Here is a 113,802-nt window from a genome sequence, read left to right as displayed (position 1 = left end):
CCACCTGCTCGTAGCCGAAACCCAGTGCGGTAACGGCTTTTCCGCGCATCGAGTGGATGAATACATCAGCCTCGGCGATCAGCTCGCGCAGCACCGCCTTGTTGGATTCGTCGCGCAGGTCGAGGACCACGCTGCGTTTACCACGGTTCACGTTCACGAAGACCCCGCCCATCGCCTCCTCTGGGCCCACCGAGATATAGCGGGTGTTGTCCCCGGCCGGGGGTTCCACTTTGATCACGTCGGCACCCATATCGGCCATGATCTGGGTGCAGTACGGGCCCATCACCATGGCCGTCAGATCGATGACGCGGACACCGGCCAGCGGCCCTGTGTGCTGCATTACGCCCTACCTTCACCGGGCCGCGCGAACAAATCGACGGCTATCTGATGAATCTTTGCAAGGATAGTGATATCAAGTATGGGTGCCCAGTTTCAATGGCGAGAGTGTCGAGGACGACGGCGGCAGCGCGATACGCCTGCCCACGTCCATCGCCGAGGTGCTGCGTCCTGCCCTCGCGGCGAACCCGCATTCCCCCGCGATCGAAGCGGCGTCGGGCATCTGGTCCTACCGCGAACTTGACGAGCGGGCCGATGCGGCGGCGGGCGCGCTGTGGTCGCTCGGCGTCCGACCCGGCGACAGGGTCGCGGCCTGCCTGCCCAATGATCTGGATATCGTCGCCGCCTTCCACGGCGCGCAGCGGATCGGCGCGATCTGGGCGGGAATCGGTGAGGCGATGGCCGCCGCCGAACAGCAGTATCTGCACGATCTGATCAGCCCCGAGGTCGTTCTGGCCGGGCCCCGCTGCCAGATCGGCACACCGTCGCGGGTCGACTCCGCACAGTGGGCCGCCGCGCTGACCGCGCCCGCGGCACCCGCTGTCACGACCGAACTCGACGCGCCCGCCGGAATCGCCTTCACCAGCGGCACCTCCGGGCGCCCGAAAGCGGTCGTGCACAGCCAGCGGAATATGCTGCTGCCCGGCGCGGTCCTGGTAGCGACCCGCCGCTGGGGCCCGGACCTGCGCAAAGGCGATAGTTTCCCGCTGACGATCCTCAACATGTTCGTACTCACCACGCTGCTCACCGCCCAGGCGGGCGGCTGCGCGGTGATCATGGATCGCCGGGACGTGGCCGGAGTCGCGGAATGGATCGCGACGCGGAAGGTGACGGTCTGGAACGGCGCCCCCGCCCAGCTCTACGACCTGGCGGCCAGCCCGGAACTCGATCTGAGTTCACTGCAGGAGGTGTGGAGCGGCGGCAGCGACACCTCGGATCATCTTCGCGAGGCGTTCGCCGCCGCTCACGGACTGGTGCCCCGGGTAACCTACGGCCTCACCGAGGCGCCGACCGTCGTCTCCATCGACCCGCCCGGTGCGGAGTGGGACCGGCGGACAAGCGGCCGGGTGCTGCCGCACTACGACGTCGCGGCCTACGACGACAAAGGAAACCGGCTCCCCGCGGGCGAGATCGGCGAACTGCACCTTGCCGGACGCACCGAAGGACCGTGGGCGAATCTGTGGCGTCCACTGCTCGGGCACTGGGCCGACGGCGGAATCCAGCCACCGCCACCGGGACCGGTCGCCACCGGCGATATCGGTACCGTGGACGAGACCGGCCGGCTCACTCTCCTGGACCGCAAGAAGATGGTGATAATCCGCGGTAGCGCGAATATCTACCCGCTCGAGGTGGAGCGGGTATTGGACACCCATCCCGCGGTCGGCAAGGCCGCGGTCTGCGGGATACCGCACGAGCGACTCGGCCAGCAGGTGGCGGCTGTGATCGAAACGAACGGCACCGCAGTAGATTTCGCCGAACTCGCCGAACATTGCCGGCGTGAGCTCGCCGGATACAAAGTCCCCGAGGTGTGGGCCGCGGTCGATACGCTACCCACCAACGCCATGGGCAAAGTCGTGCGCACCCGGCTCCCCGACCTGATCGCCGGGCAGGCACGACATGAGTAGGTCAGGCCCGGAGGCTCGAGCGCAGCGTCACCGCAGAGGGCCCGCAGCCGAGCCCCATACGCAGAACGCTCCTGGCTCGAGCCCGGCAGGGGCCGCGGAGCGTCACCACCTACGGCCTTCGCACCGGCCCTGCGCACTCAGCACGAACGGGTCGGCGACGCAGCGCAGCGCTATGCCGCCGGGGATCCCTCGCAGACACAGAATGGACAGCGTATGAGCGGCGCCCGAGAGGCTGCCCTGCAGCCCTTCGACCTGGACGGCCGAGTCGCCATCGTGACCGGCGGGTCTTCCGGCCTGGGCGCCGCGGTGAGCCGTTCACTGGCGGGCCTGGGCGCGCGCGTCGCCGTCGTGGCGCGCCGCCGCGACCGGCTCGAATCACTGGCCGAGGAGATCGGCGGCCTGGCCCTGGGCGGTGATCTCGCCGAGCCGGACCGGATCGCCGAGATCGTTCCGGAAGTCGCCGATCGGCTGGGCCCGCCGGAGATCCTGATCAATGCCGCAGGCAACCGGTTCGGTACCGAACGTGCGGAATCCGAGCCGCTCGACGATATCCGGCGAACCCTCGATCTGAACTTGGTCGCGCCGCTGCTGCTCGCGCAGCAGGTGTTTCCGTATATGCGGGATCTCGGCCGCGGTTCGATCGTGAACATCTCCTCGATCAGCGGGCGGGTCGGGGTCCCGGGTATCCCGCAGGCTTCCTATGCCGCCAGCAAAGCCGGTCTGTCCGGGCTCACGTCGGAACTCGCTGTCCAGTGGGCCCGGCACTCGATCCGGGTGAACACGGTGGCGCCGGGGTTCTTCCGCAGCGAGATCACCGACAGCCTCTACGACAGCGAACGCGGCGCCGAATACCTGAAGCGCAATATCCCGTTGCCCACCGAGGGCACCGCGGACGACATCGTCGGCGCGGTCGTCTGGCTGGCCGGAGATTCCGGCCGCTACGTGACCGGGCAGACCATCGTCGTCGACGGCGGCTGGACGGCGCGCTGACCGCCGGACAGGGTGTTGACAGCGAATATCTCAGGTGGAAATATGATTCTTGTTTTTGAGAATGCAATTCTCCACACTTCGCGGCCCGGCACCCTGTCCCCCGGGACACGCCGTTCGAGATGCTGGAACGACACATACCCGAACGGATCGAGGAAGGACCACAGCACCGATGTTCTCCGCAATTGTCATAAACAAGGGTGAAGCCGGCCCCCAGGTCGAACTCAGCAGCGTGGACGAAACCGAGCTGCCCGAAGGCGATGTCGAGATCGAGGTGGCCTACTCCACCCTCAATTACAAGGACGCGCTCGCCATCACCGGCGCCTCCCCCGTCGTGCGCAAGTTCCCCATGGTTCCCGGTATCGACCTCGCGGGCACCGTCACCACCAGCAGCCACTCGCGCTGGTCCGCCGGCGACAAGGTCGTTCTCAACGGCTGGGGTGTCGGCGAAACCCATTGGGGCGGTTTGGCCCAGCGCGCCCGGCTGAACGGCGACTGGCTCATCCCGCTGCCGGCCGAGTTCACCGAACGCCAGGCCATGGCGATCGGCACCGCCGGCTACACCGCCGCATTGTGCGTGGACGCGCTGCTGAACCACGGCCGCACCCCCGAGAGCGGCGAGATCCTGGTGACCGGTGCGACCGGCGGGGTCGGCAGTGTCGCCATCGCCCTGCTCACCAAGGCCGGATTCACCGTGGCCGCCGCCACCGGGAAGGCCGACGAGCACGCTTATCTGAAGCAGCTCGGCGCCACCACGATCGTGGACCGTGCCGAACTCGCCGAGAAGGGCAAGCCCCTCCAGAAGGAACGCTGGGCCGGTGTCGTCGACACCGCGGGCAGCCACACCCTCGCCAACGCCGCCGCGCAGACCCGCTACGGCGGCGCCGTAGCCGCCTGCGGCCTCGCCCAGGGCATGGATTTCCCGGCGTCCGTCGCCCCGTTCATCCTGCGCGGCGTCTCGCTGCTGGGTGTGGACAGCGTAATGGCACCCATCCAGAAACGTCTCGACGCCTGGGGCCGTCTGGCCCGCGATCTGGACCCTGCCGTTCTCGACTCGATCGCCCGGGAAATCCCCCTGGGTGAGGCGATCGAAGCGGCCGGCGGGTTCATCGCGGGCACCGTCCGCGGTCGCATTGTCGTCGATGTGAATCGCTGAGCAGGAGTTTCTCGTGGCCAAGAAAACGACCGAATCCACCGTCGAACTCGATCTGAGCGATGTCGACCACCGCGTCGGGAAACCGATCGGCGGCGGCCAGCTCTGGGATCCGTGCAGCACCTCCGATATCCGCCGCTGGGTGATGGCGATGGACTATCCGAATCCGTTGCACTGGGACCAGGAATTCGCCCGCGAATCCCGTTACGGCGGACTGATCGCGCCGCAGTCGATCGCGGTGGCGCTGGACTACGGGCACGGCGCGGCCCCGGCGTGCGTCGGGCATATCCCGAACAGCCATCTGATCTTCGGCGGCGAGGAATGGTGGTTCTACGGCGTGCCGATCCGGCCCGGTGACCAGCTGTTCCAGGATCGCCGCTTCCACGACTACAAGGTGGCGGAAACGAATTTCGCCGGTCCCACCATGTTCTCTCGCGGCGATACGATCCACCGCAACCAGCACGGCGCGCTCGTCGCCAAGGAGCGCTCGACCGCGATCCGCTACCTCGCCGAAGAGGCGAACAAGCGGGGTATGTACGAGAACCAGCTCGGCGAGATCAAGAAGTGGACGGCCGCGGAACTGGCCGAGGTCGACGCGCTGCGCACCGAATGGCTGCATTCGAACCGGCTCGGCGTATCACCGCATTTCGATGAGGTGAAGGTCGGCGACAAACTGCCGCGCCGGGTGATCGGCCCGCACAGCATCGCCAGTTTCACCACCGAATACCGGGCCTTCCTGTTCAACATCTGGGGCACGTTCCGGTGGACGGCACCCGAAGGTATCGAAGACCCGTGGGTCTACCAGGACCCGGGCTGGACCGAGGGTTTCGGGTTCGACGAAGAGGGCGCGATGATCGATCCGCGCCTGCGCGACGGCCTGTACGTCGGCCCCTCGCGTGGTCATATCGACGCCGACAAGGCCAGCGATGTGGGCATGGCCCGGGCCTACGGGTACGGGGCCACCATGGGTGGCTGGTGCACCGACTATCTGGCCTACTGGGCCGGAAACGACGGGATGGTCCGGCACACCAAGGCCGATTTCCGGCTCCCCGCGTTCGAAGGCGATGTCACCTACTTCGACGGCGAGATCGTTGACAAGACGCCGGAATCGACCTGGGGTGTCCCGCTCGTCCAGGTGAAACTGAAACTCACCAACCAGGACGGCGGCACGCTGGTCTCCTGCACCGCCGAGGTCGAACTCCCGCTGTGACGCGGTAACGGCGCGGCGCGCGATAGCCCACCGCGCGCCGCACCCGGGACCGCGCACGGCGCGGCCGATCACCCGCACCGCTGGACAACACCACCACGGGACCGCGCAACAGCACTCGTCGCGCGCCGCGTACAGAGCACCACCAGAGAGGACACCGGCGATGAGCACCGGGACCCCGCACACCCCCGATACGGCAGCGATCGCCGCGGGGCCACCGCTGGCCGAGGAACCCGGTCTGGGGACGCTCACGCTACCGGGCTTCCTCCGGGAGGTGACCGACTCCTACGCCGACCGCACCGCGCTGATCTCTCCGGAGGACGGCTCGAGCTGGACCTACACGGATCTGTGGCAGCGGTCCCATGAGGTCGCGCGGGCGCTGCGGGCGTGCGGTGCCGGGAAGGACAGCCGCGTCGGCGTGCTGATGACCAACCGGGCCGAATGGCTCGCGGCGGTGTTCGGGACCGCGCTGGCCGGCGGTGTCGCGGTGGCGCTCAGCACCTTCTCCACCCAGCCGGAGCTCGATCATCTGCTCCGGATCTCCGGGGTGTCGGTGCTGCTGTTCGAACGCCGGGTCGCGAAAACCGATTTCGGCGAGGTCCTCACCGGCCTGGAACCGCAACTCGGCACGGCAGCCCCCGGTGCCGTCGCCTCGACCGCCTACCCTTTCCTGCGGCATCTCGCGGTGGTGGGCGATCCGCTGCCCGGTACGGCCATCGAGAGCTGGCCGGATTTCCTGGCCCGCGGCAAGGAAACCGATCCCGCGCTGATCACTGCCGCCGCCGAAACCGTGCAGCCCAGCGATACCGCGGTGCTGTTCTTCTCCTCCGGCAGCACCAGCAAACCGAAGGGTATCCGCAGCGCACATCGCGGGGTCGCGATCCAGATGTGGCGGTTTGCGCGGATGTTCGGTTTCGGCCCGGACGACGAGGTGCGCTGCTGGACCGCCAACGGCTTCTTCTGGTCGGGCAATTTCGGTCAAGCGCTGGGCGCCACCCTGGCCGCCGGCGGAACACTGGTCCTGCAGTCGCTGTTCGATGCCGGGGCGGCCCTGGAACTCATGCAGTCCGAGCGGGTCACCTTCCCGGTCTCGTGGCCGCACCAGCAGGCCCAGCTCCAGGGTGCCCCGAACTGGGAGTCGGTGGACCTGAGCAGTGTGCGTTTCGTCGACCGGGACCTTCCGCTGGCCACCCACCCGACCATCGAGACCGACTGGACCGAGCCCGGCCACGCGTACGGCAATACCGAAACCTTCACTATCACCACCTGTTTCCCCGCCTGCGCACCGGAGGAGACGATCGCCGGGAGCAGCGGTGTCCCCCTGCCCGGGAACACGATCAAGATCGCCGATCCGCTCACCGGCGCCACCCTGAACCGGGGCGACCGCGGCGAGATCTACGTCAAGGGACCCACCCTCATGCTCGGCTATCTGGGCACGCCCCTCGACGAAACCCTCGACGACGACGGCTATTTCCACACCGGCGACGGCGGCTACCTCGACGAGGCAGGCCGGTTGTACTGGGAAGGCCGGCTCACCGACATCATCAAGACGGGCGGCGCGAACGTCTCCCCGCTCGAGGTCGACGAGGTACTGGCCGGCTATCCCGGCGTCAAGATCGGTCGCACGGTGGGTGTCGCGCACGAAACGCTGGGCGAGATGGTCGTGGCCTGCGTCGTCCCGCACACCGGCCGGCTACTCGACGCCGCCGCGATCCGCGACCACCTCCGCGACCAGCTCGCCAGCTACAAGGTCCCCCGCGAGATCCTGTTCTTCACCGAGGACGACCTCTCCCTGACCGGCAGCTCGAAGATCAAATCCGCCGATCTCCGCACACTGGCGGCTCGACGACTCGCCACCGAGTAGGCCGGCGACGCCGTGCGCTGCGGTGGGCACCCCGAGCTGCGATACAAGCCGATGGCGGGTCTCTCTGCCTCGAGGATGCCATTCAGCGGGAAAGAGTCTCGGGATCCTCTCGCGCTGCCCTTAACGTGCCGGTTCTGGCCACTTCCACGCTCCGGCGTGGCCCCCATCCATCCCGGAGGAGTCCCTGTGCATCTCATCAAATCTCGCCTGTCCGCGATGATCGCAGCGATCATCGCCGCGGTGGCGATCATTGCCACCGGAAGCGGCAGCGCGGTTGCTGCGCCGCACACCGGTGAAATGTTCCTCACCTTCATCCGCCACGGCGAATCGGCCGGCAATGCTTCCGGCCTGATCGATACATCCACCCCCGGCCCCGGCCTGACCGACAAGGGCTGGGCCCAAGCCGCCGCGGTGGCCGAGTACCTGGCCGATTGCAAATTCGACGGTGTCTACGCATCGACGATGATCCGAACCCAGCAGACAGCGAAGCCGACCTCGGACCGGTGTCATCGCTCCGTTACCGTCGAGCCGGGCCTCCACGAGATCGAGGCCGGCATCTACGAGGGCCAACCGGAGCACGAGGGCGGCCGCGACTACTTCGCAGCACCACTGCAGTGGATACAGGGCAACCTGGACGCCCGGATCCCTGGCTCGATCGACGGCCACGAGTTCAAGCAGCGGATGGACGACTCCATCCAGGACATCCAGAACCGCGGCAGCAAGCGTGCGACGATCTTCTCCCACGGCGGCGCCATCATGATCTGGACGCTCATGTCCGTCTCCGACCCGGACCCGAGCAAGCTGCAGAGCGACCCGTTGCAGAACACCGGCCGGGTCGTCGTGAAGGGCACTCCGGAGAAGGGCTGGCAGCTCGTCTCCTGGGACGGCACCCCAACCGCCTGACCCGACCGCTTGCCGAGTCGCGGGTAGTGCTCGCCGAGGGCTCGGATGTGCGGGCAACCGGACATCCACCGCGCCTTGGTCCGGAATAGCCGAGAACCGTCTCGCTCGGCAGCAAGTGACCGCGTTCACCTCGTCGAATCAGATTTTGATGATGGTGGCGTGGCTGCCGCAGAGTGCTGTTAGGTCGTCAGGGTCGGAGGTGAGTACGGTGACGGGGCCGGCGGCGGAGAGTGCGGTGGCGGAGAGCATGGCGTCGATGGCGTATTTGTGGCCGTGCAGATTCGCGTCGGCGAGCAGGGCGGCAGCGTGACGCGCGATGGGCTCGGTGACCGGTTCGATCACCAGCCGGGAAAGCGTCCATTCCAAGGCCGGGCGTTTGATCCGGGGATGAACTACCTCCACCAAAGTGGCGGCGGAGGTGATGACGCGCATGTCATCGGCGCGGGCCAGGGCAAGCCAGCCGGTGACTGCACGGTCGCGCAGCACGGCCTTGGCGAGCCCCTCACTGTCGAGAACCAGAGTGCCGCCGGAGGATGCGGATCCGCTCACGCGGCGGTTCCCTCCCCGTGTCGGGCCTTCAGTAGCTGGTCGCGCAGGGCCTGGATCTCTTCGTCGCCGATCGGGCCGTGTCCCGCTTCGGCCACCCTGATGAGTTCGTCGAGATTATCTCGCTCGATCTGACGCGCGACCGCAGCGGCAACGTACGCGGAGAGGCCCGAAGGGCCGCCGCGCTTCCGGGCTGCCTCGGCGAGGTCACGGGGCATCGTGATCGAATACTTGCCGGTACGCTCACTCATGCTACCTATCCTACCGCCGATACTCCAGGGTCGCGCGGATATCGCCGGTCGGCACGCGGACCCGGCCGGTAGCATCCGAGATATGGCGCTCGCACCAGGAACTTGGCCCCGCCCGCTGCTGCGCGCGATTCGTATGTCCAACAAATACTTGCTCAACCCGGTCATGAGCGCATTTGCCGGGCGAAAGAACTCCTACGCGGCCGCCATTCGGCATACCGGCAGAAAATCAGGCAAACAGTACTCGACGCCGGTCGGAGCAGATCGCGTACAGGACGGGTTCATCATTCCCTTGGCCTATGGCACCCGAGTGGACTGGCTACAGAACGTGCTCGCGACCGGGCAGGCGACAGTGTCGGCCGGAGGCGAAACCCAGGACGTGACATCGCCCGAAGTGATCGACGCGGCAACAGCCTTGCCAATGCTCTCGCCGAAGCGCCGACGGACGTTTGAGCGCATCGGAATTGCGCACTACCTGAGAGTGAAGCTCGCCTGACGACATTCTCCGGACATACCGGCCATTGGTCAGCGGTCTGAGTAATGACCCAGAAAACCACGCATATGATTGGACCAGCACTGATGGCGTTGCGGCCGATTCGGGCTGCAGGTGGGTGCCGTAGGTGCTCGGCTCGGCTGCCGATGGGGTCGATCGACGGGAGTAGCGCACCACCTACCGGCGAACAGCTGGTTTGCCGGCTGAATATCCGTCCGAGACCGCGCAATGAAGTCAGCGGCACATCCGGTCCGTGACGCCGACCGCAACGACCGGTCAGTGGTCCCGATAGCGCTGGGCCAGCTCCCGGCGGTGGTCGGCCGGTGAGCCGTACAGGGAGCGGTTGAGGGTGGCGCGTTTGAGGTAGCGGTGGATCCCGCTCTCCCAGGTGTAGCCGATACCGCCGTGTAACTGCATGGCTTTGCCCGCGATCCGGACCGCGGCCTCACCGGTGAACGACTTCGCCATCGCCACCGTTCGGCTGGTGTCCGGTGATGTGCCGGCCATTGCTGTCAGGGCAGCGGCGACCAGTTGGCGGGCGATTGTCAGCTCTACGAGGATATCGGCGCAGGCGTGTTTGACCGCTTGGAACGAGCCGATGGGGCGGCCGAATTGTTCACGGACCCGGGCGTAGTCGACCGTCGCGTCCAGCATGGCTGCCGCGATGCCCAAGCTGTCGCAGGCGACCGCGAGTGCGGCCCGGTCGTAGAGGTGGCGCAGCGGGCGGTCGGTAGCGGCGAACGGCAGGAAGGACTGTGGGTCGAGGGCGACATCGTCGGCGGCCACCCGGCCGAACGAGCGGGTCGCGTCGACGACCGGCTGCTCGGTGATCCGGACACCCGGGGCGCCGGGTTCGAGCACAGCGATGCCGAGTGTGCCGTCGGCAGCGCGGGCGGGGACCAGCAGCACGGTGGCCGCCGGCAAGTCCAACACGTATTCCGCCGATCCGGACAACAGAATGCCCGGACCGGTTTGGACCAATTCGAAGGTGGGTACTATGCCTCCGGTGCCGGCACAAGCCGTTTCGCCGCCGGCCGCCGGCACCATATCTCCACCGAGTACCGCCACGGGTAGAGCAGTCCCCGCGACGGTCTCGCGTAGTACGGCGTCGCGGCGGGAATTCGGCTCGAGCAGGTGCAGCGCGCCGATACCCGCCGCGGCGACCGCCGGGTAAGGGGTGCGAGCGGCGGCCCGGCCGATTTCCTCGAGCAGGATCGCTATCTCGGTGAACGTTGCCGCGGCACCGTCGAAGCCGGCACCCACTTCGAGCCCGGTCCACCCGGCGCGGGCCAGAGCGGGCCACTCGACAGCCGTCTCACCGGCCTTTCCCAGCAGGTCCCGCGCTACCGTGCGCAGTTCGTCGTGGAATTCGCTGAAGTTTTCGCTCATCACGTCCCCGCCGGTTCTCTGGGCAGGCCCAGTCCGCGTTCACCGATGATGGTGCGCTGGATCTCGCTGCTGCCGCCGGGGATCGTCCACTCCCAGGAGCCGACGAAATCCAGCACCCAGGCGCCGGACTCCCAGCCGCCCGACATCGGTTTGCGCAGCACCGTCTGGCCGGGCAGGCCGCTGATCTCGGCACCGAAATCGGTCATCCGCTGCAGGACCTCGCTGTAGTACAGCTTGACGATGGACGCGTCGGCCGGGCCGACGGTGCCCGCGTCGTGGCGTTCGACCAGATCGCGGCACAGTGCCCGCAACCCGGTCAGTTCGGTCTCCAGCCGGGCCAGCTGGTCGGCGGTCCGCGCGTCGTCGAGGGCGGACCGGCCGAAGGCGTCCGGTTTCCGGCATTCCTCGACCAGCCAGCGGAAACCCGCGTTGCCGAGGCGTTCCGCGAGTTCCAGCATGGTCAGGCCGCGTTCGGCACCCAGCGTCTGCTGCGCCACCTGCCAGCCCCGGTTTTCGGCACCGATCAGGTTCCCGGCCGGGATCCGGACCTCGTCGAGGAAGATCTCGCAGAAATGCGATTCACCGGTCGCCTGCCGGATCGGCCGGACCTCGATTCCGGGGCTGCGCATATCCATCAGGAAATACGAGATGCCCTTGCGTTTGGGAGCTTCCGGGTCGGTGCGGGCCAGCAGCAGGCACCAGTCGGCGTATTGCGCGCCGCTCGCCCACACTTTCTGTCCCGTCACCACATAGTCGTCGCCGTCGCGGCGGGCCGCGGTGCGTAATGCGGCGAGATCCGAACCGGCGCCCGGCTCCGAAAAGCCCTGCACCCATAGTTCGCCGTCGAGAATCGCGGGCAGATGCCGCTGCCGCTGAGCGTCGGTGCCCGCCGCGAGCAGGGTGGCGGCGGCGTGATGGATCGATACGAACGCCAGCACCAGCCGCGGGGCGTCGTGCGCGGCGAGTTCCTGGTAGAGGACGATCTGCTCCGGGATCGACATCCCGCCGCCGTATTTGCCCGGCCAGTGCGGCACGGCGTATCCCGCCGTCCGCAATTCCTGGAACCAGCTCTGCTGGAAGGCGACGAATTCCGCGTCGGTGGCCCCGGTCTGGGTGGTGCGCCAGTCGGCCGGGACATGGGTTCGGCACCATTCCCGGACCTCGGTACGGAAGGCTTCGAGGTCGCCCGAGGTCATCGTCGCGCCCGTCCGCGCAGGGCTTCCAGCCGTTCCCGGTGTTCGGGCGATTGCATCGTCACCACCTCGGCCGCGAACCCGGCCTGCAGCGGACCGGCCAGGGCCTGCGAGAGATACATGTTCACCACGCGTTTGGTGCTGCTGAGCGCGTTCTGCGGTTGTTTCGCCAGCCGCTCGGCGAGGGCGTGCGCCGCCGTGAGCAGTTCGCCGGCGGGGACCACCCGCGAGGCCAGCCCGACCTCCACCGCGGTGGCGGCGTCGATTCGGTCACCGGTGTAGAGGTACTCGCGGGTGCGCAGAATCGGGGTCAGCAGCGGCCAGAACGCCGCTCCCCCGTCACCGGCCACCAGCCCGACCGCCACATGCGGGTCGGCGAGGTGGGCGCGCTCAGAAATGAGCACGATATCGCAGAGGATCGCAATACTGGCACCGAGTCCGACCGCTGGACCGTTGACCGCGGCGATCACCGGCAGCGGGCAGCGCAGCAGCTCCTCGATGATCTCCGCGCCTTCGCGGATGCTCTCGTCGCGGGCCACGGGGTCGTCCAGGAACGAGGTGATCCAGTCCAGATCGCCGCCGGCGCTGAACGCCCGGCCCGCCCCGGTCAGGATCACCACCCGCGCCTCGGTATCGGCGGCGAGCTGCCGCCACACCTGGGCCAGCGCCCGGTGCAGATCGGCGTTCACCGCGTTCAACTCGTCGGGCCGGTTGATGGTGACCGTCCGTACCGGACCGTCACCGGTGACGGTGAGCACCTCGGGCAGGTCGTATCCCATCACGCCTCACACTCCTGCCGTGTCGGAGAACAAACCGGCCAGACCGCGGCGGCCGATCCGGCTGGTCAATGCTTCCTCGGTGCCCACGCCGCCGACCGGCAGCCGGCGCAGCGGCAGACTGTAGCGGGACAGCCAGGACAGCGTGGTCTCATCGCAGAAGCCGACGGCACCGTGCAGCTGGTGGGCCACCCGGAACACGATATCGGCCGCCTCGATCGCGGCGAGCCGCAAGGCCAGCGCATCGTCGACCGCTTCGGCCCGGCCGGACTGGATACTCCACAACGCATACCGCGCCAGCAGGTCGACTCCCCGCCGCTCGACCTCGGCATCGGTGAGCTGGAACTGCACACCCTGGAAATCCGACAGTGGCCGGCCGAACTGTTCCCGGACCCGCACATGGGTGCGGGCCAGTTCCACCGCGCGATCCAGCATGCCCAGCAGAGTCCAGCACGGCAGGGTCAGGGCGAGCGCGAGATCCGCCCGGCCGTCACCGTCCACGGGCCGGATATCCAGCGGGACGACGAACGCCGATTCCCGCACTGCAGTCGCGGATTGCCCCGGCGTCGCGATGCCACGCACCCCCTCCAGCGATACGGTCGCCCAGTGCAGATCGATACCCGCCACCTGCCCCGACGGTTCCGGAGCCGCGACAACGATCAACCCGTCGTATCCCGGGTCGTCCGGGCGCGCCAGCCGCTCCGCCACCGGGTAGGGCGCCGCCCAGTAACCTGCGGCCCGGCACACCGCGGCCGCTGCCTCGAGTTCCACCGGATCGCGCCGCGGTGCCAGATCCCACGCGCCGAGATCGCCGAGGACCGGCTCGACCAGTTGCCCTCGGCTGCCCGGTTCGCGTTCCGCCCGCTGCACGAGTTCGTCTCCCCCGGCCGCCGCCAGCGCGCGCACTACTTCCCGGCCGAATTCCCGTGCCTCGTCCGCGAGTTCGAGACGCACCTCGTGGGCAGCCTCCGGGATCGATGTACTCACGATGTCCTCCTGCGCCTATCGTGGTAGCCCCGCCGATTGTGGGCGGCTCGCGAACCCTCGCCCGGTAGTCGCACCTGTCCGGCGGCAGTGCGATCCCCGGCCGTCCCGCGAAGCCGGACCCGATGCGCACGATGCCGCGGCACGGACTCCGGCGCGCAGTTCATGGCGGCGTGCGGTGTCGCCGACCGGTCCGGTATGTGGCCGACAGGCACCGCACCACTCGACACCGCGGAACTGAAGTCATCTGTCGCGGCCGGCAACTCGCTCATGACCGGGCCTGCCCGGACGCCGAGCCACGTCCGCTCACATCCCTGGATCCGGCCCGGCCGGGCCGGGCTGCCGCGCCCTCGTTCGCCGACCCCGCCAGCAATTCCCGTGCCAGCAGGATGCGCTGTACCTCGATACTGCCGGAGGCCACGGTGGCGGCATTGGCGTAGCGCCAGTGGTCGTGTACCGCCCGCCGGAACCGGCGCCGGGTATCGGTATCGGCGGGTACTGTCGCGGCCAGTTCCACCAGGACCTCGGCGCTCTCCTGGTCGAGGCGGGTCACCGCGATCCGGTACGCCGCCGCGTCACCGGGCGCGACGGTTCCGGAATCCTGCAGCGATACCACCTGGTAGGCGAGCAGCCGGGCCCGCCGGCATCGGGTGAGCATGCGAGCCCAGCGACCGCGCAGGGTCGCCGGGATATCGTCCCACCGGTCGCCGAGCACGTCGGGTGCGGCGTGCAGGAGTCGTTCGCAGCGGGCGTAGCGGGCAATGCCCACCCGTTCGAATGCCAGCACTTCCTGGACGACCGACCAGCCGTTCCCGACCTCGCCCAGCACATCGGCCTCGGTCGCCCGGACACCGTCGAAGAACACCTCGTTGAGATGATGCGGCCCGAGCATCGCGTCGATAGGCCGCACGGTGATCCCCGGATCCGACATGGGCAGCAGGAATACGGTGAGCCCCTGCTGTTTACGACCTTCGCTGGAGGTCCGCGCGAGCAGAAAGCACCATTGCGCCATGGTGGCGTACGAGGTCCAGATCTTCTGCCCGGAAATCGACCATCCGTCGCCGTCGGGCCGGGCGGTGGTGCGCAGCGACGCGAGATCGGATCCGGCGTCGGGCTCGCTGAACCCCTGACACCAGATGACCTCCCCGCGCGCGATCGGCGGGAGATGTTTACGCTGCTGTTCCGGCGTTCCGTGCCGCATGATGGTCGGGCCGACCCAGTTGACCCCCATGTACTGCGCACCGCGTGGTTCGTGCTGCGCCCACATCTCCTCGCGCACCACGGTCTGCTCCCAGATCGAGGCGCCGCGCCCGCCGAACTCCTCCGGCCAGGCCAGGCACAGCAGCCCGCGTTCGGCCAGCGTCGCACAGAAGCGTTGAGCGACAGCAAGATCCGCGGGATCATCGGTGAAGGCACCCAGATAGTCGGCGGGGACCTCGTCGGCGATCAACCGGCGTAGCTCACCGCGGAGCTCCCCGGCGGTCGCACCCATCGTGAAGTCCATGGGCGTACATTACGTCAATCCTCATAAGGATTGCAATGTTTACTGGTTTGGCCGGACAGCGTTCCACACGGGTCTCAGGGGGTTTCCGGCACTCGATCCTTGACGACCCCCTTTCCGGTTTCAGCGGCAGCCACCGACAGGCAGAAGTCGACCAACCGCTCGACTTCCACGGACGACGGCTCGATGTTCGACCACAAATACTCCGACAACTTCCCGACTATCGCATAGGCCAGCAGGCCCGCACAGTGCTCCGGATCCCGCAGGCCCAGCTCCCGGAACGGCTCGTACAGCAGGACCGCCAGCCGCTGTGGCGCCGATCCCGTCTGACCCGACACCAGATCGGCGCCGAGCGCACCGCTCTGACACAGCACCGCCCGGGTGTCGGCCGCGCTCGTCGCGTCAGCCTGCGCCAAGATCGCCGCGACCCAACCGCGGACGCGATCCTCCGGCCGCGACGCCTTCGACATCCGATGCGCGACATAGTCCGCCAACCGTTCCGCCCCATCGGCCAATACCGCCGCCATCAGCGCGTCCTTGGAGCGAAAATGCCGATAGAAGGCATCGTTGGACAGCCCCGCGGCGGCCACGATATCCGCTACCCGCGGGCGCGCGTTCGGACCACCCCGCCGCACCTGGTCGAGTGCGGCGTCGAGCAGCCGCCGGATCTCGCCGGCGTATTCGGCTTCCCGTTCGGCCACCGCCTTCCGGGCAATCCGGCCGACCAGCCCCGACCCCGGAAGAATTGCATTCTTGTCCACAAGAAGGATATTCTCACCAAACGAGAGGAGGCGCAAATGGCATGGGATTTCGAAACCGACCCCGACTTCCAGGCGAAGCTGGACTGGGCCGATACCTTCGTCCGGGAGGAGGTCGAACCACTCGACCTCATCTGGCCGCATCAGCAGTTCGTGCCACTGGAGGGCGCCCGCCGAGCGGCGATCGATCCGCTCAAACAGCGGGTGCGGGAACAGGGCCTGTGGGCCACCCATCTGGGGCCGGAACTCGGTGGCCAGGGCTACGGGCAGCTGAAACTCGCGCTGCTCAACGAGATCCTCGGCCGGAGTTCCTGGGCACCGATCGTCTTCGGCTGCCAGGCGCCTGATACCGGTAACGCGGAGATCATCGCCCACTACGGCACCGAAGCGCAGAAGGAGAAGTACCTGCGGCCGCTACTGGACGGCGAACTCTTCTCCTGCTATTCGATGACGGAGCCACAAGCCGGGGCCGACCCGACCCTGTTCCGCGCCCGCGCCGAACGCGACGGCGAGGACTGGGTGATCAACGGCCGGAAGTTCTTCTCCTCCAATGCCCGTACCGCCTCGTTCCTGATCGTGATGGCGGTGACCGATCCGGAAGTGAGCCCATACCAGGGCATGTCGATGTTCCTGGTACCTGCCGACACCCCGGGTATCGAGATCGAACGCAATATCGGCCTGGCCGGCGAACCGCTGAACGACGGCTCGCACGCATTGATCCACTACAACAACGTCCGGGTGCCCGCCGAAGCCCTGCTCGGCGGCGAGGGCCAGGCCTTCGTGATCGCCCAGACCCGGCTCGGCGGCGGCCGCATCCACCACGCCATGCGCACGATCGGCTTGGCGCAGAAAGCCCTCGACATGATGTGCGAACGGGCCCTGAGCCGGGAGACCGCGGGCAGCAAGCTCTCCGACAAACAGTTCGTCCAGGGCTACATCGCCGACTCCTACGCCCAGCTCGAGCAGTTCCGGCTGCTGGTGATGCGCACCGCGTGGCGGATCGACAAGTACAACGACTACAAGAAGGTCCGCAAGGATATCGCCACGGTGAAGGTCGTGATGCCGACCGTGCTGCACGATATCGCCTGGCGGGCCATGCAGGTCCACGGCGCCCTCGGCACCACCAACGAGATGCCGTTCTTCACCATGATCCACGGCGCCGGGGTCATGGGCCTGGCCGACGGCCCCACCGAGGTCCACAAGATGACCGTCGCCAAACAGGTGCTGCGCGACCACCGCCCCAGCGACGACCTCTGGCCGACGGAATGGATACCGCGGCGACTCGAAGCAGCGCGTAAGAAATACGCCGAATATCTCAACGACGAGGCGGACAATCAATGATCGACTTCGCGCCACTGGCGAACTGGATGGACGAGTCCGGGCTACCGGGCAAAGGGGAACCACTGCAGACCCGGCTGCTGTCGGGCGGTACGCAGAACGAAATCTACGAGATCACCCGCGGCGAACATCGCTGCGTCCTTCGGATCCCCCCCGAACACGCGCCAGCGGACCGCGATTCGGGGATCCTGCGAGAATGGCGAATCATCGAAGCCCTCGACGGCACCGAGGTCCCGCACACCTCGGCGGTGGGCGTATGCACCGATAAAACCGTGCTCGGCCGGACGTTCTATCTGATGGGGTTCGTCGACGGCTGGTCACCGATGGACCACCGCCGCGTCTGGCCGGCGCCGTTCGATGCCGACCCGGCCGCTCGCGCGGGCCTGGCCTATCAGCTCGCCGAGGGCATCGCGCTACTGTCCAAGGTTGATTGGCGCGGCCGGGGGCTGCACGATCTGGGCCGGCCGGACGGCTTCCACGAACGCCAGGTCGCCCGCTGGACCGGTTTCTTCGACCGGATCAAAGGCCGCGAACTCGACGGGATGGACACCGCGACCCGCTGGCTGCGCGAACACCGCCCGCTGGATTACATTCCGGGCCTCATGCACGGTGACTATCAGTTCGCCAATGTCATGTACCGCGACGGCGCCCCGGCGCAGCTGGCGGCGATCGTCGACTGGGAAATGGGCACCGTCGGCGATCCGAAACTGGATCTGGCGTGGATGGTGCAGGGCTGGCCCGAGGACACCACCGACCCCGGCGAGTCGGGCTATGTCGACATGCGCGATATGCCCTCGCGCGATCAGGTGGTGGCGCACTATGCGGAGGTGTCCGGGCGCCAGGTCGACGATCTCGACTACTACCTGGTGCTCGCCAAGTGGAAACTCGCCATCGTGCTGGAACAGGGTTTTCAGCGCGCGGGCGACGATGTAAAACTGCAGTCCTTCGGCCCGATCGTCCCCGAACTCATGCGATCCGCCGCCGATCTCGCCGAATCAACGGAGTACCGGTCATGAGCGATGATGAATTCCTGATAGAACAACGCGGTGCGGTCACGATCCTCACCCTCAACCGCCCGCAGGCGCGCAATGCGCTGAACGGAAATCTCATCGCCGGGATCGGATCGACCGTGCTGGCGGCCGAAAAGGATCCGCAGACCCGGGCGCTCGTTCTCACGGCCGCGGGTGAGAAGGCGTTCTGTTCGGGTATGGATCTGCGCGCATTCTCCGGCGGCGAGGACGTCGGATTCAGCAACACCCCGGAGAACCGCGCCTTCCAGCGCCTCACCCGGGGTGCGGTGGAGGTCCCGGTGATCGGCGCCGCCAACGGCGCCGCGGTCGGCGGCGGGCTGGAACTGCTGCTGGGCTGCGATCTGATCGTCGCCGCCGACACCGCGAAATTCGGACTCCCCGAAGTACAGCGCGGACTCTTCCCCGGCGGTGGCGGCACCTATATCGCCGAGCGGATTCCCCTCGGAATCGCCCTGCAGCTCACCCTGACCGGTGAATACTTCACCGCGGCCCGCGGCTACGAGATCGGCCTGATCAATGCCGTGACACCGGCAGACCAGGTCCTCGACACCGCGGTCGGGTTCGCCGAGCGGATCGCCGCCAACGGACCGCTGGGCGTCGCCGCCTGCAAGGAGCTCGTGCGGCTGTCGGTCACCGACCCTGCGAAAGCGGCCGAACGGATGCGGCATTGGCAGGAAGTGGTCTTCTCCAGCGCCGACGCCAAAGAGGGTGCCATGGCGTTCATGGAGAAGCGCGACCCCGTGTGGCAGGGCAAATGACCACTGTCCGGGCGGTGGTGTGCCCGGAATACGGCACACCGGATGTCCTGCGGATCGAGCAGCGCCCCGGACCCACACCCGGCGAAGGCCAGGCGCGGGTCCGGGTGCACGCTGCCGCCGTCAATTTCCCGGATGTCCTGTTGATCGCCGGGAAATACCAGATCAGAGTGCCGCCGCCGTTCGTCCCCGGCAGCGAATTCGCCGGGGAGATAATCGAGTTGGGCCCCGGATGCGATGGCTGGAAGGTAGGTGACCGCGTCACCGGAACCGGTCTCTACGGCGCCTTCGCGGACCAGATCCTCTCCCCTGCCGCGAACCTCACGGCGATCCCGGCGGGCGTGGACGATCGGACCGCGGCGGCGTTCGGTGTCGCCTATCGCACCGCGTACCACTCACTCCGCTCGGTAGCCCGGGTCCGCCCCGGCGAGAAGGTCATCGTGCTCGGCGCCGGCGGCGGAGTCGGTCTGGCCGCCGTGCAGTCGGCCGTCGCATTGGGCGCGGAGGTGGTCGCAGTGGCCTCCTCGGCCGAGAAACTGGCCACCGCCCACTCCTACGGCGCCACCCAGCTGATCAACCACCGCGAGGGCGGACTGCGCGAACAACTCCGTACCGCCGTACCCGACGGCGCCGCCGCGGTGCTCGACCCGGTCGGCGGCGACCTGTCCGAGCCGGCCCTGCGCTCGCTGGGCCGGGGCGGACGTTTCGTCACCATCGGCTACGCCTCCGGATCCGTACCCCGAATCCCACTGAACCTGGTGTTGGTCAAAGGTTTACGGATCCTCGGTTTCCAGTTCCAGGACGTCGCCCCGGACGAGTTCACCCGGAACGACAAGGAACTCACCGACCTCTTCACCTCCGGCCGCGTCTCGCCCCATATAGGCGCCGTGTTCCCCCTCGAGGAGGCGGCCGTGGCCCTCGAGGAAGTAGCACACGGGCGCGCGGTCGGAAAAATCCTGCTCGACCTGAACGCTTGATCATCGAATCGCTCCGCGACCGACGGGCACATCGTATTCACACCGCAGAGGGCGTTCACCGGTGATCCTCGACTACAACCAAGTCCGATGCGAACCAGGAGCCTCTCGCCACAACCGAGGAGTTCCGCGTCGCCGCGTCGTCCGGATATCGGGAAGGTACCGTTCCATGCCGGCGGCTCGGGCCTCGACAGCCGCCGGCCAGTCGATGCGGGGCGCGGGAGTGGAGATGGGCAAGGTTGCCTGGGGATTCACATGCTCGATCGACGGCTTCATCGCCGGACCGGGACACGATATGAGCTGGCTGTCCGCTGCGGAACCCGCCGCCGCGGGTACCACGGAAGGCATGGCCGCGGAGGTCGCCGTGATCATCTCCGGCCGGGCCGGCTACGACGCGGCGATTGCCCAGCGCAACGAGCGGGACGAGCTGACGTCCGCGGCCTACGGCGGCGCCTGGTCCGGGACCGAGTTCATCCTCACCCATCGTCCGGAAGAGCTCGCCGATGATCCGACCGTCGTCGCGCTGAACTGCGATATCGAGGAGACGATCCGCCGCGCCCAGGAGATCGCCGGCGACCGGGACGTGCAGATCATCAGCGCCGATATCGCCCGCCAAGCGCTCGAGCACGACTTGATCGACGAACTGCAGGTTTTCGTCGCCCCGGTCTTCCTCGGCGACGGCATCCGCATCTTCGATGTCCCCGGCGGACGCCGGATCGACTGGGAACTGGTCGAGATCTACGAGCACAGCCCACGTAGCTTCGGCCGCGCCTATCGCCCGAAAAAGCGCTGATACCCGGAACGTACCGGCCGATCACCTGGGATCAGGTGAGTTCGGCCAGGCGGTCCAATCGGCGCAGGGTTTCGGCTTCGGGTTCGGTGGGCAGGTTGAACAGCACCTCGTCCACCCCGGCGGCCGCCAGTTCGGCGACGACGTCCGGCTTGGGCGGGACACCGAACATCGTGACCGGTACCGGGCGGTCCGCGCGCCGGCGCAGCTCGGTGATCTGATCTTGAAGGTCGTCGGTGTCGCGGCCGTAGATGGGCATCCAGCCGTCGCCGAAATCCAGGACGCGGTCGAATGTGGTCGGGCCGGAGCCGCCGACCAGCACCGGCGGATGGGGTGTGCGGACCGGTTTCGGGTAGGAGAACACCGGGTCGAAATCGACGAACTCGCCGTGGAACTCCGCCTCGTCCTGGGTCCAGAGAGCCTTGATCGCCAGGACTCGTTCGCGCAGTAACCGCATCCGGGTTTTCGGGTCGGTGCCGTGGTTGCGCATCTCCTCACGATTCCAGCCGGCGCCCACACCGAGGACGGCCCGCCCGTTCGATACCCGGTCGAGGGTGGCGACCTCCTTGGCCAGGTGGATCGGGTCGCGTTGGATAACGAGCGCGATGCCGGTGCCGACCCGAAGCCGCTCGGTGACCGCCGCGGCCGCGGCCAGCGCGACGAACGGGTCGAAGGTCCGGTAGTAGTGGCGTGGCAGTTCGCTGCCACCCGGCCACGGGGATATCCGCGCTACCGGGATATGCGAATGCTCGGCCAGGAAAAGCGAACCCAGTCCGCGTTCCTCCAGCGCCCGGCCGAGCGCGGCCGGGCCGATCCCGTCATCGGTCACGAAGGTCGAAACCCCGAATTCCACGACCACTCCTCTGTCGATCCGCAGACGCGCCACTTCGGCGTCGGCCCGGACAATCGACAATAGAGTCCCTCGATCGCCCCGCCACCCACCGGGTTCTCCGTGGGCTGTCCCGGTCCGTGAGCGACCGCGACGACCTCACCTCTCGGCGGCTTCCCGGGTGCTCGGGTTCGCCGGCGGCACGTCGAGTGGGAAGTGGCAGGCGGCGAAATGGCCCGGGCGGATCTCCCGGATCTCGGGCTCCTCCGCCGCACATCGCTGTTGCGCGGCGGTGCAGCGGGTCCGGAACCGGCAACCGCTGGGCGGGTTCAGCGGGGAGGGGAGGTCTCCGCTGAGTACCGTGTCGGCCACCGGCACCGTGGGGTCGGGTTCCGGGATCGACCGGATGAGTGCCCGGGTGTAGGGGTGGACCGGCGCCGCGAACAGGTCATCGGAGGCGGCGACCTCACAGATCTTGCCCAGGTACATGACCACGACCCGATCGCTCACATTCTTCACGACCGCCAGATCGTGCGCGATGAAAAGCAGGGTGAGCTGATATCGCTTCTTCATATCCTCGAGCAGATTGATGATCTGGGCCTGCACGGACACATCGAGCGCCGATACCGGCTCATCGCAGATCACCACCTCCGGATCCACGACCATCGCCCGCGCGATAGAGATCCGCTGGCATTGCCCGCCGGAGAATTCGTGCGGCCGGCGGCCGGGCGCCGTGTCCGGGTCTAGGCCGACCCGTTCGATCATGGCGCGGCAGCGTTTCTCGATATCGGCTGTGCTCGAGCCGCCCTGGATACGCAGGCCCTCCGCGACGATATCGACGACCTTGCGCAGCGGGTTCAGCGACGAGATCGGGTCCTGGAAGATCATCTGGAGGTTGCGCCGATGACGCCGCAGGGCGGCGCCGCCGGTGCCCACCAGTTCGGTCCCGTCGAGGCGGACCGATCCCGAGGTCGGGGGCGGCAACTGCATGATCGCCTTGGCCACACTCGATTTGCCACAGCCGGACTCGCCGACGAGGCCGATCGTTTCACCACGGCGCGCGTCCAGGCTCACATCCGAGACCGCGTGCACCCGCTCGTTGCCCGTGCCCGGGTATTCCACCGTGAGATTCCGGACGCTCAGCACCACGTCCTGGTCGTCACGGAGGTGGGCGGTTCCGCTCCCGGCCATCAGTTCATCCTCTCGGAGTCGACCGGGACACCGGCCGCGGAGCGTCCCGCCGCGGCATTGGTCTCTCGTGCCGTGTCGCCGGCCGCCGTGCCCAGCGGGTAGAAGCAGGCCGCCGTATGTTCCGGCGAGCCGGGTGCGGCCGCGAGAACCGGTGTCTCACGCAGGCATCGGGGCTGCGCGGCCGGGCAGCGCGCGGCGAAACCACATCCGGGCGGCGGGTCGATGATCATCGGCGGACGGCCCGGTATGGAGGGCAGGTGGGTGTGGCTCGGGTGGGCCAGCCGCGGGATGGCATCGATCAGCGCCCTGGTGTACGGATGCCGCATCTGCGCGAACAACTGGCGGGCCGGGGCCTTCTCGACGATCCGGCCCGCGTACATCACCGCGATCGAATCGGCTCGGCCGGCCACGACGCCGAGGTCGTGGGTGATCAGGATCATGCCCATATTCGATTCGGCCTGCAGGTCGCGCAGCAGGTTGAGTATTTGCTGCTGCACCGTGACATCGAGAGCGGTCGTCGGTTCGTCGGCGATCAGCAGCCGGGGTTTACACGCGATCGCCAGGGCGATGGTGACGCGCTGGCGCATCCCGCCCGACAGGTTGTGCGGGTACTGGCGGAAACGCGTCGCCGGTTCCGGGATGCCGACCTGTTCCAGTAACCGGATCGTTTCCGCCTTCGCTTGTCTCCGGTCGAGGCCGAGGTGGTAGCGCAGGGTTTCCGAGATCTGCTCGCCGATGGTCATCACCGGTGTCAGCGAGGTCATCGGGTCCTGGAACACCATGGCCAGCTCGACACCCCAGAGATGTTTTTTCTTCGACGGCGCGGTCGCCAGGTCCATTCCGTCGAGCCGCATCCGGCTGCCCGGCCGGAGCTGCGCGGAGGGCGGCAGGATATGCATGATCGCCCGGGAGAGAACGGATTTCCCCGAACCGGATTCACCGACGATGCCGAGGGTCCGGCCGGCCGCCAGCTCGAGATCGACACCGTCGACCGCCCGGACGAAGCCCCGCGGGGTATCGAACCAGACCCGGAGGTCGCTCACCTCGAGTAGCGAGGCGGGTGCGGCCGGCGCCTGGGCCTCGACAGCTGTCTCGTCCACCGAAGTGCCGCTCTTGCTCGTCACAGCGACGACTCCCTCCCGATCCGGCCCCGTACCCAGTCGCCGAGTCTGTTGAATGCGAACACGGTGAGGAAGAAGAACAGCGACGGAACGAGCACCAGATGCGCGCTCTCCGGCAGGGATTCGCGGCCGTCCGCGAGCATCCCACCCCAACTGGGTGTAGGCGGCGGGACGCCGAGTCCGAGGAAGCTCAGGCTGCCCTCCGCGACCACCAGGGTGGCCATCACGACGAGCGCGAGCGACATCACCGGGAGCATGACGTTCGCGAGCAGCTCCCGGGTCAGTATCCGCCACGGCCCGGCGCCGAGCGCCTTCGCCGCGGTGACGAATTCCCGGTCGGCGAACGCGATCGTATTGGCCCGCGCCACCCGGGCGAAATTCGGAATTCCCAGCGCGGCCAGGCCGATCACCAGCGTCGGCAGGCCGGGTCCGAGCGCGGCGACGAGCGCGATGAGGAAGATCAGCGCCGGAAACGACAGCAGGAAGTTGACGAACAACGAGAGCACCCGGTCGGCGCCGCCACGAAAGTATCCGGCCAGCATACCGATCGCCACGCCGACCACGAGGGCGACGGCCGTACCACCGATCGCCACGGTCATCGATACTCGCGCGCCGTACAAGCACCTCGACAGGACGTCGCGTCCCAGGGTATCGGTGCCCAGCAGATGGCCCCTGACGCCGGGCCCGACGGAGAAGTCGTCGGTGATCTCGTTCGGATCGGGTAGGGGCAACAGGGCAGCCGTCGCCGCGGCCAGCACCACCAGACCGATCCATACCGCCCCGAGCAGTGCGCCGTAATCGCGGCGCCGATGGCGAGCGCGCCTGCTCCCGGCCGGGGCCGGCTCGGCGTCGGCCTGCTCCGGCGGGATCGGACCCTCGCTCTTGCCGAGCATCTCGGTCATGCCTTCCCCACTTTCCGGACCCGCGGATCGAGCCAGGGGTACGCCAGGTCGACGCCGGTGTTGACGAGCAGATAGAACACGGCGCTGAGCAGCACGATCGCCTGTACCACGAGGAAGTCGCGGGACAGGATCGAGTTGACCACCAGCGATCCCATACCCGGCAGGGAGAAGATCAATTCGACGATGACCGTCCCGCCGATGAGCCGGCCCATCACCACTCCGGAGACCGTGACGAGCGAGAACGACGACTGCCGGAGCGAGTGCCGGACGAGGATGCGCCAGGTGGGCAGTCCCCGCGCCCGCGCCGACAGCACATGGTCCTGCTGCAGGGTGGCGACCATATCGCCGCGGAGCAGCCGGGTGAACAGGACACATTCACCCGCCGCCAAGGTGACCACCGGCAGGATCAGGTAGAGGATGTGCTGGGCGGGATCCTCGGCGAACGGGACCCAGCCCAGGATCGGCAGCACTTCCAGGTGGACACCGAACAGGTAGACCAGCAGGATGCCGAGCACGAAGGACGGCACGGCCAGCGTCGCCGAGGTCACCGCTGTCGCGGCGCGATCGAACAGCCCGCCCTGGCGGTAGGCCGACCAGACGCCCACCGGGATCGATACGGCCAGCGCGACCAGCAGCGACACCACAGCCAGTTCCAGGGAGACCGGCACGCGTTCGGCGATGACCTCCAGCACCGGGGTCCGGGAGGCGAACGATTCACCGAAGTCGCCCCGCAGGATTCCACCCATCCAGGAGAGGTACCGGTCGAGCAGCGGATCGTTCAGGCCGTAGGCCTCGCGCGCGGCCGCGCGCACCTCCTCGGTGGATCCCGGCGGGACCAGGCTGTCGACCGGGTCACCCGGGATCAGGTCCAGCAGGAGGAAGACCGCCACACTGACCAGCCAGGCGAGCAGCACGAGATTGCCCAGCTGGACGAGATTTCGCCGGATCAGCGCACTCAGCACTGTCGATCACCTCCCGCTGTTCCCGGCCGGAGCCGGCGGTCCGCGCCGTCCATCACCTACCGGCCCTTCCAGGCCCGATCGATGATCACCCCGGCCAGCGAGGACACACCGATGACCGTCAGGCCCTGGACGTCGTTCCCGGTGTAGATGTATCCGTTCGGATACCGCCAGATCCGCAGCGGCGCATCCGCGGATATCGCGCTGTTGATCGTGGTGTAGGCCTGCTCGACCCGGGCCGGATCGTTCGAGGTACGGGACGTCTCCAGTGCCGCGTCCACCGCGGGGTTCGAGTACCGGGTGATGTTGTTCTTCCCGCTGGTGTGGAACGTGTCGTAGAGGGCGTCCATCTGCTGCGAGAGCGTGGACCCGAGGACGAGTTCGAAGTCCCCGGCGCGCCGCATACCCTCGAGTACGCCGAAGTCGATCGGCTCGATGGTGATCGTCAGCCCGTCGAGCTGCTGCAACTGTGACTGCAGCAGCTGCGCCGCCAGCGCCATTTCGTTGAGACCCGCATGCGTTTTGAGGGTGAGGGTCAGGCTCGTCTTACCGGCCCGCTTCAGATAGGCGTCGAATATCTTCTGCGCCGCGGCCACATCGGTGGCCGGGTAGCGGGCATTGTCGTCCCGGTAGGGACTGTCGGGCCGCAGAAAGCCGTCGGCCGGTTCCTCGCCCGGATAGAGCGCGCTGTTGATCTGCGCCGGGTCGAGAGTCTGCTGGAGGGCCAGCCGGAGTTCGGGATCCTTCAGGTCGGGGTGCCGGAAGTTGAAATTCAAGCCGGTACCGCCGACGAGCGGCACCGTGTGCACCGTGAAGCCCTGTGCCTCCGCCCGCTCGGCATGTTTGGACTGGGTGGACCACGCGATATCGATCTCGCCGGCGCGCAGGGCATTGATCCGCTGGTCGTCCGCTTTGATGACCTTGATGACGAAGCTGTCCAGATATGGCAGTCCGGCTTCCCAATAGCCGGGGTTGCGGACGTACCGGGCCTCCGATTCGCGAACCCAGCGGTCCAGCAGGAACGGGCCCGCACCGACCGGCGCCTTGCCGTATTCGGCACCCATCCGTTGCATGGCCGTCGGTGAGCCGATCATGCCGAGCCCCTGGGTCAGTGCCCAGGGCAGCTGGAAGTTTGCCGTCGCGGAGGTCACCTGCAGGGTGAGCGGATCGAGCACGGTCCAGGTGAGCGGCGCGGCGAGCTGCGTGGCGGTCGAGAGCGTCGCGGGGTCCTTGATCCGTGCCCAGTTGTGGGCCACCGCCTCGGCGTTGTAATCGGTTCCGTCACTGAACTTCACACCGGGGCGCAGTTTCAGGGTCCAGGTGATGCCGTCCGCGGATTCGAAGGATTCGGCCATCGCCGGGACGATCTTGTCCTGACCGGCGTCGTAACGCAGCAGCGTCCCGAAGAGGGGGGCGCAGCGATCGTAGAGGTAGGGACACCATGCCGGATCCAGTGTCTGGGCTTCGACATTCACGGCCATCACCAGCTCGCCGCCGCGCACCGGTTCCCCCGCCGCGCCGCCACCCACTGTCGAGACGCCACCGCAGCCCGCGAGGACCATTGCCAGCACCGCCACCGGGATCAGCGAGCGCCATCCTCGCCACCATTTCGTCGCCACCACTGCTCCTGTCCTCGGCTTCCGGCCGGGTCGATCGCTGATTCGGCCGGAGACGCGCGGTATCGCGCAGGCATCGACCACTGCCGGATTCAAGGCGCGGCCGTTGGATGCCGGGTGTCGCCGAGCCGGTGCAGCCGCTGCCGTCCGGGTATCCGCGTCGTGAACTTGTGACGCAGAACACCTTTCGCAAATCAGTCAATCACCGCGGTTCCAAATATTCAAGTATTGCTATCCTTACAATGATGGAGATATGATCCGCGTCACAGCGCGAGACGAGGAGTGCAGTGAATCGCGAACTTTCCTTCGGCTACCTCTACGACTTCCGCAACCCACCGGCCTGGCACCGGCCGTGGAGCGATCTCTACGAAGAGACCCTGGATGTCGTCGCGTGGACGGAGACAGCCGGTTTCACCGGTGCCTGGGTGCCCGAGCATCACCAGGCGGCCGACGGATACCAGCCGGCCCCGAATATCGTGCTGGGGGCGATCGCGGCGCGGACGAAGACGCTGCGCCTCGGATCCGCGGTCGCACTCGCACCGCTCTACCACCCGGTCCGCTTCGCCGAGGAGTGCGCCGTGCTGGACATCCTCTCCGGCGGCCGCGCCGAGATGGCGCTGGCAATCGGGTACCGGCGCCGCGAATACGCCGCATACGGTCTCGAATTCGGCGACCGCGGCCGGCGCTTCGACGAGTTCCTCGATATCGTCCGCGCCCTCTGGGCCGGCGAAACGGTCACCTATCGGGGTCGCCATTTCACGGTCGAGAACGCCACGATCGCACCACCCGCGCCACGCGCCCGCATACCGCTGTACATCGGCGGTTTCGCCGACCGGGCACTGGACCGCGTGGCGAAACACGCCGACGGCTATTTCGGCAACGAAGAGTTCTGCGACCTGTTCGCACAAAAACTCCGGGACCGGGGAAAGAACCCCGGCGACGCCGGAATTCGCATCCAGGGCCTGTTCTTCGCCGTCGCCGCGGATCCCGAGAAGGCGATGGAAGAACTGGCTCCGTACTACCACTACGTCAACAACAGCTACGGAGTCTGGCTGGATGAAGACAAGGCGATCGGCATCGATGATCCGATGCTGAAGCCCATGGATCTCGAACAGTTCAAGAAGAGCGGGATTCTTCAGATCGCGACGCCCGACGAGGCGATCGCGAAGTTCGAGAACATGCGGAACCGCACGGGTGTCGAACATTTCATGATGATGAAACCGGCCGGGCTGCCCGCCGAACGGTTCCAGGAGTACGCGCAATTCTTCGCCGATACGGTGATTCCGGCCTTCCGGTAGCCCCGCCGCACCGGGTCGGCTTCGGCTGCGCGGTCCCGCCGCTCACACCGGCGGTCAGTGCGGTTCGGGGCTGTCGAAATAAGCCGCGGTCAGCTTCTCCCGGTCGGTGAGCAGATGTTCGGCGGCGCCGGACAGCACCACCCGGCCCTGGTTCAGCACGAGCGCGCGGTCGGAGACCGCCAGCGCGAGTTCGACGTGCTGTTCCACCAGCAGGACCGCGATACCTTCCGCCCGGGCCATCTCGCGGATCGCGGGCAGCATCTCCTGGACGACCATCGGGGCCAGGCCCAGGCTCATCTCGTCGACCATGAGGACCTTCGGACGCGCCACCAGCGCGGCGGCGATGGCCAGCATCTGTTGTTCGCCGCCGGACAGGAGCCCGGCCTTTCGCGTGCGTAGACCTTCCAGCGCGGGGAACCGGGCGAGCACCGCCTTCTCCCGGGCCGGATCGGATGTGGGAGCCGCGAGACGAAGGTGTTCCTGGACGGTCAGCGGGGCGAAGAGCCCGCGATCGTCGGGGACGAGACGCATGCCACGCCGGGCCGTCCGGTACGGCCGCCGGTGATCGACCGGGGCGCCGAGTATCGCTGCGCGACCGCCCATGAGGGGCAGCAGTCCGGCGAGCGCGAGCAAGGTGGTGGTTTTGCCGGCGCCGTTCGGGCCCAGCAGCGTCAGCACCTCACCGGCGGCGACAGCGAGATCCACGCCCTGGACCGCGGGTATTCCGTTGTGGCCGGCCACGAGTTCATCGGCCACCAGCACCGCCTCAGACATCTGCTTGCTCCATCGGCGCTCCGAGGTAGGCGGCGATCACGGCCGGATCCACCCGGGCCTCGGCCGGTGTGCCCGTGAAGATGATGCGGCCGAACTCCATGACGTAGATCCGGTCGCATACGCCGAGCACCAGTGAGATGTCGTGGTCGATCAGCAGCACCCCCGCGCCACGGTCGGCGACGCCGCGGATCCGTTCGGCGAAATCGGTGGTCTCCTGGCTGTCGAGACCGGCGGCAGGTTCGTCCAGCAGCAGGATCCGGCAGTTCCCGACGAGGGCCCGCGCGACACCGGCCAGTTTCTGCCGACCCAGCGTCAGGTCGCGGGCCGGGGTGGCGCCGGCGTCGTCGAGGCCGACCGCGCGCAATGCCTCGGTGACAGCGGGGTCGACCCGGTTGCGGCGCCGGCCGAAGAGATCCGTGAGGACAGCCGAGAATCCGCCGGGACGGAGTGCGGCCGTGACGTTTTCGGCAACGCTCAGGTTCCCGAACAGCTCACCCGATTGCCAGGTCCGGGCGAGGCCGGCTCGGCGCCGCCGGTGGGGTGCGAGGTGCGTGATATCGGCACCGTCGAGCGTCACCGCACCGTCGGATGCGGTGAAGCCCGTGATCGCATCGACGAACGAGGTCTTACCGGCGCCGTTGGGCCCGATGAGCCCCACGATCTCCCCGGGTTTCACCGAGAGCGAGACGGCTTCGTTCGCCACCACTCCCCCGTATCGGACGGTCAAGTTCTCGGTCGACAGTCCTTCCGATGTCCGGTCGGTCATGCCTGCCCCACCGCCTCTCGCGTACTTTCCGCGGGCCGCGGGCCGGCCGTCGTTCGCTCCGGGATCCGACGGCGAGCCCGCAGTCGATCCGCGATCCGGCCGGCCTCGCCCGCCATCCCGACCGGGTTGACGATGGCGGTGACGATCAGCGCGATACCGGAGATCAGCGCGTAGTAGTCACCGAGTTCGAGCACCTCGTGCACCAGCACGTAGATGATCCCGAGTGGCCCGAGGACACCGGCGATCGCGGCTCCGCTGAAGGAGGTGATCCCACCGAGGTACGCGACCGCGAGCACCTGCAGGCCGACGAATACCGTGAACGATTCGGCGGACAGCTGGCCGGCGCTGTAGCCGATCAGGCAACCCGCCAGGCCGGCGATGAACGCCGAGAGACCGAACCCGAGAAGTTTCGTCCGCCGGACGTCGATACCCACGGACGCGGCGGCACGCTCGTTCGCCCGGACCGCGAGAAAGGTGCGGCCGGTGTCACCGGACGCGATCCGGATGAAGGCCCAGACCACGAACGCGGCAACGGCGAGCACCATCAGCGAGAACGGCAAGCGGGCGATTTCACTGCCTTCGCGGACACCGAGATTCAGCCCGAAGAGGGTCGGGTCGGCGATCGGATTACCCGAGGCCGGCGTCAAGCTGTAGTTGTTGAAGACGAAGCGCTCGATGGCCAGCGCGGCCGCGATGGTCACGATGGCGAGCTGAGCTCCGCGGATGCGGAACGCGGGCAACGCGACCAGCATTCCGAGGAACGCGGCGACCAGGGCGCTGAGGAGCACCGCGAGCACCATCGGCATATTCCAGTCGGTGGTGAGCTTCGACAGCGTGAACCCGGCCGCACCGGCGAACGCGGTCTGCGCCAGCGAGATCTGCCCGAGATAGCCGGTGATCACCACGTACGACAGGGCGAGCAGCATCAGGATCACGGAGTAGGTCAGGCCGAAACGGTAGGTACTCGAGGCCACCGCCAGCAGTACACCGAGCACCACGAGCACCAGCACCGCCGCAACCGGGCGGAATGCGGGAACTGTGACGTCCGGCAATTTGATCGTCTGCAGCGAGCCGCGGGACGGCAGCTTACTGCCGAATACCAGCAGGATCACGATGACGACCACGAACGGCACCACCTGGTCCAACCCCGACGCCGCCCATACCGGCCACCACTCCTTGCCGGTGAAGAGGTTCACCACGGACTGGAAGGCGCCGAGAACCAGTGCGGCGACCGCGACCACCCCGACCGATTCCATCCGGGCGACCAACAGCACCGCCAGGGCCGGCACGACGAGAAGCGTGTAGTTCAGCGGGTTGAGTCCGGTCAGGTTGGACCCGAGCATCACGCCGAGCGTGCCGACCAACGCGGCCCCGACCGTCGCGATCGCCGCCAGCTTGTCCGGCGAGAAACCGAACAGGGTGGCACCGCGCTCGTTCGCCGCCGCCGCGCGCGTCGCGGCACCCAGCCGGGTGAATCGGAAGTAGGCCCAGATCAGCACCGAGGTCGTCACCATGATCGCCGCCTTGAGTAACTCGGCCGAAGAAACCTGCGTGCCGAACAATTGCACGGATCCGGGTGGGATCAGCGCGTCGACGGGAATATTGTTCGGGCCGAACCGGATCACCACCAGCGCCTGCATCGTGAGCATCAGCGCCACGGAGACGACCACCTGTGCCAGCGCCGGAGCGTTGCGCACCGGCCGGAAAACCAGATAGTGCGTGATCAGTCCGAGCACGACGGCCGAGAGCAGTCCGATGGCCACGGCCACCCAGGTCGCCGGCGGCTCCGGGAATCGCACACTGCCGATCGGCAGGACCAGCGTCCCGTCCCGGCCGAGCTGCGCGAAAACATACGCGCCCCACATGGCGGTGGCGCCCTGCGCGAAATTGATGATGCCGGTCGACCGGTAGACCAGCAGCAGGCCGTTCGCCAGACCGATGTAGACGGCCCCGAGACCGAGGCCGAGCACTACGAACTGAAGATACGTATCCATCGGGATGCTCCGTTGCCGCCGGCGATCAGGATTGCGGCAACGCGGTCAGATCCAGGTCCACGTACCCTGCTTCGTTCACCGAGGTGAGGCTGCCGTCGTCCTGGACTTCGAAGAAGATCGCCTGGGCGTTGCAGGTGGTCTCGACGCCGGGCCACTGTTTGCCGTCGCAGGTCACGGTGGGTCCCGCGAACGATTCGAAGCCCGTGACCTTCTTGAAGGCCTCGGTCACCGACTGGGCCGTGACCTCTCCCTCCCCGGCCGCGTTCAGGACGTTCGCGATATTGACGAGAGCGGCGAAGGTGTACAGCGAGCGCGACGAGGTTTCGTCACCGTGACCGACCGCCTCCATGGACTTCTCGAAAATATCCAGTTGCTCCTGAATTTTCGGCGGCGCCGAAGCCTTCGCGAGGGGCACCCACAAACGGGGCTGGGTCACGATACCGGCACCTTGCGCGCCCATCTGGTCGATGAACTGGGAGCACGAGCCCGCCAGGATCGTGCCGGCGAAGCCCTGCCGCCGCAACGCCGTGAACAGCGCCGTGCAGGCGTCCTCGGGCAGCGCGATCACCCCGGCGACGTCCGGTTTGTCGGCGATCTGGGTGGCGGCGATGACATTCAGGTTCGCGCCCGCCGCGGGCGGGTACTGCACCTTGATATCGATGCCCAGGTTCTGCGCGATGGGCCGGATGAGGTCGTCGACGTAGGCATGACTGGTCGGCGATTCGTTGACCGCAAGCGACGCCGATTTCTTACCCATCGAATCGAACAGCGTCATACTGCTCAGCGAGGCGAACGATACCGGGCCGGTGAAGTAGAAGGCCTTACCGTAGCCGGCTTTGTCGGCCACGAAGGATCCCGCCAGCGTGCCGATGATCGGAATATTCGCCGACCCGAGAATAGGTACGGCAGCTCCCATGCTCTGGTCCACCGCGTCGATGACCAGCGGAACCTTCTCGGAGACGAAGCCGTTCGCGCAATTGATCGAGGTCTCCGGGCTGCCGTCGCCGCTGCACACATCCACCTCGATGGGGCGGCCGTGGATTCCGCCCAGCACCTCGTTGATGTAGTACTCGGCCGCTTCGATCCCGAAACCGCTCTGCGGATACGCGGTGGCGCCCTTCAGCGGCGCCTGCGCGCCGACGACGATGGGCGCACCGGTGGCCTTGGTCCCGCTGAGTTCGGTCCCCCCGCCGGAACCACCACATGCCGAAAGCACCAGCGCCGCCGCGAATGCCACCGCGCCCATCGGAAAGATTCTCTTCACGTCTGCCATCCATCATCGACATTGCCGCGTTTCCGATTCCGGGGAGTTGCCCAGTGCCTGGACATGGTTGCCGGTCGTAGTCGGCCGGCCGACACACCGAACCGGCAGCCGACCGCGGATTCCGGGAACGACAGCGGAAATACCTGGCTGACAAGCCTTCCCGGCCAGCCGGCCCGGCTTTCAGCGTGATCGACATTACATCAATCCTATTAAGGATAACAAGGTTTGCTGCCCGGATTCTGGGCAAACCGGACGCCGGTTGTTGATACGATGGCACCGGTCCAGGACATGGAACCGAGTTGCTGTACGCGCAGTGCAAGGGGGACGGTTGCCGTGCTCGACAACCCACCGGGGCATCGATCATCGCCGGAAGATTTACGCCGGAGTACCGGGCCACTCCCGGCAGCGGGGCCTCGCGAGATTCCGCGGGCCGTGCTGACAGCGGTGTACCTCATGCTCGCGGGGGCTCTGGTCACCCTCCTCGGTGCGGCGCTCGGCTTCTTCGACAGCGAGACCACCGGGGACGACACAATCCTGGTCAACTGGGTGGTGACGTCGATCTTCCAGGCCGGGTTGTGGATCTGGATGGCGTTGGCCAATCAGGCGGGAAGGAACTGGGCGCGGATCACCGGGACGGCCTTCTTCGGGACCTACGCACTGCTTTCTGTCATCGGCCTCGTTCTGATCGCCGTATTCGACATACCCGTTTCGGTTGTGGGCATGGTGGTCAGCGTCGTCACCCTCGGCATCGGTCTGGGCGCGGTCATCGCACTGTGGCACCCGAACTCCACGCGACACTTCGCTCCGGGTCCGCCGGCGGACGGCCGGATATATCTGTTGCATCCGCCGCAGTCGTGATCCGACCCGCGCCGCGTCACCGGGTGGGCGCCTCTACGTGACCGCCTGAGCCGGTCGTCGGCCTTCGATTCTCCATGGCGGCCCGAGCGCGATCGGAATCCGGGCTCCGATTCGGGCGCGGGAGGCAACCCCGGGAGGACGTCCGCGCCACGCCGTGGCGGCGCAGGCGGCCGGATCGCTGCGCGGGAATTTTTCGGTGCGGTGACGGTTTCCTGCATCGTCGGCTGCGCGCCGATACCTACCGCAGATACCGCACCGATATCGCCGGCAGATCGGAAGGCAGAGAATGAAATTCGCCGTCAGCTACAGCACCGCCCACCTGGGCGCCGATCCGGATCGGATCGCGGACTACGCGCGACATGCCGAAGCATGCGGATTCGAGGGGCTGTACCTGCCCGAGCACCTGGTGCTGTATCCGGGAGCCCAGCTGCACGGGATCGACGTACCGACCACGCTGCCGTTCCTCGACCCGCTCGACACCCTCGCCTATGTCGCGGCGGCCACCGATCGGCTCCTGCTGGGCACCGGTGTCCTGCTCCTTCCCTACCGGAACCCCGTCGTGCTGGCCAAGCAGCTCGCGACCATCGACGTCTTGTCCAAGGGACGGATGCGCCTGCTGACCGTGGGTCTGGGCGCTCTTCCGGCCGAGGCCGCGGCCACCGGCGTCGACTTCCGCACCCGGGGCCGCCGGGCCGATGAGGCCATCGACATCCTGCGGCTGCTGTGGTCCGGCGGCGCGGACGGCGTGTCCTTCCACGGCGAATTCTTCGACTTCGACAACCTCGTGCAGTTCCCGAAGCCCCACGGTGACACCACTCTTCCCATCCATATCGGCGGTTCGAGCCGCGCCGCCGCACTCCGCACCGGACGGCGTGGCGACGGATACTTCGCCGGTGGAGCCCTGCTCCCGGACGAACGCGCATCCCAGTGGGAGCTGGCCCGCACGACCGCCACCGAAGCCGGACGGGACCCGGACCGCCTCGAGTACACCCGCTGGAGCGGATTCGATATGACCGACGAGCGACTCGCGGCATTCACCGCGCAGGGTATCGACCGGGTCGTCATGAGCGCGGGTTCGGCCGACCCGCACGAACAGCGCGACGAATTGTCGCAATTCGCCGAGCGCTTCCTCACGTCTGCGTAGTGCGGCCGCCGCGGGTGGAACGCCGGGGCCGCCGTTGCGGTGATTTCCGAGCGTTGTTAGATTCCGCCTTGTACACGTTCTCAGGGCGGGGTGGAATTCCCCACCGGCGGTAATGGCATCCGGGCCGGTCCGGACGCACGAGCCCGCGAGCGCCACCGTCCCGTTCCGGAGGGTGGGTCGAGCAGATCCCGGTGCGATCCCGGAGCCGACGGTCACAGTCCGGATGAAAGAGAACGCGGCATCGGAGTGCCCGGCATGGGCCCTCTTGCTCGCGTTGCCATGCCCTGGGTGACATAGCGAACAGGAGAAAATATGTCGCCCACCTCGAACCGCATCGCTCTGGTCGCCGCGCGCTGGCACGCCGATATCGTCGATCGAGCGGTGGTGTCCTGCCGCAGCAGGCTCGCCGAGCACGGATTCACCGAGGTCGAGGTGATCGAAGTACCCGGCGCCTTCGAGATCCCGCTGCGTATCAAACGACTGGCCGCCACCGGCCGGTATGCCGCCCTCGCCGGCTGCGCCCTGGTGGTCGACGGTGGTATCTACCGGCACGACTTCGTGGCGTCGGCGGTGGTGGATGCGCTCATGCGGATCCAGCTCGATACCGATGTACCGGTGTTCTCGGCGGTCCTCACCCCGCACCACTTCCACGAACACGGCGAGCATCTCACGTATTTCACCCGCCATTTCGAGGTGAAGGGCGCAGAGCTGGCCGATGCCATAGCGACCACAGTGCAGCTGGACACCGTGGTGTCGTGAACGAAACCCGGTGCCCGCAGGAGCGGGCGCCGGGTCACTCGCGGGTTCAGACTGCGCGGACGAGCGCCTGACCGCCCCGCAGATCCGCCAGCAACACATCGCCGCTGTGGAAGATCTCGAGGTCCTCGTCCGCCCGCTCGGGCATCCCGGCCGCGGCGAGGGCACACCGTTTGAACGCTCGAGCCGCCGAGCTCAGCCGGTGATGCGCCGAGGCCACCCGGCGGGCGAGTTCCTCGGGCAGGTCATCGCCCCAGACTCCGAGTTCCGCCAGTCCTTTGTCCAGGGAATTGAGGGCACCCCGGCGGACCCACTCGTTGGAGACGAAGACATCCGGCGCCAGCAGGACGCTTTCCGGCCAGGTGTCGTGCACCGGGGATGCCATCGCGGTGGTCAGGTCGAGGACGGTGGCGCCGAGGATCTCCAGCGGCCGGACATCGTCGTGCTCGGTGAGCACCGCGACCACTTCCCAGCCGGCCATCATCCGGTCGAAGATGAATCCGCCCGCGTATTGCACCGCGTCCACGGTGTTCGGAGCGACGATCGCCAGCCGATGCCGTAGTGGGCGACGCCGGGCGTGCGCACGCACGATGTCGACCGGGTGCAGACCCGCGCCGACCGTACATTCAGAGTCCAGAAGGCAATCAGCCGCGCCTTGCTCATCCCGTGAACCGATCACCGGGCACTCCGTTCGATAAGCCAACTGTTGAAACAGTAGGTTCCAACACCGACTTGTGATGTACATCTCACGGAAATATCCAGTGTGCTAAACATCACAATCCGAGGTCTTTGGCAATGATAACTTTCATAACCTCACTGGTGCCCGCATAGATCCGGGCTACCCGGGCGTCGGTGTAGAGCCGGGCGATCGGGTACTCCATCATGTAGCCGTAGCCGCCGAACAGTTGCAGGCAGCGATCCACGACCCGGGCCTGGGTCTCGGTGGCGAATAGTTTCACCCGGGCGGCGTCCGCGCCGGAGAGCTGCCCGTCCACCAGGTCCAGCACCGCCCGGTCCACCATGGTCTGTGCCGCCTCGACCTCCGCGGACATGGCGGCCAGCTCGAATTTGGTGTTCTGAAAAGACGCCACCGGTGTCCCGAAAGCCTTGCGCTCCTTGACATATTCGATGGTGGCGGCGATCGCGGCCCGGGCCTGCGCCACCGAACCCACCGCCACCGTCATCCGCTCCTGCGGCAGGTTGTGGCCGAGGTAGCCGAACGCGACACCCTCCTCCCCCAGCCGGTTGGCGACCGGGACCCGGACATCGGTGAACGACAACTCCACCGTGTCCTGAACCTTGCAGCCCATCTTGTCCAGCACCCGGCCACGGGTGAATCCGGGCATCCCGCCCTCCACCACGAGCAGGGTCAGCCCGGCCCGCCGATTATCGGGATCGGTGCCGGTCCGGGCCACCACGATCACCAGATCGGCGAGCAAACCACCGGTGATGAAGGTTTTCGCGCCGTTGAGGATGTAGTGGTCACCGTCGCGGACGGCGGTGGTCCGGATACCGGCCAGATCGGATCCGGTACCCGGTTCGGTCATCGCGACGGCGGACAGCAGGCTGCCGTCGGCGAGGCCCGGGAACCAGCGCGCGCGCTGGTCACGATCGGCGTATTCGAGGAAGTACGGCAGGATCACATCCAGCTGGGTCCGGACCGTACTGAGGGTGACCAGCGCCCGCTGCGCCTCCTCCTGCAACACCACGTTGTAGCGGTAGTCGCGCGTGCCCATCCCGCCGTACTCCTCGGGGATGGCGGTACCGAGCAACCCGAGTCCGCCGAGTCGGCGGAACACCTCACGCGGCATCTGTCCCTGCTTCTCCCATTCGGGATAGTTCGGGACGACTTCCTTCTCGATGAACTCCCGCGCCAGGTCGCGGAACGCTTCGTGGTCGGGGGTGAACAGATCGCGACGCATATTCTTCCTAAGACATGATCTCTACGACGGTGGCGTTGGCCGTACCGCCGCCTTCGCACATGGTTTGCAGGCCGTAGCGGATCCCGTTGTCCCGCATGTGGTGGATCATCCGGGTCATCAGGACGGCACCCGATCCGCCGAGTGGATGGCCCAGCGCGATCGCACCGCCCAGCGGGTTGAGCAGGTCCGGGTCGGCCCCGGTTTCGGCCAGCCAGGCCAGGGGCACCGGGGCGAATGCCTCGTTCACCTCGAAAACACCGATATCGGACAGTGCCAGGCCGGCCTTGCGCAGCACCTTCTCGGTGGCCGGGATGGGTCCGGTGAGCATGAGCACCGGGTCGGCACCGGTGACCGCACCGGCCCGGTAGCGGGCGAGCGGGCGCAGGCCCAGCTGGGCGGCCAGCTCGGCCGTGGTGATCAGCAGCGCGGCGGCGCCGTCGGAGATCTGCGAGGAATTACCGGCGTGGATGACACCGTCGTCCTGGAAAGCCGGTTTCAGGTTCGCCAGTTTGTCCGCGCTGGTGCCCCGGCGGATTCCCTCGTCGGCGGTGACCACACCGCCTTCGGTGAACTCCCCGGCCGGGGCGTTCACCTCGACGATCTGGTCGGCAAACGCACCGCGGTCCTGCGCCGCGGCGGCCAGCTCATGGGATCGCGCCGAGTATTCGTCGAGAACAGTGCGGGTGAAACCCCATTTCTGGGCGATGAGTTCAGCCGAGATCCCCTGGTTGAAGGAGAAATCATCGTACCGTTCGAGCACCGCCGGGCCGTAGGGCTGACCGGTGGCCCGGGCAGAACCCAGCGGTACCCGGCTCATCACCTCGACCCCGCCGGCCACCACCACATCCTGCTGGCCCGACATCACCGCCTGCGCCGCGAAGTCCAGCGCCTGCTGACTCGACCCACAGGCCCGGTTCACCGTGGTCCCCGGAATGGATTCCGGCCAGCCCGCCGCCAGCACGGCATACCGACCGATATTGCTCGACTGGTCACCCACCTGGGAGACACAACCCCACACGACGTCGTCGATGAGCGCCGGATTCACCCCGGTTCGCTCGACCAGAGCACGCAACACCACCGCGGACAGGTCCGCGGCGTGTATCGCGGACAGCCCGCCCTTTCGTTTGCCGACCGGTGTACGCACCGCGCCGGCGATCACTACATCCCGCATCTCCCGCTCCGTTTCTCCGCAATTCGGCCGTTGTCCCCTGTAGCATCTCCCGATCGCGCTGCGCTCGGTCGAGACCTACCCATTTCGGCTGGTCCAGGCTGTCTTGCTCCCGTCCGAACCGGTCTCCGCCCGCCGCGCCGCGTCCCCGGCCGGTGGCAGCGACCAGGCGCCGGTGAACCGCGGTGTGCGCTTCCCGGCGAAGGCCGAGTAGGCCTCCGGTGCGTCGGCGGTGGCGAAATTGACGCCCTGGGCCCGGGCCTCACCGGCCAGCGCCTCCCGCAGCGTGGCATCGGCACCCTCGTTGAGCAGTGCCTTGGTTTGTGCCAGCGCGACCGGTGGTCCGGCTGCCAACCGGGCGGCGAGATCGTCGGTGAACCCGTCGATCTCCGCCGCGTCGACGACCCACGTGACCAGCCCTAGGGCTTCCGCACGGGCCGCGTCGACGGTCTCGGCCAGCAGGGCCAGCCGTTTCGCCTGCTGCAACCCGACCAGTTTCGGTAACAGCCAGGAGCCACCGAGGTCGAGCGACAGACCGCGCCGGGCGAAGATCTGCGCGAAGGTCGCGTCCGAGGTTGCCACGACGAGATCGCAGCCCAGCGCCAGATTCCAGCCGGCGCCGACCGCCACCCCGGTCACCTTGGCCACGGTCGGGGTCGGCAGTTCATGTAACTGCAGTGCCAGATCGCTGAAGATCCGCATCTTGTCCATCGGGTGCCGGGCATCGGGCACCGAGATATCGGCGCCGGAACAGAACGCGCCCCCGGCGCCGGTGAGCACCAGGGCCCGCACTGTCCGGTCCATGCCGGTATCGCGCAGGATATCCGCCAGGTCACGCCACATCGTCCAGGTCATCGCGTTCTTGCGATGTGGGCGGTTGAGCGTGACGGTCCGGATGCCGTCGTGGTCGGCGACGAGCAGTTCCGCCTCCGCACCGTTTCCCGCGCCGCTCACGACCGCTTCCGATCGACCGCGCCCGCGCTGTATTCGGGGCCGATCACCTGCGCCGCCCGCAGGTCGGCGATTTCCGCGGCCGTCCGGCCCAGTTCGCGCAGTATCGCGTCGGTGTGTTCGCCGAGGCCCGGCACCGCGCCCATGGGTGGCTCGAAACCGGTCACCACGGCCGGTGGCAGCAGGGCCGGGATCGGACCGCCGGGGCTGTCGATCTCGCGCCAGCGGTCCCGGGCCGAGAGTTGCGGATGCTCGAGCACATCGGTGGTGGTGTTGTAGCGCGAGTTCCCGATCCCGGCGTCGTCGGCGACCTTCTGCACCTCGGCCAGGCTGTGCTCGGCGCACCACGCGCCGATCGCCTCGTCGAGGTCGCCGCGGTGGCGCACCCGGTCGGAATTCGTGCGGAACCGGGCGTCGTCGGCCAGTTCCGGACGGCCGAGGATATCCCGGGCCAGGCGTTGCCATTCGCGATCGTTGGTGGTGCCCAGCACGACGGTCTGGCCGTCACCGGTGGCGTAGGCGCCGTAGGGGGCGACCGCGGGTGAGCTCATCCCGAGCGGCTGCTGTTCGACACCCGAATGCCGGGTGTAGTTCAGGTGGTAGCCCATCATCTCGGCCATGGTGTCGAACAGGCTGAGGCTGATCGCGGCACCGGCCGGGCCGGAGTCCCGGTAGCGGCCGCACAGCGTCGCCAGGATCGACAGTGCCGCGTACAGTCCCGTGGTCACATCGGCGACCGCCGGGCCCGGTTTGGCCGGTTCGCCGGGCCGCCCGGTCACCGCGCACACGCCCGATTCGGCTTGGACCAGCAAATCGTAGGCGCGTTTGTGCGACAGCGGCCCACCGGCACCGAAACCATCGATTTCCAGCGCGATGAGCCGCGGATAGCGTTCGGCGAGCTCGGCGGGAGCCAGGCCGAGCCGGGTCGTGGCACCCGGCGCCAGATTCGATACCAGCACATCGGCGCGGGCGAGCAGGTCGTGCAGGAGTTGCAGTCCGCGTTCGGATTTCAGGTCGAGGGTTACCGATTCCTTGCCGCGGTTCACCCAGACGAAATGGGCGGCCTGCCCGGCCACCACATCGTCGTAGTGCCGGGCGAAATCACCGCCCACCGGGTTCTCCACCTTGATCACCCGGGCCCCGAAATCCGCGAGCGTGCGGGTGCACATGGGCGCCGATACGGCTTGTTCCAGCGCTACCACCAGCACCCCGGCCAGCGGACCGGCGGCGGTCATCAGATCACCATGCCGCCGTCGACCGGCAGCACCTGTCCGGTGACGAAGGACGCCGCGTCGGAGGCCAGGAAGACGAACGCACCCGCTACCTCGTCGGGATCGGCCCAGCGGCGCAGCGGAATCCGGTTCAGCATCTGCTCGGCGAATTTCTCGTCGGTGCGGATGGTTTCGGTCATCGGAGTCGCGGCCAGCGGAGCCAAAGCGTTCACCAGAATCTGCTTGCGGGCGAGTTCGCGGGCCAGCGATTTGGTGATACCGATGATTCCGGCTTTGGCGGCGGAATAGTTCACCTGCCCCAGCGTGCCGGTGAGCCCTGCCGACGAGGTGACATTGATGATGCGGCCGGTGCCGTCGGTCGGCAGATACGGCAACGCGGCCTGACTGCAATTGAACGTTCCCAGGACATGCACATCGAAAATCTTGCGCATGGATTCCGGGGTGGTCTTCGGGAACATCGCGGGAGCCGTGATCCCGGCATTGTTCACCACGATATGGATTTTTCCGCCGCCCAATTCGGCCGCCTGCTCCGCCGCCGCCACCGCGGATTCCGGGTCCGCGACATTCAGCGCGCAGGCGCGGGCCGTACCGCCGTCCGCGGTGATCTTCTCGGCAACCGCTGCTGCCGCCCCGCCGTCGAGGTCGGTGACCAGCACCGCCGCGCCCTGGGCGGCCAGCGCCCGGGCCACGGCCGAGCCGATACCGCCCGCCGCACCGGTGACCAGCGCTGTGCGGCCGGTCAGATCGAACAATCCGTTATTCGCTGCCATCAGTAACTCCTCGGCATTCCCAGCACATGCGATCCCAGATAGTTGAGGATCATTTCCTGACTGATCGGCGCGATCCGCATCACGCGTGACTCCCGGAAATACCGGGAGATGTGATACTCCTCCGAATACCCCATCCCGCCGTGTGTCTGCATTGCCCGGTCGGCGGCTTCGAAACCGGCTTCCGCGCACAGGTATTTGGCGGTATTGGCCTCCCGGCCACAGGGTTTGCCCTGGTCGTACAACCAGGTCGCTTTACGCAGCACCAATTCGGCCGCGTCCAGCCGGGCCAGCGAATCGGCGAGCGGGAATTGGATTCCCTGGTTCTTGCCGATCGGCCGCCCGAAAACCTCGCGCTCGTTCGCGTAACGCACTGCGCGATCCAGCGCGACCCGGCCGATGCCGAGCGCTTCGGCCGCGATCAGCATCCGCTCGGGGTTCAGGCCGTCGAGCAGATATTCGAACCCGCGGCCTTCCTCGCCGACCCGGTCCTCCACCGGGATCCGCAGATCATCGATGAACAGCTCGTTCGAGGAGACCGCGTTGCGCCCCATCTTCGGAATCGGCCGGATATCGACGTGATCGCGATCGAGGTCGGTGAGGAACAGCGTCATACCGCTGGTCTTCTTCTCGACCTCGTCGTACTTCTGCGTGCGCGTGAGCAGCAGGATCTTCTCGGACTCCAGCGCTTTGGAGATCCACACCTTGCGGCCGTTGACCACATAGTGGTCGCCGTCGCGGCGGGCGAAGGTGGTGATCCGGCTGGTGTCCAGGCCGGCGCCCGGTTCGGTGACGCCGAAGCAGACGTGCAGGTCACCGCGGGCGACGCGGGGCAGGGTGCGCTGTTTCAGCTCGTCCGAACCGTGCACGATCACCGGCTGCATGCCGAAGAGGGACAGGTGGATCGCGGTAGCGGCGTTCATTCCGCCGCCGGACCGCGATACCTGCTCGGCCAGGATCGAAGCCTCGGTGATACCGAGCCCGTGCCCGCCGTACTCCTCGGGAATGCAGATACCCAGCCAACCGCCGTCGGCGATGGCGCGGTAGAACTCCGTGGGGAATTCGTGATCCCGGTCCTTCTCCATCCAGTACTGGTCGTCGAACTTACGGGCCAGTTCGGCCACCGAATCCCGGATCAGCCGCTGATCCTCGCTCAGCTCGAAACTCATACCCTCGGACATTTCAACTCCTTTCATGATCACCGTGCACCGCCGTACCACTGCGGATCCGAACGTGCCCACCGCTGGTGCCGAGTTCAGCGAGGCCCTTGGAGGTTTCGCGCGCCGAAAACACAGTTCACCGTTGTGGAACTCCGACCTCCCCGTACTCCGGTTCGGCCGCACCGGGCAGGCGCCCGGCGAGCTGGGCCAGGTCGTAGGACTGCCGCGCCATCCAGTACCGCAGCACCCCGGTCAGCGAATACCGCAGGAACAGCGTCGCGCCCACGATGCTCAATGCCACCCCCGCCAGGGCGATGATGATCGCGTCACGCTGCACCAGCGCGTCGGAGGTGTTGTTGGACATCAGATAGCCCAGCACGACCACCACCGGGCCTAGGATCAGCAGCGCGACGCCGATCCGCAGCCACAGGCCGCCGCGGCCGGCAGCGGGATCGGGGATCTTCAGCTCCGCGAGCTCCTGGACGAAACGGTCCGCGCGGGTGGATTCGGTCATGAGGGACTTCCTAAATAGAGAGTGGCCAACTGGTTGCGGAGCCCCAGATCGGGCGGGCCCTGATGTTCGATGCGGCCGCGCACCAATACCGCGGCGGTGTCGGCGATATCGAGTACCGCGGCGGCGAATTGTTCGACGATCAGCACCGCGACACCCTGCCGGGCGATTTCGGCGACCTGGTCGTAGAGCCGCTCCACCACCAGCGGCGCCAGCCCCATCGATAACTCGTCGAGGAGCAGCACGGCCGGGTCGGTGGCCAGGCCGCGGGCCAGCGCCAGCATCTGCTGTTCGCCGCCGGAGAGTGTGCCCGCGATCTGCCCGGCCCGCTGGGCCAGGATCGGGAAGCGCGCGAACGCGATGTCCTCGATCTGCGCCACCGGTCGCCCGGTGAACGACATCATCAGCAGGTTGTCGCGCACCGTGAGGTTGGGGAAGATCCCGCGGCCCTCCGGAATCAGGCAGACACCGGCGCGGGCGAGGTCACGCGGGTCGGCACCGTTGACGGTGCGTCCGCCGAATCGCAATTCCCCGTCTGCCACCGGATGCACTCCGGCAGCCACCTTCAACGTGGTGGTCTTCCCGGCGCCGTTGGGACCGAGCAGCGCGACCACCTCACCGGCCCGCACACTCAGATCGACACCGTGCAGCACGGTGATCGCGTCGTAGGCGGCCCGGATTCCGGACAATTCCAGTAGTGCGGTCATGAGTCCCCCAGATAGGCGGCCAGGACCTGTTCGTCGCGACGGATCACCTCGGGCGGCCCGCTCGCGATCACGGTGCCGAGGTCGAGCACGTACACCTGATCGCAGACGCTCATCACCAGACCCATATCGTGTTCGACCAGCACCACCGCGGTACCGTCCGCGGCGACCGAGCGCAGCAGTTCGGCGAACCGATCTGTCTCCGTGCTGTCCTGGCCGGCGGCCGGTTCGTCGAGGAGCAGCAGTGTCGGCCGTACCGCCAGGGCGCGGCCGACCTCGACGAGGCGGGCCAGACCGGTGGGTAGTTCGTCGGCCAGATCGCCGGCCCGATCACCGAGGCCGAGCCGGTCGATGATCTCGTCCACGACCTTTTCGGCATTGCGCCGGTGCGGACCGAGTTCCGCAGCGACCAGCAGATTGTCCCGGACCGACAGCCGCCCGAAGAGCTCGAGCCGCTGGAAGGTCCGCGCCATCCCGCGCCGGGCACGCCGGGCCGGATCGAGCCGGGTGATATCCCGATCCGCCAGGCGAACCCGCCCGGCGGCGGGCCGGCGCAACCCGCAGATCACATCGAACAGGGTGCTCTTGCCGGCCCCGTTCGGCCCGATCAGTCCGGTGACCTCACCGGCCTCGGCCCGCAGGCCGGCCCCGTCGAGTGCGCGCCGGCCGCCGAAGGTGACCGTGATATCGCTAACGTCCAGCAGCGATGGCATGGTCGAGCACCTCCTTGTCCTCCGACCGCCAGGGACGTTTCACGCCCCACCATTCGACGGGCACATCGGGTTCGCCTGCCGCCGCGGCCTGTTCGCGGTTGTTCGCCCAGATCCGTACCGCGAAGACCGCGATCACCGAGCCCCAGAACAACATCCAGCCGTCGATGATGTCGGCCAGCCGCAGCAGCCACAGCACCACCGGGAGGCCGACCAGCAATACCAGCGCCACCCGGTTGCGGATGGCCGCCTCGAACCCTTCCCGCATCCGGGCGACCGCGCCGTGGCTCACCACGCCGCCGCCGAAGGCGATACCGGCCAGCGCCGGCAGCACGTGGATCAGGTTCTCGCTGGACGGGAACAGCACCGGTACCGCCAGCAGCGGCCCGTAGAGCGCGACACCCACGAACAGGCCGTTGCCCAGCGCACCGAGTCCGGCGAACACCGCCACCAGGAAGATCGGGAGGCCGGCCACGAAATTGAACTGTTCGGGGGTCACCGACCCCATCTGCATCCCGTACAGCGCGCCGCCGAGCCCGGCCAGTCCGGCACTCAGCGCGAAGACGGCCACCTTCGCCCGCAACAGGTTGCCGCCGAGCGTGGCGTAGGCGGCTTCGCTGTCGCGCAAGGCGATCAGCCGGCGACCGAATCGCCCGCGCCGCAGCGCCGCCACGCCGAGTGTGGCGACCGCCAGGCAGACCGCCGCGAAAATGGTGATGCTCTCCGCGGTATCCAGCCGCAGCCCGAACAGGTTGGGCCCGTATACCTCCACCGAACCCTGATCGAAGAAGGAGATCTCGACTCCGCCGATCTCGAACGAGGGCAGCGTGAAGATCCACCGGTCGAGCACCACCGCGAACGCCGCCGTCCCGAGGGCGAGGTAGACGCCGGACAGGCGCAGCGCGGGTAGTGCGATCAAGGTGCCGGCCAGCGCCGCGATCACCACGGCCGCGAGCAGACCCCAGAGCTCTCCGTCGGGCGCCAGCTGCCCGTAGGCGATCGCCCCGATCCCCGCCATGCTCAGCTGGCACAGCGATATCTGCCCGGCGTACCCGGACAGCGGCACGAACGACAGGGCGATGACACCGAAGGCGAACATGGGCCCGTACATGATCAGATCGCTCTCCCCGAGCGTGGTGGCGACCATCAATCCGAGGATCACGATCACCCCGGCGAAGAACACCGCGCCGCCGCGGGACGGCGTGGGTACGGGGCTGAGCTTCCGATCGCGACCGCGCAGCCGCCCGTGCGGGAACAGCAGCAGTGCCGCGAACAACAGCAGGGCCGGCGCGGCCAGCCGCAGGCCCGGCAGGTATTCGTTCTGTGGCAGATACCCGGTCAGGTAGCTCTCCATCAGACCCACCACGACCGCGCCGAGGAAGGTCATCGGCAGGCTGCGCAGCCGGCCGAAGATCGCCGCGGTGTAGGCGCTGACGATCAGCAGCGAGAGTGTGGCGGCGTCCAGCGATACCGTCGGTGCGATGAGAATGCCACCCACCGCGGCCAATTCGATACCGAGGATCCAGGCGACCCGGTTGGCGCGGACGGGATCGGCGCCGGTGAGCCCGGCCAGGGCCCGGTCGTCGACGGTGGCCCGCATTTCCGCACCCGTACGAGTGTTGAACAGCAGTACCCGCAGGCCCACCGCCACCGCGATCGCCACCAGCATGGTCAGCGCCTGATGCCAGGTGATAGTGGCGCTGCCCAGGCGGATCGGTTCGGTGTCGGCGAAGAAGCTGGGTAGTGTTCGGGCTTCCATCGGATCCCAGATCCAGCGCGCGGTGGCGATGAGGCCGCTCAGCAGAGCGACCGTCATCACGAGTTTTTCCGCGTCGCCCAGCCCCTGCACGGCCCGCAGCGCCCGTTCGACGAGCAGGCCCGACAGCGGCGCCAGCACCAGCAGCACGATCGCCAGTGCGATCGGCATCGGCACACCCCAACCGGCGGTGAGCTGCCAGTAGGAGAAGGCCGCCATCATGCCGGCGGCGCCGTGCGCGAAGTTGAATATTCCGGTGGTCGTATGGGTGAGCACCAGACCGCTGCCGATCACGGCGTAGACGGCCGCGGTGCTCAGCCCGACGATCCCGAAGGCGAGGAATTGATCCATGATCGGTTACTTGACGTCCGCCATGGTCTTGCCGACATCGGCCAGCGTCATCGGCTCGCCGTAGTTACCGGTGTACCGGTACGGCGGGGTGCCGCAGCGGAACAGTCCGTCGTCGGCGCCGAATTCGGGTGCCTTCCAGCCCTCGGGCGTGGCCTGCATGACGTTGAAGCATTTCGGTGCCGGATCCGTCGCGGACAGATCGTTCGGGCTGTGCAGCCCGCCACCGCTCCACTCGGTCTCCTTCTTCGCTTTCTCGACCACGCAGGTCCGGGTGAGTTCGGACCCGCAGGCCTTCGCGGACTTCGCGAACAGCAGCCAGGCCGAGAACGCACGGATGGCGGGAAGGCTGATCACCGCGTCCGGTGCGTACTGCTCGTACAGCTTCTGCAGCTGCTGCATGGCCGGCGACTGGTCGGCCAGCTGCGGCGGAACCACGCCGCCGAGATCGACGATATTGTTCTGGAAGCTCGCCGAGCGGCCCAGCAGCTCGACGTAGTCGGGCCGGAACGCGTTGTTGGTGGGGTCGATCCAGTCCAGCTTGTAATCCATCGAGGTCAGTTTCTCCTCGAGTTTGGCCAGCGGACCGTCCTCACCGATGAATATGAGGCCACGCACGCCGCTGTTCTTGATGGCCTGGGCGTAGGGCGTCCAGTCGGTCACCCCGCCCACCGGATACAGCTGGTTGTAGATGACCTTCGCGCCCATCGCGTTCAGCGATTCGACGGCCTTGTCGCCGAGGACCTTGGTCACCGGGGAGTCGCCGTTGATGATCCCGATCGCACCGGCCGACTGCGGATAGGCCTCTTTGGTGAGCCACTGCCGGGAGGCGTTGTACGGGTCGTAGTGGGCGAAGGTGCTCGGCGAGGCGATCACCTGCAGGTCGGTGCCGAGATTGGGCTGCTGGGAGATCTGCGCGGGGAAGTCCGGCAGGGTGCATTCCAGCCGTTCCTTCACGCCGAGACCGTCCAGTCCGGCGCCACCGCCGACCAGCGCGAAATCGGTGCGGCAGGCTTCCACCATCTTCTGGCGGACGGCCATCACCTTCGAGTCGTGAGTTTCGGTGGTGATGGTGCGGCCGTTGATCCCGCCGGCCGCGTTGCACCAGGAGGTGAAGACTTTCGCGGCGTCGACGAATTCGGGGTTCTTGGAGTAGCCGACATCGGTGAAGACACCCGCGGTGATCTCGCTGTCGGTAACCCCCTGGGTGGGCGAACCCGAGGCGTCACCGTCGCCGCAGACTCCGGTCAGGTCGCCGAAGTCGGCGACCACGGTGTCGCCGGAGGAGGAGTTCTCGGTCGCGCTGCCACTACGGCCCGAGCACCCGGCGGTGGCGAGTAACGCCACCGCTATCAGGACGGCGGCTGTTCTCTTCGGTCTCACGACGGTCCTTTCTGAGCTGACCCCCATCGGTCAGCCGATCGTGATCGGGCGAGAGGCCCGCCCGTGTACCGAGTTCGAGTCGAATACTCCGGCCGATTGACCGCTTACCCAGCTCTCGGTGAATGAAAACTAGCTTCTCACTTATCGAGAATCAATATCCTGTTTTTCGGGTACACATTGCGGCACATGACTGTGTCCACTGCGGCAGCGGTCAGCGCGACCAGCGTCACGGGCGACCCCGCCACCTGTTGATACATCTTCACGTTGACTATCCGGCCGCCGCGTGGAAATCTATTATCCGAAAGCGAGAATACCATTCTCATCGAGAGGAGGCGCGATGCGAGTACCGCCGCTGCCCGCGGACCGGTGGGACGAGGACGTCGACAATGCGCTGCGGGTCATGCTGCCGCGCCGGCTGCGCAACCCGGAATCGGCGAGCAACGCCCTGTCGACACTCGTCCGCCACCCCGCGCTGACCAAGGCGTTCCTCACCCTGAACGTCCACCTGCTGTTCCAGTCGTCCCTGCCGGTCCGGCTGCGCGAACTCGCCATCCTGCGGGTCGCGCACGTCCGCGACTGCGTCTACGAGTGGAACCATCACCGCGAAGCCGCGCTCGCGGAGGGAATCACCGAGGCGGAGATTGCCTCCGTCACCCGTGGTGAGGCAGCCGATCCGGTCGAGCAGCTGATCCTGCGCGCCGTCGACGAACTCGACGACAAGTCGAACCTGTCCGACGCCACCTGGGACGGACTCTGCGCACACCTCGACGAACACCAGCGGATGGACCTGATCTTCACCATCGGCACCTACAACATGCTTGCCGCAGCCTTCAACACCTTCGGCATCCGATCCGAGTACGAGAGGTAATCCCTTGGCACACTTCAACAAACCGGCAGCGGGTAGCTGGACCGAGCACTACCCGGACCTGGGGACCGAGCCGGTCGACTATTCCGATTCCATCGACCCGCAGTTCTACGAGGACGAGCGCGAGGCCATCTTCAAGCGCACCTGGCTCAATGTCGGCCGGGTGGAGCGGTTGCCGCGCAAGGGCAGTTACTTCACCAAGGAGCTCCCTTCCGCGGGCACCTCGCTGATCATCGTCCGCGGTAACGACAACGAGATCCACGCCTACCACAACGTCTGCCGGCACCGCGGCAACAAGCTGGTCTGGGACGATTTCCCCAACGAGGAAACCTCGGGCTTCTGCAAGCAGTTCACCTGCAAGTACCACGCCTGGCGCTACAGCCTCGAGGGCGAGCTGACCTTCGTCCAGCAGGAGAAGGAATTCTTCGGCCTGGACAAGGCCGACTACGGCCTCAAGGATGTGCGCTGCGAGGTGTGGGAGGGGTTCATCTTCATCAACCTCGACCACGAGGCCGAACCACTCACCACCTTCCTCGGCCCGATGATCAAGGGGCTGGAGGGCTATCCGTTCCACGAGATGACCGAGGTCTTCAGCTACAAGGCCGAGGTCGGCAGTAACTGGAAGCTGTTCATCGACGCCTTCGCCGAGTTCTACCACGCGCCGATCCTGCATATGAAGCAGGCGGTCAAGGACGAAGCGGACAAGCTCGCCGGCTACGGCTACGAGGCGCTGCACTACGACCTGCAGCCACCGCATTCGATGATCTCGTCGTGGGGCGGGATGGCGCCGCCCAAGGACCTGAACATGGTCAAGCCGATCGAGCGCATCCTGCGCAGTGGTCTGTTCGGCCCGTGGGACCGTCCCGATATCGAGGGCCTCGACCCGCTGCCCGTCGGTATCAACCCCGCCGGTCACAAGGCCTGGGGTGTCGACGAATTCGAGATCTGGCCGAACTTCTCGCTGCTGTTCTGGGCGCCGGGCTGGTACCTCACCTACCACTACTGGCCGACCGCGGTGAACAAGCACACCTTCGAGGCCAACCTGTACTTCGTGCCGGCGAAGAACGCCCGGGAACGCCTGGCCCAGGAACTGGCCGGGGTGACCTTCAAGGAGTACGCGCTGCAGGACGCGAACACCCTCGAGGCCACCCAGACGATGATCGCGACCCGCACGGTCACCGATTTCCCGCTCAACGATCAGGAGATCCTGCTCCGCCATCTGCACAAGACGGCCCAGGACAAAGTGAAGGAGTACCGCAATGGCAACTGAGTCGAAACTGCCCGCCGAATTCGCCGATCTGGCGCAGTTCGAGGATTGGATTCTGCCCACCGAGCCCGAACGGTACGCCAAGCGGCTCGCCTCGACGATGCCGGAGATGCAGGCCTTCTACGATGCGGGGATGGCGCGGCTCGAGGACGCCATCGCCTACTGCGACAAGTTCCCGCTCGACGATCTGCCCGACGACGCCCGCAACCTGTTCCATCTGATGCAGTCGCTGGTCATGGCCTCGTTCCCGGTGGAGGTCTGGAAACAGCCGCGGGTGCCCGACAGCGGCGCGGCGTATCTGGACATCGTGCGCGAACCGGTGGTGTAGCCCATGCTGACATTGCGGGCCGCCGGGCTGCTCGACGTGGACTCCGGCGAGATCATCCGGCCCGGCATCCTGCGCGTCGACGGTGACCGCATCGTCGGCGTGGGCGGCGAACCGGAGGGAGAGATCGTCGAGCTGGGCGATCTCATCCTGCTGCCGGGACTGATGGATATGGAAGTCAACCTGCTGATGGGCGGCCGCGGCGAAACCGGGCTGAGCTCCTCGGTACAGGACGACCCGCCGCTGCGGATGCTGCGCGCGGTCGGTAATGCCCGGCGCACCCTGCGCGCCGGGTTCACCACCGTGCGCAACCTCGGCCTGTTCGTCAAGACGGGCGGATATCTGCTGGATGTCGCGCTCGGCAAGGCGATCGACGCCGGCTGGATCGACGGTCCGCGGATCGTTCCGGCCGGCCATGCCATCACCCCCACCGGCGGTCATCTCGATCCCACCATGTTCTCGGCCTTCGCCCCCGACGTCCTGAAGCTGACCCTCGAAGAGGGCATCGCCAACGGTGTCGACGAGGTACGCAAGGCCGTGCGGTACCAGATCAAGCACGGCGCTCAACTGATCAAGGTCTGCGTATCCGGTGGCGTCATGTCGCTGACGGGAGCGCCGGGCGCACAACACTATTCGACCGAGGAACTGCGGGCGATCGTGGACGAGGCGCACCGGCGCGGGCTGCGGGTGGCCGCACACACGCACGGGGCCGAAGCGGTGAAGGAGGCGGTCGGGGCCGGAATCGACTGTATCGAGCACGGTTTCCTGATCGACGACGAAGCCATCGACCTCATGGTCCGGGAAGGGACCTATATGGTGCCGACCACCCGCCTGGCCGACGCCATGGATGTCTCCAAGGCGGCACCGGAACTCCAGGCCAAGGCTGCCGAGATGTTCCCCCGCGCCCGGACATCGGTGAAAGCGGCCTTCGACGCGGGCGTGAAGATCGCCGTCGGCACCGACGCGCCGGCGATCCCGCACGGCCGCAACGCCGACGAGCTGGTGGCCCTGGTCGAGCGGGGGCTCGATCCACTGTCGGTGTTGCGGGCGGCGACGGTCGTCGCAGCCGAACTCATCCAGGTCGAGGACCGCGGCCGGCTCGCGGAGGGTCTGCTCGCGGATGTGATCGGGGTACCCGGCGATCCTCTGGCCGATATCACCGTCACCCAGCAGGTGCGGTTCGTGATGAAAGGCGGAAAGGTCTATGGCGGCAACCGATGACCTGGTCGAAATCCAGCAGCTCCTCGCCCGCTACGCGGTGACCATCACCAAGGGCGATATCGAGGGCGTGATCGGGGTTTTCACCCCCGACGGCACCTACAGCGCGTTCGGTGACACCTACACCCTCGACGTGTTCCCCGAACTCGTCGATGCCGCACCGAAGGGGTTGTTCCTCACCGGTACCCCGCTGATCGAACTGGACGGCGATACCGGCACCGGCACGCAACCGCTGTGCTTCGTGGAGCATTCGAGCCACGACATGCGGATCGGCTACTACTCCGATACGTACCTGCGCACCGACAAGGGCTGGCGGTTGCGGACCCGTTCGATGACCTTCATCCGGCGCAGCGGGGTCCACGATCACGGAATCCCGCACGCCTTCGAGCGGCCCGCCATATGAACGTCGAGGAATTTCGGGCGCGCGTGCGCGGCTGGCTCGACGAGCACGATCTCACCCCCGGACCCGAACCCGGTTTCGACGCGCAGGTCGCGCACCTGGGCCGGGTCCGGCGGGCGCTCTTCGACGCGGGCTGGATGCGCTACGGCTGGCCGGAGGCCGTCGGCGGTCTCGGCGGGCCGGCGCTGCTGCGGGCGATACTCGGCGAGGAGGTCGCGTCGCGCGGCCTGGCCGAGCCGGGGATCTATTCCATGGTCGAGGTACTCGCCCCCACCATGATCTCCTACGCCCGTCCGGAACTGGCCGCCGAAATGGTGCCCCGGCTGTTGGACGGTAGCGAACAGTGGTGCCAGGGCTTCTCCGAGCCGGGTTCCGGCTCGGACCTGGCCTCGCTGCGGACCCGGGCCGAACAACGCGGCACCGAATGGGTGATCAACGGACAGAAGGTGTGGACCAGCCTTGCCCAGTTCGCCGCCCGCTGTGTCCTGCTCACCCGCACCGGTCCGGGCCACGACGGGATCACCGCGTTCTTCGTCGATATGGACACCCCGGGGATCACCGTCCGGCCGCTGCGCACCATGCACGGTGTCGACGAATTCGCCGAGGTCTACTTCGACGATGTCGTGGTCGACGAGTCCCGGATGCTCGGCCGGCCCGGGGACGGCTGGCGGGTCGCGATGGATCTGCTGCCCTATGAACGGTCCACCTGTTTCTGGCATCGGATCGCGCATCTGTTCACCCGGCTCGACCGGGTCCTCGACCAGAGCGCGGAGGGAGACGATGCCGACCTCGGCGCCGCCTATCTGGCCCTGCACACCGTCCGCTGCCGGTCGCGGGCCACCCAGCGGAGGCTGGCCGGTGGCGCCGCGCTGGGTCCGGACACCTCCATCGACAAGGTCCTGCTGGCCACCGCCGAACAGCAACTCTTCGATACCGCCCGGGATCTGCTGCCCGGCGAGATCGAATTGGACGATACCGAGTGGCGTTCGGAATTCCTGTATTCCCGGGCGGCGACCATCTACGGCGGGACCGCCGAGATCCAGCGCAATATCATTGCCCGCCGCCTGCTCGACCTGGGAAAGGAGTGAGCGGTGGACGCCGCCGAACTCACCCTGCTCACCGATACGCTGCGCAAGACGATGGCCACGGCCACCGGCGCCGAGCTGTATCCCGCCCTGCGCGACCTCGGCTGGTACGACCTGCTCACCGGTGACGACACCGCGGAAGTCGCGGTACCCCTGGTTTTCCGGTTGCTCGGGGAGACCGGCTCGCATGCCCCGTTGATCAACGATGTGGTGGCGCACGCCGCGGGCCGGCGGTTCGGCGAGGCGATGCCGCTGCCGTTCACCGGAGGCACCTGGGTGCGCTGGGATTCCGGCGCCGATCCGGCGCCGGATATGCTCGACCCCGACCTGCCGCTGTACCGGCTCCGGAGTACCACCGAATTGCCCGCCGCCGCGGCGACTGTCCCGCTCGAGAGCGCCCGGCGCGCACTGGGCTGGTGGCTGACCGGATCGGCGCGAGCGATGCTCGGCCTCGCGCGCCGGCACGCACTGGAACGGGAACAGTTCGGCCGCCCCGTCGCCGGTTTCCAAGCGATCCGGCACCGGCTGGCCGAAACCCTGGTCGCCATCGAAGGCGCGGAGGCGACCCTCACCGTCTCGCCGGACGATGCGCATCATCCGGCCCACGCGGATATCGCCGCGCATCTACCGGACCGATACGACTCGCTCGGCGCCCTGCTCGCGAAGGCCGCGGCGGGCCGCGCGGCCTTGGTCACCGCCCGCAACTGCCAGCAGGTGCTGGGCGGAATCGGTTTCACCGCCGAACACGAGTTCCATCGCCACTATCGGCGGGCACTGGTCCTGGACGGTCTACTCGGCAGCGCCCGCGACCTCACCCGGGAGGCCGGCGCGACGCTGCGCGAACTCGGTTACGCGCCCCGGTTGGCCCATCTGTAGTCGACAACCGTTGCCCCCCTGGCCGGCGCGCCAGGGGGGCAGGTCGGGGGCACCGGGAATCGGGTTCAGGTGCAGGCCTGGGACGTTCCGCCGGAGATGGCGACCAGACCGCACATGGTGGTCGCCGCGATTTTCCAGCCGTCCGATTCCTTGACCGCGTGACCGAGTTGATTGCTCACCACCGGGTTACCGGAAATATTCAGGGTGAAGCGCAATTCGGCGTTGATCCGGTCGAGCAATACGACCTCCGCGATCTCGATCGTGGTGAGCGCGGTCCGGATATGGTTTGCCATCCCGGAGATCTCGGCTTCGAAATCCGGCCCGCGTTCGACCAGGGCCAGCCGATCCGATGTCGGCGTGGCGGGCGCAAAAAATGCCTGGTAGACGCCGGTTATTGCCGCGGCTGCGGCGACCGGTGAATCCGGTGTGGCACTGTTCCCCTCCGGATTCGCCGCCCCGGCGGCGACTTCGGTGGCGGGCGCTTCGGTGGTCGGGAGTACATAACAGTTGTCGGGCCCGAAGAAATTGCCGCAACCGGTGATCGCGCTCAGCGAGAACGCAACTCCACAGGCAGCGACGGTTCGCGCTACCCGGTGTCTTCGTGACATCGGTTCGTCTTTCTGAAGAGTGATGATGCGAATCCGCGGAAACTGGATTCCGCAGAGCCGCGGGGAGTTTAGCCCGACATCCTCTTGGGTATAAGCAGATTCGCGCATTTTGCCGGATGGACATCCGGTTAATACTCGGCACTGAACATCCTCGCGCGATCCGCGCCACCCGAGTGATATCGGCGATGCCCTCGACAGCCGTCCGTCCACGGTCCGGGAATCCGTATCCGGTCAGGACTCGTGACATGTGCCGCCCAACTCGTCGCAGCCGGCCCGCGGTGCGTTCTCCCCGAAACCGATACTCGGCTCGGCCGAACCGCACCCCGATCGGCAGGGGTCCGGATGGCGTATCGATACTGCGCAAACCGATACGACGCCCCGGCCCCCGGCCCGCCGGCTCATGGACCCGGCAGCGGCGGCTGTCCCGAGCCGGAACAGGCTTCGGGACAGCGCTGTCGAAGATCTGTGCCGGCGGTCAGCTACAGGCCGGAATCGCCTCACCGGTGCCCTGGACGGCGAGCAGCGCGCAGAAGGTCATCGAGGCGACCTTCCAGGTGTCGCCCTCCTTGATCGCCTGTCCGGACTGATCCGGCAGCACCGGATTACCGCCCAGCAGCAGGGTGTAGGTCACATCGGCCGTCTTGTCGTCCACGACTTCGACCGCGGACACGGTCACGCTCGTGCCCTGGGCACGCGGGTCGGCGGCCATCCCCTGGAGGAAGGGTGCGAATTCGTCCCCCTTCTCGACCAGCCCGGCGCGGGTGGCGGGGTCGGCCTTACCGTCGAAGAAGGTGACGAAGGCGTTGGTGATCTCCTTCTTGGTCTCCGGCGACGCCGCGGCAGGCGCGGCGGAACTGGTGGCGGCGGGGGCCGAGGTGGCCGCGGCCGCATTCTCGTCGGAGTCACCGCAGCCGATCACGGCGGCGGCGGTCAGGGCGATCAGGCCGAAAAGACTGGTGGTACGCCGGAATCTGAGGGTTCGCATGGCGGAAACCTTTCCGATGGACGTTCCGAATTGTCGTCCATCCGCGGAAATCAGAAAAGGGGTTCGGGGCGGTCGTAATTCGGTTACGCTGCCCGTGTCGGAAGAATCCCTGCCTGCCGGTTTCCGTCTCGGTGGCACTTCTTCGATAGCGGGGGATCGTTACCGCGGCGAACGGGAACGATCCCCCGATCCATCTCTATTTCATATTCGTCTTCATCTGATCGAGATCGACCAGGATCGGATAGCCACTCACACTCAGGGCGTTTCCGTGCCCGGTGGAGTGAATATCGAAAACGGATTGGATCGCGGCGTAGAAACCCTGCACATCGAGGGTCTGGTTCACCGCCCGCTTGGCCTGCCGCAGCCCGAACGGGGGCATCTGCGCGATCTGGCCCGCCAGCTCCGCGGTCTTGGCGGGCAGCTCGTCGAGCGGCACCACCATATTGACCATCCCGGCCTGCTCGGCCTCCTGAGCCGTGACCGGACGGCCCGTGAACAGGATCTCCTTGGCTTTGCGATGTCCGAGTTCCCAGGTGTGTCCATGGTATTCGACCCCGCCGATACCCATCATCGCCACCGGATCGGAGAACAGCGCGTTATCCGCGGCCACGATCAGGTCGCAGGGCCAGCACAGCATCAGCCCGCCGGCGATACAGCGGCCCTGCACGGCTGCGATCGTGGGCTTGGGCACATTGCGCCACCGCAATGTGTATTCCAGATACCGGCGACTCTCGGTCTGATATATCCAGTCGAGCGTGATCTTCTCCGGTTTCGGCCAGCTGTCGTCCTTGAGATCGTGACCGGCGGAGAAATGTTTTCCGGCCGCGTTCAAGACGATCACCACGGCATCGTCGTCGTTCGCCGCCCGGGTCCACGCGGCATCCAATTCGTCCAGCAGTGCCGAATTCTGGGCATTGGCCGCTTCGGGGCGGTTCAGAGTTATTGTCGCGACCTTATCGGCGACCGCGTAGTCGATATAGGACAAAACATGCTCCTCGGTTCCGGGGTGCACCGGGCACACACCCGATGCTCGTGTTCCGTTTGCTACGCCACCCGGCTGCCGGGGCGACCGGCCCCCGGGCGCGATCCCATGATGTCGCCCGTCACCGCCGGGCGGCGCGATATTCCTCCGCCACCACCGCGCGATGAACGGCCGCGCCGCCGAACAGCAGCTCGCCGGCCTTGGCCCGTTTGATCGCGAACTGCAGGTCGTTCTCCCAGGTGAAGCCCATGGCACCGAACAGCTGCACACCGTGCCGGAAAACTACCGACTGGCATTCCCCCGCGGACGCCTTCGCCATCGCGGCAGCCAGTTTGCGGCGCGGGTCGTTCTCCGCGAGGCACAGGGCCGCGAAGTAGCCCAGGGCCCGGGCCCGTTCGATGGCCAGATGCATATCGGCGGCCTTGTGCTGCACCGCCTGGAACGCACCGATGGCGGTGTCGAACTGCCGCCGCGTCCGCACATGGTCGAGGACGAGATCGAGAATGCGCTGGCACGCGCCCACCGTGGTCAGCGCCAGACCCGTCAATGCCAGTTGCCGGGCGCGTTCCGGATCACCCGCGGTGCGCTCGCCGTCGGTGACCCGGACATTGTCGAACGTGACCTCGGCGACGTGCAGAACAGGATCGAAGACCTCGACACGCCGGGCGGAGACCGCATGCGCGGGCACGACGAACACGCCGGCGGTCGTCACCACCGCCAGCTGATCACAGCGATCGCCGTCGAGTACCTGGCGGGCAGTGCCGCGTAACAGCCAGCCGTCGGCGTCGCGGACGGCGGTGACTCCGTCGAAGACCGCGGCGCCGGCGCCTTCCGCGGTGGCCGAATCCCCGGCCAGCGGCGCGAATTGGGTCATTGTGGCGAGATAGGGCGTCGGGTCGGTGGCCCGGCCCAGCCCTTCGAGCACGATCCCGAGTTCCACGGCCGCTTCCGGTTCCACGAGTTCGGTCCAGCCGAGTTCGACATAGGTTTTCCAGAGCCGGGCCGGATCGGCGCCCGCGTCCACGATCTCCCGGATCACCGTGGCGGGGCATTCCTTCGTGGTGACCTCACGGACCGTGTCGCGGAGCAGCCGTTGATCGGCATCGAACTCGAACAGCATCCGGGCTGCCTCCTGTCGGCGGGGTTGCGCTACGTTCAGGAGAATAGCATTCTCTTGAGATGAAATTAATAGTCTCCTCAATGGTGCGAATACCGGACGTGGCTGCCCGGACATGGGACGTTCTCCGGTACAGTGCACCCATGTTCTCCACATATGGGATCGATGGGATCGGACGGGCCAGCCGGTGACCAGCCCAAGCGAAGAACCGGCCTGGAAGCAGCGTGCCGTCGAGCGCTCCATCCGCACCGCGAAGCTGCGCGCCGAACAGCGCGTGCAGCGCTTTCTCGATGCCGCCCAGGCGATCATCACCGAAAAGGGCACCACCGATTTCACGGTCCAGGAGGTCGTGGACCGGTCGAAACAGTCGCTGCGCAGCTTCTACCTGCAGTTCGACGGGAAACACGAACTGCTGCTGGCCCTGTTCGAGGATGCCCTCAGCCGCACCGCGGAACAGATCCGCGCCGCTGCCGCGGGTAAGGAAGACGCCCTGGACCGGCTCCAGCTCGCGGTGGAACTGCTCTACGAACTGTGCCGCCCGGACCCGACCGCGCAGCGCCCCCTGTTCACCGATTTCGCCCCGCAGCTGCTGGTCAGCCACCCGGCACAGGTGAAGGTCGCGCATACCCCGCTGCTGGCATTGTTCACCGAGCTCATGATCGACGCCCACAAGAACGACCTGCTGCGCGAAGAAGTCAATCCGCGCCGGATGGCGGCCATGGTGATGCAGACGGTGATGTTCACGGCGCAGTCCAACGGCGGTATCGACGACGAGACCGCGTACCCGATCTCGGCCGAGGAGATCTGGGAGTTCTGCGCCCGGGGATTCGCGCGTCACGCCTGAGCGCACCTCAGCATTCGCCCCGGACCGCGCGCTGACTGCGGAGGGACCGGTCAGCTACCGCCCGGATTTGCGAGAATAACGTTCTCCTTAGCAGAGATACGGGTTTACACTCGATCTATGCCCGATCTCTGGACCGACCTTCTCGCCTGTATGGATCTGCGCCTACGCCCGTCCGTACCGCAGTCCGACGACACCGACCCGGCACCCGCACCGGACCCGCAGGCCACCCTCTCGGTATTCGAGGGACCCAATCAGCAGCTGGAATACCACCGGCTGTTCGGCGGCCAGTTGCTCGCCCAGTTCTTGCGGGCCGCCACGTTCGCCTGCCCGGACAAGACCGTCAAATCGGTGCACGTCATCTTCGCCCGGGAAGGCAAGAGCGACGCCCCGGTCTACTACGTGGTCCAGCCGCAGCACCGCGGGCGCTCCTTCGCCACCCTGACCATCGTCGCCCGGCAGAAGGGCGATGTGATCGCCACCGCGCTGCTGTCGATGACCGCGCTGGAAGACGGGCGGGAGAACCAGGAAGTCGCTGCGGTCCCACCGGTTCCCGGCCCCGAACATCAGGTCGAGATCGGCCTGATCCCGTGGGAGACACGGTCGCTCACCGACCTCAACGACAAGGCGGCCGGGCCGGCCGAATACGACCTGTGGATGCGCACTCCCGAGGTCGGCGCCGAACTCGCGCCCGGCTTGGTGTCCTACGCCACCGATCTGAACGTGATCGGCACCGTGCTGCGCGCGATCGAAGGTTTCGATCACAGCGGTAACGGCACCGCGTTCACCTCCGCCACCACCTCGCACACCCTGTGGTTCCATCGCCCGTTCCGCAGCGACGACTGGTTGCTGCTGCGGCACGAAGGCCTGGTCATGGCACACGGCCGTGCCTACGGCCGGGGCGATGTACTCGCCGCCGATGGCACCCTGGTGGCCTCGTTCGCGCAGGAAGCCCTGCTGCGCTTCCGGCCCTGAGCCGCCCGGCACGCACAACCGATAGGCAACCATGCACCCCTCCCCCTCCGCCGCCCCGGCCGCCACACCCGCCGACGGACCGTATCGGGTGGCCCAATGGTCCACCGGCACCATCGGCGCCCGCGCGCTGCGTGCGATCGTCGAGCACCCGAATCTGATACTGGCGGGCGTGTACTCGCACAGCCCGGACAAGCAGGGCCGCGACGCCGCCGAACTCTGCGGGACCGATACGCCCACCGGTATAGGCGCGACCGGCGATATCGGCGAACTCCTCGGCACCACACCGGATTGCGTTCTCTATATGCCGCAATCCTGCGATATCGACGAGGTCTGCCGGATCCTCGCCGCCGGCGCGAATATCGTGACGACCGCGGGCGTCTTCCATCACCCCGGCAGTTTGGATCCCACGGTCCGGGCCCGGGTGGAGGCGGCGTGCGAAGCCGGCGGCACCTCGATCCACAGCACCGGCAGCAGCCCCGGATTCATCACCGAAGCCGTTCCCCTGGTGCTGGCTTCGATCCAGCGACGCCTCGACACCCTCAGCATCCAGGAATACGCCGATCTGTCGCAGCGGAATTCCCCGGCGATCCTGTTCGACGTCATGGGATTCGGCGGTCCCCCGGGCGATTTCGCCCAGGTGCGGCTGGATCATCTGCGCAATAGTTTCGGCCCGTCGCTGCGGCTGCTCGCCGACGGAATCGGGCTACCCCTCGACGAGGTGACCGCCACGGGCGAGGTCGCCACCGCGACACGCACATTCGATATCGCCGCCGGCACGATCCCGCAGGGAACCGTCGCGGCGCAGCGCATCACGATCTCCGGCGTACACCGGGGCCGCACCGTGCTGCGCTTCCAGGCCATCTGGCATTGCGGCGCGCAGGCCGAGACCGAATGGGAGATCCGCCCCACCGGCTGGCATCTCAGCGTGGAAGGCGACGCGCCGCTGGAGATCGATATGGTCTTCCCGTTCCCGCTCGACCAGATGGCTCAGCACTCCCCCGCCTACACCGCGAACCGGGCCGTCAACGCCGTCCGCTACGTATGCGCGGCGGCACCGGGTATCCGGACCGTCCTGGACCTGCCCCCGATCACCGCGACGCTGGGATGACAGTGAACGACTACGAGGCGATCCGCGCCCTCAAATCACGGTATTTCCGCCTGATGGATACCAAGGACTGGGCCGGTTTCCGGGACCTGTTCAGCGACGACGTGGTCATCGACGTGTCCGGGTCGGGCGGTGAGGTGATCACCGGCGCCGACGAATTCCTCGCCTTCCTCACGCCCAGGATCGGTGATGCGATCACGATCCATCACGGCCACACCCCAGAGATCGAACTCCTCTCGGACACGGAGGCCACCGGAATCTGGGCGATGGAAGACCGGCTCATCTGGCCGGACGGCACCCGCCTGCACGGTTTCGGCCATTACCACGAAACCTACGCAAAGTTCGACGGCCACTGGCGCATCCGCTCCCAGCGCCTGACCCGCCTCCACATGGATTTCGCGCCCGCCCAGCAGAACCCGCCGGGCGCCGGCGCCGAGTGAACGACGCTGCATCGATCGCCGCCAACCCGACGGGCGATCGATGCGAGAACGCGCGGCCGGCGATCGGTGGGCCGGGCCCACCGATCGCCGGTCGCACTGATGGATTTGTCATCGCGAGGGCGAGTTGCGCAGGTCGGTGACGCCGGCGCGGCGCTCGTAGGCGATCCAGGCGAAGATCGCGGCGAGTACCAGGGGGAAGATCGCCATCGCCGGCTTGTCGGCGATGAAAGCCTGCGTGCCCGCGGCGAGCACGGTGAGAACCGACAGACCCGCGGCAGCCAGAGCGGTCAGCCGGGGCACCATCAGGCCGATACCGCCCGCGACCTCCACAATTCCGATGAAGATGAGCAACCCGAAGGGGATGACCAGGTTCTCGGGGGCGTTGTCGGTCAGGGCGTTGGGCATCACGAGCTTCGGCCCGCCGGAGGCGATGATGAAGAACAGGCCGAGGAGGATCTGCAGGGCCCACAGGACGCGGTTGCGGATGGTGCCGGGACGGTAGGTGCCGGCGGAGAAGGTGGCGGTGGTGTCGACGGTGGTCATCTCTGGTCCTTCGGGTCGGTCGCGCCGGGTTGGTAGCGCGTTCAACCGATAAGACGGAGCACCATCCGAGGACTCATCGCTGTCCCCGAAGATTTTCGGAACCGCTGCTGTACCGGCGCGCGATCAGCCGCCGCGGTCCGCACGATCGACCGGGACCGCACCGCGGCGGCCTCGTGCCGGCGATCACCTGGCCAGGGTGTGTTCGGGCGGCCCGAGCCTGCTCGGGCGACGGCGCACGCCGACCTCTACGCCCGAACCCGGCGCATGAACGCCATTGTGTAGTAGACGTTCTCGATATTCCGTTCGACCACACTGACCAGCTCCCACCCTCGGGATTCGAGGAACTCGAATGCCGTTGACCAGATGGACGACCGGCTCGAAGATCGCCTGCTGGAGGGCGGCGGTGCCGAACATGAAGCCACCGGTCTGCGGTGAGCTCAGGACCAGGTTCCGTCGTGGGTAGGACCGCAGGTCCACCAATCCGTTCAACACGGCGAATACATCGAAAACAGGGCCGGGCGCGGGCGCATTCACAGCCCACATCATCGCGCATACCGCCGAGCGGCACATTCCTCGTGACGCAACACGGTGTCCGCCGCCACGGAGGCGCGGCCTGCCGTGGCGGCGGGAACCCATCCGGTCGCCCACCGGAGACTGCTGTCGACGCTCGACGCTCCGGTGTAGATCGGCGGGGCGACCGGACGGTGTGTTCAGCCGACCGCGGAACCGCCGCTTTCGGCGTGCCCGGCTACCGCGGCAGGTATTTCCGTGCTCTGCGGCGCCAGAAGTTCCGCGGCTGTGTACGGATCGCACCGACCGGCGGCGACCGCGGCGGCAAGCGTATCGAGTCCGGGGTGGGCGCGCAGCCTGCTGTGCGCCAGCGAAAGGATCTGGCATCGGGCCCGGGCGGCGCGGCGGTCGGCGGTATCTGCGCGGTGGTGCTCGTCGACGGCCGTGACCAGTTCGGGTATCCCGGTGCCGTCCGCGGCAACCGCGGTGAGGATCGGTACCGCGGATTCGGCCCGGAGCTCGCGCACCGTCTGATCGGCGCCGGGCCGATCTGCCTTGTTCACGACCAGCAGATCGGCCACCTCCAGCAATCCGGCCTTCGCCGCCTGCACCGCGTCGCCGGCTCCCGGGGTGAGGACCACGACGGTCGGGTCGGCCACCGCGGCGATCTCGATCTCCGACTGGCCGACACCGACCGATTCGATGACCACGAGGTCGTAGGACAGCGCAGCCAGCAACCGGATGGCCGCCGGCACTGCCGCCGAGAGACCGCCGAGATGCCCCCGGGTGGCCATCGACCGGATCAGCACTTGCGGATCGTCGATATGGGCGGCCATCCGGATCCGGTCGCCGAGCAGGGCACCGCCGCTGTAGGGGGAGGACGGGTCCACGGCGAGCACCGCCACCCGCAGCCCCTGCGCCCGGTAGGCGGTAACCACCGCGGCGATGGTTGTGGATTTACCGGCGCCGGGTGGTCCGGTGAACCCGACCACCCGGATCGCAGCAGGCTCCAGCAGCCCCAGAACCTCGTGTCGCTGCTCTCCCTCGATCAGAGTGAGCAGCCGGCCCGCCGCGCGCACCGACCCGGCGCGCGCGGCAGCGATCAGCTCCGCGGGAGACCCGCCGCCACGTTCCCCGGCGGAACCATTCGTGTTCACGGAGCGGCGACCTCCAGGACCGTGGCCGAGCCCATCCCACCGCCGGCGCACATGGCCACGATCGCGAGTCCGCCGCCGCGGCGGCGGAGTTCGTGGATCGTGGTGACGATCATGCGGGCGCCGGTGGCCGCGACGGGGTGGCCGAGCGAGCAGCCGCTACCGTTCACGTTCACCAGGTCCGCGTTCAGGTCCAGGGCGCGGATGGCCGCGATGGGCACCGAGGCGAACGCCTCGTTGATCTCGAAGAGTTTCACTTCGCTCAGCGAGATCCCAGCCTTCTGCGCGGCCTTGGTGATCGCTTCGATCGGCGCCAGCCCGGTATCGGCGGGGTCGACGCCCACCGACGCCCAGGACCGGATGGTGGCCAGGGCCGGCAGGCCCAGTTCGTCGCTGGCGACGGTGAGCAGGGCGGCGCCGTCGTTGGCTCCCGCGGCGTTGCCCGCGGTGATCGAGAAACCTTCGATTTCGGGGTGCAGGACCTTCAGCGAAGCCAGCTTCTCCAGGGTGGTGGTCCGGCGGGGATGCTCGTCCACGGCGAACTGCCCGAACGGCGTATCGATCGGCACGACCTCGTCGTCGAACCGGCCCTCGTCGATCGCGGCGATCGCGTTCCGGTGCGACCGCAGCGCCCACGCGTCCAGGTCCTCACGCGAGATCCCCGATTTCACCGCGGCGTTCCAGCCCACCGTGATCGACATGTCCAGGTTCGGCGCGTCCGGACGGTCGGGATGCGAGGGCGAGGTCCACGGATCCACCCACTCGTCCGGGCCGACCCGGAATCGCGACTTCGGGCCGGTGGAATCCGCGTTGACCCCACCCGCCAGCACCAGCCGGTCCATCCCGGCCCGGATACCCGCCGCCGCGGTCTGCACGGCCGCCATTCCGGCCGCGCAGTGCCGGTTGTGGGCCAGGCCCGGGACTCCGGTCAGCCCGGCGGTGATCGCCGCGTGCCGCGCGATCACACCACCGCCGTACCGGCCTTCACCGAGGATCACATCATCGATGGGAGCATCGGTTTCCAGCTGTTTTGTCGTCGCCTCGACCACGTGATGGGCGAGGTCGAATGCGGTGGTTTCGCGCAGGGATCCCTTCACGGCGGTACCGATCGGGGTGCGGAGCGCGGATACGATCACGGCTTCGGGCATCAGTTCTCTCCAATTTCCGCCACGTCGACGATCTTGCCGATATACATGAGAATAGTATTCTCTCAATCTGAGAGCGAGAATCGCAAGAGAGGGTAGTCCTATGCAGATCGAGGGAAGTTCGGCGATTGTCGTCGGCGGTACGGGCGGACTGGGCGAGGCAACCGTCCGGCGGCTGCATGCCGCCGGAGCCAAGGTGGTGGTCGCCGACGTCGCCGACGACAAGGGCAAGGAACTGTCCGACGAGCTCGGTATCCGCTATGTGCACACCGACGCCACCAGCGAAGAGTCGGTCCAGGCGGCCGTCGAGGAGGCGAAATCGCTCGGCCCGCTACGCATCTCGGTCGACACGCACGGCGGGCCCGCCAGCGGCGGCCGCCTGGTGGGCAAGGACGGCTCGCCCCTCGCCCTCGACGGATTCCGCACAACGATCGAGTTCTATCTGACCGCGGTCTTCAATGTCATGCGCCTGTCCGCCGCGGCGATCGCCGAATCCGAACCCACCGAAGAAGGCGGGCGCGGGGTCATCGTGAACACCGCCTCCGTCGCCGGCTACGAGGGTCAGATCGGCCAGCTCCCCTATTCGGCCGCCAAGGGTGGCGTGATCGGGATGACCCTGGTCGCCGCCCGCGACCTGTCTCCGCTGGGTATCCGCGTGGTCACCATCGCCCCGGGCACATTCAACACCCCCGCCTACGGCAAGGCCGCCGACCAGCTGGAACAGTACTGGTCGCCGCAGATCCCGTTCCCGAAGCGGATGGGCCGCTCGCCGGAATACGGGCAGCTGGTGCAGTCGATCGTGGAGAACGACTACCTCAACGGCGAGGTCATCCGCCTCGACGGCGCGCTGCGGTTCCCGCCGAAGTGAGTGCCCCGGAATCGGCCCGCGGCGAGGCCGGGTCGGAGGACGGAACCGGGGCGGGCACCGCCCGGTCCGGTCCCGGTGCGAGCAGTGACCGTGGTCCGAGCGGAGGTTCGGATCCGGCCGGCGCGCAGAGCCCGGGTAACCGCCCAGGCCAGAGCAACCGCCCCGGCACCCCGGACGTTGCCGGATCCGGCAGCGCCGGTCCGCTCGCGGGCAAGGTCGCGTTCGTTGCCGGCGCCAGCCGCGGCATCGGTGCCGCGATCGCCGAGGCACTCGCCCAGCAGGGGGCGGCCGTCGCGGTCGCGGCCCGGTCCGAGCAGACCGGGCGGGTCGCGGGGACGATCCATGAGGTGGCCGAACGGATCCGTGCCGCGGGCGGCCGGGCATCGGCGGTGCCCTGCGATGTCACGGCGGAGGAATCGGTCCGCGGCGCGGTCTCGGCGGTCGTGTCCGAATTCGGCGGGATCGATATCCTCGTCGCGAACGCCGGTGTGCTGTGGCTGGGCCCGGTGGAGAGCACCCCGCTCAAACGCTGGCAGCTGTGCCTGGACGTGAACCTCACCGGCGTTTTCCTGGTGACCCGCGAGGTGATCCCGCATATTCGCGCCCGCGGCGGCGGCTCGATGATCGCGGTCACCACCACCGGCGTCGAGATGACCGACCGCGGCGCCAACGCCTACTGGGTATCCAAGGCCGCCGCCGAACGCCTCTATCTCGGGTTGGCCGCGGATCTGCGGCCGGACAATATTGCGGTGAACTGCCTGAGCCCGTCGCGTGTGGTACTCACCGAGGGCTGGCGCGCGTCCGGCGGTGGCGATATCCCGGCCGAAATGGTCGAGCCACCCGAGACCATGGGCCGGGCGGCGGCCCTGCTCGCAGCCCAGGACGCTGCCGGTATCACGGGAACAGTCCAGCGCTCGGAAACACTGCTCGCCGCCCGGTGATACCCCACACCTGCGGTTTCCTGCTCAGCGCGTCACGGTTTCCGTATCTTCGGTGAAGTGAGTACCAGTGAGCTGCCCCGGCTCGGGTCCGCTGCCGGACGCTGGATCGTGCTGGCCACGGTCCTCGGCTCATCGGTGGCCTCGCTGGACGCGACGGTAGTCAATATCGCGTTGCCCCATATCGGCGCGGCACTGGATACCGATATCGCCGGACTGCAGTGGACCATCAACGGCTACACCCTGACCCTCGCATCGTTCATCCTGCTCGGTGGCTCTTTCGGTGACCGCTTCGGCAGACGCCGGGTATTCGTTTCCGGAGCAGTGGCCTTCGCCGCGGCATCACTCCTGTGCGGGGCGGCGGTGAATATCGAGATGCTCGTCGCCGCGCGACTGTGTCAAGGGATAGCCGGGGCCATGCTGACACCGGGCAGCCTCGCCTTGATCTCGGCGTCGATCGATGAGCGTGATCGTGGTGCGGCCATCGGGGTGTGGTCGGGGTTCGCGGGAGTGTCCGGCGCGCTCGGCCCGTTTCTGGGTGGCTGGTTGATCGCGGTGGCGGGATGGCGGTCGATCTTCTTCATCAATGTGCCGCTGGTGCTGGTTGTCGTGGTGTTGTCGCTGCGGCATGTGCCGGAGAGCCGGGATCCGAATGCCGCCTCCCGGCTCGATGTGCCCGGCGCGGTGGTGGTCGCGATTGCGCTCGGCGCGCTCACCCTCGGACTGATCGATGGGGCTCCGCTGCTGCTGAGCTGCGGTGTGGTGCTGCTCGCAGCGTTCGTGCTGATCGAACTGCGCAGTGATCATCCGCTGGTACCGCCGGCGCTGTTCCGCTCGCGGGTGTTCACCGTCGCCAATCTGGTCACGCTGGCGGTGTACGCGGCGCTCGGCGGCGTGTTCTTCCTGCTGGTGTTGCAGTTGCAAGTGGTGGCGGGGTATTCACCACTGTGGTCGGGTGCCGCGCTGGTGCCGATTACTGTCCTCATGCTGGTGCTGTCGGCGCCCGCGGGCCGATGGGCTCAGCGACACGGACCGCGGTTGCCGATGACCTTCGGTCCGGTCCTGGCGGCGGGAGGGGTGGCGCTGTTGCTGCGGATCGGCCCCGGAGCGTCCTATCCGATCGAGGTGCTGCCCGGAGTAGTGGTCTTCGGTCTCGGACTCTCGGTGCTGGTCGCCCCGCTCACCGGCGCCGTTCTCGGCGCGGTAGCGGCGAGCGAGGCAGGTATCGCCTCGGGAGTGAACAATGCTGTCGCCCGGACCGCCCAGTTGCTGGCGGTGGCGGCACTGCCGGGGTTGGCCGGTATCTCCGGGGAATTGGGCGACCCCGCCGTCATCGACTCCGGTTTCACGATCGCGATGTGGATATGCGCCGGCCTCTTACTCACCGGCGCCCTGCTGGCCGCGGTGCTGTTGCGGCCCCGGCGCCACCCGCCCGAGTTCGGCGGGGCCGATTGCCGGCCGCAGTGTGCGGTCGAGGGGCCCGCCGTCATGCCCGCACGAAGAACGGATTGAGCGGAGGCCGGGCGCGGTATGGGCTCGCGGCCGGGTGTTCCGGCCGGCGGCAGCCACTGTGATCTCGGTGCGTGGGCTACTTCTTTCCGGAGGTCAGCCGGGTGATGGTGGCCTGGAAGTCGTCGGTCTGGAAGGACTGGTATTCCGCGGTGAGCGCGTAATCCAGCGAGGTGAGTACGGCCTTCTCCAGCTGCATGTTCAAGACCCGTTTGGTGGCCTCGACAGCCTGGCGGGGCATTTCCGCGATCCGCTTCGCGCAGGCCAGCGCCTCGGCCACCGGGTCGGCGACCACATGGTTGGCCAGGCCCATTTCCCGGGCGCGGTCGGCGGAGATGCGGGCACCGGTGAGCGCGTACTCCTTCGCCAGCAACAGACTGGTGTGCAGCGGCCAGGTGAGCGGGCCACCGTCGGCGGCGACCAGACCCACCTGGACGTGCGGATCGGCGAGGTAGGCGGTCTCGGCCATATAGACGATATCGCTGAGTGAGACGAGACTGCAGCCCAGACCGACGGCCGGACCGTTGACCGCGGTCACCACCGGCATCCGGCAGCGTGCCATGCCGAGGACGATATCGCGGCCGTGCGCGATGGTTTTCTCGCGCAGTGCCGTATCGCGGCCCAGCTCTTCGAGATAGGTGAAATCACCACCGGCCGAGAACGCTTTACCGGCGCCGGTGAGCACCACGGCCCGCACCTCGGGATCCTCGGACAGCCGCGGCCACAACCGCGCCAGCCCGCTGTGCAGGGCGTCGTCGACCGCGTTGAGCGCGTCCGGCCGGTTGAGGGTGACGATCCGCAGTGGACCGTCGGCCCGGACGTCGATTTCCGCAGGCATATCGTACATTTCAGACTCCCAATCCGAGGATGCGCGAGGCGATGATGTTCTTCTGGATCTGCGAGGTCCCGCCCATCACGCTCTGCGCGCGGCTGTACAGGTAGGAACCGAACATCTCCTGGTCGCCGGTGCCGGCGACCGCGAGCGCGGCATGCCCGACCGATTGATCGACCCAGGTCATGAGCAGTTTGTCCAGTGATCCCTGCGGGCCGTGAGTGACCCCGTCGAGCTGTTCGGACAGCCGCCGCCGCACATGCAGCCGCAGCATCTCGGCCTGTACCGCGGCCCACGCAAGTTCTTCCGGGGCCTTCCCGTCGACCCGGGATGCCAGCTGCCGCACCAGTTTCCCGTACCGGGCGGCGTAGCCCAGGGTCGAGGGTTCGCGTTCGTGCCCGACCACGGTCATCGCGAGCTTCCAGCCTTCGCCGGGGGCGCCCACCATCTGGTCCGCGGGCACCCGCGCGCCGTCGAACAGGACCTGCCCGAACTCGGTCGTCACGCCGCTCATCATCTCCAGCGGCCGCTGTTCCACACCCGGCTGTTTCATCGCCACGATGAATGCCGAAACACCTTTGTGCCGTGGCACTTCCGGATCGGTGCGGGCCAGCAGCAGGCACCAATCGGCGACGTCGGAGTAGCTGGTCCAGATCTTGTGCCCGTGGATCACGTACTCGTCACCGTCACGGGTGGCCGTGGTGGTGAGCGAGGCCAGATCCGATCCGGCGCCCGGTTCGCTGAACCCCTGGCACCAGCGCTGGCTGCCGTCGATCATGCCGGGCAGGAACCGGCGGCACAGTTCGGGACTCGCGTGCCGGCCGAGCCCCTGGATCAGGTAACCGAGGCTCGGCCGCGGCGGAGCCCCCGCGATGGCCAGTTCCTCGTCCAGGATCACGTCGTAGACCGGCGGCAGATCCTGACCGCCGTGCTCCCGCGGCCAGGACAATCCGAAGAACCCGGCCCGGTACAGCTCGGTATGCCATTCGCCCTGCCGGGCCCAGTATTCGTCGCCGGAGGTCGGGTATGTGCCCGCCACACCGGCGAGCCAGTCGCGCAGCCGTTCCCGGAACGCTGCTTCTTCCGGGGAATCACGATAGTCCAAGGCCGGCCTCCTCCAGGCGGACGGGAAACAGTTCGGTGGACACCAGGGCCCGCCGCAGATATACGTGGGCCAGGCATTCCCAGGTATTGCCGATACCGCCGTGCACCTGGATCGCGGTTTCGCAGACGGTACGGGTGGCACGGGCGGCGTAGATCTTGGCGATCCGCGCCGCGCGCAATGCCTCGGCCGGGCCGAGTTCGTCGACGGCCCACGCGGCATGCCACAGCACGCTGATCGATCCCTCGATCAGCGCCTCGCTCTCGGCCAGCAGATGGGCCACCGCCTGATAGGAACCGATCGAGTTCCCGTACTGTTCACGGACTTTCGCGTACTCCACCGCGACGCGCTGCGCACCCCGGGCCGTACCGACGAGGTCGGCGCAGGTGGCGGTGAGCGCGAGCGCCTGCCAGCGGTCGCGGTGCGCGTCGGAGATATCCCCGCGCGGCTCCCACGGGCCGTCGGCCGCCGCGGAATCGCGGGTGAGGTCGGCTCCGGCGACAGGGGATCCGACCGGACCCGCGAGCAACCGGCTGCCGTCCAAGGTCAGCACCCGGTCGCAGCCGCGGGCATCGATCGCGTTCCCCTCCACCGCAATCGTCCACCGCGACGTATCACCGTCGGATCGGCCGTGCAGATCGTCGGCGAGCACCGGTCCCAGGAACGGCACGTCCACCAGTCCCCGCCCGAATTCCTCCGCGACGATCGCCACCTCGACGCCCGTGGCACCGTCGGATCGGAGTTCCCGGAACCCGGTGCCCGACACCGCGTCCTCGAGCCGGGCCCGGCGCTTCTCGTCGGCCAGATCCAGGACCGAGCCGGGGCCCAGTTCGTCGGCCAGTTTCGCGGCCGCGTCCCGGAGTTGCCGCTGTTCACTCGTCAGCCGGACGTCCATAACGCTCCTTCAGCACTCGCCGCAGCACCTTGCCGGATGGCAGGCGGGGGATTTCGTCCACGAACAGCACGCGCCGCAGTCGCTTGTAACCGGCCAGCCGCTGCTCGACCGTGGCCATCAGTTCCTCGGCCGTCACCGGCGCGGCCGTCGCGACCGCGGCCACGATCGCTTCCCCGTTGGCACCGTCGGGCTCGCCGAACACCGCGCAGTCGGCGACCGCGTCGTGGCCGTGCAGAACCGCTTCGATCTCCGCCGGCGCCACCTGGAAACCGCGTACCTTGATCATTTCCTTGGACCGGTCGGTGAGCCGCAGCCAGCCGCCGGCGTCCAGGTTCCCGACATCGCCGGTGCGATACCAGCCGTCGTCGAACGCGGCCGCGGTCGCGGATTCGGGCAGGTACCCGGCCATCACCGAATCGGCCCGCAACTGGATCTCCCCGTCCTCCCCCGGCCCGACCGGTGTCCCGTCGTCCAGCGAGACCACTCGCACCTCGACCCCGGGTACCGCCTTGCCCACACTGTCCAGGCGGGGACCGTCGAGCGGACTGCACGCGATCACCGGGAGTTCGCTCGCCCCGTACGCGGGCAGCCAGGTGACGCCGGTGCGGCGGGTCACCGTCTCGGCGACACTGGCCGTCACCGGCGTCGCACCCCACATGATGTAGCGCAGCGAGGACAGGTCGTAGGACTCCAGATCCGGATACTGCGCCATGGCCAGCGCGATCGGCGCGACCGCCATCTCGATGGTGATCTTGTCGGATTCGATGTGCGCGAGCACCTTCTGCAGGTCGAACCGGCGATGCAGCCGCACCCAGGACCCGGCCTCGAGGGCGGTCACAATATTGAGGATGCCGAGGATATGCGACGGTGGGGTCGCCACCTGGATCCGGTCACCGGCGGTCAGCCCGAGCGCAACCTGCCAGTGCCGTACGGCCACTGCGAACGAGGCGTGGGTGTGCCGGACCGCCTTCGGCAATCCGGTGGTGCCCGAACTGAAGACGAGCACCGCGTCGGTGGCCGGGTCGGGGGTATCGAAGGTGCGGGTCGTCGCGGGGACGGGATCGTCCAGCGACACCATATCGGTGAGCTCGGCGAGCACCGGGTGATCGCCGAGCGCGTGCTCGGCACCGGTGATCTCCAGCGCGTGCGCGACCTCGGCCTTCTTCCAGGCCGGGCTCAGCAGCACCACGGCGGCCCCCAGCCGCCAGATCGCCAGTACCGCGGTCACGAACTCGGGCCGGTTGGACGACATCAATGCCACCCGCTGCCCGGATCGGACTCCGCGTGCCGCCAGGACCTCGGCGAGGCCGTCGGCCGTAGCGTCCAATTCGGCACGGGTGTACTCGCGTTCCTCGAAGGCGAGCACGGTGGGCGCCGCGCTCGCCGCGGGCGCTGTGGACTCTGCAGACACCGTGGGCTCCGTCATCTGCCGCCCCCGATCCGGTAGCTCTTCATCGCTGTTCCTATCCGAATTTGAGAATACTATTCTCGCTTGGATAGAATCTTAATACCAGAAGGAGGCGACCATGGCGAGACCACCACTGTTCCGGCGCGCGAAGGTGATCCGGATCGTCAAGGAAACACCCGATACCCGCACCTTCGTGCTGGAACCGGAAGACGGGCCGTTCTCCTACCAGGCCGGGCAGTTCTGCACCTTCAAGTTCACCGTCGACGGCACACCGCTGTTCCGGTCGTACTCGATGTCCAGCGCCCCCGAAACCGACACCGAGTTCATGACCACGGTCAAACGCGTCCCCGGCGGTGCGGTGTCCAACTGGATGCACGACAACCTCAGCGAAGGCGACGAGGTGGAACTGACCGTCCCGACGGGCCGGTTCTGCCTGCGCGAGGGCGATGTGCCACTGCTCGGTTTCTCCGGCGGCAGCGGTATCACCCCGATCATCTCGCTGGCCAAGAGCACCCTGGCGAGCACCGACCGTAAGGTCCGGCTGCTGTGCGCCGACCGCGACCGGCCCTCGGCGATCTTCGAAGCCGCGCTCGACGAACTGGTGGCGAAGTACCCGGACCGGCTGACAGTTCTGCGGCACCGCGACGACGAACACGGGTACGTGGACGCGGCGAAGGTCCTCGAATTCGTGGGCGAGGACCTCGCGGGCGACGCCTACATCTGCGGACCCGAACCGTTCATGGAACTGGTGGAGAACGCGCTCCCCGGCCCCGGACGGATCTTCTCGGAGCGTTTCGGCAGCGGCGCACCGGCCAAACCGGCACCTGCGACTCCCCCGGCAGCGCAGACCGATCCGACCCCGGCGACCCCGGCTCCGGCGGCGGGGCCCGCCGCTGCCGAAGAGGGCACAGTGACGATCTTCCTCAACCGGAGGAAGAAGTCGGTCCCCCGCCGCGACGGCGAAACCCTCCTGGAAAGCGCCCGTCGCGCCGGACTGACTCCCCCGTTCTCCTGCGAATCGGGTAACTGCGCGACCTGCATGGCCAAACTCACCGAGGGCAAAGCCACCATGCGCATCAACGACGCGCTCACCGACGACGACCTCGACGAGGGCTACATCCTCACCTGCCAGGCCGTGCCCGACACCCCCTCGGTGACGGTTCGCTACGAATGACCGGGCCGGGCCGCTTGGCGCGAGCGATGCCCCGCCGGCCCGCTCGCGCGCAGCAACCGCTCAACCCTGGGCCTGGGTCCGTCCCCACTGCACCAGCGCCCACGTCAGGAAAACGAACGACACTCCACTGGTCGCCACGCGAACGTAGTTCCAGGCAATCCACCGAGACTCGTCGAACGCCGCCCGCACGGCCGCCGGATCCGCCATCTCCGCCGGCGCGCCGGCGGCCTTCAGCGCGTCGTTGAGCGGCAGGTGCACCGTGCCGGTGACCATGACCGCCACCAGGTAGAGCACCGCCGCGGCCGCCGTCCACCAGAGCACGGACGAGCGGCCCTCACCCAGTTGCAGCAGCGCCGCCGCGATCGCGAGCACGAGCGCGCCCACGAATGTGGCCAGGAACAGCGGGGTCACGATTGCCCGGTCCATCGCCTGAAACGATCCGATGAATGTCCGGTCGTCGGTGGTCCGTAGCCCCGGCATGACCGCCAACGCGTAGATTCCGAAAACCCCGGCCATCAGTCCGGTGGTCACGGTGGCCGCCACCAGCACAGCCGTCCGGATTCCGTCGAGCATTGCCTCACCTCGTCCGAGTAGTCCCGACTGCCTCACCCGAGGCGCGGCCCTGCGAAATCTGCAGGTAGACACCGGATACCGTACCGGTCCGCGGCCTCGAATTCACCATGGGGCGGGAGTGCCGAGCCGAAACTCCATTCGCTCGGCGCGCCGGCGGACCACGGCCGCCTACCCGGCCCCGGAGGGCGCGAGTCTATCGGCGGACCGGGATCATCCGTTCGACAGCCGGGGCCCCATGCGGCGAACGGTGGAGCCGATCTCGCCGCCGGGCCGGCCACTCCGGCGGCTCGGCCTCATTCCGGCGCGTCACCTTCGAATCCGGAGGCCCAGAACCGGCCGCGCAGCGAGAGATCACGCAACATGGTGGTGACCTCTTCCGGAGTCATCGGCGGCGTGTCGGATTCCAGCCACCACTGCAGCACGCCGATCTGCTCACCGGCCCAAGCACGGGCGATCAGCTCGATATCGACATTCGGCGTCACGCCCTGCGATTTCGCCCGGGCAGCGAAAACCGCTGCGGCGGTCGCGGATTGGGCGTCGGCGAACCGTCGCAGCGCACGGCCGTCCCCCTCGCCCCGCAGGATCACCCGGTAGGTATCACGTTCCTCGGCGGCGTGCCGGAACATCTCCAGGATCGGTTTGCCGGTGAACCCCACCGACGAGGTCGAGACCAGCGGTCGTTGCCGTTCCTGGAGTTCGGCGATCAGGTCGGTGACGATGTGCTCGAGCAGGTCGTCCTTGTCGGTGTAATGCGTGTAGAAGGTGGCGCGGCCGAGGTCGGCGCGCGCGGTGATGTCCTCCACGGTGACGCTCGCGTACCCGCGTTCGAGGATCAGCGCGATCAGTGCGTCGCGCAGGGCTCGCCGGCTGCGCCGGACACGGCGGTCTTCGGGTGGTGGCACAGATCCCCCTTTTCCTGTCGAGAGCCGTCTGCGCTCGAGCATATCGCGTATTGACACGACGGCTGTTATTAGACAGTCTGTCCATTAACAGGCACGATGTCGGTTGGGAGTTTCGATGAATCTGGGCGGTTACCTCACCCGCAGCGCCACCTTCTGGCCCGATCGGGAGGCACTGGTCTGCGGGTCCGCGCGCTGGACCTACCGGGAGCTGGAGGAGGAATCCAACCGGCTGGCCTCGGCGCTGATCGGCCGGGGATTCACCCCGGGCACCGCGGTCGGTACCTTCGCGGCGAATTCCGGGGAATTGGTGGTCACCGAAATGGCGCTGTCCAAGGGCGGTTTCGTGCGGGTGCCAGTGAACGCCCGCCTCGGCGGTGACGAACTGGCGCATATCCTGCGCGACGCCGCGGTCCGGATGTTGTTCGTCGATCCCGCGCACGCCGAGACGGCGGCGACGGCCGTCACGCAGGCCGGGGTCGACTGCACCCTGATCGATTACACCGGCAGCTCCGCAGGTCCGGAGCGGTATCGGGAGATCCTCGCGGAAGGGTCGGGAGATGCGGTCGCGGTGGATGTGGACGCCGATGATCCCGCGGTGCTGAACTACACCTCGGGGTCGACCGGCAAGCTCAAAGCCGCCGTGCAGACACACGGCAACCGGCTGGCCAATATGCGCAAACGGCTCATGAGCCCATCCGGCGCGACCCAGCCCGACGACCGCTATCTGGCTCCCGGCCCGATCACCCACGCGTCCGGAATGATGCTGCTGGGCGTCCTGGCGCGGGGCGCGGCGGTGGTGATCCTGCCGGCCTTCGATACCGGGAAGTTCCTGCGGACGGTCGAATCCGAGCGCATCACCACCACGTTCATGGTGCCGACCATGCTGAATATGCTGCTGGACCATCCCGCGATCACCGAGGTGGACCTGTCCACCCTGCGGGTGCTCGGCATCGGCGGCGCACCCGTCTCACCCCAGCGGCTGCGCGACGCGGTCCGCGTGTTCGGGCCGATCGTCATCCAGGGCTACGGGCTGGGCGAGACCACCAGCGGAATCACCGTCCTGACCGCCGAGGATGTGGTGCGCGGTATCGAATCCGATCCGGAGCTGCTGATGTCGTGCGGACGGCCGGTTTTCGATACCGAGGTCCGGGTCGTCGACGAGGCCGGGACGCAGTTGCCCGCCGGCGAGATCGGCGAGATCGTGGCGCGCGGCCCGGACTGTGTGCGCGAGTACTGGCACGAACCCGATCTGTCGGCGGAGACCTTCCGCAACGGCTGGGTGCACACCGGAGATGTCGGCTATTTCCGGGCCGACGGCTATCTGTTCATCGTCGACCGCAAGAAGGACATGATCATTTCCGGCGGTTTCAACATCTACTGCAGCGAGGTGGAGGCCGCCCTCTACGAACACCCCGGAGTCGGCGAGGTGTGCGTGGTCGGGGTCCCTGACGAGCAGTGGGGCGAGGCGGTCAAGGCCGTGGTGGTCCCGCGGGCGGGCGCGACACCGACGGAACAGGAACTGATCGAGCACTGTGCCGGCCGGCTGGCCCGGATGAAGAAACCGCGGTCGGTGGATTTCGTCGCACAGCTACCGGTGAACCGCAACGGCAAGATCGACCGCCGCCTCGTCCGCGAGGGCTACTGGTCGGCTGCCGGCCGGCTCGTGAACTGACAGGGAGACCCCGATGACTTTCACCCTCACTCCGGACTACGCCGACAACCCGCGGCTGGCCGATCTCGTCGGGCGGCTGCGCGAGTATCTCGACGGTGAACTCGCCGAATACGAAGCCGGCCTCGGTTTTACGCGCGAATCTCGTTACAGCCGTGAAATTTTGGAGCCGGTGTGGCGGCGCAGCCGGGAACTCGGGTTCTACGGGATCCACCTGCCGGCCGAATACGGTGGACAGGGACTCACCTATACCGAACTCGCCGCGCTCAAAGAGGAAATCGGCGCCTCGCCCCGGCTTTTCTCGAGTTCGGTCCTCGGCGATATGGGCGGACCCTTGCGGGTCGGCGCCATATTCGATTACGCGACCCCGTATCAGCTGGAGAAATATCTGCTGCCGGTGCTGCGCGGCGAACGCGCCTGCTGTTTCTCGCTGACCGAGAACGACGCCGGTTCGGATGTACGCGGAATGCTGACCACCGCCACACCCGACGGCGACGGCTGGCGATTGACCGGCCATAAAGTCTTCTCCAGCGCCGGCCCGTTCGCCGATTTCTCCATTCTCGTCGCCCGGATGACGGACGCGGACGGTGCACCGGCCGAGAGCTATTCGGCGTTCCTGGTCGACCTGGACGCGCCGGGTTGCACGGTCGCCGAGGGGCAGACGCCGATGTCGGGGGAGCATATCGAGGCCGATATCGTGCTCGACGACTGCTATGTCGGGCCCGAACAGCTGCTGGGCGAGATCGGCCAGGGGTTGCGGATCGGGCTGGGACGGGTCACCGTCAACCGGCTGCTGCACTGCCCCACCGCGATCGGCGGCGCCCGCCGCGCCCTGCAACTCTCGATCGACTACGCCAAGACCCGGCAGGTCAACGGTGCCCCGCTGGGAATGCTGCAGTCCATCCAGCACCGGCTCGCCGATATGGCCGCCGACTACTACGCCGCCCGGTCGATGACCTACGACGCCCTCGCCGCGCTGGATACCGGCGCCCGGCCGCGGACCGAGGCGTTCCTGTGCAAACTCTTCGTCGCGGAGAAAGCCTTCACGATCGCCGATCACGCGGTGCAGATCCACGGTAAGGCCGGGGTAGTGCGCGGTGGCGAGGTGGAAGGACTCTTCCAGAAACTGCGGATGTTCCGGATCCTCACCGGGTCGTCGGAGATCCAGCGCAACGGTATCGCCCGCGAGCTCCTGCTCTCATGACCACAGCCACGGATATCGTGACAGAGCGGGAACCGGACTACCGGTTCACGCTCGCCAACGAGCGCACCTTCCTGGCCTGGATCCGCACCGCCCTCGGCCTGGTGGCCGGCGGGATCGTGGTGGGTCAGCTGTATTCGGCCGGGTCCGGTCCGGTGGCGCATCAGGTGATCGGCGCGGTGTGCGCGGTCCTGGCCTGCCTGATCGCGGTCGGTGCGTTCCGGCAGTGGCGGCGGGTGCAGCAGGCCATGCGCCGAGATGCCCCGCTGCCCCGGCCGCCCCTGGTCACCGTCACCGTCGCCGGAGTCTGTGTGGCAGCACTGCTCTCGGTGGCGTTGCTCGCGCTGTGACCACGCCACCCGGACTTCAGCCCGAACGCACGGCACTGGCCTGGCGACGCACCCTGCTGGCCGCCACCGTGGTGTTCGTTCTACTCATCCGGTCCGCCGTGGTCTCCCCGTCGCCGACGACTCTTGCCGGGTTGGGTGCCGCGCTGGTCGTCCTGGGGTCGCTCGCCGCGACCGCCCGCCTGCGCCGCCACCGCTACCTCCGCGACCCGGCCGACCCTCGGCCGATTCCGGTATCGGCGGCCGCCGCGGTCTGCGCCGGTATCTGCCTCACCGCCTGCGGTGCGCTGCCGCCACCCGCCTGAGCCGGTCCCCCGCTCCCCGGCCCGAACAGGAGAATCCGATGACCCGAACCGTCGACCCCCGGGATATGACCTGGACGCGCGGGTTCCTCGACCCCGCCCACGTCCGCCAGCACGCCACCACTATCCGTGAGATGAGCCCCACCCGCCGGGTCTGGCGGGGAACGGGCTCCCCGTGGCAGCTGCCCACTGCGCCTGCCGATCTCGCCGAGCTGCCGATCCGCTGGACCTGGGACCGGACGGTACCGCTGAGCCGGGCCCTGGCCGAATCCGATACCGACGCGCTGGTGGTCGTACACCGCGGCCGCGTGGTGCACGAGCAGTACCTGCACGGATACCTGCCGCACGAACCGCATCTGAATGCCTCGCTGACCAAGTCGTATATCGGCCTGCTCGCCGCCCTCGTCGCGGATCAGGGGCTCATCCGGCGGGACGAGCCCGCCGCGACCTACGTCCCGGAACTGGCCGGCACCGGGCTCGGGGCCGCCACCCTGCAGCAGCTGCTCCATATGACCACCCACGTGAATTTCGGTGGCCGGCCCTATGACCGCGTGCTCGAGGCGCATCGCTTCTGGGCCGTGGTCTCCCCTGGACTGCGTCCGGCCGGCTACACCGGACCCACCACCATCCTCGATCATCTCGCCACCAGCCGCGCGACCGGGCCGTTCGACGCCGAATTCCGGTACGACAATGTCAATACCGAGGTGGTCGCCGAGGTGTTGCGCCGGGTCACCGGGGTCACGACCGCCGATCTGCTCGGCGAGCTCGTCTGGTCGCGGATCGGCGCGGCCGAGGACGCCTATTTCGTCGTGGATTCCGCCGGAGCCGAAATGGCCTGCGGCGGTTTCGCCGCCACCGCGCTCGACGGCGCCCGGGTGGGCGAAATGCTGCGCTGCGAGGGCACGGTGGCGGGGCGGCAGGTGATCCCGGCCGCGGTCGCGCGCTCGATCACCGCGGTACCGGAGGGGCCCACGCGGAAGGTCCGGTTGCCGCGCGATCCCGCCGACACCCCGCCCCGGCTCGGCTACCACGATTTCTGGTGGATCCTCGAGGACGGCTCGTATATGGCCAGCGGTATCCACGGCCAGCGGCTCTACGTCTCCCCCGGCCAGGAACTGGTGATCGTCCACTACGGCGCGCACATCCTGTCGCCGGCCGTACCACCCCCGCCGCTGGTACTGCTGTTCGCCCAGATCGGCGCCGCTCTCTCCGCCGGCTGACGCGCGGATTCATCGACAAGGACCTGCAATGACGCACTCCTCTGATTCAGTCCTGCCCGGCCACCGGGCCCGGCGGGGCAAGAACCTCGCCCTGCTCACCGGCTCCTCCGCGATGGACAATGCGGAGGCCAATGTGACCTCGGTGCTGTTCCCGCTGATGCGGGAGGCGCTCGGGCTGTCCAACTCCGCCCTCGGCACGATCGTGGCCGTCGGGAAGGCGGTCGGCGTGTTCGCGGGCGTGCCCTGGATGATGCTCGCCAACCGCTACTCCCGGCGGACCGTCCTGGCGATCTGCGCGGGCTTCTGGGGTGTGTGGTCGATCGCCGCGGGGATGTCGGCGAGTTTCGGCCAGTTCGTGGTCCTGTACGGGATCGCCGCCGCGGGTTTCGCCGGGGCGGGACCGATCGCGCTGGCCATCCTGAGCGATATCTACCCCGACAGTCATCGCGGCCGGGCGACCGGCGCACTGTACGGCGGCGTCGCGCTGATCACCGGGATCTCCGGCCCTGTCTTCGGGTTGCTCTCCGGATCCGCCGACGGCTGGCGCTACGGTTTCTATCTCTCCGGCGGGATCACCCTGGTGCTGGGTGTGCTGATCCTGATGTGCCTCGACGATCCGGTGTCGCGCTCACGCCACGACGTCGAAGTACCGTCCCTCGACCGGATCGAGGACAAGGCCCGGAATCTACGCGGCGGGCTGCGTGAACTCCTCGCGATCCGGACCTACCGATACCTCCTGGTCCAGCGGGTGTTCTCCGGGCAGAACATCATCATGAGTTTCGCGGCGACCTTCATGGTCACCGACCGCGGGCTCAGCACCGCCACCGCCGCGGCGATCGTGCTGCCGTTCGCCCTCGGCTATATGGCCGGCACGTTCACCGGCGGCCGGGTCAACGATCTGTGGCATCGGCATCGGCCGCGTACCGGCCGGGTCGCCATGCTGCAGGTTGTTCAACTCGCCTTCGCCGCTGTCGCGTTGGCCGCCATCGGGCCGGTCTGGCAGCACACGGCGATCTACGTGCTGCTGTTCACGGTGCTGGGTTTCCTGCAGGGGCAGGTTCCGGTCACCAACCGGCCGCTGATCATGGCGGTGGTTCCGCCGCCGCTGCGGGGGCTGGCGTTCGCGGTCTCGGTATCGACGGTCGAGGCCCTGGCCTACGCCGGGTACGCCCTGCTGGCCGGTTTCCTCGGCGACGCCATCGGCCTCCAGGCCACGCTGCTCTTGATCACGGTGGTGCTGAACACCGTGAACGGTGTGTGCTCGGCGGCGCTGTACCGGCCTTACGCCCACGACAGTGCGGTGATCGCCGCTCGATGGCCGGAGTCTGCCCCGGTGCCCGCGAAACCGCCGGTGGTCGGCGCCCCGGACTGATCGCGCGGGAACTTCCCGAATCCGGCCGGCCGCCCCGACGTGGCCGGCCGTGATTTGGGTTCAGGGACCCGGCACGGCGCCGTGCGACACCGACCGGACCGCGGGGCCCAGCGCGGACCCCGCCGTCGAGCAGGACGCAGACCGCCCCCTCTACCCGGCCGGGCGGAGGGGGCGGGCGGATCGCCGGAGTCAGGGAGTGACGATCGGGAAGTCCCGGTTCGGCATGGCCAGGAGTTCCTTCAACTGCTGGAGCACCGCGGGATTGCCGGTGACGCGGATATCCCCGGACCGGACCGCGGCGGCGAAATCCCCGCCGCCGAGCAGCACGCGCAGCAGTGTCGGCCGGGCGAGATCGAACGACGCGTCGGGTGCGGGGCCGGAGTATCCGGGCGGCAGGTCGTAGTGGACCAGCACACCGTTGCGCAGTTCCGTGCGGTGCGTACGGCGTTCGTCGCGGATACGCCAGTCCACGACGATCCGCTGATCCCACGCTTTCGGCCCGTCGACGCGGACGGCGAGGGCGTCGAACATCATCTCGACCGTCAGCGCCGCGCTCAGCCCCGCGTTGTCCGAGCTGGTCGGTGTGCCGAACGACCCGTTGCGCAGTTCGGTCGCGCCGGAGAGGTAGAAGTTGCGCCACGGGGCGTTCTCCGCGCCGTAGCCGAGTTGCTCGAACGCACTGGCCTGGAGTTGTTTCGCCGCCGTATTCGCCGGATCGGCGAAGATCACGTAGTTCACCAGCTGCACCACCCAGCGATAGTCGCCGTCGCGGTAGGCCGCGCGCGCCTTGTCCAGGGCGGCGTCCGCGCCGCCCATGGCGTCCACGTGCCGGGTGGCCGATTCGACCGGCGGATGCTCCCACAGGTGTGCGGGATTACCGTCGAACCAGCCCATATAGCGCTGGTAGATGCCCTTCACATTATGGCTCAGCGACCCGTAGTAGCCGCGGCTGTGCCACGCCTCCCGCAGCGCCGGCGGCAGTTCCAGCATTTCCGCGATCTCGCTGCCGACATACCCCTGGTTGATCAACCGCAGCGTCTGATCGTGCAGGTAGGCGTACAGATCACGCTGCAGGGCGAGATATTCGACAATCCGATCCGACCCCCAGGTCGGCCAGTGATGCGAGGCGAACGCGACCTCGGCATCACGGCCGAACAGGTTGATCGCCTCGGTGAGGTACACCGACCACATCCGTGGGTCGCGGACCTGCGCGCCACGCAGGGTGAGCACATTGTGCATGGTGTGGCAGGCGTTCTCGGCCATGCACAGCGCGCGGTGGTCGGGGAAGAAGAAGTTCATCTCCGCCGGCGCCTCGGTGCCCGGGGTCAGCTGGAAGACGATCCGTACGCCGTCGACGGTCTCCTCCTGCCCGGTCCGGGTGATGTCGAGGGTCGGCGGGATCAGGCCGATGGTGCCGGTCGAGGTGGTCTGCCCCAGACCCGAACTGACCTGCCCCCGGGGTCCGCGGGGCAGCGCCGCGCCGTACATATATCCGGCACGGCGGCTCATCGCCGGGCCCGCGTAGACGTTCTCGGAGACCGCGTGCTCGAGGAACCCGGCCGGTGCCAGCACCGGGCAGCGGCCCGCCCGGACCTCCTCCGGCGTCGTCACCCCCAGCGCACCACCGAAGTGGTCTACATGGGCGTGTGTGTAGATCAACCCGGTGACAGGGCGATCACCGCGGTGTTCCCGGTACAGGGCCAGCGCGGCGGCCGCCGTTTCCCGGGAGATGAGCGGGTCGATCACCACGACCCCGGCCCGGCCCTCCACCAGCGTCATATTGGACAGATCCAGGCCGCGCACCTGATAGATCCCGGGCACCACCTCGTAGAGACCCTGCCGGGTCACGAGCTGGGACTGCCGCCACAGACTCGGATGCACCGAAGGCGGGCAGGGTTCCCGCAGGAAGTCATAGGAATCGTTGTCCCAGACGACCTTGTCGTCGTTCCCGCGCACCACCCCCGGTTGCAACGCCCCGATGAAGCCCCGGTCGGCGTCGGCGAAATCCGCGGTGTCCGACATCGGCAGCGTGGCAGCCGCCTGCCTGTTCTGGTCGACGATATGGCCGCTGGGCTCGGCCACCTCGGCGAAAGCGCCGTCATCGGTCCCGGCGGAATCACAACCGGTCACCGTCGCGCCGACCGCGGTGACCGCGAGCGCGGCCGCCCCGAAACCGAAAACTCCGCGCCGCGAAAATTTCCGGTCCGCGCCGGGATCCGGTTCGGCCGCGCCTGTCCCCATGCCGCTACCGTCCGTCATCGTCGACACCACCTGTTCACTCGAAAAACACTCGGCGCAGCACACCGATATTTCTCTGCACATTTGACGGAAAGAGAATTCCGTGGCCGCGGTCACATCACAAGTTTTCGTGCGCACTTTGCGAAACAAAAGAATAGAAAATTATGTGCATTGCGTGCACCGGAATCGGAGCGCAGTATCGTGCACGGGGTGGTCAGAGCACGATTCCGGACAATCCGGTTACGAACGCAGGTCCTGCTGTTGCAGGTTCTGGTTCTCGCACTGGCCTTTGTCGTCGCCGTCGCGATCTGGGCTTTCCGCAGCGATATCCGGCTGCGCAACAGCTACGGACAGCAGGCGCTGGCCACCGCCCAGGTCCTGGCCGCCGCACCGGGAGTCCGGGCGCAGGTCACCCGGGTCGCGGCGATACCGCTGCCGGAGCTGGGACAGATCGGCGAGGATCCGGGCACTGCGCTGTTGGAGCAGACCGTGATCGCTGCACAACAGCGGACGGGCGCACAGTCTCTCCGCGTCACCGATGACCGCGGCGTCGTGCTGGCGAGCACGGACCTGCCCGCCGGCCGGATCGCCCCCGGGGAGAGTCCGGCCGATGCCGCAACCCCCGCCGAGGAATACGGCACCGACCACGGCGCCGCGTGGGCCCGGGCACCGATCCACGCGACCGGAACCGACCGGTTCACCGGCACCGTGGAGGTCCGGATACCCACCCCCACCCGCGTCGGGGAACTGAGCAACGCGGTCCCGGTCGTCGGTGCCGGGCTGCTGCTGGGCATCCTCGGCGCGGTACTGCTCGCGCGCCGCTGGCGCGGTCTCACCCTGGGCCTGGAACCCGCCGAGCTGGCCGAACTCGTCCGCGGTCAGGCCGCCATCCTGCACGGTATCGGTGAGGGCGTCGTCGCCGTCGATTCCGACCGGCGCATCACCTTCGTCAACGAAGAGGCCGCCCGGCTGCTCGGGATCGACCCGGACCCCGGCCGCCCGATCACCGAAGTCGGCCTGACACCACGGGTGCTGGACCTGTTCGGCACCCTCGAATCCCGCCCGACCGTGGCCACTGTGGGGGACCGGGTCGTGGTGGTCGCCGCCCGCCCGGTCCGCCACGACGGCCGCGATCTGGGCGCGGTCCTGGTGGTGCACGACCGCACCGATGTGGAATCCCTGGCCCGCCAGCTCGATGCGGTGCAGTCCATGAGCACGGTGCTGCGCGCCCAGCGGCACGAATTCGCGAATACGCTGCACCTGCTCAGCGGACTGCTGCACCGGGGCCGGGTCAGCGAAGCGACCCGCCGTATCGACGGCGTCCTCGGGTCGGGCCCGCTGGGGGCCGCGGCACCCGGTATCGATGCCATCAGGGACCCGTACCTGCAGGCCTTCGTCGCGGCCAAGGCCGCCCACGCCCGCGAGCGCGGTGCCGAACTGGTACTCGGGCCGCACACCACGGTCGACGGTGACCTCATCGACCCCGTCGACGTCACCACAGTGCTGGGGAATCTCCTCGACAACGCGCTCGACGCCGTCGCCGACAGCCCCGTTAAACGGGTGGAAGCGGAACTGGTGCAAGAGGATTCGGCGCTGTACATAACGGTCGCCGACAGTGGTCCCGGGATCGCACCGGAACTCGTCGACAGTATTTTCACCGAGGGAATCTCCACCCGCGACGGGGCCACGATCCCCGGCGGGCGCGGCGTCGGCCTGGCCCTGATCCGCCAGCTCGCCCGGGCCCGCGGCGGCGATGTCCTGCTGTCCAGTCCGGGCGGCGGTACCGCGGTCCTGCGCGGAGCCGAATTCGTCGCCCGCATCCCCGGGGTCTTGAGGGTGAGGAACGAGCTATGAGTAGCGAACCGCTGCGCGTGCTGATCGTCGAGGACGATTTCCGCATCGCCGACCTGCACGCCGAGATCGCGGCCTCGGTCCCCGGTTTCACGGTCGCGGCGACGGTCGGCACCGTGGACGCCGCACGCGCCCACCACCGCGACCTCGCCGTCGATCTCGCACTGGTCGACGTCTATCTTCCGGACGGCAACGGAATCGATCTCGTCCGCGAAATGCGCTGCGACACCATGGTTCTCACCGCCGACTCCGAAGGAGAAACAGTCCGCGCGGCCCTCGCCGCCGGGTCGCTCGGCTATTTCGTCAAACCCTTCCCACCGGCCGCCCTGAGTTCCCGGCTGGCCGGCTACGCCCGCTACCGCCGGCTCCTGGCGGACCCCGGCGTCGACCACGCCCGCGTCGAAGCCGCCCTGGCGGCCCTCCGACCCGCTCCCGTCCCCAGCCCAGCCACACCGGTCACCTCCCCTACGAAAGACCTTGTCCTGGAAGCGATCCTGAATTCTCCACAGCCGATGTCGGCCGGCGAGGTCGCCGACACCATCGGCGTTTCCCGCCCCACCGCCCAACGCCACCTCACCGCCCTCGTCGGCACCGGCACCCTCCGCATGCGCCTCCGCTACGGTCAGGCGGGCCGCCCCGAACAGGAGTACTCCCCGGTCCCGTAACCTCGGCCGAACCGTGCACAGCAGCGGGCGCCGGCTCGACAACCTGTTCGAGATCGGACGCATGTCAGCCATCTTCGATCGGGCACGGCCGGACAATGTCCAACCGGAGCCGATCACTGTCGCGATCGTGCTGTGCGGTGCGGGATCAATTGTCGATGTCCAGGCGCAGGATGCGGTCGTCGCCGGGGGCGGGGTTGCCGCGGCCGTCGGTGTTGTTCGTCAGGACCCACAGCGAGCCGTCCGGGGTGACGGTGACGTCGCGCAGGCGCCCGTACTCGCCGACCAACTGCTCGGTCGAGGTGGCCGAGTTGTCGAGCGGAATCTTTCGCAGACGCTCGCCGCGCAGATTCGCGAGGTAGATGGTCCCGTTCCGCACGGTCATTCCGCTGGGGCTCGCGTCGTCGGGACGCCACTGCTGCACAGGGTCGATGAAGCCCGCACGGCCGGCGATACCTTCCACTTCCGGCCAGCCGTAATTGCCGCCGGGTTCGATCACATTGAGTTCGTCCCAGGTGTCCTGCCCGAACTCGCTCGCGTACAGGATGCCGTCCGGGGACCATGCGAGGCCCTGGGGATTGCGGTGGCCGTAGCTGTAGACCCGCGAGCCGGGGAACGGGTTGTCGCCGGGTGCCCGCCCGTCCGGGGTCATCCGCAGGATCTTGCCGGTGGGCGCATTGCGGTCCTGCGCACTGCCGCGGTCCCCCGCATCGCCGACGGTGGCGTACAGCATCCCGTCGGGGCCGAAGGCGATCCGGCCGCCGTTGTGGAATCTGGCGGCGGGGATTCCGGCCAGCAGCGTTTCCCTGGCCCCGAGGCCGAGACTGCCGGGCTCCCCGGTGAGCCGGAATCGCTCGATGCGGTTCTCGCTGCCGGCCGTGTAATAGGCGTAGAGGCTGCCGTCGCGCACGGCGATACCCAGCAGGCCGCCCTCGCCCGACGCTGCGACGCCCGCGATCACACCGGCCTCGCGCGGAGTCCCCGCGGTATCGAGTTCGAGAATGCGGCCCGAATCCCGCTCGCTCACCAGCGGTGTTTGCCCGTGAAAGGCGACCGACCAGGGTGCGGCGAGGTCGGTGGTGATGGTGGTGACGGCCCCGGCCGGGGTTTCGGCCGGCGTGGGGCCCGCCGGATCGGTGCCCGGGCCGGGCGTGCACGCGGCCAGCACACCGGCGACCAGAACCGGCCCGATGAACCCGGTGAATCGTCGCCCGGTCATCGCTGTCCGCTGGTCCCGGCGCCGTCGATCGGCAGCCCCGCCGCCTCCGGGATGTTCACGGCGCGCCCCGGAGACGCGAATCGCCCGATCTCGCCGGTTCCGTCGCTCGATTCCATACTTCGAGGCTACGAGCGTGACGCTCAGCATGTCGGTCACCCCGCACCGGCGATAGCCGCGCGATGGCTCCCTCGGCGCGCAGAGCACAACGGGTGAGCATCGCATCGAGGAGCCCGGAGGCGGTTCGGCCGGGCCGTCGGGGACGTCCGTATTCACCCGCACGCGCCCAGGGGCCGGGGCAGTAGCTGCCCCGGCCCCTGGTGACCGGTGGTTCCCTTCGACCGGTCAGGCCGGTACGGGGCTCCACTGCTCGGCCGGCGGAAGACCCGGCAGCGGCTTGCCGATGAGTGCCAGCGGGACGAAGAAGTTCACCTGGCCGATCGCCATCGCGAGCGTGGCCAGAGCCTTGTCGTCGTAGTGCTCGGCCGCCCGGGTGTAGAGCTCGTCGGGCACCCGCTCGCCGTGTGCGGCCGGTTGCAGGACGGCCTCGACCAGGGCGAGGGCAGTGCGTTCCGCCGTGTTGAAGTACGGGGCGTCGCGCCAGGTCGCGACCGCGGCGATACGTTCCTCGGATTCTCCCGCGGTGCGCAGGTTGCCCGTGTGCAGGACAGCCAGGTAGGTGCTGCCGACGATCTGCCCGGCCCGCAGCTGGACCAGGCCGATCGTGGTCCGCGGGATCGCCCCGTTGCCGGCGGCTTTGAACAGTGCCGCGCCGACCTCGCCCAGTTCCGGAACGAGCTGCTGCGGGTTGGGCAGCCGGGAGCCGGTGCGCTCCTGTGTGGTGGTGGTGTTGGCGTTCATGACGTTGTTTCCTTCTCTTGTGTGTGGTGAATCGGTGGGCTCAGGCGGCCTGCGGCCGGCGGAGAGAACCACCGAGAGCACGCAGGCCGGGCGTGGTGGGGTCGCCCTGCGGCAGCCAGGCGCGGGCGGCAAAGGTGCAGGCGGCGAAGGCCAGCGGCATCGCCCATTTGTCGGGGCCGTCGCCGGCGGCCAGATGGGAGGTCGCGGCGCCGCCGTAGACGAAGACGAGCCCGGCATACGCCCATTCCTTGGTCCGTGGGTGACCGGGGGTCAGGATCGCGGCGAGCGCGGCGGTCTTGGCGACACCGAGCACGGTGGCGAAGTACATGGGGTAGCCGAGGTGGTCGAACGAGTCGCGGACGTAGGAGATCCGGGCGAGATCCCAGTACGCGCCGACCGCGGTTTCGGCGAGGACGGCGGCCACGGGAACCCAGCGCGCGAGTTTCAGGCCGCGGGAACGGATCATCGCGGTGGTGCGAGCGGACATGGTTGTACTCCTGAGGTGTCGGTCGGGGGTGAGAGATCAGGCAGCGGAGGCGATTTCGGTGCCGGTCGCGGCGCGGTGCAGGGCAGCCGCCAGCCGCGCGTTCTCGGGTGCGTTGAAGGCGAAGGCGGCGCGGCGGCGGGTGTAGCCGTAGGTGAGACCGCTGTGCGGATCGGCGAAGCCGTCCGATCCCGCGGAACCGGTGTGCCCGAAGGCATTTGCGCCGAGGAAGGGATACAGCAGGCTCTTGGCCTCGAAACCCAGTGCGTAGGGCGCGCGGTCACCCCGCACCAGATCCGCACCGCCGGAATGGACCGCGGACACGGTGGCGAGGGTGTCCAGGGACAGCAGCGGCTCCCGGCCGCCGACACCGGTGACGGCCGCCGCGTACATCGCCGCCAGCCCCCGCGCACTGCCGACGCCGCCCGCCGAGCCCTGTCCGAGTCGCCGCAGTTTCGTATCGTTGGGCAGCGCCATGACGTCGGCGGCGGTGAAACCGCGTGCGTTGAGGTTGTAGGAGATCCCCGCCACGCTGTACGGGTTGGGCGAGTTCGCGGCGAAGTCCGCTTCCCTCTCCGGGCTCGCCCGCCACGGCAGGATCGGCAGGTACCGGTGATCGAGTTCTTCGGGGAGGCCGAGGTACACGTCCAGCCCATACGGTGCGCGGATACGCTGCTCGAACAGTTGCTGGATGGTTCTCCCGGTGACCGCCCGCACGACCTGACCGACGATGGCGTAGGTGACGAACCCGCCGTAGCCGTGCACGGTGCCGGGCGCGAACCACGGCCGCTGCCCCACCAGCCGTTCGGCGATGATCTGCTCGTCCGCCAGCTCGCCGATGGTGAAACCTCCGTCGGCACCGACGATTCCGGACCGGTGCACGAGCACATCGCGCACCGTGATGTGCTCCTTGCCCGCCGCGGCGAATCGCGGCCAATAGTGCGCCACCGGCCGGTCGATATCGAGCACACCGTCCTGGATCAGCAGCGCGATCACCAGGCCGGCGGCTCCCTTGGACGTCGAGTGCAGCCCGGTCAGCGTGGTGCCGGTGACCTCGTCACCCGCCCACAGATCCACCACCTGCCGGCCGCGCACGAACGCGGCCAGCTGCGCACCGGATTCCCCGCCCTCCTCCGCGACGACGGCGGCGAACTCGGCGCGCACCTGTTCGTATCCGTCGGCGACGGTGCCGTGTACTTCGATTTCATTCATGGTTCTGTTCCCTTCGGTAGCAGTCGAACAGCCCGCGCGGCGGGAGCTTCCGGCTCCGTCCGCCGCCGCGGAGCGTGTTCTGCTGCACTGACGTAGGCCGCGCACAAAACGTGACCGCGGCACACGAAACCGCAGGTAGAAGGGATTACCACCGGGTGTCGCCACGGCGGCCGGATTATCCGGCGCCGAGCGTTGTACCCGTGACGGGATGGGGTCACGGTCGCCGCGACCCACTTACCTACCGCTGGTTCCTCGCGTGATCGGAGTCGCCCCGGTCGCTGCGACGGATAGTTCCCACAGCCGCGCGGCCGGACCGGAATCGACGGCGTAGGCGCGAACGCCGCCGTCATCCATCGGCGCGCCGGGGTCGGAGATCCGCGCGACCTCGCAGTCCTCGAGGTAGAGCCCACCGCGGTCGGCGAGGAGCGCGGACGTGGCGGCCCACAACCCGGTGGCGGCACCTTGGGTCGGTGTCTTGAAATCGGCGCCGATCACCGTGCCGTGCTCATCGATCCACCCGCGGTCGATCTGCTCCTGCCGAGACATCTCCCGCTGCAGGCCGGTGATGATCTTCCCCGGGTGCAGCGCGAACGCCCTGACCCCGTCGTTCCGCCCGAGCGTGTCGAGCTGCACGGCGAACAGCGCGTTGGCGGTCTTGGCCTGGCCGTAGGCGAGCCATTTGTCGTAGCCGGTGCGGAAGTGCGGGTCGTGCCAGCGGATATCGGTCAGGGTGTGACCCGCGGAGCTGTTGACCACTACGCGCGCACCGCCCGCGGCGGCCAGGAGCGGATAGAGCTCACCGACGAGCGCGAAGTGGCCGAAATGGTTCACGGCGAGCTGACCTTCCCAGCCCGGCCCCACCCGTTTTTCGGGTGTGGCCATCACGCCCGCGAGTGCCATGAGCAGGTCGATCCTGTCCAAGGAGCCGCTGATCTGGGCGGCCGCGGTGCGCACACTGCCGAGGTCGGCCAGATCCATGGGGATCACCTCGCAACCGTCCACATCCGCGAGCGCGGCGCGGGCTTCCGAGGGTCGGCGGGCCGGGACGATGACCCGGACACCGGCCGCCGCCAGGCTCCGGGCTGTTTCCAGCCCGAGCCCGGAATAGCCGCCTGTCACCAGGGCTGTGGCACCCGAGAGGTCGATATCGGCGAGCACATCCTGGGCGGTGCTGACGGCAGAGAAAGGTGAGCCGAGCGGCTGCTGTTCGGTGAGGGGCATGCAGGCGACCCTAGAAACTAGAGTGAGGTCTAGATCAAGTCCTAGGCTGAAGGTATGGCGACTCCGGAATTACGTGCGGAGCCACTCGGCATCGGCGAGGTGGCCGAGCGGACCGGGCTCAGCGTGCACGCACTGCGCTTCTACGAACGCGAGGGCCTGCTGGTCGGGCCGGTCGAGCGCACCTCGGGTGGCCGGCGGCGGTACACCGTCGCCGATGTCGACTGGCTGCTGATCTGCGTCAAGCTCCGCGAATCCGGGATGCCCCTGGCCGATCTCGGACGGTTCGCCGAACTGGTGCGGCACGGCCCGGGCAACGAGGCCGAACGGCTGCGCCTCCTCGACGCCCACCAGCAGCGCGTCGAGGCACAGATCCGGGCGCTGGAGGATTGCCGCTCGATCATCGCCTGGAAGGTCGGGGTCTACGCCGAGCACCTCGCCCGCGGCGCTGCCGACGGACTCTGGGACCCGACCGCCTGAAACGGTCGATCCCGCCGCCCGGTTTACCCGAGCGGCGGGATCGACCACACGCCGAAGGTGGCCGAGTGGCGACATGGCCCGCGGCGGCTGATGTGCGGACATGCCGGAATTCGGCTTGACCTTCCACCCGCTGGAAGGTTCAGGCTGTACTCGTGACCGACCGCGACACCCTGTTCACCATCGGGCAGCTGGCGCAGCGCACCGGACTCGACGCCAGGACCATCCGGTTCTGGTCGGATGCGGGTCTGGTGCCGCCCACCACCCGCAGCGCCGCCGGGTACCGGCTGTACGACACCGAAGCCGCCGCCCGGCTCGATCTCGTGCACACCCTGCGCGAACTGGATATCGATCTGGCCACCGTCCGCGCGGTGGTGGACCGGCAAACCAGCTTGGCGGCCGTGGCCGCCGCGCATGCGCGGGCATTGGACGTCGAGATCCGCGCGCTGCGGGTGCGGCGAGCGGTATTGCGGTCGGTCGCGCACCGCAACAGCACGACCGAGGAGTTGAGAATCATGCACGAACTCGCCACCCTGTCCGCCGCCGAACGGCAGCGGATCATCGACGATTTCGTCGACGAGGCCTTCGCGGGAATCGAACCGGACGCCCCCGGCGCCCATATCGCCGACGGTATGCGGTCGATGCCCGCCACCCTGCCCGACGATCCGTCGCCCGAACAGGTCGACGCCTGGATCGAACTGGCGGAACTGGTCCGCGACCAGGGCTTCCGGGATCGCTGCCGGGAGATGGCGGTCACCGGCGCCCGCGCCGAGGACGCCCAGGCCGCCCCGGAGATCGATATGGCCGCCGGCACCGCCGCCCTCGAGGCCGGTATCGCACCGGACTCGGCGGCAGCGGCCGATATCCTCACCCGAGCTGTTCCGGACGGCATCGACCGCATCGCTCTGGCCGACCGGATGGCCACATTCACCGACGGCCGGGTCGAGCGGTACTGGTCGCTGCTGGCGATCATCAACGGCCGGCCCGCTCGTCCACCGATGGTCCCGGGCGCGGAATGGCTCATCGCGGCCCTGCGTGCCCACCCGTAACGGGCCGTCCGGAGTCTCGGATGACCCTCTACCCGCCGGCGATCGGTAAGCGGTACGTCGTCACTACGCACTACCGGTCCTGAGTAGTGACGACCCACCCGGGACCGGTCCCGCCGATTCCTCGATACCGTGCGATCGTCCGGTCGGTAGAAGGGATTGCGCGGTGCTGAACAGAGAAACCCCCTCGCCGGGGTCGCCCGAGTCCATGCCCAACTCGTCGACGGCGCCGCCGGGCACGACAGCCGCGGACCCGCCGACCGCCGCGACGATGCGGCAGACCTCCCCGGATTCGGCGAATCCACCGACTCCGGCAACCGGTACCGCATGGAAGGCCGGCGCGGTGGTGGCCGGTTTGTACAGGGTCATTCGCATCCACGATCAGGGCGGCATGGGACTCGTCTACCGGGTACGGCATCTGACCTGGGATATCGATCTCGCGGTGAAAACTCCGCTGCCGGACCTCTTCCGCACCACCGTGGACCAGCAGCGGTTCGTCGCCGAAGCACAGACGTGGGTATCGCTGGGGCTCCATCCCCATGTGTGCAACTGCCACTACGTGCGTGTCATCGACGGACTGCCCCGGGTGTTCGCCGAATACGTCGCCGGCGGCAGCCTCGCCGACTGGATCGGCGACCGCCGGCTGTACCGAGGTAACCGCGCCCAGGTGCTGACCCGGATCCTGGATATCGCGATCCAGACCGCCTGGGGACTCGACTACGCGCACAGCCACGACTTGGTGCACCGGGATATCAAGCCCGCCAACATCTTGCTGGACCCGGAGAACAACGGATCGGTCCTCGCGAAGATCACCGACTTCGGTCTGGCCCGGGCCCGCGATCGGGTCGCGACCACCGATCCGGACGGGTGGTCTGTTGCCGGTTCCCGGCTGCCCGGCGCCGGTGGGATGACCCTGCGCTACGCGTCTCCGGAACAATCGGCAGGCGACCAGGTGGGCCGGCGGACCGATATCTACAGTCTCGCGGTCACCGTCCTCGAAATGTGCCTGGGTGGGGCGACCTGGACCGCCGGTGCCGCCGCGGGTGCCGCGCTCACCGCCTACCACCTCGGCGAGACGCCGGGTGAAGCCCAGCTCCCGCCGGCGCTGGCCGACCTGCTGGCCCGCTGCCTGAGCCCCACCCCCGCAGGCAGGCCGGGCTCGGTAGCCGAGGTGGCTGCCGCACTGGCCGATATCTACCGGGCTGTCACCGGCCATGAGTATCCGCGTAGCACGCCCGCGCCCGCCGATCTGCTGGCGGACGAGTTCAACAACCGGGCGATCTCGCTCCTCGACCTCGGCCGGCCGGAGGAGGCCGAGCTGGACTTCGATCGCGCGCGAGCCGCCGATCCGCGCAATGCCCGCGTCCGATACAACGCCGGGCTCCTCCGCTGGCGCAGCGGCGCCTTCACCGACGAGGCATTCCTCGCCGAGATAGCTGCCGTGCGCGACGACAGCGGCGCGGACTGGGAGGCACGCACCGCTCTGGCGCAGATCCACCTCGAACGCGGCGACCTCGCCGCGGCCGCACAGTTACTCGACGAACTCGCCCGGGATCGGCCCGATGAACCGGAGGTCCGCGCTGCCGTGCACGCGATTCGCTCCGGGACCTTGATCAATGCCCGCTGCACCCGCGAATGGCGGACACCGCAGCCGCCGAGTCCGGGGACCCGTGACCTGCTCGGGAAGCGTCCGGCCCGTGTGCCGCTCGCCCTGACTCCCGACGGCCGGTACCTCGCGGCCGGGGAGATCGACGGCACGGTCCGGGTCCACGACCTGGACACCGGGCGCCTCACCAGTTTCACCGGCGGACACCGCCGGCCCGTACAGGCGGTCGGCCTCACGCCCGACGGGCAGTGCGCTGTCTCCGTCTGCGAGGACGAATCCGTCTGGTTCTGGGACGCCTCCCAGCCCGCACCGCGCAATGCACAGCGCCTGTACACGAGTCCCCGCCCGCCGTCCTGGGACGGGACCGACGGTTTGGGTGAAGCGGCCCTGCGCGTCCAGCAGAAAACGGTCCGGCTCACTCCCGACGGGCGATTCGCGCTCTACGCCGGCTTGGACGGCGCATTCCGGGTGTGGGATGTGCGCACGGGCGGGGCGCGGACGCTCGCCGACACCGTGAGCAGCCGGTTGGTCGAGGTGAGCGACGACGGCCGCCGGGCGCTGACCGTGGGCCGGATCGACCGCCACGATCGCGGCGACCGCGTCCAGCTGCTGAACGAGCTGGTGGGCGGTAACAGTAGCGCGGATGCCGGCCGGCGCGTCGTCCGGTTGTGGGATCTGACCGACGACACCTGCCGAGCGGAACTGTCCGGACACGAAGCGACGGTGACCGCGCTGTGTTTCAGCCCCGACGGTCTACTCGCCGCCACCGGCGACTTTCACGGAACCGTCCGCGTCTGGGACCTCGGCGACGGCCGCTGCCTGCACACCCTGCGGGCGCGGCGCACACCGAACATCTTGTCGCACAGTGTGGTCACCCTGTCCTTCGACGCCGCGTCGCGGTGGCTGGTATCCGGCGGAGACGACGGTATCCGGTTGTGGGATCTGGACCGCGGCCGCTGCCTGCGCACGTTCCCCGGCCACAGCGGTGGCACCGGCACGGTGCACGTGGACGCCGACGCCGGGTTCGCGCTCTCCGCCGGCCAGGACGGGACGGTCCGCCGGTGGGACCTACCTGGCGAGTACCTGGGCGCGCCCATGCTGAGCCGCCCACGCCGCGATACCGAACTCAACCGGCGGGGCAGAAAGGTCGACGCCCTGATCGCCGAAGCGGAACGGGCGGTGGCGGAGGAACATTTCCGGGCCGCGCTCGATCACCTCCGGCAGGCCCGCGCGATACCCGGCTACGAGCGGTCCCCGCGGGTCCTGTCGGCCTGGTGGGCGCTGGGCCGCCGGGCGGTGCGCACGGAACTGCGGGCGGTGTGGTCGCCGCGCAGCTGGTCGGCCGATAGGGAGGTACTGGCCGCCGATCTGTCCGGTGACGGCCGGATCGCCGTCTCCGGTGGCCGAGACGGGGCGGTCGAGCTCTGGGACACCACCACCGGCCGGTGCCTGCGAACCCTTCAAGGCCACCAGGGAATGGTGGAGGATGTGCGGCTCAGCGCCGACGCCCGGTGGATCCTGTCCTCGAGCAGGGATGGCACGGCTCGCTGCTGGGAGGTGAGCACGGGTGCGTGCCGGCATATCTGGCGGGTGAGCAAACGGGCCCTGCTCGCCAACTCGGTGCCGGTGCGGTTCAGTGCCGACGGAAAACAGGCCGTGATCTTCGACGACAGCGACGGAACCCAGTTCCGGGACCTGGAAACCGGCACCCTCACCCGGGAATTCCGGAGAAGACCCGGCGGCGTCCCGGTCGACGCCTGCCTCGGCGCGGACGGCCGGCTCGGAGCGACCGCAGATCATCGACAGCTGAGGTTGTGGGACCTGGCCAGTGAGCGAGTCAGCCAGAACCTGCATGGAGGAAGCATGTACTTTCCCCGCGCGATCGATGTGTCCGCCGACGGCCGATTCGTTCTCTGCGGGGACCAGCTCGGGGAAAGCGGAGCCTTCACGCTGTGGGAATGCGCAACCGGCGAGGCGGTGCGGACCGTGCCCAAGCCACCGCGCGGGCTGCACACCGTCCGAATGACAGCCGACGGCCGCTTTGCGATCGCCGGCGGATACCAGTCGCATCCGGTGATCCTGGATCTCCGGCGCGGCAGGCATATCGCCGCCCTCGACGGCCACGAACAGGCCGTGAGCTGTCTCGCCACCACGCCGGACGGCCGGTTCGTCCTGACCGGCCAGAACGAGACCCTGCGACTCTGGGAACTCGACTGGGACCTCGAAGCACCGGACGCCGCCGACTGGAACTACGGCGCCACACCGTATCTCGAAGTCTTCCTGCGCCGGCAGAACCGGCAGTGGACAAACCTGGAATTCGACGGGCTCATGCACCGCCTCGCCGATGCCGGCTACGGCTGGCTACGCGCGGACGGGGTACGAGCCCAGCTCGCCGGAATGACCGCGGCCGGCGATCCGACCGAACCCGCTCGGACGGTAATCGACCGGCCACGGTCACAGTGACGTTGCAGACCGAAGGGCCCTTGCAGGCCAGATCGAACGACCGTGCGGCTCCAGCAACACCGAATCAGTACCGACGCAGACAACCGGGCTCACAAATACGACAAACCCCGCCCCCGGGCTCATCTCATTCCCGGGGGCGGGGCCTTCTCGTTGGGTTCGTTGTCTCTCAGGAGGTCGGCTCGAACCCGCCACCATCGACAGCGGCTGTGAACGAATCCCACGTGGCAGGACCGAACACCAAGGCAGGGCCGGTGGGGTTCTTCGAATCCCGCACACCCACCATTCCGCCGCGCAGGTGGGCGACCTCGACACATTCGTTGCCACTGGCGCTACGGGTGCTCTTGAACCACACTGCTTCGGATAGGTCGATGCTCATGCCCGGTACTCCCTCGCCGTCGCCTCTATGAGGCGCTGTGTTTCTCCCTCGTCCAATGCTACTTGCAGAATGGACCCGCGAGCCGCCTGATACTGATCGATCTCGCTCGGCTTGTCCAGGTACAACGCCCCCGTGAATCCCTCGACGTACACTACGGGCGGTTCGGTCAACACCGGATTCATGTGGTCAGGGAAGACCAAGTAGATGAAGTGCTTCGCCGCCAATCCGAGGTGGCCTGGAGCCCCGAACGGCACGACTCGCAACGAAATATTCGGCAGCGCACACATCTCGGCAAGATGGCCCAGCTGACCTGCCATGCACTCGGTGTCACCAACGGGCTGACGGAGTACGGACTCACTGAGGGCGACCTCCACGGCGAAGCCCGAGGCATCATGCAATCTCTTCTGACGCCGTTCGAGCAATGCGAGCTCACTGTCGAGATCGATCGACCTTCCAAGCGGCTCCGCAATCTTCCACAGCGCACTTCGGTAGGCCCGGGTTTGAAGCAATCCCGGCACAATCATGGTCTGCCAGGTGAACACCTCCCGCGCCGCCTGCTCGAGGCCGAGGTACATTTCCGCCTCAGGAACGACGGCGTCGGCCATCGAGTGCCACCACCCGTCCTTCCGGGATTCGTCGACAAGCCACAGAAGTTCGCGGCGGTCGTCCACGCTCGCTTCGTATGTGTCGCAGAGCGCGTTGATGACCATCTTCTTGGTCTCGCTGTTACGCCCGGTCTCCAAGCGCCACAGGGTTTGTGCGCCCATCTCGCAACTGCGAGCCGCCTTTGCCCGCGTCAGCCCAGCCAACTCACGTAGTTCACGCAGGCGGCGGCCCAGGACGCGGCGCGGCAGAGTCGGTGGGTTCGGTTCGATCGACATAGGGCGTCACCTTTCGTTAGCGTTACTCGGGGTTATGTCATGTCGAATGGAACAGTCGAACTGCGTGGAATAACCGATCCAGCCGGATCAAATCCATTGTGCGACCGAATCTTACGATCCTCTCCACATTTTCGGAAGCGGATGATCTACTGATCCTGCCGAAAAACGAAAGAAACCCTTCCGCCACGGAATCTTCCACCGCGGAATGCTCCACGACGACGATTACAGGACCCCCGGAGCTCTACCCGTCGACGCCTGTCCCCCGACCCTGCGAGGTACCAATGATATTCGGATTGCCGGTTACCGACCACCGGCGCATACCGGTCATGACCGTGCCATACGCACATCTCGTCATGCAAGCGCATATTGATTGTCTGCTGATCGCTTGCCCACTCAAACGGCAGGCAAAGGCCCGGCTCGTCGAAGAACGCCGCCTGATCCCCGGCGATCAGGAATTCCTGGGCTACTGACCGAATTCATCCAAAGGAAGATCTGCAATGACGGATAAACTACCGCAACGGATTCCTTATGGAATATCCATTCCGGACGGACCCATATGGAAATCTCCGGCAGATATCGCAACCCTCACCCGAATCTCCGATGCCCTGCATCGGTGGCAACCCCCCCGGACGAAGGCGGCACAGTGACCGCTGAACAGAGTCGTCCCGAAATCTCCGCGGCCTTCGATGTGCTCGCGGAACGAGCCCGGAACTCCGGATACCAACTCATCCGCGAACCACACACGCCGGCCGGTTGGGCGCTGCTGGACGCCGCCGACGGCGAATATCTGCACACGGCAAGCTCCCTCACCGAAATCGCACGCTACCTCGATGAATGACCGCACTCCCAACCCAATCCTGTGGGCCTACCCCGTCCCTCGACGACCCGGCGCCGCCACTCACCCCACCCGAAGCCGTGGCCTGCGTAGCGACCCACACAGATCGGCACCGGCTCGCCGAGGCATCGAGAATCGAGGTGCGGTATGGCTCGCCGCACGCAGCGAATTCCCCTGGGAGGTGGCGTTGTCCCCGATGAGGGCGGAACGGTTACGGGCTCCCCCGGACCTCGACATTTCGGACGCGGCACTGCCCTCGACGCGGGTGCGGCAGTCACGCCTGCTACCAGGTGTCCGGCTCATCCTCACGGAGGCGGCGCATCGCACGGTCGATCCACTCGGCGAAACCGGCCGCGAAATCCGGTGCGTGTACCGCTGCGCGATCACGCGGTGCATCTCTTGAATATCCTCGACGATTTGGTAATGCTGCTCCAAGATCGCATGAACATCGTTGCCGTCACCCGAATTCTGCGCCTTGGTCCGGAAGCGATTCACCATGACATCCGCGGAGGTAAGGCCCTCGCTGTTCTCGCCGAGGTCCCACCGCTCGCGTTTCCAGATCTCCTGCGCAGTTCGCTGAAGCGCACGGATAAGAAGCTTGAACCTCTCACAGTCCCGCTCCATAGAGACGAACTCTTCAGCGTTCACCCGGATCGCCTCAGGTGATCCAGCACCCAGATTCACCGATAGCCGGCCCTCTCGCGCCTCCGTCAGCAAATCCTCCAGCGGACGCGGCGGCAAATCCTCGCTCACAGCCCACTCCCTCCGTTATTCCAACCCATTCCATACCACCGAATCCGGCGCTCACGCATCCGGGATCAATGGGGCCACTTTCTCCGCCAAGCCCAGCGCCAAGCCACACGTATCCAGATGCCCGGTCTTATCGTTGGACGCCGGATTGTCCATCGACAACTCCAGGCTCCCCCCTGCCATTTCCACATAGAACGTGCAAGACGCCCGCACGTCGGGATCGTCCGCCGCGTCCACGGCCATTGCCGCCCGGCCATCGACCGTGTACTCATGCCGCACCACGAACCGGTCGTTGTCCCGCACCACCGGCAAGGTCAGATTCGTAGTGGTGATCCCCACCGCGTAACTGTCCGGTGCCACGTAACCGCATCCACGCCATTTAATTCCCTGGCCGCCGTCCACGTTGGAGTCGAGACCATCCGGCACCAAGCTCTCCGACGCCAGAATCTCCGGCGGAATATCGGTGCACGGATCGAAGGATGACGGCGCCTCCGCCGCGATCGGCAACCCGGTGGTCGTGGTCACCGGCGTCGCCGTGCCCTCACTATCGGTCCCGCACCCCGCGACCAGCAGCGCAATCCCCGCGCCACACATCATCCCCCGGATCGCCCGAACAGCGGTCACCACAAACCTCCCGACACCGGTAGTCCAGTAATTCGAACGGGAACCGATCCGGCTCCGATGCCCCAGCATCGCTACTTCGCGAAACAGGATTCGGCAGCATCCTGCCGATGAGGAGAGCTTGGATGGATAGCGTGCAGCGTATCGGTGCCGAGATTCGCGCAGCCCGCCGCCGGTACCGGCTCACCCAAGAGCAACTGGCCGAGCTCGCCGGGACATCGACGCGCACGATCCGCGATATCGAGCCAGGAACCGGCGCGACCGTAGCCGAGGTCGCCGATGTCTTGGGCCTCACGCTGAGTGTCACCGGATGACAAACCTCGAGCGCCACCGGACGATCCGCGCCGCGGATGTGTAGAAGTCCGGTCAAATAGCCGCCCAGCCGATCAAGAGCTCAGGCGGGACAGTCGAATTCCGTTCCTCGAGCCGGCTTCGATCGGCTGCCCTTCGCTGGCCCTCCCCTACGTCGTGTGGAACGCGAACTCGGTTCCGTCGCGGCGAGTTACAGCGGCTGTGATCACTGTGCATATCGGGAACCGCGACAAGGGTGTGTTCTAACCGGCGAATTCGTGATCTGCGATGGCAACCGGGCCGCCGGCACCGCCGAGATTCAACTGTTGAGCTGTTTCCACGAGTCCGGCCAGTGTCTCGGAGCGGGTACCCGCGGGCCAGGCGAGGAGGGTGGTGGCCAGGGGGGCGTCGAGGACCGGCACCGCGACGTGTTCCGGCCACTGCCAGGCGCGGCTGGATGCGGGGATGACCAGGAGTGTGCGGCCGAGTGCGACGAGTTGGGCGAGCTGGGATTGACTGCGGACCTCGGGGCCGGGACCGGGTGGGTAGGTGTAGTCGTGGCGGGGCCAGCGGGCGATGGGCAGGTCGGGGACATCGCTGACCTCGGCCATCGTCAAGCTGGAGCGCCGGGCGAGCGGATGTGCCGCCGGCACGATGGCAACCTGGCCTTCGGTGAGGATTTCGGCGCTGTCGAGGCCCGTCATCACGTCGAATGGGGCATGCATGATGGCCACATCCGCGCGGCCGTCGCGGAGGAACTGGCCCTGCTCACCGATCTCGCACAGCAAGACATCGATGTCGACAGCGCCGGGGCGGGCGGCATAGGCGTCGAGGAGTTGTTTCAGCAGCTCGTGGGACGCGCCTGCTTTCGTGGTGAGCACGAGGGCCGGTTGCGCGGCAGCGGCGCGGCGGGTGCGGCGGACAGCGGCATCGACGGCATCGAGTGCGTTCCGGGCCTCCGTCAGCATGGTCTCGCCGGCGGGGGTGAGCGCGACTCCGCGGCGATCCCGTTCCAGGAGAAGGACTCCCAGGCGACGTTCCAGTTGCTGGATGGCGCGGGACAGCGGCGGTTGCGCCATCGTCAAGCGCTCGGCGGCGCGGCCGAAATGCAGCTCTTCGGCCACCGCGACGAAATAGCGCAATTCACGAGTTTCGAGTCCGTCCACACCACCAGTATGACCCCTGATACCGGTGCGGTATCAGGCCGGATCGGACCGGTCTTGGACAGTGCCATCCCACCGCCCGCACCATTTCATCGGAGCGCCGAAACGGAATCTGCCCGAGCCGTGAGGCGCTTTCCCGATCCCCCGAAAGGCACACGGTGAACACGACTTCCCTTCCCGGCGGCACTTGGACCCTGGGTGATGCGACGGTTACGCGGTTCGGCTACGGCGCCATGCAGCTCGCCGGACCCGGAGTGATGGGCCCGCCCGCCGATCGCGACGGTGCCCTCGCCGTCCTCCGCGCCGCCGTCGACCTCGGCATCACGCATATCGATACCGCGGACGCGTACGGTCCGCGCGTCACCAACACTCTCATCCGCGAAGCGCTGCACCCGTATCCCGAATCGCTGCACGTGGCCACGAAGGTCGGGGCGACCCGGGACGAGCAGGGCGGCTGGCCGCCGGCGCGCCGGCCGGACCAGCTGCGCCGCGCGATCGACGAGAACCTCGAAGCTCTCGGGGTCGATACGCTGGACCTGGTCAATCTGCGCCTCGGTGACGCCACCGGACCGCAGCCGGGCTCACTGTCCGAGGCGTTCGAAACGCTCGCCGAACTGCGGCGGCAGGGCCTGATCCGGCATCTCGGGGTCAGTAATGTGACGGCGGAACAGGTCGTCGAAGCCCAGGCGATCGCGCCGATCGTCTGCGTGCAGAACATGTACAACCTCGCCTACCGGCACGACGATGAGCTCATCGACCGGCTCGCCGCCGAGAGCATCGCCTACGTACCGTTTTTCCCGCTCGGCGGATTCAGTCCGCTTCAGTCCGAGGCGCTTTCGGCCGTGGCGAAACGGGCGGAGGCCACGCCGATGTCCGTCGCGCTGGCATGGTTGCTGCAGCGGTCGCCGAATATCTTGCTGATCCCGGGGACCTCGTCCGTGACCCACCTGCGGGAAAACGTCACCGGTGCCGGTATCGCGCTCAGTGACGAGGACGTTGCGGAATTGGAGAACATCAGCGTCCGGGCGTAATGCCGGCACGGCCGCCTTCGGCGCAGGCGAAAGTTACCGACTTCCGCCTCGCGATACCGATTTCCGGGACCGGTCGCGGTTCAGCCGATCGCGCCCGCGCTGTTCGCCGACACGGTTCGTGCGTATCGGGCGATCAATTCGGCGCCGGCTTCGACCGCGGCGCGGGTCCGTTCGGGCCGCACCAACCAGGTGCGCATGGGGAAGGCCGGTTCGACCAGTTCGATCCACGGCCAGCCCGGGAGGAGCCGGTGCGCGCTGGCCTCGCTGAGCAGCACCGCATGGGACCCGGTGACCTCCGCGCAGGCCAGCGCGTTTTCGACGAACGACGCGAACTGCCAGATCGGTGCGATACCAGCCTCGTAGGCGACCGAGATCAGGCGGTCGTGTTCGGCGGGGATTTGCTCGCGGGCATGGGCCAGCACGCGGAGGTTGTCGAGTTCGGCCAGCGGGCAGGTTTCCCGTTCGGCCAGGGGATGATTCGGCCGGACCGCGAGGCCGAAGGGTTTTTCGAACAATTCGGCCGAGTGCAGGTTCGACGGTGGGTTCTGGTGGACGAGGCCGATATCCAGCCGGCCTTCCTGAACAGACCGCAGTTGGGCGCTGCTGTTCGCATCGCTGAAAACTATTCGGATATCGGGTGTTTCGTCGCGGAACGCATGGATCAGGCCGGTGAGCCAGTCAGCCGGAAGACCCGGGGGCAGGCCGATGGAGATCAGTTCGCGGGCAGCGGAGGCCGAGCGGGCGACGTCGCGGGTGGCGGCCGCCAGGCCGAGTAGATGGGCGGCGTGCTGGTAGAGCGCCGTGCCGGCGGGGGTCGGTTCCACGCCGCGCGGTACGCGGTCGAGCAGGTTGATACCGCATTCGCGTTCGAGTTCTTTGATCTGGCGGGTGAGCGCCGGCTGGGACATGACAAGGCGGTCGGCGGCGCGGGAGATCGAGCGTTCTTCGACGACTGCCACGAAATATCTGAGATGGCGTAACTCCACCCCGTCAGCTTGCCATACCCAGAAGGTATACCCGGTCGCCGGAATGGGCATTGGACGCCGGATAGAGGTATCGCAGAGAGTTGTGACTCAGTCCACAGGTGTTCCCCGGCGACTCGCCGGGCAGGGATAGGAGCTCAACGGTGACGCTCACTGAGCATGTCGATGTTGTGGTGGTCGGCGGTGGCGCCGGCGGTATCGCGGCGGCGGTCGGGGCCGCGCGGAGCGGGGCGCGGGTCCGTCTCATCGAGCAGTACCCATTCCTGGGTGGCGCGGCGACGAACAGTTCGGTGCTCACCTTCTGCGGTTTCTTCGATCAGACGCACGAAACGGTGGTCGCCGGGGTCGGCGGTGAGGTTCTGGACCGGCTGCGGGCGCGCGGGGTGTACACCGAGAAGGTCATGGGCTGGACCGGTAACCGGATCGTGCTACTGGACGCCGAAACCACGAAGATCGTCTGCGACGAGATCGTCGCCGATGCGGGGGTCGAAACCCGGCTGCATTCCACGCTGATCGGGGCGACCAGGCGGGACGGGGCGATCACCGAGATCGAGGTCGCGCATCGGGGCGGCACCGAACGCCTCACCGCCGACGCCTTCATCGACGCCAGCGGCGACGGGGCGCTGCTGGCGCTCGCCGGGGCGGCGGTGCGCACGGTGGACCTGCCCGACCGGCAGACGAACACCCTCGCCTGCCGGTTCGGCGGAGTCGCCGAGGACGCCGACCTCTCCACCGACGGTATGCGCGCAGCGGTGGCCGCCTATATCGAGGAAACAGGTACCGGCCTGCCCCGCGACCACGGGATCGCCGTCCGGCTGCCGGTGACCGGTGAGGTGATGGCGCTGCTCGTCGACGAACATTTCGACACTCTCGACGCGCGGCAGTTCAGTACCGCGGAAGCCAGTGCCCGCGCGCAGTCATGGCGCTATCTCGACGCGATGCGCAAGGGTATGGCCGGGTGGCAGCAGGCCTACCTGGTGACGTCCGGGCCGCAGATCGGGATCCGGGAAAGCCGGCGGCTGGTCGGCGAGACCATGATCACCGCCGCGGATGTCCGGCAGGCCCGCAAGCGCCCGGACGAATCCATCGGACGATGCGGCTGGCCGATCGAGGATCATGCCGGGCCGGGCGTGACGAATTACGAGGAGATCGATGGCGGACGCTGGTACGACGTCCCCTACGATGCCATCCGGTGCGCCGATACCGGCAATGTGTGGGGTGTCGGCCGGTTGACCAGCTCCGACGACGAGGCGTTCGCCTCGGTACGGGTGATGGGCACCGCCTTCGCCACCGGGCACGCCGCGGGAATCGCCGCCGCGCAGTACAGCGAGGGCCGGCGCCACGATCTACCCGGCATCCGCCGCGCCCTGCTCGCGCAGGGGGCGATCGTATGAGCCGGCCGCACGTGACACCCCTGCCTTTACTGCCCACTTTTTGCGAACCGGAGCACCGCCCATGAGCGTCCAGCACTCCCCTGCCTACCGGTGGGTCGTCCTCACGATGTGCTGGGCCGCCTTCACCATGACCTCGGTCGACCGGTCGACCTGGGGCCCGGCCTCGGCGTCGGTGAGTGATTCCCTGGCCGTGCCGATCGCCGCCATCGGTATCTTCGCGACCTGCTACTACATCGGCTACGTCGCCTCCAACGCCTTCGGCGGGTTCCTCACCGATTGGCTCGGCGGGCGCATGATCCTGTCGCTCACGGGGCTGGTCGCGGGTTCGTTCATGATCGTTTTCGGCACCATCGAATCCATCACCGCGGGATTGATCGTGCAGGGCATCGTGGGGTTGTTCGCCGGCGCCGACTACGCGGGCGGGCTCAAACTCATCGCGACCTGGTTCACGCCTGCCCAGCGTGGATTCGCCATGGGCGTCTTCATGACCGCGACCTCACTCGGCACCGTCATCGCCAACGCCGTCGTGCCGCGGCTGATCGAAGCCTCGGGATGGCGCGAGTCGTATCACGTGTTCGGCATCGCCACGGTCGTCATCAGCATCCTGTGCTTCGTGCTGCTCCGGGATCGGCCGCACGGTCAGGAGCGGCAGGCGGAACAGCCGAAACCCCGCACCAACGCTCTGCCGGACCTGCGTCCACTGCTGCGCAACCGGGACCTGCTCCTGCTCGCCGTCACGGGCTTCGGCGGACTGTGGGGTACTTACGGCTTCGTGACCTGGTCGAACACGCTCATGGTCAAAGCCAACGGGATCGATCCGATCGACGCTGGAACGGTTCTGGTCATCTTCGCCGGGGTGGCGGTCGTGGCGAAGCCGATGGTCGGCTGGGTTACCGACCAATTCCGCCTGGGCCAGAAGTTGCCGATCATCGTGATCCTCGCCGTCTTCGGCGCCACCCTGCTGACCTTCGGGTCGCTGTCCAGCCTCACCCAGTTCCTGTGGTGCGCGCCGCTGCTGGGCCTGGGCGCCTACGCCTACTCGCCGCTCACTGCGGCGCTCACCCCGGCCCTCGCCGGGCGGGATCTGGTCGGGTCGGCCGCCGGCGGCGTGAACGCGGTCTGGCAGCTCGGCAGTGTGGTGGTGCCCGCGGTCGTCGGCTTCGTCTTCCACGCCACCGACTCGTTCTACGCGGCGTTCATCGTCCTGGCGATCGGCCCGTTCGTCGGCGCGGCCACCTGCTGTTTCATCCGCTCGGACCGACCATCGAAGGGGGTCGGCGGTGCTCTGACGACCCAGGACACCGAGCACCGCGTGACGGTATGACCGGCGCGTGACCGCACCACATCGACCCCACCTCCGGACGGACCGGCCAGAGGTGGGGTCGCCTCGTCGGGAGGCCCCACCGCGATACGCGCCTTCCTGCGCGATCCGGCCGCCGCGGTGGCGCCGCCTGAGCCGGGCGATACCGGCTCAGGCGTGGGTGACCGGGTGTTCCCGATCGGCTGCCCGGGTCCGGCGCGGGAGACTGATGAGCACGACCACCGCCATCACCAGCAGCACGGTCGCGCCGACCGTGGTCGCCACGTGCATACCGCTCACGAAAGAATCCCGCGCGGCGTGCACCAGCGCCGGATCGTCCTTCGCGAACTGAATGGTTTCGCCGATGGTCGGGGCGAAATCGCCGCCGGAGCGAAAGATCACCGCCGCCAGCGAGCCGAGCAGGGCCAATCCGAGCGCGTTGCCGAGTTCGAAACTGGTTTCCGAGATGCCCACCGCGGATCCGGCCCGCTCCGGCGGCACCGACGAGACAGCCACCTCCGAGACCAGGGTGAACACGATCCCGTAGCCGACCCCGGCGATCGCCGACCCTGCCACATACCAGCCGACGCCGGCGTCCACGCCGATACCGAGCAGCATCAGGTTGCCGACGGCGGCAGCGACCAGCGCCGACGCGAATGCTGCCCGGCCACCCAGCCATTGCCCGACCCGCGAACCGGTCATCGAGAACACGAACACCGTGACGGCCATCGGGATACCGAGCAGTGCGGCGGCCAGCGGGTCACGGCCGGTGACCGATTGCAGGTAGACACTGGACAGATAGCTCAGCCCGGCCAGCGACATCATGCCGGCCAGGCTGGACCCGATCGCGACCGAGAACGGGCCGTGCCCGAACAGGCGCAGGTCCAGGAGCGGTTCACTGATCCGCCGCTGCCTGCGCACGAACACGGTCAGCAGTGCGCCGCCCACCAGTGCCGACACCAGCGCCACCGCGTCGATCCCGAATTCGGCGGCGTGCTTCACCGCGTACACCACCGGCAGAATGCCGCCGATCGACAGGGCCACACTCGGCAGATCCAGTGGGCCCAGTTCGGTGGCCCGGTGTTCGGGCAGCAGCAGCCGCCCGAAGACGAGCAGTACCAGCAGCACCGGGACGTTGATCAGGAACACCGACCCCCACCAGAAGTGGTGCAACAGCACCCCGCCGATGATCGGGCCGACCGCCGAACCGCCGGCGAAGAACGCGGTCCACACCCCGATCGCGGTGGCTCGCTGCCGGGCGTCCGGGAACAGGGTGCTGATGAGCGCCAGACTGGACGGCAGCAGGGTCGCACCGCCGAGACCCATCAGCGCCCGCGCCGTGATCAGCACCGCGGCACTCGGCGCGAAGGCCGCCAGTAGCGAGGCGATCCCGAATACGACCGCACCGGCGAGCAGGATGCGCCGGCGGCCGATGCGGTCGCCCAGGTTGCCCATGGTGATGAGCAGACCGGCGATGAGGAATCCGTAGATATCGAGGATCCACAGTTGCTGGGCGGCCGACGGGTCCAGGTCGACGGTCAGGGTCGGCAAGGTCAGGAACAGCACGGACATATCCATCGACACCAGCAGCACCGGCAGCACCAGGACGGCCAGACCGAGCCAGGCGCGTCGCGAACCGCCCGCCTCCGGCGCGGCGTGCACTGCCTCCAGGTTCGTCATCAACGGTTCCCTTTCCCTGACGCGTACGGCGTACGCATGATCCGGGGTACAGTGTACGCATGTCAGATCCGAGGCCGGAGTCAGGTGCCCGATGACCGAACCGAAGCTCACCAGAGCCGCCATCATCGATACCGCCATCGACCTCGCCGATACCGACGGACTCGACGTGCTGTCCATGCGGCGGATCGCCGACCGGCTGGGCGTGGGGGCGATGTCGCTGTACCGGCATATCGCGAACAAGGATGTCCTGATCGCCGCCATGGCCGACGAGGTGGCGGGCCGCTATCCCTACCCGGCCACGGAGGGTGAGAACTGGACCTGGCGCGACCGGGTCCGAATCGCCGGGGATATCGACTGGGAGCTGTACCAGCGGCATCCGTGGGTGCTCCTGGCCTTCGCGACCCCCCGCTACGGCTTCGGGCCCAGCAGCCTCCAATGCCTGGCTTGGCTCGTCGAAGGTTTCCGCGAACTCGGTGTCTCGACCCACAAGGCAACCGAGATGTCGTTCGCGGTCTGGAACTACATCTCCGGCGCCACCCTCCCCCACATCAGTTCGGCGCTACTGGCCCGCAAGGGAGTCGACGACTCGGACGACAACGGGCTTCGTGCACTACTCGCCGGCAACCCGGTCCACCCGACCCCACCCGCGCTCGCGGAACTACACGGCACCGGCGACCAATTCGCCCAGCTGGACCTGCTACACCTCGGGCTGACCGCACTGTGCGACGGTTTCGCCCTGCGCGCCGGCCGACCCGCCACCCCATCACCGGCTGACCACACGATCCGCCCTGCCAGACCACCGGTTCATAAATAGCATTTCAAATGCTACATTTTTCTCATGGACGCTGATTTTCCTCCTGGCGACGGACCCACCAGCGGCATTTCCGTCAGCCTGACGGCTGGAACGTTGCAGGCGATCCGCGAGCGGGTGGGCAAACGAGGCTTGTCTGCTTATCTGGAGCAGGCGGCACAACGCCAGATCGAGCGCGACAACCTCGACGAGCTGATCGCCGACTTCGACGAACACAACGGGCCGGCCGACCCCGGAGCAGTAGCGGCCAAACGCGCCGAGTTGACCGGCGCCACCGACCCGAAGTCCGGGACAGCCGCGTGAGCGGAGCACTCATCCTGGACAGCGAAGGCCTCGCCAAAGCGGTGAAACGAGACCGAGAAGTCCACGAATGGCTCACCGCCGCCCGCGACGCGGACATGCCTGTCGTCACCTCGGCCGCCGTCCTGGTCGAAGTAATTCATCCCAGGATCAACGACGCCGCCCTCAAGTGGACCCTGTCACGCGTTCGCGTCGAGCCGGTTACCCAGACGCTCGCCCAGTCGGCCGCCGCCTTGCTACGAGACGCGAGCCTACACGGCCACAAGTACGCCATCGACGCCATGCTCAGCGCGACCGCCCTGGCCCAACCCGGCCGCGTCACGATCCTGACCTCCGACACCGACGACATCGGAACCCTCACGGCTGCCCACCCTCGGGTCATCACCGCAAAGGTCTGACCCGCCCGCTCGCCCCTGGCTCGCGAGTTCATGGCACGCCGGGCTGCGCAGACGACCCCGACCGCGCCGCACCGACGAGCCGATTCGCACCCGTGGAGGCTGCTCGATAGCTGCTCGGGCCCGAGGGCGAATACCGCCGGGACCGAAGTGCCGGGAAAGTATCGACGATGCAGATGAGGCGTATTACGCTGGCGCACAAGCTATTCTGCGGCAACCGGGAAACTGCTCACTTTTCTGGACGGACCTCGATCACCGATGCACACTCTATATAACAACGACGTTCGGCGCGGATAGCCGAGCGCGGGGGGTGAGGCAGCAAATATGACCCGTCGACCAGCAGACCGGCCGCAGTTCATCGACGGAGCTCCACTCACCGCACCAGGTGAGGGCAGGCTCCGGTCCGCGCGACTGGAGGACCTGCCCATCCTGTCGGAGATGGAAAAGGCCCAGTTCGCCGACCTGGCCTATCCGTTCTTCATCCTGCGCCAGCTGTTCGAACTGCACAGATCACACTGGGTCGTCGCCGAAAAGCGAGGTGAAATCCTCGGGTACGCCGTGGTCGGGGTCGACGGGCGAGGCTGCGCCTGGGTGCTGACGATGACTGTTTCCGAACGGGCCCGCCGCAACGGTATCGGAACTCGCTTGCTGGAACACGTATTCGATCGATGCCGTGACGCACAGATATACCGCGTCCGCCTCACCGTACGTCAGGAGAACACCGCTGCGGTCAAGCTGTACGAGAAGACGGGCTTCCGGCAGATCGAGCACGACCTGAACTATTTCGGCACCGACGAGCCACGCGATGTGCTCGAACTCCGGTTCGATCCCGCCCCTCGGCGCTGGGAAAACTCCGCGCCCGACGGCCACCGCTGGGTCAAACACCCACGCGGCCCGCAACTCTGACTCATCTACTCGGTTCGAGGGGGCCTTGTGCCGGATAACAGCAGCGACCAGATCCCACCCGCGGTACGCTCCATGATCGACCTCATCGGTCGCCAATCCGCTCACTACGCGCTGCGTCTGGACGAGCTGGGGACTGTCCAGGCCGACGGCAAACCACTCACCGAACGGAGTCTGCTAGCCAATTTCCATCAGCGGGTGGAACAGGTCGTCGTCGAATACGAGAAATCCAATGTTCCGCCGCGCGGTGATGCCCTCGTATTCGAGCAGGTGCACCGGCCGAGCCCGGAAGATCCCGACATTCTGCACGGCCCGGCCGCGACCATTCGGAAACTGCTCGCACTGGAGGTGGAGTTCCGCGGGCCACGCCGGCTCAGCGGTACGCAGAACATGTATCTCGCCGAACTGTACGAAGTGATCGGCGGCGTATTGAAAGAGAGCGGGTTGCCCGCGCACGCGGCACTCGCCTACAAACGCGCCACATACTGTTTCGATGTCGCCGAAGATGTCACGGCCCAGGACCGCTGCCGCCTGGCACGGGCCCGGGCCAAGCGGCAGGCGACCATACCGCGATGGCGACGGATCCCGGGATTCGTCTCGGATATGTTGTGCGGATACGGGTTCAAACCTTTCCAGCTGCTGGCCTGGATCGCCGTACAACTCGTCCTTTTCACCGGTCTGTACTGGATATTGCAGGGAGACGAACTGACCGGGCACTCGCTGGCCGATGCGGCCAGGGTGTGTTTCACCAACTATCTCAATCCGATGGGCGTCGACAACCTCAACGCCCGCACCCAGGTTCTGTTGCTGGTCGAATCCTGGACCGGGATCATCTTCCTGTCGGTACTGTTCGCTCTGCTGGTGCGGCGCTGGTTCCGCTTCTGACCCTCACAGTGTGTTCTCGTACATGGCCTTCCATGTCGAGACGAGCAGCCGGTTGCGCATATGCCCGACCGTGCGAAGCCACTGCGCGGCCAGGTCGGGTTCCTCGGCCAGCTGAGCCCACAAATTACGCAGACCCGCCGGGGTATGGGCGCCGGGAACCCACAGATGCGCGAGATGTTCCAGTACCGGGGCGAGAATATCCACGGATTCACCTGTACCCGGACCTGCCAGGTCCGCGCGCTCGACGGCGTCGGACGCAACGGTCAGCAGCCAATCGTGGGCGGCGAGATCCTCACAGAAGCGTTGCACGGCATCGAGTTCCGGCTCCGTGGGCACGACGATCAGCGCCGTCCTGGTCAGGTCGTCGTGTACCCGGAACGCCACCTGTGGCCGCGTGAGGTCGCCGACGCGGGCCGCCCACCGCAGCCGGAGCGTCCCCGCTCGGAGGGGGGCCTCGTTATCCAGCCGGCGCAACCCGATCCGGCCGAGGAGCCGGTCGGTCGGCGAGGTCAGGTCGAGTGTCGCCGAGCTCGGACGGTCGCAGAGGAACCCTTCGGCCAGGCGTGCCGGTGTCTCCTGGGTGACCCTGGTCATCACCTCGAGGACGCCGACCCGGCTCAGATAGTGGAACCACCCCTGCCGCTTGTCCGATGCCGAGCGCGTTATCGCGCACCGGGCCGAAGTCTGCACGATCCGCCCGCCCACCACGGTCGCGCGCAAGGCGATGGTGCCGATCGCGCGCACCGCCGGATGACTGGCGACAGCCAGCCCGCAATCCACCCCCTCGGCGACCGGCGGCGAAATCCCCAGCGATACCGGCCGTTCCCGCCACCGCACCCGATGGTCCGGGCTGAATTCGAGCAGCTCCCGGACCTCCCCGTGCTGCAGGGCGGTGGCCGTGGGCAGCAGGGCAGTGCTCACCTCACCGACCATCGCGAGGATGCCGGGCAGCGCCGGCGGCGGCACCGGCGGCGGCGGAGTGCGCGGTTGGCCGGCCGCGGCACGGGCGAGAACCCGCACCGCCCGGCCTCTGCCCTGTCCGCGGGCAGAACGGCGGGCAGAGCCACGCGGTGGCTCTGCGGCAGCGGATCCGCTCATCAGGACCCGGCCAGCAGATGGTGCTCGAGCCGCTCCGCGACCCGCCGGGACACCGAAACGTTCTCCCTGCTGCCCCGCGCGACCACCTGTTCGACCACCTCGTGGTCGAGCTGGATGTGATCGAGAATGACCCGGACCGCATGTTCGATACCAACGTAGCGCATCGGCAGAATCGACAGCGAACGGTAGGCGGCGAACGGTTTGGCGTTCTCGTTGAGCTGGATGACCGAAGGGAGATCCTCCCAATGGCCGGGCCACCGCTGCCCGCTCCACAGCTGCGGTTCCACGGGCGACCGGCCCTCGTATCGCAGCATGCCCAGCCGCAGCAGTTGCCAGATCGCCGCCAGATACGGACACGACCATTTGGGGGTGCCCACATCCGGGTCCGGGTGGTCCCACATTTCGACATCGAGGAATATCGAATGCCCCCGGCGGCCGAATTCCTCGGGCGGCCGATACTCCTGCTCGGGATGCATTGCCTGCCCGGGTTCTCGATCGGTGGCCCGTATTCCGTTGCACAACCACCCGGACTCCGCGGTCGGGGGCCGACGGCCGTTTGCTCCCTGGTAGGGCTCGGCGACGATCCGGTGCCGCACCATTTCGGCCAAGGCTATCGCGGGCGTGCGCACGATCCCGTCGCGAACGACCTCGGGAACATCTGCGCACCCCGCTTCCCGGGCCAAATAGTCGATTGTCAGTCCACATTCGGCGGCCGCGCCCAGGATTTTCTCGAGGATTACGCCCGGGTCGGTATCCGGCCGGAAGTAGTCGTCGACGAGAAAGCAGGTGCTGACCCGGGCCCGCCCCCCGAACTCGGCCTGCGCGGACCGGGTGAACGCGTCGAGCAGTGGCACGACACGCCGGAACTGCTGCTGAATCCGATCCACCCCGTTGATCAGATCCTGCATCAGGAAGTGGCCCACCTCGACCGATATATGCGACAACGGCACACGGCGATCTTGTCCGAGTTCGCCGGCTTCGCTGTAAGCTGCCACATTCTCCACGTGGTCGGATGCCTGTTCTGCGAACGATGTCGCGGTCGAATGATTCGGGACGACTGGCTAGTTCAGTGGAACCCAGGTA

The 113,802-nt window shown here is 67.7% G+C and carries 114 protein-coding genes and 1 riboswitch (2 of these 115 only partly in view); of the genes, 53 read left to right on the top strand and 61 right to left on the bottom strand.

Annotation, left to right across the window (positions count from 1 at the left end; all coding sequences use genetic code 11):
* Positions 1–340, bottom strand: the beginning of a protein-coding gene (locus ACIA75_RS32090; RefSeq protein ID WP_397110793.1) for a CoA transferase. It extends 1,052 nt beyond the left edge of the window; the window shows 340 of its 1,392 coding nt (coding positions 1–340); it begins with the start codon at positions 338–340; its stop codon lies beyond the left edge, outside the window.
* An 82-nt stretch (positions 341–422) separates the two neighbouring features.
* On the opposite strand from ACIA75_RS32090, the gene ACIA75_RS32085 reads away from it, so the two are divergent.
* The 6 genes from ACIA75_RS32085 (at position 423) to ACIA75_RS32060 (ending at position 8,075) form a co-directional block, all read left to right on the top strand.
* Entirely contained in the window at positions 423–1,961 is a 1,539-nt protein-coding gene (locus ACIA75_RS32085; RefSeq protein WP_397110792.1) for a class I adenylate-forming enzyme family protein, read from the top strand.
* 213 nt (positions 1,962–2,174) lie between these two features.
* On the top strand, positions 2,175–2,951 hold the full coding sequence (locus ACIA75_RS32080) for an SDR family NAD(P)-dependent oxidoreductase (RefSeq protein WP_397110791.1): 777 nt from the start codon (positions 2,175–2,177) through the stop codon (positions 2,949–2,951).
* A 169-nt stretch (positions 2,952–3,120) separates the two neighbouring features.
* Positions 3,121–4,104 (top strand): MDR family oxidoreductase, encoded by a 984-nt coding sequence (locus tag ACIA75_RS32075; protein WP_397110790.1) that lies wholly within the window; start codon positions 3,121–3,123, stop codon positions 4,102–4,104.
* 13 nt (positions 4,105–4,117) lie between these two features.
* The gene (locus tag ACIA75_RS32070; protein WP_397110789.1) at positions 4,118–5,311 is read left to right on the top strand and encodes a MaoC family dehydratase N-terminal domain-containing protein; all 1,194 of its coding nucleotides are present in this window, start codon (positions 4,118–4,120) and stop codon (positions 5,309–5,311) included.
* 160 nt (positions 5,312–5,471) lie between these two features.
* Complete coding sequence (locus ACIA75_RS32065; protein ID WP_397110788.1) at positions 5,472–7,172, top strand: class I adenylate-forming enzyme family protein; 1,701 nt, start codon at positions 5,472–5,474, stop codon at positions 7,170–7,172.
* Between the two features lie 186 nt (positions 7,173–7,358).
* Positions 7,359–8,075, top strand: a complete 717-nt coding sequence (locus ACIA75_RS32060; protein ID WP_397110787.1) for a histidine phosphatase family protein — start codon at positions 7,359–7,361, stop codon at positions 8,073–8,075.
* A gap of 138 nt (positions 8,076–8,213) precedes the next feature.
* Here ACIA75_RS32060 and ACIA75_RS32055 read toward each other — a convergent pair whose 3' ends face one another.
* Both ACIA75_RS32055 and ACIA75_RS32050 read right to left on the bottom strand, forming a co-directional pair.
* Entirely contained in the window at positions 8,214–8,624 is a 411-nt protein-coding gene (locus tag ACIA75_RS32055; RefSeq protein ID WP_397110786.1) for a PIN domain-containing protein, read from the bottom strand.
* Positions 8,621–8,872: a hypothetical protein gene (locus ACIA75_RS32050; RefSeq protein WP_397110784.1), complete on the bottom strand. Its 252-nt coding sequence runs from the start codon at positions 8,870–8,872 to the stop codon at positions 8,621–8,623. The genes ACIA75_RS32055 and ACIA75_RS32050 overlap by 4 nt, the downstream gene beginning before the upstream one ends.
* A gap of 82 nt (positions 8,873–8,954) precedes the next feature.
* Between ACIA75_RS32050 and ACIA75_RS32045 the strand changes: the two genes are divergently transcribed.
* Positions 8,955–9,365 carry a nitroreductase family deazaflavin-dependent oxidoreductase gene (locus ACIA75_RS32045; RefSeq protein ID WP_397110782.1) on the top strand — a complete coding sequence of 137 codons (411 nt, stop codon included), beginning with the start codon at positions 8,955–8,957 and terminating at the stop codon, positions 9,363–9,365.
* 273 nt (positions 9,366–9,638) lie between these two features.
* On the opposite strand, the gene ACIA75_RS32040 is transcribed toward ACIA75_RS32045, so the two are convergent.
* The 6 genes from ACIA75_RS32040 to ACIA75_RS32015 form a co-directional block, all read right to left on the bottom strand.
* On the bottom strand, positions 9,639–10,751 hold the full coding sequence (locus tag ACIA75_RS32040) for an acyl-CoA dehydrogenase family protein (RefSeq protein WP_397110780.1): 1,113 nt from the start codon (positions 10,749–10,751) through the stop codon (positions 9,639–9,641).
* Positions 10,751–11,947 (bottom strand): acyl-CoA dehydrogenase family protein, encoded by a 1,197-nt coding sequence (locus ACIA75_RS32035; protein ID WP_397110778.1) that lies wholly within the window; start codon positions 11,945–11,947, stop codon positions 10,751–10,753. Before ACIA75_RS32035 ends, ACIA75_RS32040 begins: the two co-directional genes overlap by 1 nt.
* Positions 11,944–12,723, bottom strand: a complete 780-nt coding sequence (locus ACIA75_RS32030; RefSeq protein WP_397110776.1) for an enoyl-CoA hydratase/isomerase family protein — start codon at positions 12,721–12,723, stop codon at positions 11,944–11,946. Before ACIA75_RS32030 ends, ACIA75_RS32035 begins: the two co-directional genes overlap by 4 nt.
* Before the next feature lie 6 nt (positions 12,724–12,729).
* Complete coding sequence (locus tag ACIA75_RS32025) at positions 12,730–13,674, bottom strand: acyl-CoA dehydrogenase family protein (protein WP_397111104.1); 945 nt, start codon at positions 13,672–13,674, stop codon at positions 12,730–12,732.
* Positions 13,675–13,972: 298 nt separating this feature from the next.
* The gene (locus ACIA75_RS32020; protein ID WP_397110774.1) at positions 13,973–15,208 is read right to left on the bottom strand and encodes an acyl-CoA dehydrogenase family protein; all 1,236 of its coding nucleotides are present in this window, start codon (positions 15,206–15,208) and stop codon (positions 13,973–13,975) included.
* 74 nt (positions 15,209–15,282) lie between these two features.
* The gene (locus tag ACIA75_RS32015; protein WP_397110772.1) at positions 15,283–15,966 is read right to left on the bottom strand and encodes a TetR/AcrR family transcriptional regulator; all 684 of its coding nucleotides are present in this window, start codon (positions 15,964–15,966) and stop codon (positions 15,283–15,285) included.
* Positions 15,967–16,002: 36 nt separating this feature from the next.
* Here ACIA75_RS32015 and ACIA75_RS32010 point away from each other — a divergent pair, with 36 nt between their 5' ends.
* The 5 genes from ACIA75_RS32010 to ACIA75_RS31990 all read left to right on the top strand — a co-directional run bounded on the left by ACIA75_RS32010 (position 16,003) and on the right by ACIA75_RS31990 (position 20,854).
* Positions 16,003–17,304, top strand: coding sequence for an acyl-CoA dehydrogenase family protein (locus tag ACIA75_RS32010; RefSeq protein WP_397110770.1), 1,302 nt, complete (start codon positions 16,003–16,005; stop codon positions 17,302–17,304).
* Complete coding sequence (locus tag ACIA75_RS32005) at positions 17,301–18,317, top strand: phosphotransferase family protein (RefSeq protein ID WP_397110768.1); 1,017 nt, start codon at positions 17,301–17,303, stop codon at positions 18,315–18,317. Before ACIA75_RS32010 ends, ACIA75_RS32005 begins: the two co-directional genes overlap by 4 nt.
* Positions 18,314–19,090 carry an enoyl-CoA hydratase-related protein gene (locus tag ACIA75_RS32000; RefSeq protein WP_397110766.1) on the top strand — a complete coding sequence of 259 codons (777 nt, stop codon included), beginning with the start codon at positions 18,314–18,316 and terminating at the stop codon, positions 19,088–19,090. The genes ACIA75_RS32005 and ACIA75_RS32000 overlap by 4 nt, the downstream gene beginning before the upstream one ends.
* Positions 19,087–20,064 (top strand): NADPH:quinone oxidoreductase family protein, encoded by a 978-nt coding sequence (locus tag ACIA75_RS31995; RefSeq protein ID WP_397110764.1) that lies wholly within the window; start codon positions 19,087–19,089, stop codon positions 20,062–20,064. Before ACIA75_RS32000 ends, ACIA75_RS31995 begins: the two co-directional genes overlap by 4 nt.
* A gap of 166 nt (positions 20,065–20,230) precedes the next feature.
* Positions 20,231–20,854: a dihydrofolate reductase family protein gene (locus ACIA75_RS31990; RefSeq protein WP_397110762.1), complete on the top strand. Its 624-nt coding sequence runs from the start codon at positions 20,231–20,233 to the stop codon at positions 20,852–20,854.
* 31 nt (positions 20,855–20,885) lie between these two features.
* On the opposite strand, the gene ACIA75_RS31985 is transcribed toward ACIA75_RS31990, so the two are convergent.
* The 6 genes from ACIA75_RS31985 to ACIA75_RS31960 form a co-directional block, all read right to left on the bottom strand.
* Positions 20,886–21,704, bottom strand: a complete 819-nt coding sequence (locus ACIA75_RS31985; RefSeq protein WP_397110760.1) for an LLM class F420-dependent oxidoreductase — start codon at positions 21,702–21,704, stop codon at positions 20,886–20,888.
* 135 nt (positions 21,705–21,839) lie between these two features.
* The gene (locus ACIA75_RS31980) at positions 21,840–22,871 is read right to left on the bottom strand and encodes an ABC transporter ATP-binding protein (RefSeq protein WP_397110758.1); all 1,032 of its coding nucleotides are present in this window, start codon (positions 22,869–22,871) and stop codon (positions 21,840–21,842) included.
* Positions 22,871–23,995: an ABC transporter ATP-binding protein gene (locus ACIA75_RS31975; RefSeq protein WP_397110756.1), complete on the bottom strand. Its 1,125-nt coding sequence runs from the start codon at positions 23,993–23,995 to the stop codon at positions 22,871–22,873. Before ACIA75_RS31975 ends, ACIA75_RS31980 begins: the two co-directional genes overlap by 1 nt.
* Complete coding sequence (locus ACIA75_RS31970) at positions 23,992–24,894, bottom strand: ABC transporter permease (RefSeq protein WP_397110754.1); 903 nt, start codon at positions 24,892–24,894, stop codon at positions 23,992–23,994. The genes ACIA75_RS31975 and ACIA75_RS31970 overlap by 4 nt, the downstream gene beginning before the upstream one ends.
* Positions 24,891–25,856: an ABC transporter permease gene (locus ACIA75_RS31965; RefSeq protein WP_397110752.1), complete on the bottom strand. Its 966-nt coding sequence runs from the start codon at positions 25,854–25,856 to the stop codon at positions 24,891–24,893. Before ACIA75_RS31965 ends, ACIA75_RS31970 begins: the two co-directional genes overlap by 4 nt.
* Positions 25,857–25,912: 56 nt before the next feature.
* On the bottom strand, positions 25,913–27,472 hold the full coding sequence (locus ACIA75_RS31960; protein WP_397110750.1) for an ABC transporter substrate-binding protein: 1,560 nt from the start codon (positions 27,470–27,472) through the stop codon (positions 25,913–25,915).
* Between the two features lie 284 nt (positions 27,473–27,756).
* Here ACIA75_RS31960 and ACIA75_RS31955 point away from each other — a divergent pair, with 284 nt between their 5' ends.
* A complete protein-coding gene (locus tag ACIA75_RS31955) occupies positions 27,757–28,767 on the top strand; it encodes an LLM class flavin-dependent oxidoreductase (RefSeq protein WP_397110748.1) in 1,011 nt (336 codons plus the stop codon).
* 54 nt (positions 28,768–28,821) lie between these two features.
* Here the strand turns inward: ACIA75_RS31955 and ACIA75_RS31950 are convergent, their stop codons facing one another.
* The 4 genes from ACIA75_RS31950 to ACIA75_RS31935 are packed head-to-tail and all read right to left on the bottom strand — an operon-like array spanning position 28,822 to position 33,565.
* A complete protein-coding gene (locus ACIA75_RS31950) occupies positions 28,822–29,541 on the bottom strand; it encodes an ABC transporter ATP-binding protein (RefSeq protein WP_397110746.1) in 720 nt (239 codons plus the stop codon).
* Complete coding sequence (locus ACIA75_RS31945; protein WP_397110744.1) at positions 29,534–30,307, bottom strand: ABC transporter ATP-binding protein; 774 nt, start codon at positions 30,305–30,307, stop codon at positions 29,534–29,536. The genes ACIA75_RS31950 and ACIA75_RS31945 overlap by 8 nt, the downstream gene beginning before the upstream one ends.
* On the bottom strand, positions 30,304–32,301 hold the full coding sequence (locus ACIA75_RS31940; protein ID WP_397110741.1) for an ABC transporter permease: 1,998 nt from the start codon (positions 32,299–32,301) through the stop codon (positions 30,304–30,306). The genes ACIA75_RS31945 and ACIA75_RS31940 overlap by 4 nt, the downstream gene beginning before the upstream one ends.
* Positions 32,302–32,326: 25 nt before the next feature.
* Positions 32,327–33,565, bottom strand: a complete 1,239-nt coding sequence (locus ACIA75_RS31935; protein WP_397110739.1) for an ABC transporter substrate-binding protein — start codon at positions 33,563–33,565, stop codon at positions 32,327–32,329.
* Positions 33,566–33,997: 432 nt separating this feature from the next.
* On the opposite strand from ACIA75_RS31935, the gene ACIA75_RS31930 reads away from it, so the two are divergent.
* From ACIA75_RS31930 to ACIA75_RS31920, 3 genes are all read left to right on the top strand, one after another.
* A complete protein-coding gene (locus ACIA75_RS31930) occupies positions 33,998–34,423 on the top strand; it encodes a hypothetical protein (RefSeq protein ID WP_397110736.1) in 426 nt (141 codons plus the stop codon).
* 286 nt (positions 34,424–34,709) lie between these two features.
* The gene (locus ACIA75_RS31925; RefSeq protein ID WP_397110734.1) at positions 34,710–35,567 is read left to right on the top strand and encodes a TIGR03619 family F420-dependent LLM class oxidoreductase; all 858 of its coding nucleotides are present in this window, start codon (positions 34,710–34,712) and stop codon (positions 35,565–35,567) included.
* A 72-nt stretch (positions 35,568–35,639) separates the two neighbouring features.
* Positions 35,640–35,806, top strand: a riboswitch (FMN riboswitch).
* 73 nt (positions 35,807–35,879) lie between these two features.
* On the top strand, positions 35,880–36,326 hold the full coding sequence (locus ACIA75_RS31920) for a 6,7-dimethyl-8-ribityllumazine synthase (RefSeq protein WP_397110731.1): 447 nt from the start codon (positions 35,880–35,882) through the stop codon (positions 36,324–36,326).
* Between the two features lie 46 nt (positions 36,327–36,372).
* Here the strand turns inward: ACIA75_RS31920 and ACIA75_RS31915 are convergent, their stop codons facing one another.
* From ACIA75_RS31915 to ACIA75_RS31860, 12 genes are all read right to left on the bottom strand, one after another.
* Entirely contained in the window at positions 36,373–36,912 is a 540-nt protein-coding gene (locus ACIA75_RS31915) for a hypothetical protein (RefSeq protein WP_397110729.1), read from the bottom strand.
* A 184-nt stretch (positions 36,913–37,096) separates the two neighbouring features.
* On the bottom strand, positions 37,097–38,245 hold the full coding sequence (locus ACIA75_RS31910; RefSeq protein ID WP_397110726.1) for an acyl-CoA dehydrogenase family protein: 1,149 nt from the start codon (positions 38,243–38,245) through the stop codon (positions 37,097–37,099).
* Positions 38,246–38,252: 7 nt separating this feature from the next.
* A complete protein-coding gene (locus ACIA75_RS31905) occupies positions 38,253–39,416 on the bottom strand; it encodes a thiolase family protein (protein WP_397110724.1) in 1,164 nt (387 codons plus the stop codon).
* A gap of 75 nt (positions 39,417–39,491) precedes the next feature.
* A complete protein-coding gene (locus ACIA75_RS31900; RefSeq protein WP_397110722.1) occupies positions 39,492–40,367 on the bottom strand; it encodes an enoyl-CoA hydratase/isomerase family protein in 876 nt (291 codons plus the stop codon).
* Positions 40,364–41,599, bottom strand: a complete 1,236-nt coding sequence (locus ACIA75_RS31895) for a CaiB/BaiF CoA transferase family protein (RefSeq protein ID WP_397110720.1) — start codon at positions 41,597–41,599, stop codon at positions 40,364–40,366. The genes ACIA75_RS31900 and ACIA75_RS31895 overlap by 4 nt, the downstream gene beginning before the upstream one ends.
* On the bottom strand, positions 41,599–42,366 hold the full coding sequence (locus tag ACIA75_RS31890; protein ID WP_397110718.1) for an SDR family NAD(P)-dependent oxidoreductase: 768 nt from the start codon (positions 42,364–42,366) through the stop codon (positions 41,599–41,601). Before ACIA75_RS31890 ends, ACIA75_RS31895 begins: the two co-directional genes overlap by 1 nt.
* Complete coding sequence (locus ACIA75_RS31885; RefSeq protein WP_397111103.1) at positions 42,366–43,532, bottom strand: acyl-CoA dehydrogenase family protein; 1,167 nt, start codon at positions 43,530–43,532, stop codon at positions 42,366–42,368. Before ACIA75_RS31885 ends, ACIA75_RS31890 begins: the two co-directional genes overlap by 1 nt.
* Before the next feature lie 127 nt (positions 43,533–43,659).
* Positions 43,660–44,037 carry a hypothetical protein gene (locus tag ACIA75_RS31880; protein ID WP_397110716.1) on the bottom strand — a complete coding sequence of 126 codons (378 nt, stop codon included), beginning with the start codon at positions 44,035–44,037 and terminating at the stop codon, positions 43,660–43,662.
* Positions 44,034–44,741: an ABC transporter ATP-binding protein gene (locus ACIA75_RS31875; RefSeq protein WP_397110713.1), complete on the bottom strand. Its 708-nt coding sequence runs from the start codon at positions 44,739–44,741 to the stop codon at positions 44,034–44,036. Before ACIA75_RS31875 ends, ACIA75_RS31880 begins: the two co-directional genes overlap by 4 nt.
* Positions 44,738–45,451: an ABC transporter ATP-binding protein gene (locus ACIA75_RS31870; protein WP_397110711.1), complete on the bottom strand. Its 714-nt coding sequence runs from the start codon at positions 45,449–45,451 to the stop codon at positions 44,738–44,740. The genes ACIA75_RS31875 and ACIA75_RS31870 overlap by 4 nt, the downstream gene beginning before the upstream one ends.
* Positions 45,429–47,555 carry an ABC transporter permease gene (locus tag ACIA75_RS31865; RefSeq protein WP_397110709.1) on the bottom strand — a complete coding sequence of 709 codons (2,127 nt, stop codon included), beginning with the start codon at positions 47,553–47,555 and terminating at the stop codon, positions 45,429–45,431. The genes ACIA75_RS31870 and ACIA75_RS31865 overlap by 23 nt, the downstream gene beginning before the upstream one ends.
* 6 nt (positions 47,556–47,561) lie before the next feature.
* The gene (locus ACIA75_RS31860; RefSeq protein ID WP_397110707.1) at positions 47,562–48,935 is read right to left on the bottom strand and encodes an ABC transporter substrate-binding protein; all 1,374 of its coding nucleotides are present in this window, start codon (positions 48,933–48,935) and stop codon (positions 47,562–47,564) included.
* A gap of 337 nt (positions 48,936–49,272) precedes the next feature.
* On the opposite strand from ACIA75_RS31860, the gene ACIA75_RS31855 reads away from it, so the two are divergent.
* The 7 genes from ACIA75_RS31855 to ACIA75_RS31825 are packed head-to-tail and all read left to right on the top strand — an operon-like array spanning position 49,273 to position 54,971.
* On the top strand, positions 49,273–49,803 hold the full coding sequence (locus ACIA75_RS31855) for a carboxymuconolactone decarboxylase family protein (RefSeq protein ID WP_397110705.1): 531 nt from the start codon (positions 49,273–49,275) through the stop codon (positions 49,801–49,803).
* A gap of 4 nt (positions 49,804–49,807) precedes the next feature.
* The gene (locus tag ACIA75_RS31850) at positions 49,808–51,070 is read left to right on the top strand and encodes an aromatic ring-hydroxylating dioxygenase subunit alpha (protein ID WP_397110703.1); all 1,263 of its coding nucleotides are present in this window, start codon (positions 49,808–49,810) and stop codon (positions 51,068–51,070) included.
* Positions 51,060–51,395 carry a hypothetical protein gene (locus ACIA75_RS31845; RefSeq protein ID WP_397110701.1) on the top strand — a complete coding sequence of 112 codons (336 nt, stop codon included), beginning with the start codon at positions 51,060–51,062 and terminating at the stop codon, positions 51,393–51,395. Before ACIA75_RS31850 ends, ACIA75_RS31845 begins: the two co-directional genes overlap by 11 nt.
* 3 nt (positions 51,396–51,398) lie before the next feature.
* Positions 51,399–52,613: an amidohydrolase family protein gene (locus tag ACIA75_RS31840; RefSeq protein ID WP_397110699.1), complete on the top strand. Its 1,215-nt coding sequence runs from the start codon at positions 51,399–51,401 to the stop codon at positions 52,611–52,613.
* Positions 52,597–53,013, top strand: a complete 417-nt coding sequence (locus ACIA75_RS31835) for a nuclear transport factor 2 family protein (RefSeq protein ID WP_397110697.1) — start codon at positions 52,597–52,599, stop codon at positions 53,011–53,013. Before ACIA75_RS31840 ends, ACIA75_RS31835 begins: the two co-directional genes overlap by 17 nt.
* Positions 53,010–54,098: an acyl-CoA dehydrogenase family protein gene (locus ACIA75_RS31830; protein ID WP_397110695.1), complete on the top strand. Its 1,089-nt coding sequence runs from the start codon at positions 53,010–53,012 to the stop codon at positions 54,096–54,098. The genes ACIA75_RS31835 and ACIA75_RS31830 overlap by 4 nt, the downstream gene beginning before the upstream one ends.
* A gap of 51 nt (positions 54,099–54,149) precedes the next feature.
* Entirely contained in the window at positions 54,150–54,971 is an 822-nt protein-coding gene (locus ACIA75_RS31825) for an acyl-CoA dehydrogenase family protein (protein ID WP_397111102.1), read from the top strand.
* Positions 54,972–55,036: 65 nt separating this feature from the next.
* On the opposite strand, the gene ACIA75_RS31820 is transcribed toward ACIA75_RS31825, so the two are convergent.
* The 4 genes from ACIA75_RS31820 to ACIA75_RS31805 all read right to left on the bottom strand — a co-directional run bounded on the left by ACIA75_RS31820 (position 55,037) and on the right by ACIA75_RS31805 (position 58,666).
* A complete protein-coding gene (locus tag ACIA75_RS31820; RefSeq protein ID WP_397110693.1) occupies positions 55,037–55,579 on the bottom strand; it encodes a hypothetical protein in 543 nt (180 codons plus the stop codon).
* A 475-nt stretch (positions 55,580–56,054) separates the two neighbouring features.
* Entirely contained in the window at positions 56,055–56,564 is a 510-nt protein-coding gene (locus ACIA75_RS31815) for a hypothetical protein (protein ID WP_397110691.1), read from the bottom strand.
* 196 nt (positions 56,565–56,760) lie between these two features.
* On the bottom strand, positions 56,761–57,549 hold the full coding sequence (locus ACIA75_RS31810) for an enoyl-CoA hydratase (RefSeq protein ID WP_397110689.1): 789 nt from the start codon (positions 57,547–57,549) through the stop codon (positions 56,761–56,763).
* Between the two features lie 118 nt (positions 57,550–57,667).
* Positions 57,668–58,666 (bottom strand): acyl-CoA dehydrogenase family protein, encoded by a 999-nt coding sequence (locus ACIA75_RS31805; RefSeq protein ID WP_397110687.1) that lies wholly within the window; start codon positions 58,664–58,666, stop codon positions 57,668–57,670.
* Between the two features lie 184 nt (positions 58,667–58,850).
* Between ACIA75_RS31805 and ACIA75_RS31800 the strand changes: the two genes are divergently transcribed.
* The 4 genes from ACIA75_RS31800 to ACIA75_RS31785 all read left to right on the top strand — a co-directional run bounded on the left by ACIA75_RS31800 (position 58,851) and on the right by ACIA75_RS31785 (position 62,024).
* Positions 58,851–59,507 (top strand): TetR/AcrR family transcriptional regulator, encoded by a 657-nt coding sequence (locus tag ACIA75_RS31800; RefSeq protein ID WP_397110685.1) that lies wholly within the window; start codon positions 58,851–58,853, stop codon positions 59,505–59,507.
* Positions 59,508–59,624: 117 nt separating this feature from the next.
* Positions 59,625–60,479, top strand: a complete 855-nt coding sequence (locus ACIA75_RS31795) for an acyl-CoA thioesterase (RefSeq protein ID WP_397110683.1) — start codon at positions 59,625–59,627, stop codon at positions 60,477–60,479.
* Between the two features lie 31 nt (positions 60,480–60,510).
* The gene (locus ACIA75_RS31790) at positions 60,511–61,587 is read left to right on the top strand and encodes a dihydrodipicolinate reductase (protein WP_397110681.1); all 1,077 of its coding nucleotides are present in this window, start codon (positions 60,511–60,513) and stop codon (positions 61,585–61,587) included.
* Positions 61,584–62,024: a nuclear transport factor 2 family protein gene (locus tag ACIA75_RS31785; RefSeq protein ID WP_397110679.1), complete on the top strand. Its 441-nt coding sequence runs from the start codon at positions 61,584–61,586 to the stop codon at positions 62,022–62,024. Before ACIA75_RS31790 ends, ACIA75_RS31785 begins: the two co-directional genes overlap by 4 nt.
* Before the next feature lie 108 nt (positions 62,025–62,132).
* Here the strand turns inward: ACIA75_RS31785 and ACIA75_RS31780 are convergent, their stop codons facing one another.
* From ACIA75_RS31780 to ACIA75_RS31770, 3 genes are all read right to left on the bottom strand, one after another.
* On the bottom strand, positions 62,133–62,567 hold the full coding sequence (locus ACIA75_RS31780; protein ID WP_397110677.1) for a DoxX family protein: 435 nt from the start codon (positions 62,565–62,567) through the stop codon (positions 62,133–62,135).
* 710 nt (positions 62,568–63,277) lie between these two features.
* Positions 63,278–64,234, bottom strand: coding sequence for a methylmalonyl Co-A mutase-associated GTPase MeaB (gene meaB, locus ACIA75_RS31775; RefSeq protein ID WP_397110675.1), 957 nt, complete (start codon positions 64,232–64,234; stop codon positions 63,278–63,280).
* A complete protein-coding gene (locus ACIA75_RS31770; RefSeq protein ID WP_397110673.1) occupies positions 64,231–65,379 on the bottom strand; it encodes a thiolase family protein in 1,149 nt (382 codons plus the stop codon). The genes meaB and ACIA75_RS31770 overlap by 4 nt, the downstream gene beginning before the upstream one ends.
* Before the next feature lie 100 nt (positions 65,380–65,479).
* Here ACIA75_RS31770 and ACIA75_RS31765 point away from each other — a divergent pair, with 100 nt between their 5' ends.
* The 3 genes from ACIA75_RS31765 (at position 65,480) to ACIA75_RS31755 (ending at position 68,694) form a co-directional block, all read left to right on the top strand.
* Positions 65,480–66,244 (top strand): SDR family NAD(P)-dependent oxidoreductase, encoded by a 765-nt coding sequence (locus ACIA75_RS31765; RefSeq protein ID WP_397110671.1) that lies wholly within the window; start codon positions 65,480–65,482, stop codon positions 66,242–66,244.
* Between the two features lie 245 nt (positions 66,245–66,489).
* Entirely contained in the window at positions 66,490–67,185 is a 696-nt protein-coding gene (locus tag ACIA75_RS31760) for an SDR family NAD(P)-dependent oxidoreductase (RefSeq protein WP_397111101.1), read from the top strand.
* A gap of 57 nt (positions 67,186–67,242) precedes the next feature.
* Positions 67,243–68,694, top strand: coding sequence for an MFS transporter (locus ACIA75_RS31755; RefSeq protein ID WP_397110669.1), 1,452 nt, complete (start codon positions 67,243–67,245; stop codon positions 68,692–68,694).
* A gap of 76 nt (positions 68,695–68,770) precedes the next feature.
* Here the strand turns inward: ACIA75_RS31755 and ACIA75_RS31750 are convergent, their stop codons facing one another.
* The 4 genes from ACIA75_RS31750 to ACIA75_RS31735 are packed head-to-tail and all read right to left on the bottom strand — an operon-like array spanning position 68,771 to position 72,931.
* Positions 68,771–69,538, bottom strand: a complete 768-nt coding sequence (locus ACIA75_RS31750) for an enoyl-CoA hydratase/isomerase family protein (protein WP_397110667.1) — start codon at positions 69,536–69,538, stop codon at positions 68,771–68,773.
* Between the two features lies 1 nt (position 69,539).
* A complete protein-coding gene (locus tag ACIA75_RS31745; RefSeq protein WP_397110666.1) occupies positions 69,540–70,628 on the bottom strand; it encodes an acyl-CoA dehydrogenase family protein in 1,089 nt (362 codons plus the stop codon).
* The gene (locus ACIA75_RS31740; protein WP_397110664.1) at positions 70,615–71,520 is read right to left on the bottom strand and encodes an acyl-CoA dehydrogenase family protein; all 906 of its coding nucleotides are present in this window, start codon (positions 71,518–71,520) and stop codon (positions 70,615–70,617) included. Before ACIA75_RS31740 ends, ACIA75_RS31745 begins: the two co-directional genes overlap by 14 nt.
* On the bottom strand, positions 71,498–72,931 hold the full coding sequence (locus ACIA75_RS31735; protein ID WP_397110663.1) for a class I adenylate-forming enzyme family protein: 1,434 nt from the start codon (positions 72,929–72,931) through the stop codon (positions 71,498–71,500). The genes ACIA75_RS31740 and ACIA75_RS31735 overlap by 23 nt, the downstream gene beginning before the upstream one ends.
* 115 nt (positions 72,932–73,046) lie before the next feature.
* Between ACIA75_RS31735 and ACIA75_RS31730 the strand changes: the two genes are divergently transcribed.
* Positions 73,047–74,102 (top strand): 2Fe-2S iron-sulfur cluster-binding protein, encoded by a 1,056-nt coding sequence (locus ACIA75_RS31730; RefSeq protein WP_397110661.1) that lies wholly within the window; start codon positions 73,047–73,049, stop codon positions 74,100–74,102.
* Positions 74,103–74,162: 60 nt separating this feature from the next.
* Here the strand turns inward: ACIA75_RS31730 and ACIA75_RS31725 are convergent, their stop codons facing one another.
* A complete protein-coding gene (locus tag ACIA75_RS31725) occupies positions 74,163–74,675 on the bottom strand; it encodes a DUF1772 domain-containing protein (protein ID WP_397110659.1) in 513 nt (170 codons plus the stop codon).
* A 293-nt stretch (positions 74,676–74,968) separates the two neighbouring features.
* A complete protein-coding gene (locus ACIA75_RS31720; RefSeq protein WP_397110657.1) occupies positions 74,969–75,577 on the bottom strand; it encodes a TetR/AcrR family transcriptional regulator in 609 nt (202 codons plus the stop codon).
* A 115-nt stretch (positions 75,578–75,692) separates the two neighbouring features.
* Between ACIA75_RS31720 and ACIA75_RS31715 the strand changes: the two genes are divergently transcribed.
* The 6 genes from ACIA75_RS31715 to ACIA75_RS31690 are packed head-to-tail and all read left to right on the top strand — an operon-like array spanning position 75,693 to position 81,688.
* Positions 75,693–77,249 (top strand): long-chain fatty acid--CoA ligase, encoded by a 1,557-nt coding sequence (locus tag ACIA75_RS31715; protein WP_397110655.1) that lies wholly within the window; start codon positions 75,693–75,695, stop codon positions 77,247–77,249.
* Between the two features lie 13 nt (positions 77,250–77,262).
* A complete protein-coding gene (locus ACIA75_RS31710) occupies positions 77,263–78,450 on the top strand; it encodes an acyl-CoA dehydrogenase family protein (protein ID WP_397110653.1) in 1,188 nt (395 codons plus the stop codon).
* On the top strand, positions 78,447–78,797 hold the full coding sequence (locus ACIA75_RS31705; protein ID WP_397110651.1) for a YidH family protein: 351 nt from the start codon (positions 78,447–78,449) through the stop codon (positions 78,795–78,797). The genes ACIA75_RS31710 and ACIA75_RS31705 overlap by 4 nt, the downstream gene beginning before the upstream one ends.
* Complete coding sequence (locus ACIA75_RS31700; RefSeq protein WP_397110649.1) at positions 78,794–79,099, top strand: DUF202 domain-containing protein; 306 nt, start codon at positions 78,794–78,796, stop codon at positions 79,097–79,099. Before ACIA75_RS31705 ends, ACIA75_RS31700 begins: the two co-directional genes overlap by 4 nt.
* Positions 79,100–79,137: 38 nt before the next feature.
* Complete coding sequence (locus tag ACIA75_RS31695; protein WP_397110647.1) at positions 79,138–80,316, top strand: serine hydrolase domain-containing protein; 1,179 nt, start codon at positions 79,138–79,140, stop codon at positions 80,314–80,316.
* A 28-nt stretch (positions 80,317–80,344) separates the two neighbouring features.
* Positions 80,345–81,688, top strand: a complete 1,344-nt coding sequence (locus ACIA75_RS31690) for an MFS transporter (RefSeq protein ID WP_397110646.1) — start codon at positions 80,345–80,347, stop codon at positions 81,686–81,688.
* 189 nt (positions 81,689–81,877) lie between these two features.
* On the opposite strand, the gene ACIA75_RS31685 is transcribed toward ACIA75_RS31690, so the two are convergent.
* Positions 81,878–83,710, bottom strand: coding sequence for an alkyl/aryl-sulfatase (locus tag ACIA75_RS31685; RefSeq protein ID WP_397111100.1), 1,833 nt, complete (start codon positions 83,708–83,710; stop codon positions 81,878–81,880).
* A gap of 426 nt (positions 83,711–84,136) precedes the next feature.
* Here ACIA75_RS31685 and ACIA75_RS31680 point away from each other — a divergent pair, with 426 nt between their 5' ends.
* Positions 84,137–85,780 (top strand): sensor histidine kinase, encoded by a 1,644-nt coding sequence (locus tag ACIA75_RS31680; protein ID WP_397110644.1) that lies wholly within the window; start codon positions 84,137–84,139, stop codon positions 85,778–85,780.
* Positions 85,777–86,442: a response regulator gene (locus ACIA75_RS31675; RefSeq protein ID WP_397110642.1), complete on the top strand. Its 666-nt coding sequence runs from the start codon at positions 85,777–85,779 to the stop codon at positions 86,440–86,442. Before ACIA75_RS31680 ends, ACIA75_RS31675 begins: the two co-directional genes overlap by 4 nt.
* Before the next feature lie 145 nt (positions 86,443–86,587).
* Here ACIA75_RS31675 and ACIA75_RS31670 read toward each other — a convergent pair whose 3' ends face one another.
* The 5 genes from ACIA75_RS31670 to ACIA75_RS31650 all read right to left on the bottom strand — a co-directional run bounded on the left by ACIA75_RS31670 (position 86,588) and on the right by ACIA75_RS31650 (position 91,433).
* Positions 86,588–87,658, bottom strand: coding sequence for a PQQ-dependent sugar dehydrogenase (locus ACIA75_RS31670; protein WP_397110640.1), 1,071 nt, complete (start codon positions 87,656–87,658; stop codon positions 86,588–86,590).
* 342 nt (positions 87,659–88,000) lie between these two features.
* Positions 88,001–88,516: a carboxymuconolactone decarboxylase family protein gene (locus ACIA75_RS31665; RefSeq protein WP_397110638.1), complete on the bottom strand. Its 516-nt coding sequence runs from the start codon at positions 88,514–88,516 to the stop codon at positions 88,001–88,003.
* Between the two features lie 40 nt (positions 88,517–88,556).
* Positions 88,557–89,003 carry a DoxX family protein gene (locus tag ACIA75_RS31660; protein WP_397110636.1) on the bottom strand — a complete coding sequence of 149 codons (447 nt, stop codon included), beginning with the start codon at positions 89,001–89,003 and terminating at the stop codon, positions 88,557–88,559.
* 36 nt (positions 89,004–89,039) lie between these two features.
* Positions 89,040–90,212, bottom strand: coding sequence for a serine hydrolase domain-containing protein (locus ACIA75_RS31655; protein WP_397110634.1), 1,173 nt, complete (start codon positions 90,210–90,212; stop codon positions 89,040–89,042).
* A 234-nt stretch (positions 90,213–90,446) separates the two neighbouring features.
* Positions 90,447–91,433: an SDR family NAD(P)-dependent oxidoreductase gene (locus ACIA75_RS31650; RefSeq protein ID WP_397110632.1), complete on the bottom strand. Its 987-nt coding sequence runs from the start codon at positions 91,431–91,433 to the stop codon at positions 90,447–90,449.
* Positions 91,434–91,487: 54 nt separating this feature from the next.
* On the opposite strand from ACIA75_RS31650, the gene ACIA75_RS31645 reads away from it, so the two are divergent.
* The gene (locus ACIA75_RS31645) at positions 91,488–91,910 is read left to right on the top strand and encodes a MerR family transcriptional regulator (protein WP_397110630.1); all 423 of its coding nucleotides are present in this window, start codon (positions 91,488–91,490) and stop codon (positions 91,908–91,910) included.
* Positions 91,911–92,062: 152 nt separating this feature from the next.
* On the top strand, positions 92,063–92,956 hold the full coding sequence (locus ACIA75_RS31640; protein ID WP_397110628.1) for a MerR family transcriptional regulator: 894 nt from the start codon (positions 92,063–92,065) through the stop codon (positions 92,954–92,956).
* Between the two features lie 63 nt (positions 92,957–93,019).
* Here the strand turns inward: ACIA75_RS31640 and ACIA75_RS31635 are convergent, their stop codons facing one another.
* Complete coding sequence (locus ACIA75_RS31635) at positions 93,020–93,322, bottom strand: hypothetical protein (protein ID WP_397110626.1); 303 nt, start codon at positions 93,320–93,322, stop codon at positions 93,020–93,022.
* Here ACIA75_RS31635 and ACIA75_RS31630 point away from each other — a divergent pair.
* Positions 93,309–97,022, top strand: a complete 3,714-nt coding sequence (locus tag ACIA75_RS31630; RefSeq protein ID WP_397110624.1) for a protein kinase — start codon at positions 93,309–93,311, stop codon at positions 97,020–97,022. The genes ACIA75_RS31635 and ACIA75_RS31630 overlap by 14 nt on opposite strands.
* A gap of 166 nt (positions 97,023–97,188) precedes the next feature.
* Here the strand turns inward: ACIA75_RS31630 and ACIA75_RS31625 are convergent, their stop codons facing one another.
* Both ACIA75_RS31625 and ACIA75_RS31620 read right to left on the bottom strand, forming a co-directional pair.
* Entirely contained in the window at positions 97,189–97,398 is a 210-nt protein-coding gene (locus ACIA75_RS31625; protein WP_397110622.1) for a DUF397 domain-containing protein, read from the bottom strand.
* Positions 97,395–98,279 carry a helix-turn-helix domain-containing protein gene (locus ACIA75_RS31620; protein WP_397110620.1) on the bottom strand — a complete coding sequence of 295 codons (885 nt, stop codon included), beginning with the start codon at positions 98,277–98,279 and terminating at the stop codon, positions 97,395–97,397. The genes ACIA75_RS31625 and ACIA75_RS31620 overlap by 4 nt, the downstream gene beginning before the upstream one ends.
* Positions 98,280–98,605: 326 nt before the next feature.
* Between ACIA75_RS31620 and ACIA75_RS31615 the strand changes: the two genes are divergently transcribed.
* Both ACIA75_RS31615 and ACIA75_RS31610 read left to right on the top strand, forming a co-directional pair.
* The gene (locus tag ACIA75_RS31615) at positions 98,606–98,749 is read left to right on the top strand and encodes a hypothetical protein (protein ID WP_397110618.1); all 144 of its coding nucleotides are present in this window, start codon (positions 98,606–98,608) and stop codon (positions 98,747–98,749) included.
* A gap of 173 nt (positions 98,750–98,922) precedes the next feature.
* Complete coding sequence (locus ACIA75_RS31610) at positions 98,923–99,117, top strand: hypothetical protein (RefSeq protein WP_397110616.1); 195 nt, start codon at positions 98,923–98,925, stop codon at positions 99,115–99,117.
* 60 nt (positions 99,118–99,177) lie between these two features.
* On the opposite strand, the gene ACIA75_RS31605 is transcribed toward ACIA75_RS31610, so the two are convergent.
* Both ACIA75_RS31605 and ACIA75_RS31600 read right to left on the bottom strand, forming a co-directional pair.
* Positions 99,178–99,867: a hypothetical protein gene (locus tag ACIA75_RS31605; protein WP_397110614.1), complete on the bottom strand. Its 690-nt coding sequence runs from the start codon at positions 99,865–99,867 to the stop codon at positions 99,178–99,180.
* A 51-nt stretch (positions 99,868–99,918) separates the two neighbouring features.
* Positions 99,919–100,488 carry a DUF3558 domain-containing protein gene (locus tag ACIA75_RS31600; RefSeq protein ID WP_397110612.1) on the bottom strand — a complete coding sequence of 190 codons (570 nt, stop codon included), beginning with the start codon at positions 100,486–100,488 and terminating at the stop codon, positions 99,919–99,921.
* A 122-nt stretch (positions 100,489–100,610) separates the two neighbouring features.
* On the opposite strand from ACIA75_RS31600, the gene ACIA75_RS31595 reads away from it, so the two are divergent.
* Positions 100,611–100,799 carry a helix-turn-helix domain-containing protein gene (locus ACIA75_RS31595; protein WP_397110610.1) on the top strand — a complete coding sequence of 63 codons (189 nt, stop codon included), beginning with the start codon at positions 100,611–100,613 and terminating at the stop codon, positions 100,797–100,799.
* A 240-nt stretch (positions 100,800–101,039) separates the two neighbouring features.
* On the opposite strand, the gene ACIA75_RS31590 is transcribed toward ACIA75_RS31595, so the two are convergent.
* On the bottom strand, positions 101,040–101,942 hold the full coding sequence (locus tag ACIA75_RS31590; RefSeq protein ID WP_397110608.1) for a LysR family transcriptional regulator: 903 nt from the start codon (positions 101,940–101,942) through the stop codon (positions 101,040–101,042).
* 155 nt (positions 101,943–102,097) lie between these two features.
* On the opposite strand from ACIA75_RS31590, the gene ACIA75_RS31585 reads away from it, so the two are divergent.
* Positions 102,098–102,970 (top strand): aldo/keto reductase family oxidoreductase, encoded by an 873-nt coding sequence (locus tag ACIA75_RS31585; RefSeq protein WP_397110606.1) that lies wholly within the window; start codon positions 102,098–102,100, stop codon positions 102,968–102,970.
* A gap of 80 nt (positions 102,971–103,050) precedes the next feature.
* Here the strand turns inward: ACIA75_RS31585 and ACIA75_RS31580 are convergent, their stop codons facing one another.
* On the bottom strand, positions 103,051–103,956 hold the full coding sequence (locus tag ACIA75_RS31580; RefSeq protein WP_397110604.1) for a LysR family transcriptional regulator: 906 nt from the start codon (positions 103,954–103,956) through the stop codon (positions 103,051–103,053).
* 140 nt (positions 103,957–104,096) lie between these two features.
* On the opposite strand from ACIA75_RS31580, the gene ACIA75_RS31575 reads away from it, so the two are divergent.
* Both ACIA75_RS31575 and ACIA75_RS31570 read left to right on the top strand, forming a co-directional pair.
* Positions 104,097–105,347: an FAD-dependent oxidoreductase gene (locus ACIA75_RS31575; protein WP_397110602.1), complete on the top strand. Its 1,251-nt coding sequence runs from the start codon at positions 104,097–104,099 to the stop codon at positions 105,345–105,347.
* 61 nt (positions 105,348–105,408) lie between these two features.
* The gene (locus ACIA75_RS31570; protein WP_397110600.1) at positions 105,409–106,671 is read left to right on the top strand and encodes an MFS transporter; all 1,263 of its coding nucleotides are present in this window, start codon (positions 105,409–105,411) and stop codon (positions 106,669–106,671) included.
* A 147-nt stretch (positions 106,672–106,818) separates the two neighbouring features.
* Here ACIA75_RS31570 and ACIA75_RS31565 read toward each other — a convergent pair whose 3' ends face one another.
* The gene (locus ACIA75_RS31565) at positions 106,819–108,327 is read right to left on the bottom strand and encodes an MFS transporter (RefSeq protein WP_397110598.1); all 1,509 of its coding nucleotides are present in this window, start codon (positions 108,325–108,327) and stop codon (positions 106,819–106,821) included.
* Positions 108,328–108,418: 91 nt separating this feature from the next.
* Here ACIA75_RS31565 and ACIA75_RS31560 point away from each other — a divergent pair, with 91 nt between their 5' ends.
* The 5 genes from ACIA75_RS31560 to ACIA75_RS31540 all read left to right on the top strand — a co-directional run bounded on the left by ACIA75_RS31560 (position 108,419) and on the right by ACIA75_RS31540 (position 111,621).
* Positions 108,419–109,141 carry a TetR/AcrR family transcriptional regulator gene (locus ACIA75_RS31560; RefSeq protein WP_397110596.1) on the top strand — a complete coding sequence of 241 codons (723 nt, stop codon included), beginning with the start codon at positions 108,419–108,421 and terminating at the stop codon, positions 109,139–109,141.
* A 24-nt stretch (positions 109,142–109,165) separates the two neighbouring features.
* Positions 109,166–109,441: a hypothetical protein gene (locus ACIA75_RS31555; protein ID WP_397110594.1), complete on the top strand. Its 276-nt coding sequence runs from the start codon at positions 109,166–109,168 to the stop codon at positions 109,439–109,441.
* Complete coding sequence (locus ACIA75_RS31550; RefSeq protein WP_397110592.1) at positions 109,438–109,836, top strand: PIN domain-containing protein; 399 nt, start codon at positions 109,438–109,440, stop codon at positions 109,834–109,836. Before ACIA75_RS31555 ends, ACIA75_RS31550 begins: the two co-directional genes overlap by 4 nt.
* A 321-nt stretch (positions 109,837–110,157) precedes the next feature.
* Complete coding sequence (locus tag ACIA75_RS31545; protein ID WP_397110590.1) at positions 110,158–110,739, top strand: GNAT family N-acetyltransferase; 582 nt, start codon at positions 110,158–110,160, stop codon at positions 110,737–110,739.
* A gap of 27 nt (positions 110,740–110,766) precedes the next feature.
* On the top strand, positions 110,767–111,621 hold the full coding sequence (locus tag ACIA75_RS31540; protein WP_397110588.1) for a hypothetical protein: 855 nt from the start codon (positions 110,767–110,769) through the stop codon (positions 111,619–111,621).
* Positions 111,622–111,624: 3 nt separating this feature from the next.
* On the opposite strand, the gene ACIA75_RS31535 is transcribed toward ACIA75_RS31540, so the two are convergent.
* The 3 genes from ACIA75_RS31535 to ACIA75_RS31525 form a co-directional block, all read right to left on the bottom strand.
* Positions 111,625–112,641 carry an SCO2521 family protein gene (locus tag ACIA75_RS31535; RefSeq protein ID WP_397110586.1) on the bottom strand — a complete coding sequence of 339 codons (1,017 nt, stop codon included), beginning with the start codon at positions 112,639–112,641 and terminating at the stop codon, positions 111,625–111,627.
* Positions 112,642–112,718: 77 nt separating this feature from the next.
* Positions 112,719–113,714 (bottom strand): SCO2522 family protein, encoded by a 996-nt coding sequence (locus ACIA75_RS31530; RefSeq protein WP_397110584.1) that lies wholly within the window; start codon positions 113,712–113,714, stop codon positions 112,719–112,721.
* Positions 113,715–113,780: 66 nt separating this feature from the next.
* Positions 113,781–113,802 carry the 3' end of an SCO2523 family variant P-loop protein gene (locus tag ACIA75_RS31525; RefSeq protein WP_397110582.1) on the bottom strand. The gene runs 929 nt beyond the window's last position, so the window shows 22 of its 951 coding nt (coding positions 930–951); its start codon lies off the right edge, out of view — the gene reads right to left on this strand; the stop codon is at positions 113,781–113,783.

The organism is Nocardia sp. NPDC051750, from assembly GCF_044453135.1.
Classification (GTDB): Bacteria; Actinomycetota; Actinomycetes; order Mycobacteriales; family Mycobacteriaceae; genus Nocardia.
This window is presented reverse-complemented; position numbering and strand designations above follow the sequence as displayed.

Bases quoted from the DNA above. Each gene is read 5' to 3' on its own strand.
- ACIA75_RS32080 (WP_397110791.1), top strand. From the start codon at position 2,175: ATGAGCGGCGCCCGAGAGGCTGCCCTGCAGCCCTTCGACCTGGACGGC.
- ACIA75_RS32075 (WP_397110790.1), top strand. From the start codon at position 3,121: ATGTTCTCCGCAATTGTCATAAACAAGGGTGAAGCCGGCCCCCAGGTC.
- ACIA75_RS32065 (WP_397110788.1), top strand. From the start codon at position 5,472: ATGAGCACCGGGACCCCGCACACCCCCGATACGGCAGCGATCGCCGCG.
- ACIA75_RS32050 (WP_397110784.1), bottom strand. From the start codon at position 8,872: ATGAGTGAGCGTACCGGCAAGTATTCGATCACGATGCCCCGTGACCTC.
- ACIA75_RS32045 (WP_397110782.1), top strand. From the start codon at position 8,955: ATGGCGCTCGCACCAGGAACTTGGCCCCGCCCGCTGCTGCGCGCGATT.
- ACIA75_RS32040 (WP_397110780.1), bottom strand. From the start codon at position 10,751: ATGAGCGAAAACTTCAGCGAATTCCACGACGAACTGCGCACGGTAGCG.
- ACIA75_RS32035 (WP_397110778.1), bottom strand. From the start codon at position 11,947: ATGACCTCGGGCGACCTCGAAGCCTTCCGTACCGAGGTCCGGGAATGG.
- ACIA75_RS32030 (WP_397110776.1), bottom strand. From the start codon at position 12,723: ATGGGATACGACCTGCCCGAGGTGCTCACCGTCACCGGTGACGGTCCG.
- ACIA75_RS32020 (WP_397110774.1), bottom strand. From the start codon at position 15,208: ATGGACTTCACGATGGGTGCGACCGCCGGGGAGCTCCGCGGTGAGCTA.
- ACIA75_RS32010 (WP_397110770.1), top strand. From the start codon at position 16,003: ATGGCATGGGATTTCGAAACCGACCCCGACTTCCAGGCGAAGCTGGAC.
- ACIA75_RS32005 (WP_397110768.1), top strand. From the start codon at position 17,301: ATGATCGACTTCGCGCCACTGGCGAACTGGATGGACGAGTCCGGGCTA.
- ACIA75_RS32000 (WP_397110766.1), top strand. From the start codon at position 18,314: ATGAGCGATGATGAATTCCTGATAGAACAACGCGGTGCGGTCACGATC.
- ACIA75_RS31995 (WP_397110764.1), top strand. From the start codon at position 19,087: ATGACCACTGTCCGGGCGGTGGTGTGCCCGGAATACGGCACACCGGAT.
- ACIA75_RS31990 (WP_397110762.1), top strand. From the start codon at position 20,231: ATGCCGGCGGCTCGGGCCTCGACAGCCGCCGGCCAGTCGATGCGGGGC.
- ACIA75_RS31980 (WP_397110758.1), bottom strand. From the start codon at position 22,871: ATGGCCGGGAGCGGAACCGCCCACCTCCGTGACGACCAGGACGTGGTG.
- ACIA75_RS31970 (WP_397110754.1), bottom strand. From the start codon at position 24,894: ATGACCGAGATGCTCGGCAAGAGCGAGGGTCCGATCCCGCCGGAGCAG.
- ACIA75_RS31950 (WP_397110746.1), bottom strand. From the start codon at position 29,541: ATGTCTGAGGCGGTGCTGGTGGCCGATGAACTCGTGGCCGGCCACAAC.
- ACIA75_RS31945 (WP_397110744.1), bottom strand. From the start codon at position 30,307: ATGACCGACCGGACATCGGAAGGACTGTCGACCGAGAACTTGACCGTC.
- ACIA75_RS31940 (WP_397110741.1), bottom strand. From the start codon at position 32,301: ATGGATACGTATCTTCAGTTCGTAGTGCTCGGCCTCGGTCTCGGGGCC.
- ACIA75_RS31925 (WP_397110734.1), top strand. From the start codon at position 34,710: ATGAAATTCGCCGTCAGCTACAGCACCGCCCACCTGGGCGCCGATCCG.
- ACIA75_RS31920 (WP_397110731.1), top strand. From the start codon at position 35,880: ATGTCGCCCACCTCGAACCGCATCGCTCTGGTCGCCGCGCGCTGGCAC.
- ACIA75_RS31910 (WP_397110726.1), bottom strand. From the start codon at position 38,245: ATGCGTCGCGATCTGTTCACCCCCGACCACGAAGCGTTCCGCGACCTG.
- ACIA75_RS31905 (WP_397110724.1), bottom strand. From the start codon at position 39,416: ATGCGGGATGTAGTGATCGCCGGCGCGGTGCGTACACCGGTCGGCAAA.
- ACIA75_RS31895 (WP_397110720.1), bottom strand. From the start codon at position 41,599: ATGACCGCCGCCGGTCCGCTGGCCGGGGTGCTGGTGGTAGCGCTGGAA.
- ACIA75_RS31890 (WP_397110718.1), bottom strand. From the start codon at position 42,366: ATGGCAGCGAATAACGGATTGTTCGATCTGACCGGCCGCACAGCGCTG.
- ACIA75_RS31885 (WP_397111103.1), bottom strand. From the start codon at position 43,532: ATGAGTTTCGAGCTGAGCGAGGATCAGCGGCTGATCCGGGATTCGGTG.
- ACIA75_RS31880 (WP_397110716.1), bottom strand. From the start codon at position 44,037: ATGACCGAATCCACCCGCGCGGACCGTTTCGTCCAGGAGCTCGCGGAG.
- ACIA75_RS31875 (WP_397110713.1), bottom strand. From the start codon at position 44,741: ATGACCGCACTACTGGAATTGTCCGGAATCCGGGCCGCCTACGACGCG.
- ACIA75_RS31870 (WP_397110711.1), bottom strand. From the start codon at position 45,451: ATGCCATCGCTGCTGGACGTTAGCGATATCACGGTCACCTTCGGCGGC.
- ACIA75_RS31865 (WP_397110709.1), bottom strand. From the start codon at position 47,555: ATGGATCAATTCCTCGCCTTCGGGATCGTCGGGCTGAGCACCGCGGCC.
- ACIA75_RS31855 (WP_397110705.1), top strand. From the start codon at position 49,273: ATGCGAGTACCGCCGCTGCCCGCGGACCGGTGGGACGAGGACGTCGAC.
- ACIA75_RS31845 (WP_397110701.1), top strand. From the start codon at position 51,060: ATGGCAACTGAGTCGAAACTGCCCGCCGAATTCGCCGATCTGGCGCAG.
- ACIA75_RS31840 (WP_397110699.1), top strand. From the start codon at position 51,399: ATGCTGACATTGCGGGCCGCCGGGCTGCTCGACGTGGACTCCGGCGAG.
- ACIA75_RS31835 (WP_397110697.1), top strand. From the start codon at position 52,597: ATGGCGGCAACCGATGACCTGGTCGAAATCCAGCAGCTCCTCGCCCGC.
- ACIA75_RS31830 (WP_397110695.1), top strand. From the start codon at position 53,010: ATGAACGTCGAGGAATTTCGGGCGCGCGTGCGCGGCTGGCTCGACGAG.
- ACIA75_RS31825 (WP_397111102.1), top strand. From the start codon at position 54,150: ATGGCCACGGCCACCGGCGCCGAGCTGTATCCCGCCCTGCGCGACCTC.
- ACIA75_RS31820 (WP_397110693.1), bottom strand. From the start codon at position 55,579: ATGTCACGAAGACACCGGGTAGCGCGAACCGTCGCTGCCTGTGGAGTT.
- ACIA75_RS31815 (WP_397110691.1), bottom strand. From the start codon at position 56,564: ATGCGAACCCTCAGATTCCGGCGTACCACCAGTCTTTTCGGCCTGATC.
- ACIA75_RS31805 (WP_397110687.1), bottom strand. From the start codon at position 58,666: ATGCTGTTCGAGTTCGATGCCGATCAACGGCTGCTCCGCGACACGGTC.
- ACIA75_RS31795 (WP_397110683.1), top strand. From the start codon at position 59,625: ATGCCCGATCTCTGGACCGACCTTCTCGCCTGTATGGATCTGCGCCTA.
- ACIA75_RS31790 (WP_397110681.1), top strand. From the start codon at position 60,511: ATGCACCCCTCCCCCTCCGCCGCCCCGGCCGCCACACCCGCCGACGGA.
- ACIA75_RS31785 (WP_397110679.1), top strand. From the start codon at position 61,584: ATGACAGTGAACGACTACGAGGCGATCCGCGCCCTCAAATCACGGTAT.
- ACIA75_RS31780 (WP_397110677.1), bottom strand. From the start codon at position 62,567: ATGACCACCGTCGACACCACCGCCACCTTCTCCGCCGGCACCTACCGT.
- ACIA75_RS31770 (WP_397110673.1), bottom strand. From the start codon at position 65,379: ATGCCCGAAGCCGTGATCGTATCCGCGCTCCGCACCCCGATCGGTACC.
- ACIA75_RS31765 (WP_397110671.1), top strand. From the start codon at position 65,480: ATGCAGATCGAGGGAAGTTCGGCGATTGTCGTCGGCGGTACGGGCGGA.
- ACIA75_RS31750 (WP_397110667.1), bottom strand. From the start codon at position 69,538: ATGTACGATATGCCTGCGGAAATCGACGTCCGGGCCGACGGTCCACTG.
- ACIA75_RS31740 (WP_397110664.1), bottom strand. From the start codon at position 71,520: ATGGACGTCCGGCTGACGAGTGAACAGCGGCAACTCCGGGACGCGGCC.
- ACIA75_RS31730 (WP_397110661.1), top strand. From the start codon at position 73,047: ATGGCGAGACCACCACTGTTCCGGCGCGCGAAGGTGATCCGGATCGTC.
- ACIA75_RS31725 (WP_397110659.1), bottom strand. From the start codon at position 74,675: ATGCTCGACGGAATCCGGACGGCTGTGCTGGTGGCGGCCACCGTGACC.
- ACIA75_RS31715 (WP_397110655.1), top strand. From the start codon at position 75,693: ATGAATCTGGGCGGTTACCTCACCCGCAGCGCCACCTTCTGGCCCGAT.
- ACIA75_RS31710 (WP_397110653.1), top strand. From the start codon at position 77,263: ATGACTTTCACCCTCACTCCGGACTACGCCGACAACCCGCGGCTGGCC.
- ACIA75_RS31705 (WP_397110651.1), top strand. From the start codon at position 78,447: ATGACCACAGCCACGGATATCGTGACAGAGCGGGAACCGGACTACCGG.
- ACIA75_RS31695 (WP_397110647.1), top strand. From the start codon at position 79,138: ATGACCCGAACCGTCGACCCCCGGGATATGACCTGGACGCGCGGGTTC.
- ACIA75_RS31690 (WP_397110646.1), top strand. From the start codon at position 80,345: ATGACGCACTCCTCTGATTCAGTCCTGCCCGGCCACCGGGCCCGGCGG.
- ACIA75_RS31685 (WP_397111100.1), bottom strand. From the start codon at position 83,710: ATGTCGGACACCGCGGATTTCGCCGACGCCGACCGGGGCTTCATCGGG.
- ACIA75_RS31675 (WP_397110642.1), top strand. From the start codon at position 85,777: ATGAGTAGCGAACCGCTGCGCGTGCTGATCGTCGAGGACGATTTCCGC.
- ACIA75_RS31670 (WP_397110640.1), bottom strand. From the start codon at position 87,658: ATGACCGGGCGACGATTCACCGGGTTCATCGGGCCGGTTCTGGTCGCC.
- ACIA75_RS31665 (WP_397110638.1), bottom strand. From the start codon at position 88,516: ATGAACGCCAACACCACCACCACACAGGAGCGCACCGGCTCCCGGCTG.
- ACIA75_RS31660 (WP_397110636.1), bottom strand. From the start codon at position 89,003: ATGTCCGCTCGCACCACCGCGATGATCCGTTCCCGCGGCCTGAAACTC.
- ACIA75_RS31655 (WP_397110634.1), bottom strand. From the start codon at position 90,212: ATGAATGAAATCGAAGTACACGGCACCGTCGCCGACGGATACGAACAG.
- ACIA75_RS31650 (WP_397110632.1), bottom strand. From the start codon at position 91,433: ATGCCCCTCACCGAACAGCAGCCGCTCGGCTCACCTTTCTCTGCCGTC.
- ACIA75_RS31645 (WP_397110630.1), top strand. From the start codon at position 91,488: ATGGCGACTCCGGAATTACGTGCGGAGCCACTCGGCATCGGCGAGGTG.
- ACIA75_RS31635 (WP_397110626.1), bottom strand. From the start codon at position 93,322: ATGACCCTGTACAAACCGGCCACCACCGCGCCGGCCTTCCATGCGGTA.
- ACIA75_RS31625 (WP_397110622.1), bottom strand. From the start codon at position 97,398: ATGAGCATCGACCTATCCGAAGCAGTGTGGTTCAAGAGCACCCGTAGC.
- ACIA75_RS31620 (WP_397110620.1), bottom strand. From the start codon at position 98,279: ATGTCGATCGAACCGAACCCACCGACTCTGCCGCGCCGCGTCCTGGGC.
- ACIA75_RS31615 (WP_397110618.1), top strand. From the start codon at position 98,606: ATGACCGTGCCATACGCACATCTCGTCATGCAAGCGCATATTGATTGT.
- ACIA75_RS31595 (WP_397110610.1), top strand. From the start codon at position 100,611: ATGGATAGCGTGCAGCGTATCGGTGCCGAGATTCGCGCAGCCCGCCGC.
- ACIA75_RS31570 (WP_397110600.1), top strand. From the start codon at position 105,409: ATGAGCGTCCAGCACTCCCCTGCCTACCGGTGGGTCGTCCTCACGATG.
- ACIA75_RS31565 (WP_397110598.1), bottom strand. From the start codon at position 108,327: ATGACGAACCTGGAGGCAGTGCACGCCGCGCCGGAGGCGGGCGGTTCG.
- ACIA75_RS31560 (WP_397110596.1), top strand. From the start codon at position 108,419: ATGACCGAACCGAAGCTCACCAGAGCCGCCATCATCGATACCGCCATC.
- ACIA75_RS31555 (WP_397110594.1), top strand. From the start codon at position 109,166: ATGGACGCTGATTTTCCTCCTGGCGACGGACCCACCAGCGGCATTTCC.
- ACIA75_RS31545 (WP_397110590.1), top strand. From the start codon at position 110,158: ATGACCCGTCGACCAGCAGACCGGCCGCAGTTCATCGACGGAGCTCCA.